We start from the raw sequence: 115,343 nt of genomic DNA on the forward strand, positions 1-115,343 counted from the left end.
GTTACCGCCAAACTTCTTACTGGCTGAAAATGCCAACAGGATAGGCAGGTAAACAAACGGCGCGTTTGCAAACGTGTTGATCATGTTCGCCAAGTCTGTCAGTCCTGGGTTGGCATCAATCAAAGATTTTCCATCAATGAACAAGCCTTGGGCAGTCAATAGGTTATAGATACCCATCAACAAACCGCCAGCGACGATTGCTGGAATGATTGGAACGAAAATATCAGACAGCCCTTTCACCGCGCGCTGAACAATGTTTTGTTTCTCTGCGCCAGCAGACGCAACGTCGTTGGTGGACATTTCACTCATCCCCGTCAACTTCGCCATTTCTGCATAAACTTGGTTTACGATGCCTGATCCAAAAATGATTTGGTACTGACCCGCAACTTTGAACTGCCCTTTTACTCCTTCAAGGCTATCAATCGCTTGTTCATCTATTTTTTGCTATCTGCAACGGCAAGGCGTAAGCGTGTCGCACAATGCGCAAGTGCGGTGATGTTGCTTTTACCACCTAATAGAGTTAACAACTCTTTTGCTACTGCCGGATAATTCATTTCATACCCCATTGGATTATTATCTGAGCTTGCGAAACTTTCGGGAACGTTTGCAAAACAGATTTTTGCTCAATAAAACCAAATGATCAAAGATAAAGCAGAGAGAATGTGAGAATGATCGTCAAATTCTCTCCCTAAGAGCAGTATAGGAGGTTAGAATCGCTACTTATCAAAGAGCTTTTCATCTTCTCTTTGCAAACAATCCCAAAAACGAAAAACAGAATGGATAGGAACAATGGCGAGTCTGCATGATGTCGCCCGTCTGGCTGGCGTATCAAAATCAACAGTGTCACGGGTTATAAACGATGAGTATGGCGTAAAAGAAGCGACAAAACAGAAGGTCCGCCAAGCAGTAGCGGAGTGTGGCTATGTGCCGAACCAAGTCGCTAAAGATCTAAAATCTCAAAAGACCAATCTGGTTGGTGTCATTGTTCCTCGGGTTTCCTCTCATGCCACATCCCAAGGTGTCGATGGATTAACCGATGTCCTTGAAAAAGCCGGGAAACATGTCTTACTTGCTAGCACTCACCAAGCCCACGAAAAAGAACTGGAGTACATTCAGATCTTTAACCAAAAACGGGTTGAAGGGATCATTCTTTACGCCACCCACCTCGATTCCAAGCTGGTAAAAGCAATTCAAAACTCAGCCGTTCCAGTTGTGCTCGTCGGTCAAGATGGTTCCATGTTTAATATTCCAAGCATCATTCATGATGACGCACGAGTAGGGTTTGAAGCGGGAAATAGACTGGTTGCAAAAGGTTGCCAAACCATGGGTTTTATTGGTGTGCAAGGTGACGATATCGCGGTAGATAAGCAACGCTCTGAAGGATTTGTTCAAGCGCTACAACACCATGGTTTTGAGCTCGCCTTCCATGCTCGTGGTGACTTTACAATCGATTCTGGCTATTCATTGGCAAAACAACACTTAACAAAGAACCCTAAGCTAGATGGCTTGTTCTGTGCGACAGACCGTATTGCTATCGGTGCGATGAGAGCGATTCAAGAGCTCGGGTTAACACCGGGTAAAGACGTTTTAGTGCTAGGAGTTGGTGATGATGAGCTCGCATCAGTGTGCACCCCAACCTTATCAACATTTAACTATGCATTTGATAAAGCAGGTGAAAATGGTGCGAAACTGCTACTAGATAGAATTGCCAACAGAAGTTTTGAAATGAGTAAGATGGTACTAACCTTCAAAACAATTGAGCGTCAGTCCTGTTAATGAAAAAGCGCCAACTGAAATCAGTTGGCGCTTTTCTTATTACTCTTTGTCGGTTAGATCCCTTTAGAACCAAGTTTCCATTTGCAGTGCAAACAGAACTTCACCACCATCACCCATCGTTGCAGCGCCCGCATCCTGGCTAATCGAGTAGCCATTCAAGTCTTCGCCCCAATCAACGTAGCTAACTGCAAAACGTAGCTCCGGGCGGTCAAAGAAACCTGCAGCGGTAGACATCTTAAGCGTTGGTGCAATTGTCGCTTTGTAGAAACTGCCACTTGCTTTATCAATCGCATTGTCTAGGTCCATGTATTGGTATGAGCCTTCATAAACCATCTCGAAGTTCTGCGTAAACTCTTGCGCTAAGCGGATGTTGAACGATGCCCACGTAAATTCATCATTTTTAGCAAAGCGATCTTGGCTGTGTTCTGCTAGCAACGCAGGTGCTACACGCCAGTTGTCGCCGATGCGTGTTACACCATAACTGAACAAGCGTACGGCTTTTGCGTCTTCTAGCAAATCACCGTTTGAACCAATGCCTTTAAGTTCTGCACCCAATCCATCACCCATCAAAATACCAGTTTTAGAGAAGCCTTCACTCATGCCAAAGAAGGTATCGCCATGGTAGGCAAACATCGCATGTAAACCTTTGTCCGCTGCGCCTTCTACGCGATCATTGTTATCAGCAGACGTCATGCCGCTCAGCATCAATTGCCAATTACCGAAGCGGTTGTTCATTGTCGCGATATAGTTTTCAACATCTGTTGACGAGCTATCAATCTCACCAAAATCACGACCATAGATCGAGAAGTTTGCTTTCCACGAATCGCTCATTTGGACGTCATACACACCAGCACCAGTACCAGATAAGAAAACAATATCCGAGTCAAAGAAGTGAATGTCAAAGTTATCACGGTCAAATCGTTTACCAGCCCAAAACGTCGCGTCAGCAAACGCACTTGATTCAGAGAACATGCTCAACTTGTTTAGCTCAGCATATACCTGACGAACGTTTAATTGACTCTCGCTCGCCGTCCATTCGTTATTGGTTTCCGTACTATCTGCCAACATGATTCGGAACAAAGCGCTAGAGCCATCATCTGCAAAACGTTTGTGAATAAGGTTTGCTTCCACATAATGATCATCCTCTACCCCTAATCGCCCAACTGGAGCGCCAATAGCACCAGCTGCCGTCATGTAAGGACCAGTACCCACTGCACCATTCAGATCGTCATTAATCAGTAGCCCGGAACGAGCGTAGCCATGAAACTCAAAGCTTGAGGCTTTCTCATTTGCTTCTGTGGATGCTTTTTCTGTCTGCTCAAGTCTCTGTTCTAATTCATTAATTCGCTTTTCAAGAGCGTCAACATCTGTTGCTGCGAATGCAGGTGCAGTAACCAGTCCAAGCGCTACTGCCATCGTCAAAGTGTGTAGTTTCATTTCCATAGTCTCACGTAAATTTATACTTAGGCATATTGCAAACGTTCCCAAGAAAAATCGCAAACTTATGGTGACTTTAAATGTCCATCTAAAGACTGAATTTGAGAGCGCTCAGACTCAGAGCGTCTCTACTACTTGTATCAATGATGGCGATAATATATAAACTTTTCGGGAACGTTACCGTTAAGAGGCCATTTTGTTACTTCTATCACGTTCAATTGTGTTACTTACAGAAAAATCATTAACCAGCGCACATTTGAATTAATTGTTAGCGCTAGAGGAAGTAGTTTGAAGGTGACAGGCTACAAGGAAGGAGTTTAGTGTTCATTTGAGAGAATAGTGCTCACTCGCTTCTCTATGCTCCTTGATGGTAACTCATCTCTATTTATTGATGAAAAGTAGCAGCTAAGGTTGAACGTAACTAAGAGCGAAGCGGATCTCGATACCTTGGTTCAAACGACATGAAAGGCAGTTAAGGTCCTTAACTTTCGTGAAGAGCGTTTTGTTATTCTAGTCCAAGCTAACGAAACTCATTTTTGGACAAAAATGAGTTAGATTTCTTGCTCAAACTCACCGATCTAGGATTAGCAACACTAAACCATATTTTCTAGCAGCAAAATGTAAGACCTGACTCCATCGTGTTTTGTAGCTACGAATGCTTATATCCCACTGCCTAGTGGTGCTTAGTTAGGCAGTGAATAATCAATATGAGCTATGAAGTTTAAGTGAGCCTTGTGATTTGGTCTCTGACGATATCTAGAGCTGATTGCAATTGTGGGCGGCTTAATGGACCTGCCAGTGATATCCTCACTGCTGCCGGCACTTCATACCGACCCACAGCAAACATTTCCGCTTCTCTCACTCTGACCCCATGTTTCAACAACGATTGGTTAAAATGATACCCTGTTAACGGCTCTGGCAAAGGTAGCCAGACATTGTAGCCAGGAACGCCGATATGGATTTCGGGAAATACAGTCTTCCAGATCCGATGACGAGCACTGAGTTCCATCGCGATCTCTTCATCTACTGCCTGCATAGCTCCACTGGTTAGCCAACGACATACCAGGTCGATGATTAGAGGGCTAACATACATACAACTGGCTCGTAGCGCACGTTGCAATAAATCCTTAAAGGGTAGTGGCAAAATGATAAATCCCAGTCGTAATCCCCCTGCGAAGTACTTAGAAAAACTGCCCACGTATAAGGTAATATCTGGAGCGATAGCAACTAAGGGACTCTTTCGATCAGGCGGTGGGCAGTAGAGAACATCGTCCTCAATAATCAACACATTGTAACGACGACATATCTCTATGATTTTTAGTCTTCGGCTATCCGTTAACTGAGCTCCGGTCGGGTTCTGTATTCCCGGCGTTAGATAAAGCAGTTTTGGGCGATGCCTCTTACAGTGCAAAGCCATATCTTCTGGATCCAATCCATGTTCATCGACTTTTACTGGCACTAGCTTTCGTTCGGATTGCTGACATGCATAGATGAACTCTGGATAACACAGCCCTTCAGCAAGAATTGTATCTTTAGGGCGGCTCAGAGATTGAATAATCAACGATATCCCGTGTTGCCCTCCATGAGTCCAAACTAGACGCCGTGCATCAATATCGATATTGAATTTGGTCATCAGCCATTGTCGAAGAGTCTCGTTATGACCCTGAATGCCATCAGCGGAGTAGTAATCCAGCACGGCTGCCTGCGCAATTTCCTCGTGTGATAGCTCTTTCAACGCATTCGCCAGAAATTTCGGCTGCGATAATAGCAAAGGTCGGCAACGTGCCAGATCAATGCCTTTTTCTTCCAATACCGGATGATAAAAGTGGTTCAGTTCAGTTTCTCTGTTACGTACATAAGTACCGCTTCCTACTTTTGGTTCCGTTAAGCCCCTCCGCTCTAGCTCCCTATATGCCCTCGTCACCGTTCCAACCGTCACACCTAAGCGATAAGATAAAATACGCTGAGGAGGTAATTTCGTATCTGGTTCGAGTTCACCACTCTCTATCACCTCTGCAATCGCTTCAGCCAGTGCCATAAACTTAGGTCCGGAACGACCCGATATATCAGGGACTAACATTGTCTCTCTCCGAAGGGGTACAATTAATTCTTGTATTCAGGATAAATAAGGCCTGACGAAAATGAAATCAAAGAATTGTCACCATGACGCATTAACTGTAGGTCTCTCTCACTTCATCCCTTTATTCTTGGCTTATCAGCACTAATTTGAGAAGAAAAGAAATGACAACATTATGGGAACTCACTCCAGCGATGAGTTTATTTGCGTTTGTCACCGCCATAACACCCGGCCCAAATAATTTATTGCTCGCCAACTCTGGGGCACAATTTGGTATAAGGAAATCATGGCGACACCTAATTGGTATCCGTATTGGCGTAATAGGGTTAATTCTGCTTTGTGCGTGTGGTGTCGGTGTAGCCCTCCAGACTCATCCAAGTTGGTATCTAGCCATAAAATACATCGGTCTGGTTTACATGTTCTGGCTGATGATTAAGCTGCTATGTACCAACCCTTTCTCGGGCGAACCCACTAAAAGCAAACCAATCAACGTAACTCAGGCTACGTTGTTTCAACTGGGTAATATGAAGGCTTGGATGGCATCACTTGCTTTGGTCACAAGTTATAGTCTCCCTTCTAACTATTGGTTCTCTGTTACATTGATTACTTTCGTGTTTACGACATTCGGACTGTTTGCAAATATTACTTGGGTCTGGATTGGTAAAAAAATTCGTATTTATCTCAATACCGTATTAAGACAGCGCGTGTTCAACATCAGCCTAGCGACGATCACATTCATATCATTGTTACCAGTTTTGGGGCACTCTGCCTGAATGGCAAAGATTAGAATTTTGTATGCCTAAAAGTGTAGATTATCTAAATTCGGATTTTGAATTGTAACGCACTTCGGGGCAAAAGTGTGTTTCAGTTCTTAAATGGGGAAGTGTTTTCCTCATATTCCTCAACCAATACAGCTAGCCTTTCAAGTTTACAAATTAGTCTTATATTTGCTTTATCGAAAGGCATTGAGGTTACTTACCTTGGCGAGATTTTTTAAAGTACTCAATACCGTGTTGTAAGCGAAATTCAACACTTTTACTGTTTCCCTAACGCCAGAACTATTCGTTGACATATCGACAATTTTTTCTTTTTCATCTGGCTTGCAGGCTTCGTAAACTTAATCGAGCTGAAAGCTCTTTAGACACTCGATACATCTGGAGCGAGGAAAGCCAGAATGCCCTTTTCCATGTTCACGAACGGGCTCTAGTTTTATTATAGAAACGACATTGAACTTGGATAGTAACCATGAGTTAAAAAACATCAGAAATCAGGTGGCTATATTAACATCTATCAACCGATTTGAGTTATGACCAATAAAAGGATAGTTAGGTTTTTATTGCGTAAATTATAGGTAAGATGAAGTCATATAACAGGCAATATGTCAGGTGTGTAGAATTATTCTATTTTAGGGATTTTGCTCTAAGTCTAAATGAATTTTTGCATTTCAATTTCAATAAAGCTTGGTTATTGATCATGTTTCTGAGTATGCGAATTATTATCAATTATGCATATGATTGCTCATTGTCTAGTTTGACTTGTGTAACGTCACTTCAGCACGTACTACGCTGATTGTCTGTGTTTTCGTGTTGACAGTTTGGCACTAGGTAAAAATCAACAAGACTATGATTTCAAGGAACATTTTATGTTAAAGAAACTACTAAGTTGTTGTATCACCTCCGCGCTCTGTTTTCATTCTTCTCTCGCTTTTTCGCAACCCAATGAGCTTGCGGACAGTGCAGAGTTACAACAAGCTCCCAACACATTGCCTGCCACTTTGATGCTTGCACCGGACGACATCGCCATTGCAGATCGCTATATTGTGGTATTTCAACAGCCGCAAATGATGGTGAGCAATTCAACGGAATTCGAGCAATTCACGCAACAATCCGTAGACCGCATGTCTGGTTTGTATTCGATACAAGTGGAGTCGGTTTTTGACCACTCGATAAGTGGATTTGTCGCTAACTTGAGTCCTGAGCAACTAAAAGATCTGCGTTCTGATCCTCGTGTGGACTACATTGAGCAAGACAGAATCCTATCGCTTGACCCAATAGTCTCGGCAGACGCAAATCAAACCAATGCCATTTGGGGACTAGACCGAATCGACCAACGAAACTTGCCACTCGATAACAACTACAGTGCCAACTTTGATGGGACTGGGGTAACGGCTTATGTTATCGATACGGGTGTGAATAACGCGCATGTTGAGTTCGGTGGTCGCTCAGTTTCAGGGTATGACTTTGTCGATAACGATGCAGATGCAAGTGACTGTAATGGACACGGCACACACGTAGCTGGCACCATTGGCGGCAGCTTGTATGGTGTTGCGAAAAACGTCAACCTTGTCGGCGTGAGAGTATTGAGCTGTACCGGATCGGGTTCTACTTCTGGTGTTATTGCCGGTGTGGACTGGGTGGCTGCGAACGCTTCCGGGCCTTCAGTCGCCAACATGAGTTTAGGCGGCGGTCAATCCGTCGCTCTGGATAGTGCGGTGCAAAGTGCGGTTCAGTCAGGTGTCAGCTTTATGCTAGCAGCAGGTAACTCCAACGCCGATGCGTGTAACTATTCTCCAGCACGCGTTGCTTCCGGAGTAACTGTCGGATCGACCACTAGCACGGATGCACGTTCGAGTTTTTCAAACTGGGGCAGTTGTGTGGATGTATTTGCGCCAGGTTCACAAATCAAATCTGCATGGTATGACGGTGGCTACAAAACCATTAGTGGCACTTCGATGGCGACTCCACATGTGGCGGGTGTAGCAGCATTGTATCTTCAAGAAAACCGTTCACTGTCTCCAAGCCAAGTAGAGGCCTTGATCGTTAGCCGTGCAACAAGCGGAAAGGTGACGGACACAAGAGGCAGCGTGAACAAGCTACTTTATAGCTTAACGGATGCAGATTGTGGCCAAGACTGCGGTGGCCCAGACCCAACACCGGACCCAGAAGGCAAATTAACCTCGGGCGTGTCAGTAAGTGGTTTAAGTGGTTCAACTGGTCAAGTAGCGTATTACTATGTTGATGTAGAAGCTGGGCAGCGCTTAACCGTACAAATGTATGGTGGCAGTGGCGATGCGGATTTGTATCTCCGTTTTGGAGCAAAACCAGCACTGAATGTATGGGACTGCCGACCTTTCAAATACGGTAACAATGAAACATGTACGGTCAGTGCGACACAAAGTGGACGTTATCACGTCATGATTCAAGGTTACTCAAACTATAGCGGTGTCAGCATTCAAGCGAGCTACTAGTTATTCTTCTCGTTACTAAAAGAGAGCAAAGCCCGCTTTTCGGTGGGCTTTTCTTTTGGGAATACTGTGCTTTAGGGAATACTGTGCTTTAGGGAATGCAGTGTTTAAGAGGAGACGCTCGACGCTATTCAAACGTATTGGCCTTTTGCTTCAAAAACTCAACTCGAAGCGGCATCGAAGCTTTCTATTAGTGAGTAGTACTCGCATAAGTCGGGTTCCTCAAACAAAAAAGCCCTTTACATAAGTAAAAGGCATTTTTATTTTAGATTTTGATTAGCGAGCTATAATACCAACCCACCGTCAATCTTGAGCACTTGGCCTGTGATGTAGGCGCTCTTGTCTGAGGTTAAGAAAGAGACGCCATTGGCGATATCTTGAACTGAGCCCATGCGCCCTAATGGGGTTTTGCCTTCCATCATTTGAATAACTTTCTCTGGCAGGTTCTTGGTCATATCGGTGGCGATAAAGCCTGGCGCGACACAGTTGACGCGTATCTGTGCACCCTTTCTTGAAAGTTCTTTCGCCCAGCCTTTGCTCATTGAGATGACGCCGCCTTTACTTGCGCCGTAGTTGCTCTGGCCGATATTACCATCCGTTCCCACTATAGAAGAAATGCTAACAATACTGCCTGTGCCCTGCTCTAGCATGACAGGAGCAATACATTGGGTGAGTAAGAACACCGCTTTTAGGTTCACGTCGATCACGCTGTCCCAGTCTTGCTCTAACATGTCTGGCAACAGTGCATCTCGAGTGATGCCCGCGTTGTTAACCAGAGCATCGATTCTTCCGTGCTGCTCTACAACACTTTCTACCACTTCACTGACGGCTTCGGCATCACACAAGTTGACTTGATAACTGCTTAGCTGCGCCGACTGGCTCCATTCCACGGGCGATATGTCTAGCCCGATTACGTGGAATCCATCCTCCAGTAATTGCTCACAAATCGCTTGGCCAATACCACGAGCCGCACCAGTGACTACTGCTACTTTTTCCGGTTTCATCTTGGTCTTCCTTAAATGTTGAGATTACAAATTCGCTTGTATCCCTAGCGTTTTTTGTTTTTATGCCTAGTCGCGTTACAGCTGCGCTTCTCATACGCAGGGTCTTTTATATCTTATAAAAACTATAGAAACAGTCTGGGAGTCGGATGTGAACTAATCAAGGCAACTTGATGACTATGGCAAGAACAACGTAAGAAAGTGTGTTGGAAGGCGCAAAGTTACACGATTGGAGGGCTTGGATAGAAAAGTATTGGTCTGATTACTCAAATACTACGTCATCAGACCAATATTACTTGTCTCTTAATCTCTTACAAAAGCTGGTTTTGTTATTTTCACCAGAAAAGGCTGAAGCAAGAGATTAAACAACATGCCAGCAATAAACAGGGTGATCACAATACTCGCACCACTCGGTAAGTCATAGCGAGCCGATGCGGCAATACCCGATAAGATCCCAACAATACCAATGCTGATACTGGCGACAAAGAATCGAGTTCCCTTCAATGCTGCCGCACATAAAGCTGGAATCACCAACAAAGCAAATTCTAAATAAATGCCGGTTAACTTGACCGTAATGGGCATCAGAATAGCAAAGATCAGATAAAAACCACTACCGCGCATAAACGCAGGTTTTAACCAAACCAATAGCAACATCGCAGCGGTAATGAGTGCCAAAGGCCAAACGTCTGCCCAAGTCGCCCATAACAGTTGCCCATTAAGAATGCCTTGAATAAAGTCTCCGCCGTGTGGGTCTTTGCTCACCAGCAGGATTGCCAGCGATGCAGACACGACAAACAAGCTGCCAATCATGGGCTCTAAATGCTGCTGGTATCGTTTCTCCATTAAGGCAATCAAACCGCAAAGCATCAAAGACATCACCCAAGGGCCAATCATTTCGCCAAAGAATGAGCCTGAGAACAGCGCGTATTGGCTCAACCAGTAGTGGCTTAGTGCTGCCCCCAATGCCGCGACTTGCGCCACCGCCAAATCTATAAAGATGATCTGACGATTAAGAACTTGTTGCCCCAGAACGATATTGCCAACTAACGCAATTAAACCACACAAAACCGCAGGTAAAAGCCATGCATAATCCGCCATGACTTAGATCTTCACAGGAACGGGTGGCACTAACACATCCAGTAAATCATCAATGACCTGATCGTACATCTCATCCAAGCTTTCACCCTCAGAAACGGTCAATGGCAGTTGAATCACAGGTTTGTCAGTATGATCTTGCAACCAGTTCGCTGGACGCTGATCCTGATGAGAGGAGTAAACAATCGCATCAAAACTGTCGGCATTTAACTTGGTAAGCGATTGCAGGTGAGATGTGGTCGGTGAAATGCCCGGTTTAGGTTCGAGATCGGCAATCTGCTTCATTCCGAGCCAATCGTACAAATAACGATACGTCGCGTGATAACCGACAACTTGCTTACCTTTTAAAGCAGCCCCTTTCTCATTCCATTCTTTAAGCTTTTTACGCCAATGAGCACGAAACTTCATACCATTCACTTGGTAACTTTGTGCGTTGTCGGGATCAATCGCTTTTAGGCGCTCCGTGACTTTACGAGATAATGGAATCATGTCATTTGCCGCAAATTGAACATGTGGGTTACCGTGAGCGTGTATATCTCCCATGCTACGGTCAACGTGAGCATGAGTATCTAACATGCGCACGAAGTCCGTCGCGTAGATCATGCTCGGCGCACCATTTTGCACCGCCGCATTGCTGCTACGAACTTGCAGCATAGGTAACCACCCCACCTCTAGCTCTGCGCCCGAACACATTGCCATGTCCGCTTGGCGCATCTTCGCAATCAAAGAAGGACGAGCTTGTACGTAATGTGGGTCTTGCTTAGCCGTTGTCGCTGAATAAATACTGGCATCTGGCGCGTGGCTTTCGAGAAAGGCTTTCCATTCTGGCTCACAAACGAAAATGTTTAGAGCCGAAGCAGGCGAAGCAATGATGGCAGCTCCTGCCGCCATCATCACCAAACTACATTTATTTAATGTCAGCTTAGAACGCATGAGCACCGTGCGCTCCAAATGTCATCACGTATTGCAGAGTGAACACGTTGTCTGTCTCGCTGTCTTGGTTATCAATGCGAGTGTATTGCGCACGGATAGTACCGAAATGAGAAGAATCCCATGCGATCATCGCATCCATTTCTTTATCATTCAGCTCAGTGAAATGCATGTGGTCGCCGTGTGCATGACCATCGTAGCTTTCTGCTTCGCCGTAACGTAGACCTGCTGACCAGCTTGGGTTGAAGCGATAAACACCCGAAACATAGTAAGCGCTTAAGTTGTCTGGTGACTCTGCATCGTTTTTATATTTGCTGTCTACCACACCGTCTAGCAGCATGTATTCAGCCGATAGCGTGAAGTTGCTGTATTTGTAATTACCGTCTGGTGCCCATTTCCAAACAAAATCAGCCCCGTAAAGGTTCGCACCTGTCACTGCTGCGCCATGATGGTGATCGTGATCATGCTCTTCTTCATGACCGTGGTCGTGATCTTCGAACTCTTTAACCTTGCCGTTTTCGTTGCGCAGGTAACTTAAACCAAACTGCCAACTTGAAGATTCGGAGAAGTCATTCCCAAGCTTCAGCGTCGTGGTGTACACGCCAACTTCAGAACCATCTTCGACAGAAGACATTTTGCTACCACTAAGCGCTTCTACACCAAATTTTACGTAAAGGTCGGTTGGCAACACGATGTTTGCACGTACACCATCATCGTAGTAGTGCGAGCCAAGGAAAGTACGATAAGCAATTGGACGCTCAACAAAGCTATCGGTGTGCATGTGTTGGTTATTCAGGTAGCCAAAGTCAGATAGGAATCGGCCAGCGCGCACGTTTACACCATATGGCAATGCCAAAGTTTCGATGAATGCTTCTTCAAGCTCTAATTCTGTCTCATCGCCATGACTTTCAAGAACAGCGGTCAACGCACCGTGAAACTTGTCGTCGATATTCGATGAGAAGTTTAATTCCGTATGGCCTAGACCAAAGCCTTCTTCGCGCTCAGAATTATGACGTTGGCCATCTTGGTAGTAGCCATCAACAACAACACCAATCTGTGGGTTCGATAGTGTGTCGGCAAAAACAGGGGATGCAAAAATGCTACCGATCACGAGAGACACCAATTTCTTATTCACTACTTTTTCCTTTTTGTTATGTTATAACATTTAATTTCGCGATGTTATAATATAACAATTCTCATTACACAAGCAGAAATTTAAATTAGGCTCCGATTTCATGTTCGTACTCAATCCATGAATTAGGCTATCAACAAATGAATCAATTGATGTTTTTTAAACGTATACTAATGAGAATTAGTAATTAAATAAGTAACGGAATTTCAATATGTTGAATATGGATTTTTCAAAAAGAATCGTGATAGATACTGCTCAACAGGAATGGATCGCCAGCCCTTCCAAAGGTGTGTGGCGCAAACCTTTGGAACGAGAAGCCAAAGAATCAGGGCATACCACCAGCGTTGTTAAATACGAGCCAAATTCGCAGTTTTCGACTCATCCTCACCCTCAAGGAGAAGAAATATTGGTGCTCGAGGGGGTATTCTCTGACGAATACGGTGACTACCCTGCCGGCACTTACCTTCGTAACCCTCCAGGAAGTCAACACGCACCATTTAGCAAAGAAGGCTGTGTGATTTTAGTTAAACTAAATCAGTTCGAATCTGAGGATCTTGAAACAGTTCGCATTAATACAAACCAAGCGAGCTGGCAGAGTGGTGTCGGTGGGTTGCAAGTCATGCCTCTGCATCATTTTGAGCACGAACATGTCGCGTTGGTTAAATGGCCAAAAGGTGAGAAGTTTCAACCACACCGTCACTTTGGTGGTGAAGAAATTTTCGTATTGTCAGGCGAGTTTAGAGACGAGCTAGGTACCTATCCCGCTCTCTCTTGGATCCGAAGCCCACATATGAGCGAGCATTTTCCTTTTGTAGAGCAAGAAACGATCATTTGGGTAAAAACTGGTCACCTGCCGCTCCAAGCTCCTGCTCAGCACTCCTAATGTTTGCACACTTGGCATCGTCCATTGGAACTAAAATCGGCCCGCTATTTACGAGCCGATGATCATTTCGTCACTAAGAACCCATTATTCGCGAGTGGAGCCAGTCTTTGAGCTCAGCCCGGTTATGTTTTAACACGTTCATTTCGTGATCATCAATCGGGCTTCCTTGAAGTTCTAGTACGCGGATTTCCTTATCTAAAGCATTGTAGTTCTTAACGGTTTCAGCAAATGATGCATCGTTTTCGGTAAGCTGAGTAATGGTATCCAAATGTTCTGGGAATTCATGAGTTAATGAGTGATTTTCACCTAACATAGAGACCTCTTGGCTAGAGTTGTTGATGTATTTATCCGCTCATTTTTTGAGCGACACATTTCTAACCATAGCACTTCAAATAGCACAATATCGTCGATTTGAGCACACTTTTACTGAACTTCTTAGTCATGGTTTATCACTCTTTTTAACCGCGCGACTCCGCTCGTTATTATTCTGTGTTTTATCAATAATCGACTACATTTAATACACTTCTCATAAAAAGGTACATCTAAATGAACAGCATGAAAATTGGCTTGATCAGTGCGTCAATAACAGTTGCGTTGATTGGCTGTAATTCAGACAGTGACTCTGTCAGCACAATGACTCCGGTTACCTTGTCTGTATCAGATGCCCCTATTGATGACGTATCAGAAGTGGTTATCGCATACAACAAAGTGGCATTTCTCCCTTTGGATGGTGGTACACCACAAGTTTTCGATGTGTATAAAACCGACGAAGACGGAAATTTCGTTGACGAAAATGGTAATCCTCTGCTCGATAACGAAGATCCAATACCATTAAGCGTTAACTTACTCGACTTCCAGGGCAGTAACGCTCAAGAGTTAGTGGACGATGAGCTGATACCCACTGGCAATTACAAACTCTGCGTGTTTGCGAATGATGGCGATCATCCGGATTATCCATCCTATGTTGTTGATGAAGCGACCGGCAATCAAATACCACTGACCGTAAAAGGTGATGGTGCTTGCCCACAAGGTGTCGGAAAGGATCCTGACTCTGGAGTACTGTTCTTTAACAACACCTTTGCAGTCAACCCTGACAATAATGAGTTCGTAGTTGAATTTGATCTGCGCCGTGGCTTAAAAGACGGAACTGGGCAAAACGAGGGTTACAGTATTCAGCGCACCTCAGTCACTTTAATTAACACGGTTACAACGGGTGAAATTCAGGGAGATATCGCAACATTGACCTACCAAAACTGCGAAACGGATACCCCAAGCGCAAATGGGTATGCACACGCGGTCTACCTATATGAAGGAAATATCGCCGAAGAGAACATGGGGCCATTTGCAGGCGCAGAAGGCCAAATAATGCCAATCGCAGCGGCGAACGTAGTGGAAGACATTGATGAAGCAAATTACGAATATGAATTTGGCTTTGTAGAGCCCGGTACGTACTCCGTCGGCTATACCTGTACCGCAAATGACGATTCTGTAGATGGTATTGTTGCAGGTGAAACCTTTAGCATTTATCAATCTACCAGCGGAATTAGCGTCTTTGTTGGTACCGATACAAACGCAGACTTTTAATCTCTCTAACACTGCAGACCCTGCATGGGTCTGCTTTTTTTGCTATTCCAACTGAGCACGGATTATGGTCTTTGTGACTTTTAAACCTCTTCCCAATAAGGTGGCGTGCCATAGTATTCAGCAAAGTAATCAATAAAGGCACGCACCTTAGGCGCAATTAAACGAGAGCTTGGGTACACAGCCCAAATCCCAGCATCCATCGCTAAAGGGTGATCTTCGAGTACTTCCACTAGCTGACCACTTTGTAATTCTTGATAAACACTCCAAACTGAGTTGATAGAAATACCTAACCCGTTTACCGTCGCGTCTCTCATCGCATCACCATTATCAGTTTTAAAACGACCAGAAGTTCTTACATTGACCATTCCATCTTTTGTATTGAATGACCAATTATTCATTCCAACTAAGTTAATACATTGATGATTCGTCAAGTCTTGGGGCTTGTTAGGTCTCCCAAATTGTTCAATATAATCTGGTGATGCAACGATAATACGACGATCTGGCGCAAGCTTTCTTGCGACCAATGAAGAATCTTTCAACTCAGCGACACGAATGGCGACATCGAAACCTCCCTCAACCAGATCAATAATGGAATCAGAAAATCGGCAGTCCACGGTTAACCCTGGGTAACGCGCCATAAAACCTTTTAATGCGGGCACAATATGCAAGCGACCAAAAGTTGCAGAGGCGGTTATACGTAATACTCCCGTTGGCGCACTCTGCCCTGAGCCAACAGCTCCCCTTGCTGCCTCCACTGTTGCAAGGACCTCCTCCGCGTGAGGTAAAAAAGCCTGCCCTTCTTCAGTTAAGGAAACTTTGCGTGTGGTGCGATGAACTAAACGAACTCCTAAGCTGTCCTCAAGTTTGTTGATGTGCGCACTAGCGACAGCAGGAGAAAGTCCAAGCTCCTGACCAGCCATGCTGATGTTGTGTGTCGAAGCCAAACGGACAAATAGCTTTACATGATCGATGTTCATTTAATTTTCAATTATTTGTAAAAAATCACCATATAGAGCTTAGCATTTTCTTCCTTACGGATAGTAAATAAATACTCCAGTTAGAAAAAACTGATGGGCAGATAGAAGTCCAGCTCAAACGCCTCATCATGGCTAAGGAAATGGTTTTTATGATAGTGAACATAAGCGGGAGTAGAACGCTGCTTAAAGCCTGAATTCGGCAACCACTTTTCTAACACCATACTCAATTGAGGAAGAAGCTCTCCATATACCCCTGTTAAGCGAAAAACAGCATGCAAACCACCCGGAATCGTCATTTGATTCACGACACCGCGTACTTTAAGCGGCTTATCAATCGCCATACAAGCCACATAGCGACACTTATCGAGCTCAACCCAAGCGGGGTTGGAGTGATGCAAACCGTATTGAACCGAAAAGTCCCGATTCTCAGAGCTTGCCCACGCCTTCAAAATCAGCCACGCATTACGAATGGAACGGCTATAACCCTCATGCCGCACATAAGCCGCAAAGCGTTGTGGAACCTCCATAATTTTAGGTTCTGGCAACTCGCGTTTAGCAACCCGATGATAACCCGCAGCCACTTCCGGATCTTTTAGATACGGCTTTTCTGCGACTTGTAAATCATGCTTTCGCCACGCGCCAGGAGACATAGCGAACGTTGCTTTAAATGCTCGGCTAAAAGAAGATACCGAGCTAAAGCCGCACTTGTTAGCAATGTCTAACACCGACGAGCTGGTATCAAACATCAGTTGATTGGCGGCGTATTCCATTCTTGTGCGACGGATATATTGATGGACAGACTCCCCTACCACATCTTTAAAAATACGATGGAAGTGCTGTTCAGAATAGGCTGCTACATCTGCTAGCTCTTTAGCCGATAAATCTCTGCTAATGTCCTGGTGAATGTAAAACAGCACGTCATTGATTCTGGAAACTTGTTGATGGCTCACGGAGTAAACTTTCGCTTAAATAGCATAAACAGACATGTTTAACAGCATAAATGGACACACCAAGCTTGGCAATTTACCTATACTATTTCTGACATAAAAAAGACAATTACGAGAAGCACAGCACATGGAAATCGCACAGTCATTACAACAAACTAAGTCATCCTACATCCGAGAGATCCTCGCAGCAGCGAGCGATAAGAACGTTATTTCTCTTGCAGGTGGCTTGCCGGACGAAAAAACCTTCCCGATCGACTTAATGAAACCGACTCTCGAAAACCTCGCTAATATGCCAGAGGTGTTTCAATATGGCGCAACAGCAGGCTACGCCCCGCTACTTAACTTTTTGACCGATTATTACCAGCTGCCAGAATCTCATTTGGCGATGATCACAACGGGCTCTCAGCAAGGGCTAGATTTGATTGCGCGTGCGTACGTGAACCCGGGCGATAAAGTGGTGATGGAAGCACCGAGCTACCTTGGTGCTATGCAAGTATTCGGTCTAGTGCAAGCCAACATCGTGACCGTTTCACAAACCGAGTGTGGCCCAAACCTTGAAGAACTCGAACAATGCTTTGCCACGCAGCAACCAAAAATGTTCTACGCCGTACCCGATTTTCACAACCCAACGGGCGTATGCTGGGCGCTAGAGACTCGCCAAAAAGTTGCCGAGCTTTGTATACAATACGACGTGGCGTTCATTGAAGACGCACCATACCGCGAGCTGCGTTTTTCTGGTGAAGCGCTTCCACTGGTTTCGGACTTCTGCCCACAGCACTCCATCGTATTGCGCTCTTTCTCCAAAATAGCTTCACCAGGCTTGCGTATTGGTGTAGTTACGGGCAAAAGCAGCTACCTTGAGCCACTTATCAAAATTAAACAAGGTGCCGATCTGCACTCTAGTATTCCTATGCAAGCTTTGCTGCATGGCCTGCTGCAACATGACAACTTCGAAACGCACATTTCAACCATCTGTGCGCTTTACAAATCACGTTACGATGTCATGTTTGCTGAACTGCAAAAACAGCTGCCAGAAAGTTGCGTACTCAAACCCGTCGATGGTGGTATGTTCGTTTGGGTCGAAATTCCAGAATGCGACACCTTCGAACTGGCGAAAAACCTTCTCGCAAACTGGGTTGCTGTAGTGCCGAGCCCGGTCTTTTATCCAGAAGGTTCAAAGGTAAAAGCCGCTCTACGTCTTAACTTTACCAATGCTACACCAGAAGAACTGACGACAGCTGTCTCTCGACTCGCGGATGTCCTCAACACGTTGTAATTGAGCGCGAGTGTAAGAACCTGCCTTTGAGATTCAAAATAAGTCTCAAAGGCAGCATCAAAAAAGTTCCCCAAAAAATTTATATTTTTCCTTCAAATCAACTCTCTACAGTAAGTGCCTGTTTTCTCTTGATCCTATCACTCATATAAAAATGAGAACCTAATCACGTATTTGATGGTTAGAAAAGTTACGTCTATCTTTCAGACAAAAGACATCAACTTCGCAGCATTAATGCTCTCAATTTCAGACACTTTACTCAGTCGTGGCTTAGCGATTGAGAAAACGACTAGAAAGCATCTGCGGGCATACCCACTACGAAGGATTGACCAAAACCATTCTGAATGTCGCGAGCCAGTCGCTTGATTGGCAATTACGTCAGTGAATCGCACCAAATGACAGAGGGGTTATCAGGATGAACACTCGAACCACGACAGGACTCGTCACCATCGGCTGGTCCGTTACACTTTCACTTTTTACCGCATTCGCCGTGTATGCCAATACGTCGCCAAACTGTAGTGACGTATTAGCGGGCAACACAACCGCCGCATCGCAAAAAATGATGGTTTTATTGGGCGAAGACATCACCAAATCCAACCGTATCACTACGGTGATTCCAGCCGAAAACAATCCATTTGTGACCGAAGAACTGGTTTCGGTTTCTAACGACGTATCGCCAAACGGTCGTCTTTCACAAAAGAGTTTGGAAGAGATTCGGAAAGTCCGCTCAAATCTAGAGAAAGCAGCACAGGAAGTAAGCCGATTACAGGGCACTTTTGAAGTGGCTTTCATCAGTTTGATTGATGGTTACTGCCAATTTTCTAATCATAAACGTACTCAACATGCCAAAATCGACTTTGACCATTTGGAAGGCCTCACTTTGTATTCAATCCCCGCTTTAATAGCAATGGTCGATCAGTCGTACTCCATGGCAAAGAATCGAATCGCTAATGAGCAGAAACAGTTAAGCGACATTGAAAAAGAGAAACAGCGGCAGAAACAACAAGCAACCGCGGCAGCAGCCGCTCGTTACCAAGACGGTAACGTACTCGTAAGAGTCGAGAACTTTGATGGCGCTAATGTGACATTTTCCGTTACTAACATTGGATCACAAGGATCATTACAACCAAATTTCAACACGTTTAATGCCTATCGCACAGAAAGTGGAGAATTAATCTACAAGTCAGAATCTTTACTACACCTGGCGGATACTGCAGGTAACACACTTGAAACAATGGGTATCGCTGAGCTCTCATCACAAGGTGGAAGTGACATATCGATCTCTCCTGGAGAAACCCGAAAATTCGTTACTAGCATTGCTTCAGAAGTCGCGCCACATACACAGTTGAGCTTAGAGTTTCCAGCCAAAGTACTTAATACCGAGCGAGACTTTACGTTGTCGTTTTCTGATACATCAGCGGTGGCGACAGCAAACGTCAATTAACGCAAAGTCTCCAGTATTTGTAGAGCGCATCAAAGACAGGCGAGCAGCGCCTGTCTTTCAATTATGATCAAGCCAATAGCTACTGTTTGCACTTGTAAGCATTTGCAAACATCGTCACTGACGTAGAAAAGCTCAACGGTTGATATAAGTACAAGGTATCTGCGCCTAAATCTGCCGCCTTGAGGCGCATTTGGTTTAACGTACCCCAAACCATGTCTTTATCGGCGTGAAGCCAATAGTCGTAAAAGTGTCCTTCTGAGCCGATCACGGTACCCATTAGTTCACAGTTTTCAATCGCATTCACATTGTCCCAAAGCACCTGTACTTGCTCAGATTCTTGAGTTGGGAACGTCACACATCCCGTTAATGATGCCGCTAACGCGAGAGTCATCACTCGCTTTTTCATACTTATATCGCCAAAAATTTTCATAGATGGCAGATTTTATGAATGGCTGATGTGATGACTAGCAAAAACTTTTTATCGCGTGTTCAAGCAAACTTAATGGACAACGGGAAAGACTCAAAAGGTGATCATGCAACTAGCGAGCAAAAACCTAATCACTCAAACCTAGCAATAAAGCTGTATCTGAGATACAACAGTAATGATTAAATAGCCGCGAGGGATAGAGTTTGGTTGCTAAAAATAAGCTAATTCGCTACACAGCTACGGAAGTCGCTGATGCATTTGACAAAGAAGATGAGCTCATTAAACAAGTTCAGTCCAACCAACTCTCGCAAGTGCTATTGCTTTGGCAAGTAAAAAGTCCAACGCTCGTGCTTCCCGTGGGTAAGAAATGGCCAGTGTCTAATGAGTTAGAACATGCGTTAAATACGTCTGGCTGGAAGCTCTTTTCTCGTAAAACCGGTGGTGCCCCAGTCCCTCAGGTGCCAGGTATTATCAATCTATCCCACATTTACCACTGGCCAGAAGGCGAGCCTTACAACATCAAAAAAGCGTATCTCGATTTATGTGCGATATTAACGGTTTTCTTTAAACAGCTCGGCGTGAAAGTGGATGTTCATGCTACGCCTTATTCCTACTGCGATGGCGAGTACAACCTCAACATTGGCGGGCAAAAAGTCGTGGGAACCGCGCAGCGTGTTTTACTTAAAAAAGGCGGCGGACAAGTGGTATTGTCACAAGCATGCATTCTGATTGATGCCGACGTCGAGAAGATTGTCGAACCAGTACGAATGTGTAATCAGCTTTGCGGTCACAGCGATGATATTCGTGGTGATGTCCACACACCGCTCTTCCATCATATATCCGACCGTCCGTCGGTAGATTCACTCTTTCAGCAATTAACTAGCGCGTTTTTAATGCATGCAAAAGCGGAGTAATGAAAGGATCAAGCGCCCCCTTGCTCCGAAAAGCATTCGATAAACTCAAACTGCATGCCGTGATAACGATGTAAGAATGGGCATCGCCAACGTAAAACCATTCAATCGATCGATCAAACCAGTTATCAGTTTTGCCTGCCAAAAATAAATGAGATCCAGTTCAAATATTTATCCATGACGGAATTAGTTGAAGCCTGCGCGTAAAAGCCTCAGAATGTCGCACTTTTCGCACCGATTTATTTTCGGCGCGTTGTTATCTAACTCTACAATTGAGAATCATACATATGGGTTTTACCTCGTTAGGTCTATCTGCTCCAATCCTTAAAGCTATTCAAGAGAAAGGCTACGACACCCCTTCGCCAATTCAGGCAAAAGCAATTCCTGCTATTTTGGAAGGGAAAGACGTAATGGCAGCAGCGCAGACTGGTACAGGTAAAACAGCAGGCTTTACGCTACCGATTCTTGAGCGTTTATCGAACGGCCCTCGCGTTCGTGCTAACCAAGTTCGTGCACTTATCCTGACGCCAACGCGTGAACTTGCGGCTCAGGTGCAAGAAAACGTGTTTATGTACGGCCGTCATCTTCCACTAAGCAGTGCGGTTGTTTTTGGTGGCGTGAAGATCAACCCGCAAATGCTGCGTCTTCGCAAAGGTGCGGATGTGTTGGTTGCGACACCAGGCCGCCTGATGGATTTGTACAACCAAAATGCAGTGAAGTTCGACCAACTAGAAGTTCTGGTGCTGGATGAAGCAGACCGTATGTTGGATATGGGCTTTATCCGTGACATTCGTAAGATCCTAGCTCTGCTACCAAAACAGCGTCAGAACCTACTTTTCTCGGCAACTTTCTCGGATGAAATCCGCGACCTTGCGAAAGGCTTGGTGAACAACCCGGTTGAGATTTCAGTGAACCCGGCGAACTCGACGGCGAGAACGGTTGAGCAAAGCATCTACCCAGCAGACGTGAAGAAGAAAGCTCCGATGTTGGTTAAATTGATCAAAGACGGCGATTGGAAGCAAGTGCTGGTGTTTACGAAAACAAAACACGGAGCAAACCGTCTAGCGAAGTTCCTGATCGAACAAAACCTACCTGCTGCTGCCATCCACGGTAACAAGAGCCAAGGCGCGCGTACCAAAGCACTGGCGGATTTTAAATCGGGTGAAACTCGTGTGTTAGTCGCGACGGACATTGCTGCACGCGGTATCGATATTCCTCAATTGCCGCAAGTGGTGAACTTTGAGCTACCTAAAGTGGCGGAAGACTACGTTCACCGTATTGGTCGTACTGGCCGTGCGGGCGAAGTAGGTAAAGCGATTTCACTAGTGTGCGCGCTAGAAGCATCTGAGTTGTTTGCGATTGAACGTTTGATTCAAGAAGTACTACCACGTAAAGAGTTGGAAGGTTTTGCGCCAACCAATGTGGTGCCAGAATCTAAACTGGATACTCGCCCAATCAAACCGAAAAAACCTAAGAAGCCGAAAAAACCAAAAGCGCCAAATGCTTCGGGTGAAAACGCTCCAGCAACCGAAAAGAAAGCAGGCAATGGTGCAAACAAACCTAAACGTCGCTTCAACGGTGGTAGCAACGGCAACAAAAACAGCACCAACCAAGGCGGTGCAGGCAAGCCTAAAGGCAACCGTGAAGGCCAAAGTCGTGCAAACAGTAAACCAGATGACCGCAAACCTAACGGCAACAAGCCAAATGACAATAAACCGAGTGGAAATAAACCAAACGGTAATAAGAGTGGCAACGCTGGTAAACCGTCTGGTAACCGCAAGCCAAACAATGCTAAGCCTGCAGGAAACAAACCGTCAGGTCAGCGCCGTAAACCTCGTCCGCAGGCTGCAAACTAATCTGTAAACGGCCACCGATAGCAAATACAACAAAGCCGCTGATAATCTCAGCGGCTTTGTTTTTCTTAGAACACAGTTTTCTAGAACACTGCTTTGTTAAAACAGCCTACATTAAAGGTGTGATTCGAATATCAGCGATTTGCGCTTCGTTCTTTTCACCCTCAATACCACCAGCGTAGATGTAGGTTTCATTCGATGTGAGGTAACTCATATTGAAGTGGTCCTTCAGCGCGATCTGATAGGTTTTCCCCTGCTCCAAAGTCACTTCAATTGGCGTTGAGTAACGCATACCTTGGTTTTCACCAATATGGCCCATCTGCAAGTAACCTTGACCAACCACTCTACCTGCATCATCCAATACCTCTAACAATTTCACGGTGTTCGTGATGCCAGTATTGAGTTGCCCTAGGTTATTGTTGTACCAAGCATCGAACTGGTAAGTGCCCGTTACAGGAGCTGTAAACGACTCTGCACCTTTTACGATGCCACTGTCTTTGCTCACCGTAACCACTGAGACATTGTCTTTGAGTGGCTGATATTCGCCATCAAGTTTGATGCGGATCTCTTCACCGACACAAACAGGTTGGCTTGGGTTAGAACGGAAGCCTTTATCGTTAATGCTTTCAGCCAAATAACAAGCAAAACCTGTTGGCGTATCGGAATAAGATTGGGCAACCACGTTCTTTTGAATCAGCTCGCCATTGCGATACAAGTTCACGTTGTACTTGCTCGTCACGTCAATCGAAACCGAATTATCAACGCTTTTTACTACCAGTTTTGGCTCTTGCGGAGAATAAACGCGGCTATCTTCACTCACATACGGTTTCACACCAGAAACTAAAGTAATGCTGCTATCTACGTTCACTAGCGCGCCCAGTGTCACGTGGAAATGCCCCTCTTCGTCCATTGTGACATTTTCAACTGGGTAGTAGCCCGTTTCATCTTTGCTTACTTCAGGCAAATCAATGGTTACCGAGTAGTTCTTTCCTTTGAAGGCAAAGTTTTCCAACTTGATTTGTTCAGACTGAGCCAACAACTTATTGCGCACCCAACTTGTGATAAATGGCTTCACTTCCAACTTACCTGTTTCGGTATGGATGCCGAATAGCGTCTCTACCACCATGTTCAAGTAGCCACCCACAGACCAAAGCTGACGCTGAGAGTTAATCACTGGGCCATCCAAGCTCGGATCTTCGCCATGATCACTATGGATGATGAATGACTTACCAGAAAGCCACTCTAAGTTTTCCATGTTGGATAAATTGGTTGCCGTACCACGAACCAACGATTGAATGGCATTGTTCGCCGCTGCCACGTTTTGTGTTTGATGCGCGGCGCGCAAACTGTACGCGGTAACAAATGGCCAAATTGCGCGGTTATGGTACACAGGCACGTCCGGTTGTTGAGGGAAGTAAACCGGCACACCAAACTCACTGTGTGGGTAGTTGGCCATGATTTGTTTCGACTGCGCATCACTTGCCACACCACTGATGATCGCCAGTGCTTCGCCCAACATGTCGTATTTGTCGACCGCGATGTCTTTGCCATTATCAAACAAATAACTTACGTACATACCGCGTTCGGCATTCCAAAACTGCTCGTTGATAGCGGTTTTTAACTGCTCAGCCCAATCGGTGTATTTGACCGCGTTGGTTGAATCGTACTTCTCTGCCAACTTAGCCGCGAGCTGAATCGCGCGGTAGTGAACCACGTTTGTCGATAACGCTTTGCTGCTACCAATCGCATTGACATCGTTTGGCGTCCACGTTGAGTAAGTTTGCTCACGCCAATCGAGGAATGATTGCTCACCAGTGTATAAACCGGATTTCGCATCAAAAGCCGCCAGGCGATCGGCTTCAAGTGTATTACTGATAGCGTTATATGCGCGCTCAGCAAACTGGTTGTACTCTTCTCCATCCAATGCCGAAAGTAAGCGTTCTGCACCAAGCGCCCAAGTCGTGCGGTCGGTACTGATTGGCCAGCTGCCGCCAGTGCCCGTATCTTGCACAATCTGCTCGCCATCATATTGCTGATCGGTCGTGTCGCGGAAAGCAGACAATTTGAAATTCAAACCATTTTGCACGCGAGTTGGATTCATCAATGCAAGCGAAAGGTCTGCTGCGTACGCCAAATCACGCGTCCACACGTAATGCCACTTCGCGCCCGTCTCAAAAACTTCCGCTTTGATTGGGTTGTTGTAGTTGTAATTGCCGTCTTTGATTTCAGAAACAGCAAGCTGGTCTAGCTCTTTCATCGTCAACGCAAACAACGCGTCAAACGCGACATCGCCCGACACCACTCGCGGCCCTGTTTGTTCATTAATCACTAAGCCTTGGTCGAGCGCATCACGCAATTCTGTCGTCGTTGAAATACCAAATTCACGCAGCTCAGCTTTAGGATCTTTCACCGAGAAAATCACGCTATCACTCGAGTCATCGTAATTGGCGAACAGTTTCACTTCTTTATTCTGATGCCCTTCATGCACCATTGCAGGGTCGAGAATCGCATCAGAGTAGTATTTTTCCGCTTCTTCTTGCGTTGCTTTCGTCACAGTCATTGTCGCGCGACTTTCATCGGCAAAGCTCACAGAAAACTTGTAATACCCTTTGTCTTCAAACGTGATCTCAGAGTTGCAATCATCGTTCATACACGCTTCATTCGTGTCTGGTTTTGGCAGGTACTCTTGAGCTTTATCGAACGCCGCGGGCTCCTCAAAATAGGTGTATTGGATCTGCCAACCCGGATCAGCAATCTTGAACTGATTGCTACCTCGAGCGACGCGCAGTACGGTTTCGTACTCGTTATTACCCAAATAGTTTAGCTTGGCATGCTCTGCCGTGCCCCAATCCCCATTTAAACCACGTAAATATAAGTCGGCTGAAATAATTGGTTTGTCGACTGACACTGGCGCATCAGAGGAATCTGACCCACATCCAGCAAGACCAATACAAGACGCGACAGCAAGCGCAATAAAACTCGGTTTCATGTTCATCCCTTAGATTGTTGTTTTGGCGACAGTCTAAAGAACACCTTTTTGAGGAGAAAATAGGAAGTCAGGAGCGAGCTATAGATAACATCTATACGTCAGACCCCAACAGTGATGTAGATCTATGAAATGCGCATAATTTCAATCAAATGAGATTACAGATTTGTGATTTATAAATGAAATTGTGCAAAATACACCTCGTTCTTAGAGGGGAAAGAAAATGGACAAATCTCTGCAGCAATTTTTACTGGTTGCACGCTGCCAAAGCATCAGCGCTGCAGCAAGAATGGCAGGGTTAAGCCAGCCAACGGTAACAAGCAATTTAAAGAAGCTGGAAGAGAATCTCGGCGTGACGCTGTTTGAACGTCACCCTAATGGCATGGTGTTGACCGAATACGGGCGCATCCTCTATCGCCATAGCAACGCGATGCAGCATGAATACAACCAAATGATGCAAAGCATTGATGAACGGAAACAGTACCAAGTCGGAAAAATTAAAATGGGTACTGGCGATGCGTGGTGGCCGCTGTTCGTCAAACAAGCACTCAATGAACATCTGACCAAGCAGCCATCGGCATCTACACACGTCGAATTTGGCAACCACTTAGGCTTGATGGATTCATTAATCAACGAACAGATTGAATTCTTCATCGGCCACGAGATTGTCGGCTTATCGTCTAAATGCGATGTTACGTTTATTCCGTTATTTCAAACGGTTGATGCCTATTTTGTTTCCCCAAACCATCCACTGCTAGGTAAAACCGTCACCGAAGAGATGCTGCACGAATACCCTGCTCTTTCGGTCACTTATGACGCTAAGAAATTCGCTCACGTCATCGATAACCCAATCCCGAAACAAAATGAACGCGAAAGGCAGCAACTGGATGACAGACCGACTTACGAAGTGGATTCTCTGCTCGCCAGTATTGATGTACTGAAAGAAAGCGTCGCGGTGATGTCTTATACCCGCCATCTGCAACCATATTTGGAATCTTTTGGCTTACGATGCTTAACCATGGAAAACGAACCAAACCCTGGCACCGTCGGGATTTATCGCCACCGCCGAGAAACCTCGGAATCGCATCTAGATCTGATTGCTGGTATCACTCAGCGCGCTAAATTGCTCAACTAGAAAGTCCAAAAACAGGCGAACTCTTTTCGGTTGATATTGACGGCTTTGATAAATGACATGCAGATCCGCTTCAGCGCCTTGCGAGAAGGCGCTGAAGTTTTTCATATACCCATCCAAAACCGTTACTAAACGTTGTTGTTTGAGGTCTTGCTGAATATCTAAAATCGATTTCAGCGCAATCCCCGCACCGTCCAACGCCCATTGTCGAATCACTTCACCATCATCAGAAAATCGCTTTGGCGTGACCGTGATCGATTGGTGAGACTCTTCATCTTTAAAGTGCCACGTTTTTAATTCTTCATTGCTGCGGACCATGGCTAAGCAGCGATGGTCCGCGAGATCTTGAGGACAGTTTGGGACACCTTGCTTCGACAAATAATCAGGTGACGCGCACAGCACACGTTGACTCGATGCTAGCTTGCGCGAAATGAGATTACTGTCCGCTAACTCACCGTAACGAATCACTAAATCGAGCCCCGATTCAGCCAAGTTCGATAAATTGTCATTAAGATAAAGATAAGGCGTCACATCCGGATATTGCTCAGAAAAAGCCGACACCATCGGCGAAATAATTTGTTTGCCAATATCTCGTGGAGCTGAAATTTTCAACGTTCCGCGCACTTCCGAAATACCCGTTTGCAGCAAGTTTTCCGTCTCTTTCACGCTATCAATGATGTTCAGACAAGCTTGATGGTACATTGCCCCTGCGTCCGTGAGTGATACGTGGCGTGTGCTTCGGTTGAGCAGCTTTACGCCATAGCGTTCTTCTATCGCTTGCAGCCTTGCCGTTACCGTCGCCGGAGACAAACCTAACTCCCTTCCCGCCGCTGCCAGACCTTGATGTTTAACGATGCTGACAAACAACGTCATATCCGAAAACTTATCCACCTTCGCGCCCTTATTATTTGGAAAAACTGAATAATCAATTCAGATATAACCCAATTATCAAATTAAGTCGAATCCATATACTGACCCTATCGACATTGTTTAGACCCAGAACGTTATGTGACAGGGCAAAGTTAAACGCCGTAACGCTGTTCAACGCACAACAACACGCCCTACCCAGCCAAGAGAATAGGAAACAAAAAATGAGACTGTACATTTATGAACATTGCCCCTTTAGCGCCCGCGTCCGTTTTGTCGCTGGCATGCTGAATATTCAGCTCGACGTCATCAACATTGCTTATGACGACGAGAGCACCACCACAAACATCATCGGCGCAAAACAAGTTCCTCTTTTGATCAAAGACGATGGTGAAGCGATGGCGGAAAGCTTAGACATCATCAACTACTTCCTTGAATTGGCATCTTCCAATGAAAGCAGCCAACCCTCAGCGCCGGTTTTAGACTGGCAAAAACAAGCGTTTTTACCGCTACAAAAAGTCGGGTATCCGCGTTGGTCAAACATGACGTTACCGGAATTTGCAACAGAAACCGCTAAACAAGCATGGCGTGCAAAAAAAGAAACCGAAGCGTTAAATTTTGAAGCCTTGATTAACGATACACCTGCGATTGCGAAAGAAGTCGCCGCTTTGATAGAACAAACCAAACCCTTGCTCAACCTAAGTTCAGAAAAGCAAACGTCACTGGTTGACCAAGCCATTATGTTCTCTATTCTACGCGGTTTTTTCAGTGCTCCCGAAGTGCAATGGGATCCAGCCGTACTTCATTGGATGGCAACCGCTCGTAAAGCGACCAACGTGCCAGTACTTATCTAAGGAGCGCAACATGCAACAAAGATCAAATAAGCTGTTTGAACCAGCTCAACTGAAAGCCTTGTCACTACAAAACCGTATTGTCATGGCACCAATGACTCGCGCACGCACCACTCAGCCGGGCAACATCCCGAATGAGATGATGGCAACGTATTATCAACAGCGCGCTTCTGCCGGGCTGATCATTTCCGAAGCCACACAAATTTCGGACGATTCTCAAGGCTATTCGTTCACCCCTGGCGTTTACACCGATGCGCAAGTGGCGGGCTGGCAGGGTGTGACCCAAGCGGTCAAATCACAAGGCGCAGCGATGTTTTGTCAGCTATGGCATGTGGGCAGAGTGTCTCACCCAACATTCCAAAATGGTGAACAGCCTATCGCGCCATCTGCGCTCGCTCCGGTAGAGACGCAAGTTTGGATTGCAGATGAACAAGGCAACGGCAATATGGTCGATTGTGTTGAGCCTCGCGCCATGACACAAGCGGATATCAACCGAGTTGTCGGTGATTTCGCGAACGCAGCCAAACGCGCTATTGAATCGGGTTTTGATGGTGTAGAAATCCACGGCGGGAATGGGTATCTGATCGATCAGTTCTTAAGAACCAACTCAAACCATCGAACAGACAACTACGGCGGTTCACGAGAAAATCGTATCCGTTTTCTTATCGAAGTGGTGGATGCAGTTATCGCCGCTGTTGGTGCGCATCGAGTTGGAGTGAGATTGGCACCATTCATTACGTTTAAAGATATGGACTGCCCAGATATCGTGCCAACAATCTTGGAAGCATCAAAACAGCTACAGGAGCGCGACATTGCCTACTTGCACTTGTCTGAGGCCGATTGGGCCGATGCACCAACGATTCCCGAGACGTTTCGAATCGAACTTAGAAAGCGCTTTCGCAACGCTATCATTGTCGCAGGTCGCTACAATCCTCAACGAGCAAACGAAGTGTTAGAGAAAGGCTACGCGGATCTTGTCGCATTCGGACGACCATTCGTAGCAAACCCAGACTTAGTCTCTCGCTTGCAACATCACCATCCGTTGGCAGAACTCGATGGCTCAACGTTGTTTGGCGGAAACGAACGAGGCTACACCGATTACCCTGCTCTGCAACAGGAATGCGCAGAACAGGCCTAACAAAAAAAAGCCCCAACCTAGCTGCTACGGTTGGGGCTGTCACCAAACTAAAATTGGTTTTGGCTGGCTTAAGCTGGCTAAGAGTTAAATCACTTCTAACGCGCCGCTGCGCCAAGGTTCGATCACCACTTTGATGTGATCATTTGGCGTCATTAACTGTGTAAATGCGTCTTCGACACCGTCGATTCCCACTTTGGCGGTGAGCATTTTCTGCCAAGGCAACGTATGTTCGGCAATCGCTTGTAGGCATTGCTCAAACTCGTGCGGTTGGTAGTAGTAAGAGAATCTCAAATCGAGCTCTTTTACCGTCGCGTACGCGTAGTTGATGATTGCGGGTGTAGTATGGATACCCGAGATGACGATTCGCGCTCGGGCAGGAGCGCGGCGCATAAAATCGTCAATCAAGGTATGCTTACCCACACACTCATAAATGACCAGACGTGAGTTCATCGCGTACTGCTCACCAACGGCGATCTCGTCTTCCTTGGTCGGGTTGATCAATCGATTTGCGCCAAACTCGCTGGCAAGTTGCAGCTTTTCTTCCTGAAGATCGACCGCAAGAATATTGCTGACGCCACGTTGTTTCAGTGCAGCGATCACAGCCAGCCCTATAGGACCGCAACCGACAACCAGCGCTGTTTCTTCCGTCTCGATCTCACTGCGATTGACCGCGTGCAAACCGACCGCCAGTGGTTCAGTCAGTGCCGCCGCCTCAGATGGCATTCCGTCTGGGACAGGTAGCAATAACGCTTCATCAAGCAGGAAGTACTCAGAGTAAGCGCCATAAGTACCCGGAGTAACACCAACGCCCGCGCCATTTTGGCTGAGCAACATCGGCACTGAGGTGACTCGGCTACCAACGGACAACGTTTGCTGCGTATCGGCACCGTATTCGATAATTTCCGCGCAGAACTCATGCCCCAACATCACTTGAGCGTGCTCACCGGATTCATCAGGTATCAACCCGAGCTGGTGGAATACATCAAATACCTCATCCGCGTGTCGAGTAATGTGAAGGTCGGAGCCACAAATGCCACAGGCAAGGCTGCGAACCAACACTTGTCCCGAAGCGGGTTTGGGGATTTCGACTTGCTGCAGGCGGACTCGGCCATCCTGCATTACAATACTGTTCATCTGTTGCATGGGGTTACTCCGCAAGATCATCACTCAGGCCAGCAATCGCACCCGGTTTGATGTAGCGCGCGGTGAAGCCTTGTGCTTTCGCTGTTGCAATAACAACCTGCTCAATCCAACCCGCATCCATGATATTGATGAAGTTACCTTCTTCGTCAAAGTTAATGTTTGCACCAGTGATCACCATAAAACCGTCGGCACCGCCTGAGCTTTCAGGGCAGTGGAAGGTATGAATCGAACCACCTGGTTCATATAAGTAGCTGCCAGCGGTTTGGACTTGGTCTGGATACTCGATGTAGTGCCAAGCGCCACTCAGGGTATAGAAATGCACCACACCAGTGTGGTAGTGCTTAGGCAGAGTGATACCCGGTTTGAATTTGGCGCGAACCACCCAAGTCCCGTTTTCTGGATCAAGAAACAACGGGTAAACATCCACACCCGGTAACGCGTCTTCGATGATCGACTCTTCATTAGTATTAAGAGTTAATAGGAAATCTTGATGCTGAATAACTTCTGGTAATGACATAACTTACATCCTCGCTATTGCTGTAATGGGGCGTGCTCGCCTATCCCATGAGTGGGTACTTAAAATTCTCGAAACCGTCAGATGCGCTGATGGTACAACCGTTGATACAGTTGGCTTTCTCGCTGACCAGAAACGCCACCACATCAGCAATCTCTTCTGGTTGTGTGAAGTTTTGACGCATCTGTTCTTTGCGGATGTGGTTCCATAGGCCAATCTCTTCGTATTGCCTTAACATCGGAGTATCAACTCGTCCCGGAGCGACGGCGCAAACACGAATACCCAATGGTGCCAGTTCTAATGCAGCGCATTTGGTCATCATGTCGACCGCTGCTTTGCTGACGTTGTAGGTAAAAGTCATCTCAGACGCCATTTGTGCGTAAACCGACGATGTATTAAGAATTACGCCCGGTGTGCCTTGTGCTTGGAATTGTCGCCCAGCGGCGAGAATGCCGTAGTAGACACCATTTTGGTTGACCTTTGAGATCGGCTCAAAATCGGCAATTGGGTCGTGGTCAAGCAGAGGTTTCGGCGCGCCAATGCCTGCGTTGTTGACCATGATGTCAAGCGAGCCAAACTGTTCGACCGCGCACTTCACCATAGCTTCAACTTGTTGGTAATCGGAGACGTCCGCGACAAAGGTTCCCAACTGCTTTGAGTCAAAACTTGTGTACATTTGCAGTGATTGTTCTGAAATATCGACAGCAAGCACTTTGGCTCCTTGCTCTCTCAGCTTTGCAATGATGGCTTGGCCAATTCCACCAGCCGCCCCAGTCACAATGGCCGTTTTATTGATAAGTTCCATACTGCTTCTCATCCATGCGTTGTTGTTATCAAAATGTAACTTAGATCAACTCACTGGCACTCACTTGACTTTTTGCGAAGTAAATTTGATATATTGCGATTTACAACTTATTAACATTTAAAAATCGAGACATGTATATCGTACGAAGTGGCGCCGCCGATAAATTTGATAGCTTGGTTTCCGAACTAGGGCAGAATCCGGTTGAGATCATGGCTGCCGCCGGGCTGTCTGCGGCGCAATTTCGCGATCCCGATACCTATCTCGCTTATCCAAGGTTGGCTGAATTGCTGGAGGAAGCGGCTGCTCGTTGTCAGCAACCGCTGTTTGGCGTGTTGCTCGCCGAGCGTCAAAACCTACAGAGCTTGGGAGACTTGCCAATGCTGGTTTCCCGGGCGCAAACGGTCGGTGAAGCTTTGGCGCGGGTGAATGATTTTCTCTATCTGCATTCGTCAGGGGTCACTCTCAACATGACGCCACAAGATGATTGGGTACGGTTGTCGCTCAATATTGATGTGCACAGCGAACGAGGTATCGCGCAGTTGATGCAGCTCAGTGTGTCGCATCTGGCGATGTTTATTGCCAGTCTGCTTGATATTGAAGCAAGTCACTTCGCGCTACATTTGACTCAACACGCAACATTGGAAGTAGAAAAAAGCAAGTTTGCCCAGCAGAACAAACTGCGTTTCGGTGATAAGTTTGACGGTATCCTACTTAAAGCGACTCTGCTTAACGCTAAGAACCACCAAGATGAAGACGCACTAGAGCGCCATTTTCAACAGCACCTCAAAGAGCTGCAAACCCGTTACCCAAACAATCTCAGTGACCAAGCGGCAAACATGATTGGTCGTTTGCTATCGACTGGAGAATGCAGCGTGGAGCGTGTCGCCAGAGCATTGGATTTACACCCGAGAATGCTGCAAAGCAAGCTAAAGCAGCAGGGCACGAGTTATCGACAGCTATTGCAGCAAGTGCGTCAGGATTTCGCCGAGCAGCGTTTAAGTGAGAATATTCAGAGTATTACCGATATCGCGTTGCAACTGGGCTATGCAGAAACTGCGGTCTTCAGCCGCCACTTTCGTCGCTGGACGGGAAAATCGCCAAGGCAATGGCGACAAGAAAAAACTCAGTTACAAACGTTTAAGCCCATCAGTTAAAAGCATAAATAACCTATCGTTCAAACCAAAAAGTGTGAGGTGGGAGGGTTGGTATCGAGAATTTCAGCAATCACAGATAACCCGTGTTTGATGTAGCCTCGGTTTGTTTCTGCTCCCAAGCTGATTCGCACGTAAGGCATTGGTTGATTAGTATCGAGAACAAACGGTTTATATCCCGTGATCTGCACCCCTGAACGCTTTGCCGAAGCAACCAGGTCATCGCTATTCCACTGCTCGGGTAGTCTCAACCAAATGTGCTGTCCATTCGGGTGCGAGCTATAAACATGCCCTTCTAAAGCGGCTTTTGCTATTCGCTGTCGCTTAGCAAACTCATTGACTTGAAAGCGAATAAGTCGATTTAACGTACCGTTCTCGATCCACAAATGAGCGACTTCAAATGGTAATGGAGTCGCGGACCAACTCGTTGCCGCTAAACGACCAATCGCGTGCTGCAAAAAATGACGTGGGACCGTCAGATAGCCAGTGCGCATGCCTGGCGCTACAACTTTGGTTAAACTGGTGACATAGAAAGCTTGTTCGGGTAACAATGTGGCAAGGGGTGGGACACGGTTAGGTTCTAGTGCTCCATACACGTCATCTTCAATGACATAGATGTCGTATTTCTGCGCAATATTCGCTATCGCCTCTCGGCGTTCAACATCCATATGCGCACTAGTCGGGTTAGCCATGCTCGGTGTGCAACACAATACCTTGATTGGTTTGTGTTTACATGCCCATTCAAATGCATCCGGCGTTATACCAAACTCATCCATTTCAAGTGGTTGCAACTTAAATCCAAGCATTCTCGAGCGAGAGATCAAGCCATGATCAACCAAGTGACCACAAGCAACTAAATCACCGTGTTCAACAACTGTGCTTAAAGCCAACGTTAAACCATGGCATGCACCATTTGTGAGTAATATTTGATCGGCACCCACATCCAGCCCTTGGCTACTTAGAAATCGTGCTCCTGACTCAATATGATGAGGCTGACCTGTTACCGGCTTTGCTTTACTGATCAAACCACGATTGTTTGTTTGCCCAGCAATCTCCATTAACGCCTGATTAAAAAGCGTAATGTGGCGATCGGTCACCACTGGATGTGCAATCGACATATCAATTTCATCCGGCGTTTCTTTCATCTCTTGTGTCAGCATGAACTCCGTGTCCGTACTTTCATCCACAAAACCTGATTTGACAAAAGTACCATTCCCAACCCAAGACTCGATCGCCCCTTTTTTCTCTGCATAACCATATGCATGGCTCACCGTTTGTACGCTGACGCCAATTTGCTCTGCAAACTCACGATGTGTGGGTAATCGAGTCCCCGGTTTTAGATAACCACTGCGGACACATTCGACAAGATAGTTGCCAATGGAGATGTACTTAGCGGTGCCTGGCCGAATGATCGGGTTCAAAGAAATTGTCATGACACAATATTTTAGTTGATTCATTTTTAACGCTCATTGTAACTTCCATTTAACAAATGGCGAACTTTAACTCACAAAACGAGGTGAAATGCACAAAAATAAACCACAATTGTAATGATTGACATGAAATGTATGGGTTAAACAAACATGTTAAACAGCATCGTTTAATCCAAATACAACCCCAGAGGTAAATTGCAATCATTTTTAACGCAGATCTGGCTAGCTGGTAGAAGGTAGAAATACCTCAGCGTCTCCGAAGGCCCATAAGGCGTCGGATTTCTAACAAGGAGAAAATATGAGAGGCGTTGCTTTGCATTTTACACTGGATGAGTTCCAGGATCGGTTAACGAAAGTTCGGCAATCGATGGAAGAAAGAGAATTGGATGTCCTTATCATTCATGACCCTTCTAACATGGCGTGGCTGACAGGCTATGATGGGTGGTCTTTTTACGTGCCACAATGTGTCGTTGTTGGTCCATCTGATGAACCTGTTTGGTTTGGACGCTGCCAAGATGCCAACGGAGCATACAGGACTGCGTATATGTCGGCAGAAAACATTACCTACTATCCAGACCATTATGTAATGAACCCGCCGTTACACCCGATGGATTTCCTGGTCGAAGCCGTACTGGCTCCGCGCCTTTGGGATCGTGGTCGCATCGGCGTAGAAAAAGATAACTATTACTTTAGCGCCACCGCTTACGAATCACTCACTACGCACCTACCGAATGCTCAACTTCTCGATGCAACCGGACTAGTCAACTGGTGCCGCGCCGTTAAATCCGATCAAGAACTGGCATACATGTACCGTGCCGCTCGCATTGTTGAAAATATGCACCGCGTCGCGTTCGACATGATTGAACCAGGATTACCGAAACACCACCTTGTTGCCGAGATTAACCGCCAAGCCGTGCTCGGGCATGAAGACCACTTTGGCGATTACACCGCGATTGTGCCGCTTTTGCCATCAGGTTCTGATGCTTCCGCACCTCACCTGACTTGGGATGACAGACCCTTCAAGAAAGGCGAAGGGACGTTTTTTGAAATTGCAGGGGCGCACCGCCGTTACCATTGTCCACTCTCACGCACTATTTTTCTTGGCGAGCCTGACGACAAGTTCAAACGAGCCGACGAAGCCCTAACTTTAGGACTTGAAGCAGGCCTAAAAGTGGCAAAGCCCGGAAATACCTGCGCCGACATCGCCAATGCACTAAACCAGGTTCTCGATAAAGCGGGATTCTCACGCGAAGGTGCCCGTTGTGGCTATCCAATAGGTTTGAGCTACCCGCCAGATTGGGGGGAACGAACCATGAGTTTGCGAGACACCGATAAAACCATCTTGAGAGAAGGCATGACATTCCATTTTATGCCGGGGCTGTGGTTCAAAGATTGGGGGTTAGAAACAACGGAAAGTATCGTCATTACCCATGATGGAGCAAAAACATTGTGTGACTTTCCACGCCACTTATTTGTTAAACACTAATTTTTCAAACCTTAAGCTCTGTTGAGCCAGGTCTGAGAACTAAAAGGACTTGATATGCAAAAAAGCTCGATCACAGCCACCATAGACTTTGACCGAGAAGGTGTACAGCACGGCTTTTTAACGCTGCCCTATTCACATGACGACTCCGCTTGGGGCAGTATTATGATACCTATCACCGTGATCAAAAATGGTCACGGACCAACCGCACTGCTTACTGGCGGTAATCACGGAGACGAATACGAAGGCATCACCAGCCTGCTAAAATTGACGAACTCGCTTCAGGCAGATCAAATCCAAGGTCGTGTCATTATTGTACCCATGATGAACTTACCTGCGGTACAAAATGCCTCACGTACGTCGTTTATCGATAAAGGGAATTTAAATCGCAGCTTTCCCGGCAACCCCATAGGCACAGTGACCGAGAAAATTGCGGATTATTTTACTCGTTACCTAGTTCCTAAGTGCGATTTTGCGTTAGACATTCACTCAGGTGGTAAAACGTTAGATATCGTGCCGTTCGCCGCTGCCCATCGTCTCGACAATCTCGATCAAGAAGAAGCCTGCATATTAGGTGCAAAACTGTTTGGCGCACCTTACACCATGATCTTGCTCGAAATGGACGCCACCAGCCTGTATGACACTGCCGTGGAGTCTCAGGGAAAAATCTTTGTTACCACCGAACTAAGAGGAGGCGGAACCAGCACTCCAGAAACCATCGCTTATTCCGACCGTGGCATTCGCAACTTCTTACGCTTCTCAGGCAACTTGCCCGGTGACTACGAACAACCAACCCAACCAACTAAGTTATTAGATATGCCTGATGCAAGTTGTTATGTGCAAAGCCAGCACCACGGCATCACAGAATACTTATTTGATCTTGGCGATACCGTCAAAAAGGGCGATGTATTAGTGAGAATCTTCTCGACCGAGCGCACAGGTACCGCCCCCGTTGAGTACAAGTCACAGCGCAATGGTATTTTCGCGGCACGTCGTTTTCCTGCTATGGTGAATATCGGTGACACTATCGCAGTTATAGCCGAAGACTGCGGCGAGATAGGCTGATTGAAAAGCCAACTAAAGAAATCAAAACAAATGGCATACCAGAAGCAAACTGGAAAGCACCTTATAACAGCGACCAGTCATCAGCCTTTATGAAATGATTAGTATTCAACAGGGAGACTCATAATGCGCCTCGATCGCTACGACGTAAAAATTCTACAAATACTTCATGATAATGGTCGTATCACCAAATCTCACCTTGCCGAGGCCATCAACCTATCCGTGAGCCCTTGCTGGGAGCGCGTCAAAAAACTGGAAGAAGCAGGCATCATTGAAGGTTACGGAGCAAAAGTAAATACCGATATTTTGTTCAAACGAACGTCAGTTATGGTTGAAGTTACGCTCAAAGAACACAACGCCCAAGCGTTCAAACGCTTCGAGCAACTGGTTCAACATTCACCAGAAGTCACTGATTGCTATGCCACGGGCGGTGGTGTCGATTACATCCTTAAAATTCAGTCAGAAGATATCGACCAATATCAGCGGCTTATCGACAACTGGTTAGACTCAGATGTGGGCATTGAGCGCTACTTTACTTACATTGTGACAAAAACAATCAAACGTGATGCGGGCACATTCGAAGTAAACCAAAACGCTTTGTTATAAAAGGAAAAATGCGTATCAGGCGTGAACAGAAAAAACACCATATTTTACGGCACTAAAAAGAAAGTTCTGACGTTTTAAACCTCGGTATCAGAAATTATTTCGGTCACTTCTCCATTACAGTTTCATTATGGACAACGATGCTGGGAGAAGGACTCATGGCAGCACTGCACAGCTTACACGCTGAAGAATTAAAAGCCTCACACGACATGATGGCGATAATGAAAGACGTACGTTTGGTGAGAGGTTTAGCGTACGTGAATGGCAAATGGGTAAGTGGTGATCAATTTCATCCGGTGGATAATCCAGCAGATGGCACGGTCATCGGTTACATCACTAAGCTATCTCAGCAACAACTCTATCAAGCGATTGATGAAGCCGACCAAGCCTTTCGTCAATGGCGAAAAATGCAAGCAGAAGAGCGCGCTGAAATTCTCATGCGTTGGCACGACCTGATTCTAGAATCAAAGCAAGACCTTGCTCATTTGATGGTGATGGAGCAAGGAAAAACACTAGGTGATGCTGTAGGTGAGATTGACTACGGCGCATCCTTTGTTCGTTGGTTTGCCGAAGAAGCACGCCGCTGTTATGGCGAAACCATCCCAAGTCATATTCCGAATGCGCAGCTATCAACGGTGCGCGAGCCAATTGGTGTCGCAGCACTGATTACGCCATGGAACTTTCCTAATGCCATGATCACACGCAAAGCCGCTGCCGCACTAGCAATAGGCTGTCCGGTGCTCATTAAGCCTGCCAGTGAAACGCCTTTTTCTGCGTTAGCGTTGGCAGAATTAGCAGACCGAGCTGGCTTTCCATCTGGTGTATTTAACGTGATCACTGGCGATGCGGTGATGGTGTCACAAACCTTGTGTCACTCCGATAAAGTCAAAGCACTCTCGTTCACAGGCTCAACTCGAGTGGGCAAACTATTGCTACGCGACGCGGCACAAACCGTGAAGAAGTGCAGTATGGAGCTCGGTGGTAACGCCCCTTTCATCGTGCTGCCAGATATGGATGTCGAGCAAGCAGCCAAAGCCGCCGTGGATGCGAAGTTTCAAACCGCAGGACAAGACTGCTTGGCCGCAAACCGTATTTTCGTCCCTGACGATAAGTACGAAGCGTTTTTGGAAGCGTTTGCCAAAGAAATGAGCCACATCGTTTTGGGCAATGGCTTAGACGAAAAAACCACCATGGGACCACTTATTAATCGCACTGCGGTGGATAAAGCGCATGATTTGGTGCGTGACTCGCTCGACAAAGGCGCGCGATTGGTAGCGGGATACCACCAGCCCGTACCAGGCGAAAACTTCTTCGCGCCGACATTGCTAGCCGATGTAACCCCTGAAATGGCGGTGTATCGCGAAGAGAATTTTTGTCCTGTGGCAGGCGTATTGCCTTACCAAGACTTAGATACCGTGATTGAAATGAGCAACGACACTGAGTACGGCTTAGCTGCCTATGTTTATGGTCACGATATTCACCAAATTTGGCACTGCATGCGCGGTTTGGAGTTTGGCATGGTGAGCGTGAACTCCGTCAAAATGACAGGGCACCCTATCCCATTCGGCGGCGTGAAACAGTCTGGTCTTGGACGAGAAGGAAGCCGTCACGGATTTGAAGAATACAGCGAAATCAAATACTGCTGCTTAGGCGCTATACCAACCGTCAGTGGCAGTTGAGGCACGAAATATGGATATCCAATTATTCGAGGAGAAGGATCATGAGTAACAAAACCCAACAACTTTTAGAGATCGATCGTCAGAGAGTATTTCATGCCTCAACCCACCTGAAGCAGTATGCGGCCGGGGAGCTTTCGGGAAGAATTATCTCGAGCGGAAGCGGAATACGCATCACCGATTCAGAAGGCATCGAGCTGATAGACGGCTTTGCCGGGTTGTATTGTGTAAACATTGGCTATGGCAGGACCGAAATGGCCGATGCGATTTATGAGCAAGCCAAAGAACTGGCGTACTACCACACTTACGTCGGTCATACGAACGAAGCGCTCGTGACACTGTCAGATCGCATCATCAAAATGGCGCCTGAAGGCATGAGCAAAGTTTACTACGGCATGTCAGGCAGCGACGCGAACGAAACTCAACTTAAGTTGGTGTGGTATTACAACAATGCTCGTGGTCTACCAGAGAAGAAAAAAATCATTTCGCGTAACCGCGGCTACCATGGTTCAAGTATCGCGTCCGGTTCAATGACAGGTTTGCCGCTGTTCCACGCCCATTTTGATTTACCACTTGAGCGCATCAAACACACCATCGCGCCATATTATTATCGCCGTGAAGACGAGAGTATGTCTGAGCTCGAATTCTCTCAATATTGCGCAGATCAACTCGAAGCGATGATCTTGGAAGAAGGCCCAGAAACGGTAGCAGCAATGATTGCAGAACCAGTGCTCGGTACTGGCGGTATTGTGCCACCACCAGCAGGGTACTGGCAGGCGATTCGCAAAGTACTCGACAAATACGATGTACTCTTGATTGCGGATGAAGTGGTGTGTGGCTTTGGTCGCCTCGGCTCCGATTTTGGCTCACTCCACTACGACATGAAACCAGATCTCATCACGGTAGCGAAAGGGTTAACCTCAGCGTATCAACCGCTGTCTGGCGTGATCGTCGGTGAACGAGTTTGGAGTGTGCTAGAAAACGGCACCGACCAATGGGGCGCTATCGGACACGGTTATACCTACTCTGGTCACCCAATGGGAGCGGCAGCTGCGAACTGCAACCTCGATATCATTGAACGTGAAGGCTTAGTGCAAAACGCGGCCGAAGTCGGCGCTTACTTGCAGCAACGTATGGCAGAGATGTTTAACGATCATCCATTAGTCGGTGATACTCGTGGCGTTGGCTTGTTGCATGCGTTGGAGTTTTCTTCAGACAAGCTTTGCCGAGCACACTTTGATCCAAACTTGAAAGTAGGCCCGCAAATCGCGGCGGCCTGTTTAGAGCAAGGCTTAATCGCTCGCGCCATGCCACATGGTGACATCCTCGGTTTTGCTCCACCGCTTATCGCGAATCGTAACGATATAGACACTATTGTCGACAAAGCGCATCAAGCGGTAAACAAAGTGATGGATAACCTAGTCACATCTAAACAGTGGCAGCCATAACCCACCTAGATTTCAGTAACGCTCGCGGGCTTTGGAGAAGGCCCGCTTTGCACTTTCCTTAAAGAGATAACAAGCCAACCAAACATTTTAGACCCATAGGAAGCACTATTATTTACTACAAGTGGCAATAGTGGGTAAAATGCCCAAAATTGCGCACTAACTGGATAAAACATGGCAAAACTTACCCTTCAAGAACAAATGCTGAAAGCTGGCTTAGTTAATGAAAAAAAACTAAAGAAAGCGAAGAAAGGCTCTAAAAAATCACGCGTTCAAGCACGCGAAGTAAAAGCGGCGGTTGAAGAGAATAAACGCCAACAGTTAGAGCGTGATAAACAATTGAGCGAGCAGCAAAATGCTGAGCGATTAAACAAAGAGATCAAAGCGCAGATCAATCAATTGATTGAGATGAACAAGATCGACTTAAAAGATGGCGACATCAAATACAACTTCACTCACGGTACGCTAGTGAAATCACTTTATGTAGATTCACTTATCCGTGAGCAGTTGATCAAAGGTATTTTGGCAATCGCAATTGTTGGTGAAAGCTATGTTGTCATTCCACGTGGAGTAGCGAATAAAATTGCTCTACGTGATGAGTCCGTCATCATCGAACAAAAAGAACCTGAATCGGACATTCCAGCAGAAGACGACCCATACGCAGATTTCGTCGTGCCTGACGATTTGATGTGGTAACAATAAATAATCGATGCATCAACGAAAAGAGCCGCTGATGTAACATCAGCGGCTTTTTATAGAAAAATAATCTACAGAGATGATGTGTTGTTATTGCTTACTTAGTAGCAAATTCGCACCTGATGCGGCTAAAAACAACGAACATCCGCGATTGAAACGTTTCGCCATTTTGGGATTTGAAAACCAGTGTCTCAAGTACAAACCAAAGATGGCATAGATTGAAATGGCGACCATTTCTAATATCAAAAACGTCGAGCCAAGGGCAAAAAACTGCTCTTGAACGTTGGCACTGGCATCAACAAATTGCGGCAAGAATGCAGTAAAAATAAGAATCGCTTTCGGGTTGCCAGCAGCAAGCGTAAATTCTTGCTTCGCAAGTCCTGCGTAATTGCGCGAATTGTCCCAGTCAGAGATCGGGCTGGACTCTGAACGCCAAAGGTTGAACGCAATCCACAGTAGATACAACGCCCCTACCAACTTTATTGCCAAAAATAGCATTTCTGACGTATACAAAATCACAGCCAGACCTGATGCAGACAACGCAATCATCGCTGAAAAAGCAGCAATTCTGCCTAAACTGGCCGTAAACGCGGCCCTAAAGCCGTAACAACGCGCATTATTCATTGCCAATAAATTGTTTGGGCCAGGAGCCATATTGAGAGCAAAGCAAGCAGGAATAAAAAGGAGAAGCTGCCAAATATCCATAATAAAATGGTCTTAGTGAGTGATTTTGATCGGTACCCTAACATCTGTTAATAAAGTGAGTAAACCACAAACCGATCTTAAAGCAACTCAGCATCAAATCGTGCCGTGCGAGCTTGAACTAATGTGCAGTTCGTTTCAGCCATCAGCTCCGCTAAGGTGATGTTTGGGTTTTGTCTCACCAAACGTACCAACTTCACGTCCAAAGGTTCCAATTTGTCTTGGTGAGCAAGTAGAGCTTGTTCGATTTTGTTGATCGCAAATCGCATCGTCTCTGCTTCTTCGTTTTTGAGATGCTCTAAAAACGCTTTTACATCCAAAGCCTCGCCTGAGATTTGCCAGTGACGAGATCGTCTAATTCTCTTAAGATCGCACTGTTTTTCTGCTGCGAGTGTTTTCGCTCGCTTGGCATGGTCGCCCCCAATACGGTGAATCAAGGATGGGAGCGAAATCGTAATCTTCGTCTCTTTCATGGCCTTTTCTTTCATCGCCTTAGCCCTCAACCACCGACACATTCTCGCCAACCCAAGCCAACAACTGTTTTGCCGCTTTGGATAACACCTGATTTTGACGCACGATGTAGCCGAAATCAGTGTTTGGAAAACTTGGCAAAGGCGTAACTTCTCGAGAAAGCTTTAATCTCGGATCGAGCGAAAAATCCGGCACAATAGCAGTCCCAAACCCCGCTTCCGCCCAGTCGATTTGTGCTTCCACACTGCCCACTTCCATCACGCGATGCTTAGGCAGATTTAGCTCAGGTAAAGACGCATCAATCAGCTCTCGGGTTCGAGTATCGTGCCCTAGCAGGATCAGCGTCTGGCTCTCTTTTCGATTGTCTTGCCACTCAAAAATGTTATCACCAAACGCACACCAGTGAATTTGCGTGAGAGGCGTAAAATGCAGCGGTTGACTCTCTTTTTGTGCGATAACAAAGCCGATATCGGCACGCGCACTCTTCACCAAATCCACCGCTTGAGAAGATGTGGTGTTGAATAATGCCAAGTCGATCCCCGGATATTCACTTTTGAATTGCTGAAATGGTTTGATAAGCAGTAAACGTGAAACAATATCGCTCGCCGCAATAGAAAGCGTCCCCTGCGTAAGATCGTTGATGGCATTGAGATCCGACTGACAAATTTGCAGCTCATTGAGCATCCGCTGCGCCGTAGCTAACAAACGCTTCCCCGCTTGCGTCAACTGCACAGGATTTCGCTCAATCAATTTCGTGCGCGTGGCTTGCTCCAACTGCTTGATATGCAAACTTACGTTCGGCTGCGTCATGTGCAGTTCCGTCGCTGTTTTACCAAAGTGTTTTACCTCTGCAAGAGTTACGAAGGTTCGCAGCCAGTTCAAATCTAACATTGCCAATTCCGATATGAGATTCTTATCAAGTTAATGAGTATAATTAATTTCTCTTATTATGGCGAACACCTTAAGATTTTTGCATCTGTTTTTGGAGATTAAATTATGTCGTCTATCGTTGTTGTGGGTGCAAACTGGGGTGATGAAGGCAAAGGCCGCATCGTTGACTTTTTGGCAGAGCAAGCTTCTGCGAGCATTCGTTTCCAAGGTGGTAACAACGCGGGTCACACCGTGGTTAACGATCTAGGTACGTTTAAGCTGCACCAGCTACCAAGTGGCGTATTCAACCCAGACTGTTTGGCAGTGTTAGGTCCGGGTATGGTTATCAGCCCTGCGTTGCTGTCTCAGGAGATTGCGGAAGTTGAAGAAGCGGGCGTAAAAGTGAATATGTGCATCTCTGATCGCGCAACACTGTGTCTACCTCTACACGCACTAGAAGATACGCTAGAAGAACAACGTTTAGGCGACAAAGCATACGGTTCAACTCGTCAAGGTATTGCACCTGCTTACGGTGACCGCGTAATGAAGAAAGGCATCCTTGTTGGTTGGTTGAAGCAACCAGAAGTATTGGTTGAACGCCTTCAATTCATGATGGATTGGAAACTGCCGCAACTGCGTGCGCTTTACCCGACGTTCGAGTTTGAACAAACCGCTGAAGAACTGGCGAACTGGCTGCTAGAAGTCTCTGCACCTTGGCGCGATTCAATTTGCAACGTAACGCTTCCTCTAAAAGAACTACAAGCGAAAGACAAAACTCTATTGTTCGAAGCGCAGCTTGGCGCGGGTCGTGACCTTGTTTACGGTGAGTACCCTTGGACAACATCTTCTAACGTTGTATCAATGTACGCGGGTATCGGTAGTGGCCTTCCGGCACTTCGTCCTGAACGCGTTATTGCGGTTGCAAAAGCATTCAGCTCATCAGTAGGTACTGGTACGTTGATCACTGCAATGGAAGAGCAAGACGCTTTCCGCGAACTTGCTGGCGAGTTCGGTGCAACTACGGGTCGTCCACGCGACATGGGCTACTTCGACGCAGTCGCTACGAAGAATGGCGTTGAACTGCAAGCCGCAACTGAAATTGCACTAACGAAAGTAGACTGTTTGACTGGCCTTAACGATCTGAAAATCTGTGTTGGCTACGAAGGCGACCACAGCGAAAACCCAATCTGGCCTCAAACTGCCTCTCTTGCGCCAATCTACGAGAAGATGGAAAGCTGGAGCGAGGACATCACAGGTTGTCGTAAGTTTGAAGAGCTTCCAGTAGCAGCACAGAAATACGTTCTACGCATTGAGGAACTCATGGGCGTACCAGTAAAAATGGTGTCTGTGGGTCCTGGTCGTGAACAAATGATTATGCGATAAGATGTGAATTAACACATCATTGGCAAGCGGCTTTTATCTGTTCCGGGGTAAAGCCGCTTTTTTTTACACTGTAAACTTTGGAAAATTACACGGCTAAATTCATATTTAGTAACCTCATCACGAGACTCCTACCGCCTTTATTTATAAATCAATAAATTATAGGGCTTAACACGTTGTGCACGTTACTAGCACATCTCACTTGTTAAAGAAGCACGTCAATTAGGTTAACTGGTTGATTTGATATTCTTTAAGTGATTAGTTGATCACGATCTTCATCTGCAATTTGTTGAACTAGTACTCAAAAAATCTAACCCGCTGTTTTTAGGATAGATGAGTTCCCCAACATCCAACCTAACAGCAGGTGATTCCCATGACGAAAAATCTTTTCCGCCTCAGTACGATAACTCTCGGTTTATGCATCAGTTCGTTCTCTTTTGCGCAATCCGATCTTCCGAACATTAAAATTCTTGCCACTGGCGGCACCATAGCAGGCGCAGGTCAATCTGCAACAGAGTCAAACTACACAGCAGGTAAAGTCGGCGTTGAATCATTGATTTCTGCGGTGCCGAGTATGACCAAGATTGCCGATATTTCTGGAGAGCAAGTGGTCAGTATCGGTTCACAAGATATGAATGATGAAGTGTGGCTAAAATTATCGAAAAGAGTTAATGAGCTACTCGCTCAAGATGATGTTGACGGCATCGTCATTACTCATGGTACGGATACGTTAGAGGAAACCGCTTACTTCCTTGATCTGACCGTCAAGAGCAAAAAGCCTGTCGTGATCGTCGGTGCAATGCGTCCTTCCACCGCAATGAGTGCTGATGGACCAGTCAACTTATACAATGCAGTCGTAACAGCCACCGATGAAGATTCAGAAGGACGTGGCGTGCTAGTCGCAATGAATGACACGATTTTCGATGCGCGAGATGTGACAAAAACCAATACAACCTCCGTCAGCACTTTCCAGTCACCCAACTTTGGTGCTATCGGCTACATTCATAATAGCGATGCCAAATATCAACGAAGCCCAGAGCGTAAACATACGACAGAAACCCCATTCGATGTATCAAAGCTTACTAAGTTGCCTAAGGTCGGTATTGTTTATAACTATGCAAATGCCTCCAATTTGCCAGTGAAAGCCTTTGTGGATGCGAAGTTTGACGGCATCGTAAGTGCTGGTGTCGGTAATGGTAACTTGTACCACACTGTGTTTGATGAGCTAGAGAAAGCGAGTAAAGATGGCGTTGTTGTTGTAAGAAGCTCCCGAACGCCTAGCGGCTCAACCACTTTGGATGCTGAAATTGATGACGAAAAATACGGCTTTGTTGCCGCTGGTACATTGAACCCACAAAAAGCACGTATCTTACTGATGCTGTCACTGACTCAGACCAAAAACTATCAAGACATCCAAAAGATGTTCCAATACTATTAATTCTGTCTAAGGTTCATTCGATAGAGGAGGTACACACCTTACCTCCTCTTACACATAGCGACATGAGCGTCTCTTGTTAGCCAAACAAGCGACGCTTCATTCCTGCTTTTTCCAGAATACGCGTAGTAATTTCCTCAACAGACAGAGAGGACGTATTGATATATGGGATCGCCTCTCTTCTAAACAACGCCTCAACAGTGTCTAGCTCCAGCTTGCACTGCTCTGTGCTAGCGTAATCACTTCCAGACAAACGATTTTCACGGATTTCAGTCAAGCGCTCGGGATCGATAGTCAGCCCAAACAACTTATGACGATGGATCTCAAACTCAGGCAACAAACGCATCATCTTCACATCTTCCGCAATGAACGGATAGTTCACAACACGTAAACCAAATTGCATCGCCATGTACAAGCTAGTCGGCGTTTTTCCGCTGCGCGATACTCCCAGCAGGATAATATCGGCTTGTTCCAACCCTTTTAGCGTGATGCCATCATCATGCGCCAATGTGTATTCAATAGCCGCAATACGGTCAAAATAGGTGTCGGAATCTTTCCCCACACTGCGAGAACGCTGCAACTTAGGCTTTGGTGCCATCTGAATGTCGTCTTGCACTTTCTGCACAATACTCTCCAAAACATCGTAACTGTATGCCGGCGCTTCAAGCAGCATTTCACGTACTTCTGGAACGACAATTGAGAAAAAGACCAGAGGTTTGACGCCATTGCGCTGGTAGGAAGTTTCAATTTCTTTGACTACGTCAGTAGCTTTGTCCTGGCTTTCTACAAACGGAAAGGTTTTTTCGTTAGGAATGAACGGAAATTGACCGAGAACAACATGCCCTAATGTCTCACATGTTATCGCCGTACCGTCAGAAACATAGAATACATCACGACTTTGGTTATTTATTTGCATTTCTGTTTAATTTTTCAAAATCTTTTGAGTAGGATGGTACACATAATATTAATAAATCAGTTTGGCTTTCAGTTAGGTTCACCACAGCTTTAAAAATTCTTTTGAATTTTTTTCAGCCAGAACGTAATCGTTTGCCTTTGATATCAATCTAAATGAAGCAATGTATGGTCAACGTGTAATAACAGCCAACATGCGATTGTTTAGATCGATTTAAGTCCCCCTACTAAGCTGCAATGTTTCTGGAGAAAGACATGCAAAAGAACACCCTCTGGTTCAATGGCCTATCCATGGATGATGTCGACAAAGTCGGCGGTAAGAATGCTTCACTTGGCGAAATGGTTTCTAACCTAGCAAACGCAGGCGTTTCTGTACCAAATGGTTTTGCGACAACCTCATACGCGTTTAACCAATTCCTTGACCACGAAGGTTTGGATGAGCGTATTCACCAATTACTCGATGAACTAGACGTTGAAGATGTAGAAGCTCTGCGTAAGACAGGTGCAAACATTCGTCAATGGGTATTAGAGGCCCCTTTCCCTGCGGACCTTGAACAAGAAATTCGTGAAAACTACCAAGAACTGATCGAAGGCAATCCTGAGCTTTCAGTCGCAGTTCGTTCATCTGCTACGGCAGAAGACCTACCTGATGCTTCTTTTGCTGGTCAGCAAGAAACGTTTTTGAACGTGAAAGGCATCGACGCAGTACTAGAAGCAACTAAGCACGTTTACGCTTCTCTATTTAACGACCGTGCGATTTCTTACCGCGTTCACCAAGGGTTCGACCACCGTGGCATCTCGCTATCTGCGGGTATCCAACGTATGGTGCGTTCAGATAAAGCCTCGTCGGGTGTTATGTTTACACTAGACACTGAATCGGGTTTCGACCAAGTTGTCTTCATCACCTCTTCATGGGGTCTAGGCGAGATGGTCGTTCAAGGTGCAGTAAACCCTGACGAGTTCTACGTTCACAAGCCAATGCTTGAAGCAGGCGAACACCCAATCGTTAAGAAAACATTTGGTTCTAAGTTGATCAAAATGATCTACTCAGATAACCAAGAAATCGGCAAACAAGTTGATATCGTTGATACTTCTGATGAAGAGCGCAACACGTTCTCATTGAACGACGACGAGATCAAAGAGCTCGCAAAACAAGCAATGATCATCGAAAAGCACTATCAGCGTCCAATGGACATTGAATGGGCAAAAGATGGCATTGATGGCAAGCTGTACATTGTTCAAGCGCGTCCTGAAACCGTATGTTCACAAACGGAACAAAACGTGATTGAGCGCTACGAGCTACAAAACAAAGCGGATGTTTTGGTTGAAGGTCGTGCAATCGGTCAGCGCATCGGTAAAGGCGTGGTTCGCTTGGTTGACTCTCTGGACCAAATGTCTTTAGTCCAAGAAGGTGACGTGCTAGTTACAGACATGACTGACCCAGATTGGGAACCAGTGATGAAAAAAGCATCTGCAATCGTAACCAACCGTGGTGGCCGTACTTGCCACGCTGCCATCATCGCTCGTGAGCTTGGTATTCCTGCAATCGTTGGCTGTGGCGATGCGACAAGCAAGTTAACCGATGGCGCAACCGTGACCGTATCTTGTTCAGAAGGTGAAACGGGCTACGTTTACCAAGGTGAACTTGAGTTTGACGTAAAACGCTCTTCTGTTGATGAACTGCCACTGCTACCAACAAAAGTGATGATGAACGTGGGTAACCCTGATCGCGCGTTTGACTTCGCACAAATTCCAAATGAAGGTGTTGGTCTTGCTCGTCTTGAATTCATCATCAATAAGATGATTGGTATCCACCCGAAAGCATTACTTAACTTTGATGCACAAAGCGATGAGCTAAAAGCAGAAATCACTCAGCGTATTCGTGGTTACAAAGATCCTATCGATTTCTACGTAAGCAAGCTGACAGAAGGTATCGCAACCATTGCTGCGGCATTTTGGCCGAAACGCGTTATTGTTCGTATGTCTGACTTTAAGTCTAACGAATACAGCAACTTGGTTGGCGGTAAAGCATACGAACCGCATGAAGAAAACCCAATGCTTGGCTTCCGTGGCGCGTCTCGTTACATTTCTCCAGTGTTTGAAGACTGCTTCGAGCTAGAAACTCAAGCAATCAAACGCGTTCGTAACGAAATGGGTCTGAAAAACGTTGAAATCATGATCCCATTTGTTCGTACACCAAGCGAAGCAGCATCAGTGATTGATTTGCTAGCGAAGTTTGATCTGCGCCGTGGCGATCAGGGTCTTAAAGTCATCATGATGTGCGAACTGCCATCCAACGCGGTCCTTGCCGATGAGTTCTTAAAGTACTTTGATGGCTTCTCGATTGGCTCAAACGACATGACTCAGCTAACGCTTGGACTTGATCGTGACTCTGGCGATGTTGCACATCTATTTGATGAGCGTAACCCAGCGGTTAAGGTGATGCTTCAGATGGCGATTGATGCAGCAACAAAAGCAGGCAAATACGTTGGTATTTGTGGTCAAGGCCCATCAGACCACGACGACTTAGCGGAATGGCTAATGGATCAAGGTATTAGCTCTGTATCACTAAACCCAGATACGGTTATCGATACTTGGTTAAAACTCGGTAAAGTTAGCAGCAAGTAACACACGATAAACTCTAGCCCTCACACACCCCTTGTGAGGGCTTTGTTATTCACACGTCATTTCACAATCAGTTCGTGATTCCTCTCTCAAGTTCGTCATTTAGTCAATTTCATTATCAAAGTCTGATGACCTAAAATGAATGGTATATCGATAACTCCAGAGAGAATTTGATGAAAAAGCCTATCGCACTCCTTACTACATTTATGCTCCTGGCATCCCCTGCTTATGCCGATTGGGATGAAATTTCCAATAAAATGTCTGAGCTTGGCGACGCAGTTTCTGATACTGCACAAGATGCTTGGGACGATACCAAAGCGTTTTCAAAACAAGCGTGGCAAGATTTCACGAACTGGTCCGAGGAAGCGATCAATACCGCAGGCGAATGGACAGAAGCCAGCATCGAGAAGAGCAAAGAATGGATAGATGCTGCCGACAAAAAAATTGATGAGCTGATGGAAGGCGATACGCCAGAAGAAGCTCGCCAAGCCGTGGACTTAATGGCAGATAGCGCTTTGCTCAAGTTATTTAATGAAAAGCCGGAGGCAAAAGCTATTTACGACAACGCGTACGGCTACGCGGTCTTTGATTCTCGTAAATTATCTTTGCTGTTTCACACCAACTCAGGGTCAGGAGTCGCAGTGAATAAGGAAACAGAAGAACGCACTTATATGAATATGTTTGGTTTGGGCGTTGCACTTGGGGCTGGCGGCAAATTTTACCAACAAGTGGTTCTGTTTGAGAGCAAAGAAGACTTTGATACGTTCGTCAACGAAGGATGGGAGGCCACAAGTGAAGCCTCTGCTGTTGCGGGCGAAGATTCAGAGCAACTTTCAAAACAATTTAACAGCGGCGTCGCCGTCTATCAGTTGAACGCTAAAGGTTTGCTCATCGATGCTAACGTGTCTGGTTCTAAATATTGGGTTAACGAAGAGCTCACTAACTCGCAGTAATGCATAGCAACTAATCGCTTAAATAAAACCGTTGTTATGCACCCTTATCAATAAGTTAACGGGGATATGATTCCTCAAAACTGAGCACTTACGCAACTTTCTCTATGGAAGTCACCAGAAGATGGCGACTTCCCTTTCTCGTTGGATTGCTTTTGGTTATGCTTGCGCAAAACCACCTGCAATTCGGTATCCCATGCCTGACAATAACTTTAATAATCTGCTAGCAGAAGCAATTTCTGCTCTTAACACGCCTAACTTTACTCCTAAACTTATGCGTGTCATTCGCACTCTTTTTCATTTTGATTGCGCAGTTATTTTAGGTTACCGAGAAGGTAAACATCCTATTTATCTCTACGACTCAATTGAGAACGAGCGAGAGTTACTTTTTCAACGCTACCTTACTGACTCATTTCAAAATGACCCTTTTTTTCTCAAACTAAACGAGACAAAGCAACAAGGCGTATTTACGCTCAAAGACGTGGCGCGTAAAGGCGTTGACTTCACCTCATACTGCGAGCAGTTCTATCATCAAACAGGGTGGAAAGACGAGCTTAGCATGCTAGTCGAAGTTGAATCTGGCCGTTGGGTCATGCTGTACTTCGGATATATGACTGATGGAAAATACTTTTCTCAGCAACAAATCAATAAGCTAAAGCCCTATTTCCCGATAATTCAGTCGCTTTGTCAGCAGCATTGGAAACAAACGGAATTTACCTTTTCTGAGCCTGTTTTTGCACAGAGTGCTTATTCTGGCAGTATGCGATTAGCCATTGAGCAAGCTTTAGCAACGTTTGGCGTAGAATCACTCACCCGTCGCGAACAAGAGGTGGCTTCGCTTCTCGCTCAAGGGTTTGACACCAAAGAAATTGCCGCGCGGTTACACTTAGTTCAAGGCACGGTCAAAAATCATCGAAAGCGAATTTACTCGCAATTAAATGTGTCTTCATTGAGTGAGTTATTCCAGCTTTTCCTCAATCACCTCATTCTCCATTCAAGATAAAAAACTGTCCCTTAAGGGATATATCGAGAATAGGTGTCGCGTTTTAGTCTGAATGTAACAACCACTAAGACAGACAAAAAGAATGACGACACCATTACTGCAAGATTTACAAGATCGTGGCTTGATTGCACAAGCCAGCGATTTGGAAGAAATTCAGACACTTCTCTCACAGCCACAAACCGTTTACTGCGGCTTCGATCCTACAGCTGGCAGTTTGCATATCGGCCACCTCGTGCCTTTGATTATGCTTAAGCGCTTTCAAGATGCCGGACACCAAGCTGTTGCCTTGATTGGCGGTGCAACGGGCATGATTGGCGACCCAAGCTTTAAAGCAACTGAGCGCAGTCTGAACTCAGAGGAAATCGTCTCAGGCTGGGTTAACGATCTTTCTAATCAAATTCAGCAGTTGATGAACCACCAACTGACCAAGCCGATGATCATGGTGAACAACGCTGACTGGATGAAAGCGATCAATGTGATAGACTTCTTCCGCGATGTGGGTAAGCACTTCTCGATCAATACTATGGTCAACCGAGAATCGGTAAAACAACGCCTGCAACGACCTGACCAAGGTATCTCCTTCACCGAATTTAGCTACGCCTTACTGCAATCGTACGATTTTGCCGAGCTAAACCGTCGATACGGTTGCCGTTTGCAAATCGGTGGCAATGACCAATGGGGAAACATCGTCAGCGGGATCGATTTAACTCGCCGTCAAAATGGTGAGCAAGTATTTGGCTTAACTCTGCCGCTGATCACCAAATCCGATGGTACCAAATTTGGCAAAACCGAAGGCGGTGCAGTATGGCTAGATCCTAGCAAAACCTCTCCTTACGCGTTCTACCAGTTCTGGCTTGGCGCAGAAGACGCCGACGTTTACCACTTCTTGCGTTACTACACATTCTTGAGCTGCGAAGAAATTGCCAGCATTGAAGCGCAAGACCAAGCAAGCCAAGGTAAGCCACAAGCACAACGTATTCTCGCTGAAGAAATGACGCGATTTGTTCATGGCGAAGAAGGCCTAGCCAGTGCCGAGCGTATCACTCAAGCTTTATTCAGCGGTAATGTGCAACAACTGAGTTTGGGTGAATTAAAACAGTTGGAGTTGGATGGTTTACCAAGCATTGAGAGCACACAACAAGATTTGGTTGAGCTGTTGATTGAGTCGGGCTTAGCAAGTTCGAAGCGTGTTGCACGCGAACACATCAGCAACAACGCCATCAGTGTAAACGGTGAAAAAGTGGCGGCTGATAACCCGAGTTTAAGCTTCCCACTGTTTGATCAATATTGGTTACTGCAACGCGGTAAAAAGCACTTCTGCCTCGTAAAGCGTGCCGCGTAGCAACACTCGCAGTACAAAACCTATAAAAAAATTCCCCTCACCACTTTCGTGATGAGGGGAATCCAAATTTGAACGATTTTAAGCCTAACAATAGGCAAAGACGTTGCTTATTGCGTTCTTAAACGTTGCCAGTACTTTTCGTAAATCGCTAACGTTTCTGCGCCAACATCATTAATAAACTCGCCTTTTTTCAAGTCTTCTGATGAAGGGAAAATAGTACGGTTGTTTTTCAACTCTTCTGGCAATTTGTCACGCCCAGCGTTCGTTGCCGACGCATAACCCAAACTGGTCACGATTTCCGCTTGGTTCTCTGATTGGTACATGAAGTTAATAAATTTATGCGCCAATGCTTTGTTTTTACTGCCAGACGGAATAGTGAAGTTGTCCATCCACAATACCGCGCCCTCTTCCGGCATCACGAACTTCAGCTCAGGCATTTCAACCTGTCCTTGGAATGCGTTGCCGTTCCATTGCATGCCGACCGATGTTTCACCGGACACGTAAGGGACTTGCGGCGCATCTGAGTTGTACAGTAATACGTTGTTTTTCAGCGCGACTAGAGAATCAAAAGCCTGCTCGATTTCAGCTTCGTCTTTTGTATTCACGCTATGGCCATTTTTCTTCAGCGCCATACCGAACACGTCGCGGACGTCATCAATCAACATGACTTGTTGTTCGTATTGAGACTTCCATAAGTCTGCCCATTTGGTCACTGGTTGCTCAACCATGGATTCGTTGTAGCTGATCCCGGTAATGCCCCAAATATAAGGCAGCGAGTAATCATTTTTAGGATCGTGCGCTTGGCCAAGTAAACCGTCCATTGTGTCTTGCATGTTTGGCACTTGAGCGTGATCTATTTTCGAAAGCAGCCCTTCTCGCCCCATTTTTTCAATGAAGTACGCAGAAGCAAAAACCACATCGTAACCAGAACCTTTTAGCAATTTTAGCTTGGTATACATTGATTCATTATTCTCAAAGGTCGAATAATTAATCGTAACGCCTTCTTGTTTTTCAAACGCTTTTAACGATGATTCCGGCAAATAGCCACCCCATGCATAAACGTTCAACGTTTTGCTATCTGCATGAGCAAACATGCTGAGCACAAGAGCACTCAGCCCCAATCCTTTGATGATTAATTTCATGGTATGCAATCCAACCAGTCCAGCGACGCGCTGGGATTCGGGTGCATAATTAGGTAATTGTTACCCAATTGAAAGAAAATTTAATTAATCTTTAACAGCAAAAATATTTATCGAATTTATAAAATTAACGCATGTTTTTAATAGCGACTGTGCATACCAAAATGATGAGACATTCCATCTTCCATTCGACCGCCTTTCCAGCCACCAGAGCCGAGTAAATTAAGCACATCTTGAGCGGTATAATCGGCACCAGAAAAGAAATCATGCGCCACGTCTGAGCGTATTGCTTGCAATTCTGGTTGGTTTTCCAAATCAAGATCTTGCGGATTCGCATACAACGCCAACGCAATTTTTTGTTGGCACGCGCTTAAGCTTAACTCGCTGGTGCTCGTCTTTACCTGACCAACCGAAAAGTACTCACGACTGCCGTATCCCACTATCAATCTGGTACTCATTAGCTTAATCACTTTCTTAATGCGGCGACGTTGTATAAATCTCAACATGTTTTGTTATTCCTGTATTAAGTTGGCTATGTCGTATTCTTTTGTTCGAATTAAAACACTCTGTTTTATCCGCGAAATTTCTCTAGCGCTTTTCGCGATGATCGGTTGTATAATACGATCCTGAAATATTTTGTTACGTTACCTCGGTAACCCCTGAGACTGCAACATGAACAACAGCAGATGGGTCGGCTTTATAGGCGGCACGATTGTCTTACTTAGTACCTTTATCCTCTTCGGATCTTCCGTCCACTCTGCTTGGTACCGAATCCCTGCGGAAGCCATTCATGGTATCGCCTTCACTTTGGCTTTTGGTTTAGGGTTAAACAGCCTGCTGGCGTACGCGACGGCAGTGATTACTCTTGCTGCAATATTCTACATTGGCTTTGTCGTTAGCTATCGGGTCCATCAGAAACTTAAATAAACTTCTGTCTCAACCTGAGCTTAATAACGGATACTTGGTAACTAAAAAGGGAGCAAACGCTCCCTTTTTAGTTACCAGCATGTAGATGTTCTATGCCCGCTTTAATCATTAAGGTGGCATACCCTCAACGACTGCTGCATACCTGAAACATCATCACCTAAATACTCAACCGTCATTGGAACCTTGACCAACAGAGTAAAGCTAGAGTCACTGAACCTTCCATCAGCATCACTCTCCAAATGAACAAAAAACGCAGGCTTATCCGCAATCAATGTAATTCGCCTCCCTTCAATAGAGACATCTATATTGGCTTTCGCTATCGGCAAGGTTTTTAGCTCGTGAGTACTAAACCATGTGTTGCTTATTCTGTCTTCACCGATTTGCGCTTCAACATAGAAGAAGCCTGACGTAAGTTCATCCTTCTCGATCAATTCATCCAACTGCCACAAAATCGTATTGCTGTCTGCTATGACTGTTTGTTCTAAGCTCCAACATTGCTTTTCTTCCCCTTGCCAATCTACCCACTTAAGCAGTGCGTTGACGCTTGCGGACTCTTTGGCATCATTGAGCAAATGTAGGCTCAACTTGCCTGTATGCTCGGAAAATACCAAATACTGCGGCGCAAAAAATCGCTTCGCATGGTAGTGCAACTGCTTCCATCGACCACTGTATTCCAAACTAGACCAAGAACTGACAGGCCAATTGTCGTTGAGTTGCCAGTACAGCATGCCGCGACAAACTGGAGAAATGGCACGCCAATGATCGCAAGCAGTTTTGATCGCGATTGCCTGCTGAACTTGACTTAAATACAGCATGCTCTCAAATCCAGAGGGAAAACGAAAATAGCGCGTGAACATCTCTGTGATAATACTATTACCACGAGGGTTCTTCTGATGTTGTTCGAAAGTTGGGGATGTAATATTCCAGTCTTGCTCAGGGACAAACCGCTTAACTTCAGCAAAAGATGGCCAAGATTGAAAACCAAACTCAGAGCAAAAACGAGGATTCACGTCAAGGTAGGCACTGAATGATTTTCCTGAATGCCAAACGTCCCAAAAGTGCATATCGCCTTTACTATCATCATGCCACGCATCACCGAAATCCAGTTCACCATTACATGGGGAACTTGGCCAGAAACGGCGAGTGCTATCTTGCTCGGTAATCTCCTTCTCAATCATGCGGTTGAGGCGATCGTAGTTAACCGTGTATTTGACTTTGCTGCGCTTAGATTCGTCATACCAACCAATAGCTCCAATCACTTCATTGTCACCACACCAAAGTGCGATTGATGGGTGCTTCTTAAGCCTCGGGATTTGGAATCTAAGTTCTTCCTCTACGTCTTTTAAAAACTCGTCGTTTGATGGGTACAACGAGCAGGCGAACATCATGTCTTGCCACACCAACAAGCCAAGTTCATCACAAAGGTTATAAAAGGTTTCACTCTCGTACTGACCACCGCCCCATACGCGAATCATGTTCATGTTGGCGTCAACCGCACTTTGCAAAAGGTTGCGATAACGTGTTTCGTACTCTCGCCCCGGCATTGCGTCAATAGGGATCCAGTTGGCACCTTTAGCATTAATCGGTACGCCATTGACGATAAATTCCATTGCAGAGCCGTGCTCATCAGCTTGGTTATTTAGGGTTAACTGACGCAAACCAATGTTGTGCGTTAACTTTTGCTCTCTGCAAGAAATGGTAATGGGATAGAGATACGCTTCGCCATAACCCGATGGCCACCAGCGTTTAGGCTCCAAAATGTGGAACTGGCAATGATAGTGACCACTTCCTTTTGTTTGAATACATTGACGCTCACCATTAAATTCAACCATCATTTCATGGCGTTGACTGTCCGTTTCCACTTCAACTACTACATCAAGAAACACACTCCCATCGGCTTGCCATTGCTGCTCTGTCGAGAAGCCTTTGAGCCAAAGCTCATTCACAATGTCGATTTGAATGGGGTCGTAAATACCCGATACCATCAAGCAAATGCCCCAGTCCCATCCGGAATGGCATTGTGTTTTGCGGATCAAGTTCATGTGTGGAATTTGGTTGTTGCCCATTGCCGATGGAATAGGAAATGGCAGTTTTTTTGCTCTTGCGATACCTTCTAAATCCGCCCGAGCAAACTCAACCCGAATCGTGTTAGTACCTTGCTTTAAATGCGGTTTAATATCCACACGTTGTTGAGTAAACATGTTGCTGCAAGTTAGTGCTAACTCACCATTAATATAAAAAGCTGCCAACGTATCGACACGAGTTAGCGTCATCCAAATTTGCTTGGCAGACAACGTAAACGCGTCGACGTCAAACTCACGTGAGATATGCCACTCACACTCTTCAATCCATCGAACTTTGTTTTCATTATCGGCAAAATAAGGATCTGGAATCTGCTCTGCTTGTAAAAGAGCCGACACATCATCGCCCGGAATAAACATTGGAATTTCAAGATCGGGACGCTGTGGCGAGGTAAGCATCCACTGCCCGTTAAGTTCGAAGTGAGCCATTGAGTTAAACCTTAGCTTGGGAAAAACATGTTTTCTCAATGTAATCCTGATAATTCCATGCAAAAACAAGGGAAATGTTAATTACATACGAAATGCGGTGCATTTCACGTAAAAACTCTTTCTTTTGATCTCTACCCAAAAATCAGCAACTTGGCTAACCTGTTAAAAATTAATCGAAATCTAAGGTTATATTTGCAACTTCGACATGTTAACATCATCGGCTTTTTGAACATCCTCACACTTTTCGTTGAAACGATGTGAGGGGAAATGCACGGCTTCATAGCCCTAAAAAGCGAAGTAATTATGTCAAATATGACGAATGCCGCCTCCCACACAGCGCCTATTCAGGATGCTGACTATTCTGCTATTCATCCCCCATCTTTACTCAAGCGCCTCGAACTCACCAATCCTGTCTTTTGGTTAAGTGGTAGCTTCCTCACTCTATTCGTTTTACTTGCTCTAACGAATACCGACTCTCTAACCGCAATGGTTAACACCGGCTTCGGCTTTGCTACTAAATATTTCGGAGCTTACTGGCAAGTACTGCTTCTTCTGAATTTCCTAATTGGTTTGGCTCTTGCGTTTGGTCGCACTGGTTATGTGCGCCTAGGTGGTCTAGCGAAACCTGATATTGATAACTTTAAGTGGTTGTCAATCGTACTCTGTACTCTACTTGCAGGTGGTGGTGTATTCTGGGCTGCTGCTGAGCCTATCGCCCACTTTGTGACTGCTCCGCCTCTATACGGGGAAGCTTCACCGAAAACTGCCGCAATCAATGCCCTATCTCAGTCTTTTATGCACTGGGGCTTCTTAGCTTGGGCGATCCTTGGTGGTCTATCTTCCATTGTCTTAATGCACTTGCATTACGATAAAGGCCTGCCTCTTAAGCCGCGTACTCTGCTTTACCCTGTTTTTGGTGATAAAGCCATTAAAGGCTGGATTGGTGATGTTGCTGACGCATGTAGCATCATTGCAGTAGCAGCAGGAACCATCGGTCCTATCGGCTTCTTAGGTTTACAAATTAGCTACGCGCTAAACTCATTGTTTGGCCTGCCAGATACGTTCGTAACGCAAAGTATGGTTATTATGGCGGCGATCCTGATGTATACCCTTTCCGCACTGAGCGGTTTGAGCAAGGGTATTCAAATCGTCAGTCGTTACAACATCATTTTGTCTGTACTATTAATTGGTTACATCCTGTTCTTCGGGCCGACAAGCTTTATCGTTGATGGTTACGTGCAAGGCGTTGGTCGTATGGTGGATAACTTCTTCCCTATGGCACTTTACCGTGGTGATACAGGCTGGCTAAGCTGGTGGACAGTATTCTTCTGGGGTTGGTTTATCGGTTATGGCCCAATGATGGCGATCTTTATTGCTCGTATCTCTCGTGGTCGTACAATTCGCCAATTAATCATGTCTATTAGCATCGCGGCACCGCTGATTACTTGCTTCTGGTTTAGTATCGTTGGTGGCAGTGGCCTTGCGTTTGAACTTGATAACCCTGGTTTGATTTCATCTGCGTTTGAAGGCTTTAACTTGCCTGCAGCACTGCTAGCGATTACTGGTGAATTACCTTACCCAATGATCATTTCGGTTCTGTTCCTGATCTTAACGACAACATTTATCGTGACGACGGGTGACTCGATGACTTACACAATCAGTGTAGTGATGACGGGCTCAACAGAACCAAACGCAGTGATTCGCTCGTTCTGGGGGCTGATTATGGGTATTGTCGCTATTGCGCTTATCTCAATGGGCTCTGGTGGTATTTCTGCATTGCAGTCTTTCATTGTAATTACTGCCGTGCCTGTGTCTTTCATTTTGCTGCCAAGCATTTGGAAAGCACCCGGCATTGCAAGCAGAATGGCGAAAGAGCAAGGCCTCGTTTAAACCGCCTCTCTAACCAATATGCGAAAAAGAGCCCTTCATTGGGCTCTTTTTAATTCTGCGCTTTATCCTACGCTATCAATGCGAATCATCACGGCGTCTGGACGCCAATACTCGAATTCGCAGTCCATTAAATGCCCATCTTGTTTGTAGTTTACCCGCCGAATTTTCAGAACGGGTTGTCCTTCAGCTAGGTTCAACGCCTTAGCGACATGAGCAGGAGCTGACGTTGGAATCACATCAAAACGAGAGCGCTTTGTCTCGTAACCATACTTCTCACGATAAATGCCCGTCAGGGACATGGTGAGGTTCTCAGACAATATACCCTCAAACAGTGCCGCTTTGAGCACGTTCTCAACAAACAATACCGCTCGCCCATCAATAAAACGTAACCGTTCAATTACATAAATTGGGGTAATTCGCTCCACCTCTAACGATTTGGCATACTCACCTGCGGCCATTTCACTTCGCACATTGAGTAACTTAGTTTCTGCAATACGATGCTGCTCTCGAATCATCTGATGGAAGTGAGAACGAGACAACGGGTTGTAACAGATACGCTCAGGAGATACATACCAACCCCGGCGCTCTTCTCGATAAATAAGACCTTCCGTTTCCAAAGACACCAACGCATCTTTGATAGTGATTCGAGTCGTAGAAAACAGCTCACTGAGCTCTCTCTCTGACGGCAGTTTTTGTCCTTCCGACATGATGCCGGAAAGAATCTGCTGTTTTAAACTGCTTCTAATTTTTCCTAATTGGGTACCAAATTGTCCGGTGCCTGTCGCTCTCATTCTGATCTAGTCCAACGATAATTTGACGAATAACATAAGGCGTTTACGTAACAAAAATATGACATTAATCAACAGAACACATACTGAACGTATGAAATATAAGTGCCATATAAAATCAGCAAAACTGTCAAATTACTTGCGCTAAATCGTCACATTCCATCCATAGCATACAAAGCGAACTTACTGACCTAGTCCAGAAGGATGGAGACAATGAAAACTTTGCTAAGTCGTTCAATTACCGCACCAGCGGCAATCATTGCGGTAACGCTCGCTACGCCAACAGTAGCGAAAGAAGCCGATATTGAATCTTTGGTAGCAGCAGCACAAAAAGAAGGGGCGGTTTACAGTGTGGGTATGCCTGACAGTTGGGCAAACTGGAAAGACACTTGGGCTGATTTAAAGTCAAATTACAACCTTAAGCACCAAGACACGGATATGAGCTCGGCTCAAGAAATCGCAAAATTCGAAGCTGAGAAGAAAAACGCGACCGCAGACATTGGTGACGTAGGCTTTGCCTTCGCACGTGTAGCGGTTAAAAAAGGCGTCACTCAGCCATATAAACCAACAACTTGGAATGACATCCCAGATTGGGCAAAAGACGAAGATGGTCATTGGGCACTTGCTTACACTGGCACTATTTCTTTTATCTCCAACAATAACCTCGTAAAAGACGCGCCAAAAACGTGGGATGACCTATTAAAAGGCGACTACAAAGTGACCGTAGGTGACGTAGGCGTAGCAGCACAGGCAAACAACGCGGTTCTCGCCGCAGCGTTCGCCAACGGTGGGGACGAATCCAACCTCAAGCCTGCGCTCAAATTCTTTTCTGAACTCGCGAAGCAAGGTCGTCTTTCATTTACCGATCCGAACATCGCCAACCTAGAAAAAGGCGAAGTGGAAGTGGCGATCATGTGGGACTTCAATGCATTGAACTACCGCGACAAAATTGACCGCGACCGCTTTACAGTGAGCATTCCTCAAGATGGCTCTGTGATTTCTGGTTATACAACCATAATCAATAAATACGCGAAGAACCCTAATGCAGCAAAGCTTGCTCGTGAATACATCTTCAGCGATCAAGGGCAAATCAACTTAGCAGAAGGTTATGCGCGTCCAATCCGCACCAACATCACACTGCCTCAAGCAGTGCAAGACAAACTAATTGCTAATGACCAATACAGCAATGTTCACCCAGTGACTGACTTCTCAGCTTGGGAAAAGTCCGCACGTAAGCTGCCACGTCAATGGCAAGAAAGTGTCTTAATCCACCAGCAATAAGAGTAAGTCGTTATGAGCAATAAGGTCATCCTTGTTGTTCTAGATGGACTGAACTATCAGGTAGCCCGTGATTGCATGGGCTACCTCAATGGTCTTCTAGAACAAAGTCGTTCCCAACAAGAAACTCGCGCAACGCTTTATCCTGTGCAGTGTGAGCTGCCCTCTATGTCTCGCCCACTTTATGAGTGCATTTTAACGGGCGTTCGCCCTGTAGAAAGCGGCATCGTAAACAACAGTATCGTTCGTCTATCCAAACACGATTCCATTTTCAGTTTGGCAAAAGCCCAAGGAAAAGTGACCGCTGCGGCTGCCTACCACTGGGTAAGTGAGCTTTATAATCGCGCGCCATTTGAACCTGTTCGCGATCGTTTCACGCATGATGAAACCCTGAATATCCAGCACGGCTGCTTTTACCATTGGGATCATTATCCTGATGAAGCCTTGTTCCTGGACGCAGAGTATTTACGCCGCAACTATCAACCTGATTTCTTACTGATCCATCCGATGAATATCGACGATACAGGACATAAGTTTGGCCTAGACTCTCGCCAATACCGCAATTGTGCGCGAGGTGCAGACATTATTCTTTCCAACTACATCGATCAATGGCTTGCTGATGGGTATCAAATCATTGTGACTAGCGATCATGGCATGAACAACGATCTTTCTCACGGTGGGATTTTACCTGAAGAGCGAGAAGTTCCCCTGTTTGTCATTGGTGATAAGTTTACCCATCAAGATTGTCATATTAAGCAAACTGATATTTGTGGCACCGTTTGTCAATTGCTAAACCTTGACCACACGAAGCCATACACTCAGGAATTGTTAGCACTATGAGCAGTTCAGTCCTCTCCCCAAGCTCTAGCGAATCACGCTCAAATTTGGCAAGAACTTGGTTAAAGCGCCTTAAGCCAGCCGTTTGGTTGGCGCCTTTCGCACTGTTTTTCTACCTATTTCAACTCGCACCGATGATTTGGGTACTGTTAAACAGCTTTATCTACGATGGCGAGTTTGCCTTCGATAACTACATTGAAGTGCTCGACTCCGCCTTTATGATGCAGGCGTTTGGCAACAGTTTGTGGTTAGCTGTATGGTCGAGCATTTTTGGCTTAGCCATTGCGACTCTGTTGGTCTCTTCTCTACGCAGAGTCGATTCTAAAGTCCGCGACGGTGTGATTGCGTTTACGAACATGAGCAGCAACTTTGCAGGCGTACCTCTGTCATTCGCTTTTATCATTATTTTGGGCACCAATGGGGCGATTACCCTTTTGCTCAAGCAGTATGGCTTACTCGGTGATTTCGACCTTTATGGTAAATGGGGTCTGCTGGCCATTTACATCTACTTCCAAATCCCGCTGGCGGTGTTGTTGCTCTACCCTGCGTTCGACGCGTTGAGCGATGATTGGCAAGCAGCTGCTGCGCTACTGGGAGCCAAAACATCACAGTATTGGGCGAAAATCGCTCTGCCAGTGCTCTCACCGGCCTTATTCGGTACCTTTATTATCTTAATAGCCAACGCAATTGGCGCATATGCGAGTGTTTATGCGTTGACCTCCGGTAACTATAACGTCATCACAATTCGAATTGCGAGTCTGGTATCGGGAGACCTGTTCCTTGAACCTAATCTCGCCGCTGCAATTTCGGTGATTCTAATGGCGTTACTTGCCTTTATCACAGTGATTAACCAATGGCTCATTTCGAAAAGCTATGCAGGTAGGAAGTAGTCATGAACAACGTTAATACTCGATTCCATAAAACGGTGGTTTATTCCATTGTTGGGATCATGCTCATCCCGATTTTAGCGACCTTTGTCTATTCGCTTTCATCACGCTGGGGCGCCACGGTGCTTCCAGATGGTTTCACTTTTGATTGGTACGTTAAATTGCTGACCGACCCACGCTTTTTGCAAGCGTTTGGGCGTTCGCTGTTTATTTGTATTGCTTCGCTAACCCTCAGTGTGATTCTAGTTCTGCCAGCGATATTCGTGGTGTTTTACTACTTTCCAAGGCTCGATAAGCTCATGAACGTATTGATTTTGCTACCATTCGCTGTACCACCAGTGGTGTCCTCCGTCGGCTTGCTTCAACTTTATGCTGACAGTGAAATCTCCCTTATCGGTACTCCTTGGATTCTAGTAGGTACTTACTTCACCATAGCGTTACCGTTCATGTATCGTGCGATTTCTAATAGCTTCGAAGCAATTAACCTTAACGATTTAATGGACGCTGCACACTTGCTAGGAGCAAGCACAACCAAAGCGTTTTTGATGGTCATTTTACCTAACCTCAACAAAGGACTGATGGCATCGCTTTTCCTTTCATTTTCATTTCTATTGGGAGAGTTTGTGTTCGCCAATATTTTAGTCGGCACACGTTATGAAACCCTGCAAATCTACTTGTATAACATGCGTCAGACGAGCGGCCACTTTACGTCTGCCTTAGTGATGACCTACTTCCTATTTATTTTTTTACTGACTTGGTTGGCAAGTCGTTTCAGCCGAGGAGTCAAACAATGAGCTACGTAACAGCGAAAAATCTAACTAAACGTTTTGGTGATAACACCGTATTTGAGGATATTCACTTTAACATCGAGCAAGGTGAATTCATTACGCTTTTGGGCCCTAGCGGTTGTGGTAAATCGACACTACTTCGCAGCCTTGCTGGGCTTAACCCTGTCGATGGAGGCGAGATTTGGGTAAACGGAGAAGATATCACGCATCAAGTCCCGCAAGAGCGTGGTATTGGGATGGTCTTTCAATCGTATGCGCTGTTTCCCAATATGACCGTCGAAGGCAACATTGCATTTGGCTTAAAAATGAAAAAGCTTGCGAATGATGATATTCGACGTGAAGTGGCTAAAGTCATCAAACTGGTGGATCTGGCAGGTAAAGAAAAACACTATCCGCATCAACTTTCTGGCGGTCAGCGCCAGCGTGTCGCACTCGCTCGAGCGTTGGTGGTGAAACCTCGCATATTATTGCTTGATGAACCACTTTCTGCGCTTGATGCCAAAATCCGCAAACACCTTCGTCAGCAAATCCGAGATATTCAGAAAGAGATGAATCTCACCACTATCTTCGTAACTCATGACCAAGAAGAGGCGATGATTATGTCTGATCGTATCTTCCTAATGAGTAAAGGAGAAATTGTTCAAGCAGGAACACCTGAAGAAATTTATACTCATCCTGCTAACGAGTTTGTGGCCGGTTTCATGGGGCACTACAACCTTGTAGAGGCCAATAAAGCCAAGCAACTCTTCAACATTGATACCGAATGGAAAGTGGCGATTCGCCCAGAGTCTATATATGTAAAAGAGCAAGGTCGTCAATATGATAGCCACATCTCAGCGCCACAAGTAGGTACGATCACCAACCACCAGCTTCTAGGTAATGTTATTCGCTATCAAGTGAACGTTGAAGAGTGTGAGCTCACTGTTGACTTGCTTAACCGCTCTTCAGAACGCTTACTAGCGAATGGCAGCCAACTAGAGCTACTCTTTAACCTAAACGAAATTCAACCAGTGAGAGCCTAAACATGTCCAAACCTTTGTATGTTTTTGATATGGATGAAACCCTAATAAACGCTGACTGCGCAATGATTTGGAACGAGTTTATGGTTGAGAAAGGCATCGCGACTGATCCTTTATTTATTATGGAAGATCAGCGTCTAATGGCCTCGTACTCTGAAGGCAAAATGGACATGGAAGATTACCTAGCGTTCTCCATGAAGCCACTAGAAAACATGCCGATTGAAGAAGTAAACGCCTTGGTTGAAGAATGTGTTGAAAGCCATATTTTGCCTAAACAGTTCCCTCAAGCCAAAACCCTGATTGAGCAACTGTCTCGTGATGGTATAGATATGGTTATCATCTCTGCCAGCGTCACTTTTTTGGTGGAAGCCGTTGGTCGCCGTCTTAATATTCCAACCGCACTCGGAATTGATTTAATCGAGAAAAACAACCGTTATACTGCTGAAATCGACGGTATCCCGAGTTATCGTGAAGGCAAAGTCACGCGATTAAAACAGTGGCTAGAAAATCAGCCTGAGCCTTATTCCGAAATCCATTTCTATACCGATTCAATCAACGATTTACCGCTTTGTGAATACGCGAACTACGCTTATCTGGTAAATCCATGCCCACAACTAAAAGAACACGCCAACAGACCGAATTGGAGTGTGTTAAGTTGGGGGTGATATAGCCTCACAAGACCGTTCTTCCTAAGTAAATACTTTTCTATTTGTTCAAAGAGCAGTTCTTTCTGCTCTTTTTTACTTCTCTTCATCACAAATTAATCACTTGATTAAATACTGATTAATTTTTCACATGTCGCATGAGAAATCAGCGTCTTATAATTAATCAAATGTTTAATATTTTGAGAGAAGATTGTGACGGAAGCGCATCGAAGGGCGGGAAGACCCACAGATAATATCGACGCAAGGGAAAAACTGATTTTCCACGCGCGCGAACTCTTCACCATTATGGCTTATGACAAGGTCTCTACTCGCCTAGTCGCGCAGAAAGCAGGCGTGAACGTGGCGATGATTCGTTACTACTTTGGCAACAAAGAAGGCTTGTTCGAGACCATGTTGCGCGAAACACTGTCACCGATGCAAAAGCAGATGCAGACGTTGGTATCCAACAGTAACGAGCAAAACTTTCTCGATCTAATGCGCACCTACTACCGCGAAATGATCAAAGTACCACAGTTCCCACGCTTAGTTGCCCAAGTTATGAATATGCCCCCATCGGAAACCCAACGCAAACTGCTCGAAAAAGTCTTCGCAGATATCAGCAAGCCAATGCAAGGCGTGATCTTTGATAAGTTGATCGACAGTGGCGTTTTACGAAAAGACGCCGACCCTCAACTTTGTCGCGTCTCTTACATCAGCTTGATGGTGTTTCCTTTTATGGCACCACCAGCACTGCTCGCCATTCATGGCATTGAACTTTCTGAAGCCTTCTTGAACCGATTATTCGAACACAACATACAACTGATGAAACATGGATTTTTAGACTCGGGCGACCAATATGAAAATAAATAAAAAGCTGCTGTTCTTTCCTGCTCTTGCGGTGGGGGTCGTCATTCTGTTTTTGGCGATTAGCCTCAAACCAGATTTGCCCGTAAAACCCTCTGGAGATCGTGCACGGTTGGTCGAGACGATTCCACTTGAGCTAAAAGCCATTGCTCCAGTAGCCATAGGGTTTGGCAAGATCACCCCAAAAGTGGAATGGAAAGCGATAGCCGAAGTGACGGGTAAAGTGGTCTACCGCCATCCGCAACTGGAAAAAGGACAAGTGTTGCAAGCAGGGACAGAAATCTTGCGCATCGACCCGCTCGATTACGAGTTGAAACTGGTTCAAGCTCAAGCCGATCTCAAATCTGCCCAAACCTCTCTGGCTAAGCTGAACCAAGAAGAAGCGAATCTCAAAAGCACCCTCAAGATAGAAGCCAACCGTCTGGTTATCGCCAACAAAGAGTTAGACCGTAAGCAAAACCTACGTAAAAAAGGCCTAACGTCTCAATCGGATGTAGATCAGCAAGAGCAAAGCGCACTCTCTCAACGTAAGTTAGTACTGGATATTGAAAATCAAATTGGTTTGATGCCGGATGAGAAACGAGTCGCGGAAGCCCTAGTTAAAGTTAATGCATCAAAAGTGGACGAAGCGAAACGCTCGCTTGATAAAACCATCATCACGCTTCCTTACGATTTGCGTATTGCTGACGTAGAAATTGAGAAAAAGCAAGTGGTTAACCTCCAACAAACCATGGTGACAGGACATGGTATTGATGTCATGGAAGTGGAAGCTCAACTATCCATTCATGACATGCAAACTTTGGCGGCGAGCATCGGTGAGTTTGTCCGCGATGAATCTGGTATTCCACAACCTGATATGAATGCGATTCATGCCAACATTGAACTCAGCAGCGGTAACCTCTCTGCAAGCTGGCCTGCGAAAGTTGCACGCATCAGCGAAACGGTTGATCCAAGCCAAGCGACGGCCGGTGTGATTCTGGAAATTGAACAAGACTACCGTGCATTAAACCCAACGTCTTCGCCTCCATTGGTGAACGGCATGTTTGTGCGAGCCCTAATTGAGGGGCAAGAGAACCCGAGTTGGGTCATCCCAGAGCGTGCGCTTCATGGCGATAAGATTTACCTGATGGGCAATGACAATCGTCTGCAAGTCGTGACGGTTGAAGTGTTATATCGTCGCAATAACCAAGTGGTGATCGATGGCGAATTGGAGCAAGGCCAAAAGCTAATCATCAACGATTTGCTCCCTGCGATTAACGGCATGCTTCTAAAAGAGTCACCTGACCAGTCAGAAGCGACTATTGAGGAGTCTGATTCATGATTCGATTCTTCGCCAAGCACCCAACAGCAGCCAATTTGCTGATGCTAACGCTGCTGATATTGGGGATTTCTTCACTTTCCACGATTAAGCGTGAAACTTTTCCTGAGTTTGATCCGCCCTACATCCTAGCTGGTGTGGTTTACCCCGGCGCTTCCCCTCAAGAGGTAGAAGAGAGCATCTGTATCCGAATGGAAGATGCTGTCGATGGTCTTGCCAACATTAAAGAAACTCAGTGTGAAGCGATTGAGGGTTCTGCGCGTCTTATCTTGAAACTGAATGAAGAAGCCGACATTGGTCGCATGTTGGTTGATGTTCAAACCCAGATCAACTCGATAAACGACTTCCCACAAGAGATTGAATCTCCTGTGGTCCAAGAGCTCGATTGGAACGAGCCAGTTGTGGATGTCGCCATCACCGCAAATACCACATGGCCAGAGCTAAAAGCGTATGCCGAACAGCTTAAACGCACGTTAAAAATCGATTACGATGTGTCTTTGGTTGAAGTTGCAGGCTTCTCTGACCACCAATACCGAGTAGAATTAGATACTCAAGCTATTCGACAACTTGGCTTGAGTGTTGGTGATATTGCTGAGCAGATTGGTCGTCAGAACGTCAAGTTGCCAAGTGGTAATGTCGAAACGCCAGATAAGAACTTTCTGATCCGCTTTGACGAACGACGCGTGACGCCAGAAGAGCTAGAGACTATCGTCGTGGGCTCTGGTACAAATGGTTCAATCATCCGTCTAAGAGATATTGCGACGATTACCGACCGGTTTGAATTGGACGAACAGAAAGTCCTCTTCGATGGTCACCCTTCTGCCCTACTAAAAGTCAGCAAAAACAAAGAAGATGACGCACTGCGTATCAAGGAACGGGTTGCTCAATTTGTCGAAGAACAACAAGCCATCGCGCCAGACGGTGTGATGCTACAAATGACCAATGACCTTTCATCTGTGCTTTGGGATCGCCTGACCATGATGGTCAAAAACGGTTGGCAAGGTATCATTCTGGTCTTCGCCACCATGTGGTTGTTCTTTAGTTTTCGCTACTCTTTTTGGGTCGCAGCTGGTTTGCCCGTAGCCTTCTTAGGTGGCTTATTTTTGATGGCGCAACTTGACCTGTCCATCAACATCATGTCTTTGGTCGGGTTACTCATGGCCATCGGTATCATGATGGATGATGCCATCGTTATTGCCGAATCGATTGCCGCTCACCTCGACCGAGGAGAAGAGATCGATGATGCCGTTATCAAAGGAGTGAAAAAGGTACTGCCAGGGGTAATTTCTTCCTTCCTAACTACGGTGTGTATCTTTGGTAGCTTGTTATTCCTGCAAGGTGAAATGGGTGCGGTACTTAAAGCAGTTCCTCAAGTTCTAATCCTCGTTTTGAGTTTGAGTTTGGTGGAAGCCTTCTTGATCCTACCTAACCACCTTTCTCATTCGCTACATAAACAAAAGCAAGAGCGAAAAACACCGAAGTTCAAACAAAAGCTGCTCACTTCTTTTGAAAACTTCCGCAACACCACCTTGGTCAACGCAGTGGATAAAGTGGTCGAGTATCGCTATGCCTTTATGGGTGGCGTAGTTGCCTTGCTTCTTATCTCCGCTGCCACGTTAGTAGGTGGTTTACTCAAGTTCCAACCCTTCCCTGAATTGGATGGCGACATTGCAGAAGCGCGCATTATTCTTCCTCCGGGTTCTTCTCTGTCTCAAACTGAAGCCGTCGTCGATAAGATCGTTGCTTCCGCTCAAAAGCTAGATAAAGAATGGACAGAAAAAGTGGAAGACGGCAATCCATTGGTTCTGCACATCACCAGTCAATTCAATGCTAACGCCGACGCGAATGAATCTGGCCCTCACATTGCCACGGTACGTCTGGATTTGCTGGGCGCCGAGAGTCGTAACACACTCATCGATGAATTTATCGACGCATGGCGTGAAGACATTGGTGAACTTGCGGATCCTATCTCACTGGTATTTAAACAACCGACCATGGGGCCAGGTGGCCGGGCGATTGAGATTCGAGCGAAGCATGATGATCTGGATGCACTCAAAGCAGCCTCTATCGACATTCAGCAATACTTGAATGAATTTGACGGTGTCCATGGCGTATTAGATGACATGCGCATGGGTAAAGAAGAAGTCTTGGTTAAACTTCGTCCTGGGGCGGAAGCTTATGGTATTAACGGTCAGCTCATTGCCAATCAATTGCGCGCGGCTTTCTTTGGCCAAACCGCAGACGAGATCCAAGTTGGGGTAGAAAACATTTCCATCGAAGTTCGCCTCAATAAAGCGCAAGCTGGTGACTTACAGCAATTGGCAAACTTCCCAATAATCTTGTCCGATGGTAATCAAATCCCACTCGCGACCATTGCAACTTTGGATTTCCAGCGTAATTACGTAAGAATCCAGCGCATTGATGGCTTGCGCACTGTAAGCGTATTCGGCGATATCGACAATACGAAAGCCAACTCAACCGCCATTATTCGTCAGTTCCAACAGGATGAAGCACCAACGCTTATGCAAAAGTATCCTGGTCTTCGCTTTGATTTTGAAGGTGAAGCCAAAGATACCGCTGAAACTGGCGCATCAATGGGTAAAGGCTTCTTGCTTGGTTTGTTTGGCGTGTTTGCGATTCTGAGTTACCAATTCCGCAGTTATTTGGAACCATTCGTCGTCATGCTTGCGATTCCCCTCGCTTTTATTGGCGTGGTATGGGGACACATCCTACTCGGTCACTCATTAAGTATGCCAAGTATGATGGGCTTCGTCTCATTAGCAGGGATTGTGGTGAATGACTCGATTCTGTTAGTTCAGTACATACGCCATCATGTGGATGAAGGGGATAATGTGCATGACTCAGTAGTCAAAGCCAGTCGGGAACGCTTTAGAGCAGTATTCCTAACATCAATGACCACTGCAGCAGGTTTGCTTCCGTTACTGACTGAAACCAGTTTGCAAGCACAGGTTATCCAACCACTGGTTATCTCCATCGTGTTTGGTATTTTCGCATCCACTCTGCTGGTGTTGTTTATGATCCCTGCTGCGTATGCCATTTTAGCTGACTTCGGTCTAGTCCATAAGCACGAAGAAATCTAAAACGACTGATAAGTAAACTTATCAAAATGAACAAGAGCGGCTTAGGTCGCTTTTTGTTCAATACCAACACGTTAAAAAACACACAATCACTTAACAAACAGAGGGTTATTGTGTCTCATTAAGTGTGAATATGAACAGTTAAGGATTAAGTATGTTGAGTTTTATATAACCAAATCAAATAACCAACACAAGATTTATAATATGTCTTATTGTCAAAAACGGAATTTCACAGAGTAAAAATACACGTAGGCAACACATTCACAATTTAAACTCACGATAATGAAAACATTGATTGAAGAATTAACATTTTAACAATCATTACAACAATGTTAACTTTAGCCTCGTTGGTCGCGCTGGTGGTAAGCCTCTCACCAAGCCTATTGTCAGTTTTATATGGACGTTCGACCACCTCCAAAATGAATAGACACCCAATTTGGTGCCCTTTTTTCGCCCGTGAAAGCATTCTTCGCGGGCTTTTTTCTTCCCACTGAAATGGGCTTAATCTGCGTTAGTTTCTTTGCTCAATCTCTCTGTTTTTCCAGTCGTATACGATTCGATTACCGGAGACAAGTCCAGTAATTCCAATACTTTTTTTTCAAAAGTTTCATCAGCACTTCTCACCCAATCTAAAAACTTCTGCTTAGCAAACATCGATTCGTACTTATACCAAAACTCGATGCTCAGGTAGAATTCATTTTTTATGGGTAAATTGTATACTCTTCGTAATTCACTCTTATACTTAAGATTACCTTCTGAGTATTTTGAGTATTTGTTTTTTCCAACTTCAACTATCTCACACTTTATTGGTGGATAACCACTTAAGAAACCTCTAATTAAATATTCTTCTTTTTCTCTTTTTCGGTCTTCACTTTCTGGAATTTCTCCCCATTGTTTATTCGCACGCTTAGTCAATTCTTTCATCAAGTCTGTATGATACCCCCTCATAGAGCCTTCACTTTGCTCCGGGGCATGATAAAAATCATAATATTCTCTCTCTAAAAATGAGGACAATTGACTAATATTATCAATATCTTCTCCAGTAGATTTAACCCGTAGCCTAATATATAATCCACCTTGTTTGTTAATAGGAAGCAAAGGGTTTAATATTTTCTTCTGAAACAAAAAATATACCGTAGCTAACTTTACAAACCTTTCATGCCTCTCTATTTTTGATTCAACATCGAACTGTTCTAAATTAACAAGATCCTGGTATACATGTCCTTCATATATGTTGTTCGGACACTCAAATGACAGCACTAAGTCATCTATCTGGAACGCATTATGTAATAAGTCAGAGAAATCCGGCTTTCCTCTAAAACCATCTTTACACATTTTAATAAAACTCATATGTCTATCTCTTACTCTTCAAATATGCATCAATACCTTTAAACGAGAGCCTGCAATATGAGTTCTAATTCAAGTAAAGGTAAGCCACATACTAAGGTATTATGAAGGTCAAAAAGGAGATCGGATCTTTTCTAAATTTTAAATATCTAACATCACCTCCACTTTACTGAAATCTACACTTTTAAAAGTTACATCCGCTCCATCCAGCAATAGCTCATCAAACACGCCAACTATTGATAATGAGCTTGAGGATCTGATCTCCACCCATGAAATGAGAAACAAAAAAGCCAGCCTTAAAAGGCTGGCAAGTAGAGCAACAAGGTCAGTGCTTACTGCTAACTAACACCGAACTCGTATTGGATTCATTTTCGTCTGTTAGTCTCTTTTAGCGGCGTTTATGACTTGCTTGCTTTCTCTTTGTGGCACGTTACCTTTACTAACTGTTCTTGCTCATCTTTAATGTTTTTCACGATACGCTCATCACGTGCGTGAATGGCATCCATGTTCATTTGCTGAATATCTGCTATAGCTTCATGTTTCATTTCAGAAAAGTCCTGACGTAAATCTGAGCTCCACTCCTCTTTGTCTAAAGTGTTAGCAGCAGCGATTGGTGATGACATTACAGCAATAAGACTTAGAGTAGATAGAAATACGCTTTTCATAATAAGCTCCTTGAGGATTAGCAGTTAATTTTAATTACAATTTATATATTGCACATACGATGCCAACTTTTATTTTGTTATTTTTCAATAACTTAAATAAAACCTCATATTCAACGTTATCTTCGTCTGGTAAATTTCGCTAACCAAGTGTCAAATTAACCATGCAAATTTAAAACATTAGAAACATACATATTAGAAATACTTTGTCAGGCAGTTTTCTCATCAGATAATTACGTAACTGCCCACTAAAAAATCACTTTGAATCAAAATGCGGAAACAAAAAAGCAGCCCGAAGGCTGCTCCTAATCGTTAACATCAAGCTTGTTAACTCGATACGCTTGCTTCAACGCTCGACGTCACTGGCGACTTTCTGAAACGATTAATCAAACGATGGATAAACCTCTTAATCGATCTGAAAATATTTTTAATATCTTCAAGCATTAAATACAAACAAGGCACCAACACTAAAGTCAGAACCGTTGCGTACAACACCGCAAAGCCCAAAGCGACAGCCATCGGTATGACAAAACGCGCCTGCAAACTCGTTTCAAACATTATCGGCAATACACCCGCAAACGTCGTTATTGAGGTGAGCGTGATAGCTCGAAAACGAGCACAACCCGCTTCAACAACCGCTTGTTTGATGTTCATACCCTTTTCTCTTACTTGGTTTACGTAATCTGTCATAACCAGAGAGTCGTTGATAACCACGCCAGCAGCGGCGATCAAACCAAATGTCGACATCATACTTATGTCTAAACCTAGCCAGAAATGGCCCCAAATCGCCCCCGTCAGACTAAACGGAATGACGGACATTACAATCAAAGGTTGGGTATAACTTTTTAACGGTACAGCTAACAAGATGTAGACGATGATCATGCCTGCAATAAAGAACAAAATCTGTTCATTACGCTGCGCAGCTTGCTCTTCAATATCACCGCCCAATTCTGTTTTCACAGTTGGGAAGGCTTGCTTCATGTCCGGTAAGATATTGTCGTCAATGACCTTCACGATTTCTTGAGGTTCAACCAATTCTTCGTCTATGGAACCATAAACATAAACGGTTTGATACCCGCCTTCACGTCGAATGCTACTCACGCCCGGCTGCTCGTTGATCTTCACCACATCACCTAGCATGACCTTCTTACCTGCTGGTGTGGTAATCACAGCGTAACGCAATGATGAGAATGCTTCACGCGTCAGTTGCGGGTAACGCACCATAACTTTAATTTCTTCACCATCACGAATAATGCGCTGTGCTTCGCCACCATAAAAGCTGCCACCAACTTGCTCTGCGATCATGGTGAGATCCAGACCGAGATCGTACGCTACAGGCGCAAGAGACAGGAGTACTTCTTTGCTTCCAGAATCAATAGAAGATGAAATATCATATAACCCTTCTTCCTGCTGTAAACGCTCTATCAAGTAACGCCCAGCCTCGTTGAGCTCATTGATGTTAGAACCAAACAACAAGTAGCCAAACTCATCCCTGTCACCACCACCCGCACTCTGCTCGCGGATTTTGATGCTCTTCATACCTGGAATAACAGGCATAGCTTCACGCCAACGTCGAGCCAGTTCAAATGTATTGAACGGGCGTAACTCTTCATCAACCAGAGGTACTAATACACGACCTTCGGTGCGGCTTCTGTTGTACGACAGCACATCACGAATCATTCCTTGACCATGTTCTGCAATGGTCTCAGATTCGATCTTTTGCATGACACGTTCAATAGTCTTGAGTGCACTGATTGTCTGCTCACTTGAAACGGTATCATTCATTTCAATAGTGATCGCAGGATAGTCAGTCGGCACTTTAGGGTTAGGGATCACCCGAACATAATTCGCGTTGATCAAAGCCGCGCTGATCAGCAGTAAACCACAGAACACCGCAAACACTGTCCAGCGCCAATGGGTGCATGTTGTTACAAAGTTCCGATATGGACCATTTACAAAACCAAAAAAACGTTGGTTAAATCGGTCACGCCAACCACCTGGTTTAACTGGCTTAAAATGAGTATGCGCAAGGTGTGCAGGAAGGATCAGCTTCGATTCAATCAAACTGAAGATCAAACAAAGAATCACGACCCCCGCGATACCATAAAAGAATGCACTATCAATACCGCTAGACAACAAGAAAGGAGCAAACACAGCAATTGTGGTTAACACACCGAAAGTGGCTGGTGTGGCAACACGTTTTACACCACGAACCACGTTTTCGACGCCACCGCCTTTTTCTTCAATTTCGCTGTAAGCGCTCTCTCCCATCACGATGGCGTCATCAACTACAATACCGAGCACCATAATGAAGGCAAAAAGAGACACGATGTTTACCGTGATTCCTAATGCAGGCATCATCATTACGGCACCGAGAAAACAGACAGGTAGCCCAATCATTACCCACATAGCCAAGCGGAAACGTAGGAAAATGGTCAGCATAATCGCGACTAATGCAGCGCCTTGCAGCAAGTTTTTCAACATCATGTCGAGACGCCCATTTAAATAATAAGTCGTATCAACTAAGACTTTGAGCTTAACATCCTGCGGTAATGTCTTGTTTTTTGTTTCAATATAATTACGAACGGACTGTGCAACAGGGATAATGTTCTGGTCACGAGTTGCTTCAACAGACATGTAGATCGCATTCTGACCTGAGTATTCAAAGTAGCGCTCTTCTTCCGTAAAGCCATCTTTTATTGTGGCAATATCTTGCAACAGAACCTTTGCACCATTTGCGCCAAGCTTTACAGGAATATTTCTAAACTCATCACCACGGTAGTATTGGTTTTCAATCCTTACTGCAATCATCCCTGAGTTTGTTTTTACTTCGCCCGCAGAAAAGTTGGCTGAGTAACGGCTGATCGCGCTGCTGATATCGCTCAACGTCAGGTCGTATTTACGAAGAACAAGTGGGTCAACTTCAATCGCTATTTCTTCTTCTGGCGCACTCAGGTACACCAGCATGACGTTTTCTAACTGAAGTAATTCATCTTCGATTTGCTTAGCAATCGGTTTAAGCTCCTCGAGCGGTCGGTCCCCAACTAACCCCATTTCAATTACATCTTGGCGCCATTCAACTTGGTAAACATTGATTGGTTCCATACCCGCTGGTAAATTAGACAAGGTATCAATACGTTGGTTTACATCATCTAAGACACGCTTGATATCGGCATTAACGTCTACCTCGATAGAAACATAAGCGCTACCTCTAGAGGCCGTTGAGACTGCTTTTTTAATCCCGGTGACGTCTTTAATCGATTCCTCGACCTTAACGAGAATACTCTCTTCTATCTCTTGAGGAGAAGCGCCAGGATAAGTCGCACGAACATCAATGTAGTTCACCTCAATATTCGGAAACATCTGCCTTTGAATAAAGAGAAAACTCACCACACCCATGATAATGATGAACACCATCAAAAGGTTGGCAGCGACGGGGTTATTCGCAAAATAGGCAATCAAGCCCTTTTGTTTAGTATCTTCCATGACAAACTCCTACTTACTGTACGACGGTTTCGGAGTCGTCACTCTTTTTTGCGATTTGTACCGCCATGCCTTTTTGAGGGTACTCTGGTAAGGTCAGTACCAACTTATCACTTTGCTCTAAACCTTCGCCCACCAGCAAAAACTCACCTTCTGCTCTCAAAACCGTGACAGTTCTGGGTTGAAGTTGATTATCGCCATTCACTACCCACACGGTACGATTTTTTACTAATTCCTGTGGCAAGCGGTAGATATGCTTAAGTTCCTTACCAGTGAAGCTCACTTCAACGTAGGAGCCGAATTTAATTGGAGGCTGCTGGTTATCGACACCGTATGGGTCCGCGATTTGAATGACCATGTTAATCATTCGGGTAGCGCTATCAATCATGCCTAAATCACGAACTACTCGACCTTCTCTAGTGGTAGAAAACACACCTTGCTGCGTCACTGTCGCAGTGAGTTCACCAATGGATTCGGGTAAAAATGCACTATCAAAACCGGCAATGGGTACGTGCACCTCTGCCACTTCGATGTTGTTTAACGTGGCAACTCGAGAACCAGATGTAACAAATTGACCAACACCAATATCACGCTCAACAACCAGCGCATCGTAAGGTGCAACGACTTTGCAATTTTCTAACTCTCTTTTTGCTCGTTTGAGTGCCGCTTGGGCCGACTTCACTTGCGCTTGTGCGCTCAAAACGTGAGGCTTGCGTAAATACAGATCCGTCACTTGCTTATCGCTCAGTCTCTTTGCCTGACGTTTTGCCACTTCGGCTTTCGCTTGTTCCTCAATCAAGTTTGCGCGTGCACTAGCTAAATCGGCTTCAGCTTGTAAAACCGACGCTTCATAGTTGTCACTTTCAATTGTGAAAAGAACCTCTCCTCGTTTTACGATGCCACCCGTCACAAAATTCGGGTGCCAACTCGTAACTTCACCACTAACTTGCGCGGAAAGGTGTGTTTTTTCAAAAGGGACTAATTCACCGTGACTGGTAATCACCACTTTGTGATCGGTAGGAAAAAGAGAAGAAGCCTGAACAGTAGGTTCTGTAATTGCATCTTTGGTTGACTCTTTTTCCGGCGCAGTTGCGGCAATTGCAGCATATCCTGCATAAGAGCCTCCAACGACGACGAAGGGTAAAAGCCAACGTAATATGGGTTTTGCTAACATCGAAAATCCTTTTTTATTGTTGTTTTCAACACCACACTTTTATTCAGTCCATTGCTCCCGGTAAGCATGGTGGTGAGAGAATTGAATTTGAATAAACATCAAAGCGGCACTTGCCTAGTCTTTTAAGCAGCTAACTAGATAGTTATTGCCAATTCAAAGTTAATAAAATTAACAAAAAATTAACCAACTGCGCAAGTTGCTCTGACTTAACTTTTATTCTAAACAGCAAATGACATGCCAAGCATTTATTTATTAGAAATCATATGGTTATATAAAAACCATTATTTTATCCAGTGTGCTATTGGTCATAATCACCAGATATTAGTGATTATGACCAATACGGCCATAATGATAATTAAAATAAATGATTATCTGCGCTCTAAAAGTTGAACTTAGTGCAGGCTCTATGGCAATTCATTGATTAATCGCTCGTTATCAAACGGTTCTGGGTGCATGTGGCGTCAGCTTAAGTCTATAATTTGGAGTAGGTAACACTCTGTAAGACAAGGAAATGTGCTTTGTTACAAACGCTCGCCAAGTTGCTCTTCCCCTCGCTGCTCACTATTTTATCGGCATGCTCATCCGTATCGTTGAATGACGCCAGTGAAAAGTCCACCAGCTTTCAGCTCGGTTATCAAAAGGATTCTGTTCTTGCGCAGTACTTTGAAGCTTACGGGAGAGACCCTAAGTCCATAACTGGCTTTGCACCGTTAAATCAAGGACACGATGCCCTTCTTGCTCGAACCTCTTTGATCGAGTCCGCCCAGAAAAGCCTTGATCTTCAATACTATATTTACCGTGGTGACGAAACGAGTCAGCTAATAACGTGGCGCTTGTATGAAGCGGCAAAGCGTGGTGTTCGAGTAAGGCTGTTGCTTGACGATATGCAAAAGCGAAACGACGATGTGATGGCTGCCCTCAATGCACATCCTAATATAGAAATCCGCTTATTTAATCCGCATCAGTATCGCGACTCCCGTTGGTTCGCTCTTGCTAGCGATTTTGAACGCCTTAATCGTCGTATGCACAATAAGTCTCTGATTGCAGACAGTGTTTCCGCCATTGTCGGAGGTAGAAATATCGGCAATGAATACTTCTCTTTTGAATCGCAAGTTGAGTTTGGTGATTTTGATCTTCTGCTCTATGGTGAGGCGGTACAACAAACTGCCGATCAGTTCGACCTCTACTGGAATAGCGCCTATTCGATACCAATGGAATGGATTACACCGAATTCACAGCAAATTACCGACCAAGCGATTCAAAAGCAGGTCAATAAACTCCGGTTAGAGGAAAAGTTTTCAACCGGCCGCTATGACTTCACTCAACTGGATATGTACCAAGATCTAAAACAAGGCAAACTCAAGCTCTACTGGGGAGAAGCGAAAGTATGGTTTGACCTGCCCGATAAAGTCGCGACCCGAGAGAGCCAACTTATTGATAATTTAACGGAGCTGGTTAAAAGTGTTGAGGATTCATTTGTGCTCATCTCTCCCTATTTCGTTCCAACTGAAGTAGGTACTCAAGCATTAAGTAACGCGGCCAAGCGAGGCGTTGATATCACGATTGTGACCAATAGCCTCGCGTCTAACGATGTGTTTGCCGTGCATGGTTGGTACGCAAAATATCGAAAAGATCTACTCGAAGCTGGAATAAAGCTTTGGGAAGTAAAAGCGAGCGCGAAACTCAAAAGTAAGTGGAGCCTCACGGGGAGTAGCAGAGCAAGTTTACACGCTAAAGCAATGACGATTGATAACAAAACACTTTTCGTTGGTTCGATGAACTGGGACCCACGTTCGGCCGCTTTGAATACCGAAATGGCCGTTGTTATCGAACAGCCAGAATATGTGCAAATGTTTCTAGAACAACTGCCGAGTCAACTGTCGAGTAACGCCTATGCCTTAACTCTGCGCGACGGGGACATTGTCTGGACCGACGTAAAAACAGGCGAAGAATACGAGTCCGAACCAGAAGCAGGAGTATGGCGAAAAATGGGCGCTTGGTTCTCCGGAATATTACCGATTGAAGATCAGCTATAACAGCTGCCAATACTGCAAACCTCCCCAGTCAAGCAAAACAAAATGGACGCTAGTTTTGGGCAGGGGACACAACCAACATAAGGAAGTTCAATGCCAGCGCAATGGAATGAATACTATCAGAAAATTTTAAGCCAACCTCACCGCCCAAACGTGGAAAATGCCGTAAACCAACTTAAGATAGAAGGCAAAGTCGCTCTTGATATTGGCTGCGGAATAGGTCGAGACAGCCACTTTCTCCTCGAAAAGGGATTTAAGGTTCACGCATGTGATAGCAATGAAGATGCAGTAAAAACTTGTTTAACACGCTTTGAAGGTAACAAACGATTTTCGGTTTCGCAGTGCTGTTTTACTGAGTTTAATTATCCTCAGTGCAGTTTGGTTATCGCAAATGCCAGTTTGTTCTTTTGCCCTGACACAGGCTTCAAACAAGTCTGGACAAAAATAGACAGCGCATTACAACCGGGCGGTATCTTCTGCGGCGATTTCTTGGGAGTGAAAGACTCCTGGGTTACCTCCGAAATGCATCCAAACATTACCGCATTAACAAAAAAGGAAGTGGAAAGCTTATTCGAGGGTTACGACCTCATTTCATTGCATGAAAGAGATGAAGACGGGACCACTGTAGTCGGAAGCCAAAAACATTGGCACATGTTTAGTGTGACCGCTCGAAAGCGCTAAAAATGGTCTCTCAGTAAAGAAAGCAGCACTTCAAATCAGTGCTGCTATCAGAGATTAATTGACGGGATACACCACTTCAAAACGCTCTAAAACCAGCGTACGTTTCTCATGCCAATCGATGTTCAACTCATCGCATTCAGCTTTAAAAAATGCAGTATGAGCATCACGCCACCAGTTTAAGGTTCTATCACCTTCGCCTTCTGCGAAGGCAAACTCTGCGGTTACATCCTCATATTTGCATGTACTTACGTCAGTAATTCGTATCACGCAAACCGGGTCCCCATCCCAATTCGTCACTACTTGTAAATGACCGACTTGGGGCATGGTTTCACCATGCTCTCGATACCAAAGCTCCAAACTGCACGATGCAGTTTTCTGTCCAATACGAACCAAATCTGCGCATACATTCGCGTTGTATTCGTCGGCACAATAATAGTCAGCACTGACTGATGGTACAGCTTCCCTTTGTTCTGGTGATAATAATTCTAGGAATTGTTCTAAGTAATCCTTAGCTCGCGCGTCCATGCTCACTCCATTAATCATAAATTCGCAAGGAGGATAAAAAATATCACAACAAATAACCACCAGGAACAAACTGAAAAACAACAAGAATATGACTTCTACGTAGACGACTGTTATTTCTTTTGTAATAACTTTGCTAAACGTTTGTGCTATTTGCTATTGTTGCATGGTCTATCTGTACTCTTCTCGTGAAAGGACGTTATATGCGCTTATTTATTGGTATTTTTTTCTCGCTGATACTTGCCTTGCCAACAATGGCATCGGAGGAAAAGTATTCAGAATCGGATCTGTTAGATAGACCATTAATGGAACGCTATATTTTAGATGAACTAAAAGCGCTGCGTCAGGACTATCAAAGCCTAGAAAAGCGAATGATCACAGAGATCACTGATCGCGAGCTAACGGTCGCAGATAAATCGTTGAACTATGCCAACGTCACCGTTACATACTTCTTCTACATCATTGCTGGTGTCGCATCGCTGATTGCCTTTGTCGGATGGCAATCTCTGCGTGAGTTTAAACACAACACCAAAGAGATGGCTGATAAACGATTGGAGAAGATCGCCCAAGAATACGAGAAAAAGTTTGTCGCCCTTGAGCGAGATTTAAAACGCAAAACTCGCATTATCAGTGAGAACAACAAAGAGATTGAGAAAATCAACGAGATCCATAACTTATGGCTACGTGCACAAAGCTCTCAAACTCCAGAACAACGTATCGAAATCTATGATGAAATCTTGTTAATTCGTCCAGGTGATTTAGAAGCGTTGACGTACAAAGCCGACGCAGCGATGGAAATCAACGAATACCATTGGGCACTTAGCATTTGTAACCGCGTACTTGAAGTCGATTACACCAACGGCCCTGCACTGTATCAACGCGCGTGTGCATACTCTCGCCTTGGTATCGAAGAGCAAGCTATTGAAGACTTGGAACGCGCAATTGAATACAGCCCATCCATTCGTGATTTACTTGCCGAAGAACGAGACCTCGAATTGCTGCACGGTAATGAGCGTTTTGAAAAGCTCTTACATCTAGCAAGCGAATAATGGAATAAACAGCATGAGCAGCCACTTTAATCTAGAAGACGCTAGCCAAGTATTGGTTGGCGCTTTTGCCCTAGCAGTCCCGATCTCATTTTCGGAGGAAGCGTGGCGATTGGGTGAGAGCCTACCAATGGCAAACTTACTCATGCTGTTAAGTCTTTCTGTCATTTTCCTCAGTTTTTTCGCGTATCAAAGCGTGTTTCAAAGCCACATCAAGAATCGCGTATCCATCTTTATTTTTCGTGTGGTTATCGCGTACCTCATTGCGGCCGTTGTGGTAGCGTTAGTTCTTTTCTGTCTTGATAAACTGCCACTCATGAATGAGCCTTTGGTTGCGATAAAACGCGTTATCGTCATCACAATGCCTGCTTCGATGGGCGCGATCGTAGTCGACAGTTTCGACAAAGAATAGAGATAATCGCTACTCTTCTTCTAACGTTAAGTTCGACCCCGAGTGGTCTTTCCCTAATACATCTTCTGGGTTTCGCAGTGCGCAGGTTTCTAACGACAAGCACCCGCAGCCAATGCATCCGCCTAAATCGTTTTGCAACGCTTTAAGTTTTTGAATCTTTTGTTCTAACTGTTCATGCCAATGGCTTGCCATTTCTTCCCATTGCGCTTTGTTAGGGGCTTGGTGTTTCGGCAGTTCATCTAACGCATGTTTAATTTCTTCTAACGACAACCCAACTTGCTGCGCTGCTTTGATCACCGCAACACGGCGCAACACACTGCGATGGTAGCGACGCTGATTACCTTGATTTCTCCAACTCGAAATCAGCCCTTTTTGCTCGTAAAAATGTAGGGCAGATACTTTCACTCCAGAACGTTTTGCCACTTCTCCTACGCTGATTTCCATCCTTGACTCCCTGTGTATCAATTTTGTTAAAAAAATGCTTTACCTCAAGTTTACTTGAGGTTTTAAAGTTGCACCATCTTAATTAACGCTAAACCCCGGCGATCTCAAGATAATGTGTTCAGCGCGAACGACTTGGTTGTTAAACACAAGACAGTTGGACATCAACCTTTTGAAATCCATCGGGAGTTAGAGGCAAACATAATGAAAAATAAAACTCAGCCGTACTTAGCTGGCCGCTTCTTCGACAGTATCTCCTCTGGCTTGTTCATGATGGCACTGCCATGGGTCATGCTTTCCGAACCTAACATGGGTACATTCGTCGCTTTAGTTTCTCTGAGCTGCACCGCGATTTCTTTTCTAGCAACGCCTTTCTTTTCCACTTTAATTGACCGACATTCACGCAAAGTACTACTCGTGCTCAATCAATGGATTCAATCGGGTATGGCTTTGGTGGTGTTCATTGCTTATTGGTTAGGGTTTGAGTCACACTGGTTGCTGGCTTTTGCGCAATTGGTGTATTGGGTTTCGAGTAATTTTGCATGGACGACCAACAATGCCTTCACCCAAGAAAATTATCAGCACCATGAGTATGCGAAAATTTCGGGTCAGCAAGAAATTGTAATGCAATCCACGACCCTCGGAGCTGGCGCGTTGGGTATTGTTTTGCTTGAAATGTGGGGTATGAAAGAGTTTGCTTTGTTTGCGGCCAGCGCCTCTGCGTTAGCAGCGATGTTCTATATTCTGACGCCTTATACCCAACAATTAAGGGCATCAAAATCCGTTGCTTTCATCGCGCAACTCAAAGAGAGCAAACAAATATTCCGTCTCGAACCTCGATTTTATGGCTTTATTCTGCTCTCTTGCCTCTCTTATCCTGCATTGACGTATTTGAGCAAACTGGTGCCGATTTGGTTTTCTGAACAAGGCATCTCTGGCGATTGGTTTGCAGGGTTCAACATCAGTTTTGGCCTCGGCTCGTTGCTAACCGGCTTTATTGTCACCAAAGTGCTAAGCCGTGCCTCCCATAGCCACATTATGTTCGCTTCGATGGTTATGGTCTCTTTTGCGCTTATCGGGATGAGTTTTGCGATGAGCCCGCTGATCATCTTGTTGTTTACGGCGCTGTTTGGCGTATTTAACGCGCTAAATCGCATTGCGAGAGTCAACTGGATGCATCACACCGTAGCGGTTCATCAACGAGGTCGCGTCGATGGCGGCATCAGCATGTTTGCCACCACCATTCAATCTCTCAGTTACGTCCTGATTGCAATATTGAGTCATTACGAACTAACACAATACGGTTTTGCAATCGCGGCTGCTGTCATGGTGTTAGCAGTGATTTTGATGGGATTACTCAGTCGAGACGTCGAGCCGTTTAACGACCTGCCCCTTCATGCAGCAGCAAAGTGAAGCATAGAAATTGAGAAGTTGAGAAATTGAAAAAGCGAGATAGGAAGGCAACCAACATCGTCTTCCTATTTTTTACGCCAGCACTTTTGCCTCTATCGCTTATCAGCAAGGTTGGGTATTCTGAGGTGACCAACATGAGCAGGGGGAAATCGCAGTGAACTTAAGGCAATTAGAAGTCTTTTACGCCATTATGCAAGCAGGAACGGTGTCAGGCGCGGCTCGCTTACTGCACGTTTCCCAACCTAATGTCACTCGAGTTCTCGCCCATACAGAACAACAACTGAGCTTCGCTTTATTTGAGCGTGTAAAGGGCCGTCTCGTTCCAACTCAAGAAGCCAAAGCCTTATTGCCAGAGGCTGAAAAAGTCTATCAACAACTCGGACAATTTCGCTCTCTGACCAACAAAGTCAAACAGGGAACTCAACATTTACGAGTTGGTGCTCCGCCTGTTTTGGCCGCACACTTGTTAGCGCCGACTGTCGCGTTGTTGTCGAAAGAGCACAGCATCTCCTTTGAGCTCTTAACGGCCAATCGCGATGAGCTGTGCTCAGGTTTACTGAAACATGAATTGGATGTCGCCATTGCGTTCGGTGAAGAAACGCCACCAGCGATCATGGGACACATGTTATTAAAAGAAAACTTGGCGCTAATTGTCCCTAAAAGCGCAGCGATACCCACAGAAAAAACCGTCACTTTAGAAGAACTCATCAGTCACGATTTACCCATTATCGGTTTAGATAGCCGAGACCCTCTGGGCTTATTGCTGCATCAAACCTTATCGGCGCGTGACGAACATTATCAACATGCCATCACCGTCCGCAGCTACTCCGCGGCGGCTGAACTGGTGAAAAACGAAGCAGGATTCGCGATTGTAGACCCTTGGACTGCAAAACAATATCGCCAAGATAATGCCGTTTCCGTGCATGCTTTGGAGCCAAATATGTCCTTCTCCGTCTCTGTTTTATTCGCAGAGCACACACCTCAATCCATTGCGACAAAGCAATTTATCACCGCCCTAAAACAACAAATGGTTTAAAGGTATAACCTGAAGTTATGCCTGCCTAACAAATAAGCATTCGGTTTCCTAAATCAGTCTGGCTACATTAATGAGCAATAACGATGACGAAGGGAACCATCATGCAAATTGCTCAACCTTACCTACTCTTTCTTGGCGATGTAACCGATCCACTCGCAGCAAAAACCGCGCGTGGCATATACCAATGGCGACCTGAGATTTGTCTTGGCCAAATCCGCCTGACGCCAGAAACCGTATCGCTTGGTTTAACCGACATGACACTACAACAAGCGCAGCAGCAAGGAGCAAAAACGCTGGTGCTCGGCACGGCAAATCCAGGAGGCGTCATTCCCGAAGCTTGGCAAGCAACCTTACTTGAAGCGGCAGAGATGGGATTTGAAATTGCATCGGGCATGCACCAACGTTTGGCGGAATTTGATCCTCTTGCCGATCTAGAACAACGCGGATTAACCAAACTGTATGATGTTCGCCATTATGATGCCCCGCTCAAGGTCGGCAATGGCAAAGCTCGCGCAGGCAAGCGAGTACTTACTGTAGGGACAGATTGCTCCGTTGGCAAAATGTACTCTGCCCTTGCCATTGAGCATACATTGAAGCGTAAAAACTGTCGTGCAGAGTTCAAAGCAACGGGTCAAACCGGAATTCTCATCGCAGGCAGTGGCATTTCGATTGATGCTGTAGTTGCCGATTTTATCTCCGGCGCAGTTGAAGCGATCAGCCCTGAGTTCACCGATCACGATTGGGACATCATCGAAGGGCAAGGTTCATTGTTTAACCCTTCATTTGCTGGCGTAAGTTTGGGCTTACTTCACGGCGCACAAGCTGACGCTCTGATACTGTGCCATGAGATTGGTCGCCCGCACATCCGCAACTTACCACATGTGAGCTTGCCAACCATTGAACAAACGATAGAAGCGAATCTGGCCGCTGCTCGCCTAACAAATCCAAACGCTCAATTAGTGGGTATTTGCTTGAACACTTCGGCGATCAGCGAAGAAGATGCAGCCCAGTTATGCCAGGATTGGAGCGACAAATACCAGGTGCCCGTCACCGACCCTGTGCGTTTTGGCGTTGATGCGGTTGCAGATAGGCTCCTTACGATTTAAGAAACATTTACGGTTTAGAAAATAACTGCGGTTTAGGGAAACTAGTGAGATGAAAATTCATGTAGAACCCGTCACGATTGCCATGGCGACACCATTTCGCATCTCTCGCGGCAGTCGGACAGAGTGCCACGTAGTCCGCGTGACAATTGAACATCGAGGCATGACCGCCCAAGGTGAATGCACGCCATACCCTCGTTATGGTGAATCGGTTGAATCGGTGATTAAGGCGATTTCTCACGCCGCGCATGAACTGCAAAGTTTGTATGCCAAAGGCGAAGCTGATGTCATGGTTCTCAAAAGCCAGCTTCAATCGTTATTACCCGCAGGGGCGGCAAGAAATGCATTGGATTGCGCCCTTTGGCATCTTCACGCGCTTTTGAGCCAAAAGCAGCAGGTTCACGACCTCTTTACGTTACCCGAGGCGATTGTGACGGCGATGACGGTTTCTATCGACAAGCCGCAAGCGATGGCAAAACAGGCACAAGCTTACCTTAGCCAAGGCGCAAAACTGCTTAAGGTAAAACTGGATGGTGAAAACGTGATTGAGCGCGTTGCAGCAGTACGCGATGCCGCGCCGCACGCACAAATTGTCTTAGATGCGAATGAAGCGTGGCAAAACCTCGACCTCGCGACGGTATTTGCTCAACTCGAACCGTTTAATATCACCATGATCGAGCAACCGTTGCCACAAGACTGCGACGACGTACTCGCCAGCATTCCGCACCCCATTCCACTTTGCGCCGATGAAAGTTGTCACACCAGAGAGCAATTGCATCAGTTGGTTGGCAAATATGAAATGGTGAACATTAAGCTAGATAAAACTGGCGGGCTCACTGAAGCACTATTATTATCCGACGACGCCCAAAAACTCGGTTTTCGCCTCATGTCCGGTTGTATGTTGGGGACGTCGCTTGCGATGCGTGCTGCCTTACCCATTGCTGCTCAGGCAAGCGTTGTCGATCTTGATGGCCCGGTGCTGCTCGGACAAGATGTAACGCCAAGCTTGGTTTATTGCGACGGCGAAATCGTTCTTTCCAAATAGCCTAAACAATCCAGAGGTTTTGCTCCAAAAGTCAGAACCTCTGAGTTTATGATCTCGATTAAAAAACAATCAGCCCCATCATGAAATAAGTCACATAAATTATATGGTTATTGAGGCATGCTAAGATTCCAGTAGTCCAAGAAGGTGGTCTTATGCATCGAGTCATCCGGAAAATGACGTGGAAAACGAATAGGCGGTAATCCCGCCCTACTCCAATGCAGTGCGTGGGTTTCTATAACAACCCACTTCCTAGCAATTCGTAGGTTTTTCACGCCATCTTGCAAGGAGGCTCTATGCCTATCAACAAAATACGCAATATCGCTTTTGTCGGCCAAACCGGGACCGGTAAAACCACGCTGATAGAAAAACTGCTCTTCACCTGCGATGCCACGCACCATTTAGGCAGCGTAGAAAAAGGCGATACCGTTACCGACTTCGACCCTCAATCCATCCAATATCAACACAGTATTGAAGCAACGCCAGTCGCACTGCGCTGGAATAAACACCGGCTCAATATCATCGACACTCCGGGACAAAACGAGTTACTTGGCCGTACTATCAGCGTTTTTCCTGCCGTTGAAACATCTGCCCTTGTCATCGACCCTCAAACCCCACTTAACCAAACTTCCGATCGCTTATTCACCTTTGCTAAAGAGCAGCAAAAATGTCAGATGATCATTATCAATAAGCTCGATAACCACGGTAATCAGTTAGAAAGATTGATGGAGAACATCGTTGAGCATTTTGGTGACCACTGCTTGCCGATCAACTTACCTTCGGCTGACGGGGAATCTGTAGTTGACTGCTATTTCGAACCAGAATTGGGACGAGAAACCTTACTTGCAACGGTAGATGAAGCTCATGAGACCTTAATTGACCAAGTCATCGAAGTCGATGAAGAACTGATGGAACTGTATCTGGAACAAGGCTCCGAACTCACCGCAGAGCAACTGCATGATCCGTTTGAAGAAGCACTGAGAACTGGACATGTGATTCCGGTCTGTTTTGTCTCAGCACAAACCGGCGCGGGCGTCGAGTTGCTGCTGCGCACCTTGGCGGAGATCATGCCCATGCCAAACGAGGGTAACCCTCCTCTACTGGAAAAGAACGGCAAAAAAATCAAAGTAAATTGCGAAACCTTAGAGCACACCGTCGCACACGTGTACAAAGTCAGCGTCGACCCATATATGGGAAAACTTGCCTACTTACGTGTGTATCAGGGTGAAATCAATGCGGGCAGCCAGCTTTATATTGGCGAAAGCAACAAGGCATTTAAAGTTGGGCACTTATATCAACTGCAGGGCAAAGATAGAACCGAGATCCCTCGCGCGCTTGCAGGCGACTTCTGCGTTTTAGCCAAAGTGGATGATCTCGAATTCGATTCAATCGTTCATGACTCTCACGAAGAAGATGGAGTTCAACTCAAAACGTTGGACCTTCCTGACTCCATGTATTCTTTGTGCTTGAAGCCTCTTAAGCGTGGAGATGAGCAAAAATTAGGAGATGTGCTGAATAAAATTGCCAGTGAAGATCCTTCGCTGCGCATCGAACATCGCGCTCGCACCAACGAAACCATCATCAGCGGCCAAGGGGAGTTTCACCTCAAAGTCGCATTAGAAAAGATGGCGAACGTGTACAAACTGGACGTCGAAACCTGCCAACCAAGCGTCGAATACTTTGAAACCATCACCAAACCTGCCGAAGGGCATTATCGACACAAAAAACAAAGTGGCGGTGCAGGCCAGTTTGGTGAAGTGCAATTGAAGGTTCGTCCACTCGAACGTGGTGCCGGATTTAAGTTCATCAACAAAGTAGTGGGTGGCGCCATTCCAACCGCGCTCATTCCTGCTGTTGAAAAAGGTATTTTGCAAGCGTTAGAGGAAGGCGCGATTTCTGGCAACCCAATTAAGGATGTGGAAGTCACCGTTTATGACGGTAAATATCACTCCGTCGATTCGAAAGAAATTGCGTTTGTCATCGCAGGTAAGAAAGCCTTTTTAGATGCGATTAACAACGCAGATCCTATTGTGCTAGAACCCATTGTCCAGATGGAACTGCACATCCCAACCGCGAACGTTGGCGATGTTTCTGGAGATTTATCTGGAAACCGAGGCTTAATCGAAGGCACCGAGCCAATCGACAGCAGCTTCACCTTACTCAGAGCCAAGTCACCTGTAAACGAGCTGCAAGATTACGCTCGTCGATTACGCTCTATCACTGGTGGTGAAGGCAGCTTTAGTATGACCTTAAGCCATTACGAGCCTGCGCCACCAGCAGTGCAAAAACAGGTCTGCCAAGGCAGTACACAACAAGGTTAATTCCCTAAGATTCAAATCAATCACATAAACAAAAAAGCGCCCTCATTTTGAGGGCGCTTTTAGGTAAAAGAAAAATTATTTATCGAGAGACAAACCTATCTGACTGATTTTGCTTTCAAACTCTTCGATGCTGTTCGCTTTGTAAGTCGGAGCACCGTTAAAGTAGCGCGGTTTCTCTGGCAGCATCGCATTTTTCAGCTCTTGTTCTTGATCGATATTGTCATGGTAAACCGTTACACGATTTGGAATATCCTGCTTCATTACAGCCATTTTGGTTCTCCTTTATTAAGACGAATAGTAAGCGTAGAACGAATTTATCGGAGTACAGGCGTAACTGTGTAAAATTTAGACACCAACGACAAAATCATATTTAAACAGTTGCATTTAATATTTTTGAGGCACTTTGTCGTGGCTATTGGCAAACGTGAGTGCAGCGATTAAGGTGAGCTCTCTCTACATGAAGACAGGAAGTCCGGTGTCGCAGCAAGAACTCAACCAAATGGGCAGTGCCAAAGTTTTTCTCATCGAAAAAGATGGCGTCCAAGTAATAGAAAAACGTAACCCTACTCAAATAGAAGTCGCGTTTTATCAACGCTATGCCGAACAGTTTAACGCGCTTGGAATACACGTACCGCGCTTGATTCAATTCGACGACCAGAAAAACGTTCTGCACATTGAATACGTTCCCCACGCAGTCGAGCAAGCATTCTTACTTGAAGATGATCGAGTCATTGAACAACTCGTCAAACTGCACCAACTTCCACCAACATCAGATGGTGTTTATCACCGCCACCAGTGGACACCACAAGCGACTCAACAAGCACTCGCTACACTTGAACTGGGCTCAGAGACAGAGCAGTTCTTCCACAACCTCCAACAACGATCGGCGCATCTTTTCGATGGACAGAACTTGATCTCCGGAGACTCGAATGCTGGAAACTGGGGACAGCGCGAAAATGGCGAGCTGGTGCTGTTCGACTGGGAACGCTTTTCTACAGGGCATGTCGCGATAGATTTAGCGCCGCTCATCGAGGGCATGGGCACATTTGATGATTACTTGAACGTAGCAGGCAAGTATATAGAGTGCGCAGAGAAAGGTGAAACAACAGAATTGGCGCGCGATATCGGACTAGCAAAAGCGTGGATCGTTGTCGAGGTAGTCAACATACTGGTCTCCAGAGAGAATCCGCAGACCAGCAAATATTTGGACTGGTTTCGGCAAACCTTGCCGCAATGGGCCAAAAGCCTTAGCGCTCAGGTGATGAGTTAGGCTCTGAGATTTGATATAAACGCCTTTCAGGTTCTGCGCATGAGGTTTCACAATTGCACACCTTGTCAACGCCGACATTATTCAAACCACCACAACTCCCTTGAATGCGCTTGTTGTGAAAAATGACGCCAAGTGACATCAACAAAATGATTGCGAGAAAACCAAGAAAGGTAAATAACCAAACCATATTAACCTGCCTTATTAGCCATCGACTCTAGCTTAAGTATAGCAGGGCTAGATGTTGCTTTGAGTAGCGCTTTAGGTCTTGCCAACAAGGAGGGTTTTGATTTTCGGCCACCACAACCACAGGAGCCGCAGCCGCCTTTTTGTTGGTGAACACTTTTCTTATGATTGTTTGATGGGCGTCCTTGAGAGGGCTCAATCAAAGGCTCTCTTGGAACCGCAAGCACATCTTCCAAGGAACTACGAGTAGACAGCCTAAATACTGGCGTGCCACTGCTAAGTAGCTTTGCCAATACACGTTCACCAATATTTCGCACAAGAACAGCATCCACATTGTACCCTTGTAGAGACTGAATCAACTGAGACTTCGCATTGCAACCCGCTTGTGGCATAGAAGCAATGTTCGCTAAGTTTTTTAGCATACCGTCAGTATCAGAATAAATAGCGATGTATGGTGCTTTTACAAAGTGGTTTGCCACCCGCTCACCATCATTAGGAATAGCATAAATCATAAGTTTGACTCCTCATTCGGAAAAACTAATGCATGACCTTCAACTAAACTTTTTGCGACTTTCAATCTTGCACTTTTTACTGTGTTACCAAAAGTTTGTCTAGAAACGCCCATCTGCTCCGCAGCTTGCTGCTGGCTAAGCCCCTCTAAGTCGGCTAAACGTAGCGCTTCTAACTCTTCTGGTAATATGGCGACTTGCTCCAACTGATTAAATGGAATGCCATTGGGCTTAAAGCAATGGTGAGCCGCACGTCCGCATATTCGTCTTTCTATCTTTGGTCTTGCCATCATTGTCCCTCAAAAACACAGAGTCAAATTACGCCTTAAACTGGCATATGCCAATAACATTTTTAGCATATGCCAATAAACTAAGTTTGCAAAAATCAACACGACAAATACGTAATACATCAGCATTAATTAGACATCTAATAATTTAGAAATTTCGATGACAAACGAGCAAAAAGATCAATTCTAATTAACCGGATAATAAAAACGTTAGTTTGCGCAGATTTTTCATACAAATACACGCTAATGTGTTCATTTTATTGAAGAAGAAAAACTATAATCCAAGCAAATCATTAGTTTGAACACTAATGATTGTTTTATTTAAAAGGATGTATACCTAAGGAACGAAAAAGAGAAGCTTGACGATATTCGCCTGAGCTTAAAGAGTAATACGTTCGATAAAGAACCTGTCGAACGACCATTACTTGGCCTAGGTGCCCTACTCTTATTGCCAAATTAAGTTTCTTGAAAGCGCTTAGGTATATCAGAAAAAGGAAGTACATATGTCTGACTCAAATTGGCTCAGCGAATTCCCGGAAATGGATGCCTCTGATCTCAGGGCGATTCGCAAAACACTCGACGGCGCCTATAGAGATTTCTCTCGCGAGTATGGTGAACTCATTGAGTCTCTGTTTGATCCGCTCCTTGCTTTTCTTGTCTGGTTTGAAAAACTTCTGATTTCTACACCTTGGTTCATTATTTTAGGTGTCTGCACCACTCTCGTTTATGCCGCCAGCCGCTCTTGGAAACTGGCCGCTGCATGTTTTGGTTCGCTGATTCTGATTGGCTATTTTGGAATGTGGGAAGACACTATGCGCACGCTCAGTATCATCACTGTATGTACTATGCTTGCCATAGCACTTGGTATCCCTATCGGCATCGCTATGGCGCGCTCTAATCGCATTCAGTCGGTGGTAACACCATTACTCGACGTCATGCAGACCATGCCGGCATTTGTGTATCTCATTCCAGTTGTGATGTTATTGGGCATCGGGAAAATTCCTGGCCTTATCGCAGTAGTGATCTACGCGATTCCACCGGTTATTCGTTTAACCAATTTGGGCATTCGTCTAGTTGATAAAGAAGTATTGGAAGCCGCAACCGCATTTGGTGCCAGCACTCGGCAACGGCTTTTTGGGGTTCAGCTTCCGCTTGCAATGCCAACCATCATGGCGGGAATTAACCAAACGATCATGATGGCACTGTCAATGGTGGTCATCGCATCAATGATTGGGGTAAAAGGTTTAGGTCAGCCTGTTCTAAAGTCTATTACCAATCAATATTTCACTCTTGGTCTTCTCAATGGTTTAGCAATTGTCGCCCTAGCAATCCTTTTTGATCGTGCTTCGCAAGCGTATGCGAAACGCACTCAAGCTCATTTAGGAGACTCAAAACATGACTAGTCCACTTATCGAAATCAGCGGTCTGTATAAAATCTTCGGCCCCAAGCCCAATAGCGTGATTGAGCGCGTTAAGTTGGGACATAGTAAAGAGCAGGTTTTAGCGGAAACGGGCCACACGGTCGGACTAAAAGACATCAACCTGCAAATTCAAAAGGGTGAAATTTTTGTCATTATGGGATTATCCGGTTCTGGAAAATCCACCATGATTCGCCACTTCAACCGATTAATCGATCCAACCATGGGGCAGATTTTGGTAGAAGGGGTGGATGTCATGCAACTTTCGAACAAAGAGCTTGAACAGTTTCGCCGTCACAAGATGTCTATGGTGTTCCAGCGCTTTGGCTTGCTGCCTCATCGCACTGTTATCGACAACATCGCATATGGTTTGGAAGTTCAGGGAATGAATAAAGAGGCGCGCTTAGAAAAAGCAAATGAATGGTTAGAAACCGTTGGACTGACGGGTTATGAGCACCAGTATCCTACTCAACTATCGGGTGGACAGCAACAGCGTGTGGGCCTTGCACGGGCACTGGCTACCGACGCCGAAATACTGTTGATGGACGAGGCTTTTTCAGCATTGGACCCTCTGATTCGGAGCGAAATGCAAGATCAGCTGGTAGAGCTGCAACAGAAGCTGCACAAAACCATTATTTTCATTACTCATGATTTAGATGAAGCGCTTCGACTTGGCGATCGCATCGCGATTCTTAAAGACGGTGAACTTGTCCAACAAGGTTCACCAGACGAAATTTTACTGCATCCTGCCGATGAGTACGTTGAAGCCTTTGTAAAAGACGTCAATAGAGCGCGAGCACTGACAGTCGAAACGCTGATGCAGCCACCTTCGTACTGTGTTCGCGCTGAAACCATTGAAGATGCACTAAGTGAAATGAAACGTGTTAAACGTGATTATGCCTACCATGAGACCAATGCAGGCTATCAAGGCGTGATAACACAGCAAGGATTGCTAAACGCAGCGAAGTTAACTCATATATCAGATTGGCGTGATGATATCTATGAAGAGGTGCCTATCATCTCTCCACATTTAGCCATTGAGCAAGTGCTGACTGAAGTCACGTCGTGTGAATATTCACTGCCCGTCATCGATGAGCACGGCCATTTGAAAGGCGAATTAAATCGTCAGGTTATTGCGGAGCTATTTTCTGATCAACGAAGCACAAAACGGGGCACTTCACGCTCAAGCTTCAATAACGTTTCTTAGATGATGTTGATAATACAGCTCACAACAATGTGGGCTGTTATCAATTAACTCGCTCACAATCCCCTTTTAGATATTTGTCTGTGGGCTCAAGCTTGATACCCAAAGCAACATTTACATTGTTCTGATTTTCCTGACAATTTCATGCTCATATCCGGTTTTATTGACATAGTTAGATCATTCTATTGCTTTTTGATGACGCAAATCCTCGATAAATGTCTACTATTACTCTCATACAAAATCTTGATTTAAAGAGGGATAAAATGAAAAAGACAATGTTGGCACTAACAGGCGCGGTAATCATTCTTGCAGGCTGTCAAGATGAGAAACCTGCCGAAACAAGCGCAGTTGAAGTACCTCAGGCAACGGAAACTGAAGTCACCACCAGTGCAGACGTTACGACTGAGACAATTGACACGTTACCAGTAGAAGAAGAACAGGTAATTACTGAAGAGACATTTGTAGACTCTGAACACAACGCACAAAGTGCTCTGGACTGGAACGGCACCTACAAAGGAACACTACCTTGCGCGGATTGTGCTGGTATCGATATGACCATCACACTAAATCAAGATGGCACTTACGTACTTGAAGAAAGCTACCAAGACAAAGAAGACGGTCAATCAAAATCTGAAGGTCAATTCACTTGGGACGCAAATGGCAGCATCGTAACGTTGACAAATGAAGATGCACCAAACCAATACTTTGTTGGTGAAAACGTACTTATGAAGCTAGACATGAATGGCGAAAAAGTAACGGGTGACCTAGCACCACTATACAACTTAACGAAACAGTAAGAAGTTAGTATCAATACTTGATAAATACCCCAAATCCGAGCCACCCCAGCTCGGATTTTTCGTTATTTTAACGAACGCTATTCCAGCAACCTTTCTATTCTGAAGCAACATTCCGCTTCTTACCCTGATTGTTCATTACATTTCCATACGCTTTGCCGATAGATGCTTACAACATCATTTTGTACAGTGTTCAAAACAAAACAGAACAACTCGGAAAAATGATGAAAAAAACATTAATTGCACTACTTACTTTGACAGCTGCTGGCTCAGCGTTCGCTGGCGATACTTACATTCGTAACGGTAATATCTACAACAACGAAGGCGGTTGGAACGTAGAAGCTGGTGTGGCTCAAGGCAGCGATCTTTTCAAAGATCAAAAGCATAATACAGCACCAATTTTCAACGGTGGTTACCATGGTGACGACTTTAATGCCGACCTAAGTGGCATTAACTACCGCTTCTTCGGTAACACCAATGAGTTAATCAACATGAGTGCCTACCTTGTAGGTAGCGGTGTAATGCGCGACGGTGATACAGCGAAAAGCCTGAAAGGCACAGATAAACGCCGCTTCGCCGTCGATCTAGGTTTAAACGCAGACTTTACACTGGATCAAAACAACGTCATTTCTACGTACCTTCAGCACGATATCAGTGGTGCTTACAAAGGTTACTTAGCGGGCGCGACTTACTTCCACATCATGAAATTCGGTAGTGTTGATTTTGTTCCTTTTGCTAACCTAACTTATCAAAGTGAAGACTACGTAGATTACTACTTTGGTGTAAAACAACGCGAAGCAAACGCAAACCGCAAAGCATACAAAGGTGATTCAACGGTAAGCTATGGTGTGGGCTACAAACTTGTTATGCCCATCAACGGCAACTGGCAAGTAAGCCAAATGACACAATACACGCGCCTAGGCAGCGGTATCAGCGACTCATCTATCGTTGATAGTGCAAACCAATGGGTTGTTGGCGCAAGTGTGTCGTACAACTTCTAATCCGATACGCCCTTATAAAGCCATCATTTCGATGGCTTTATGCGTTGGACATTTGCATAATCTTGAACACAGACTCTAGTGTGAATGAGCAATCCATAACCTATGTAAATCGCTATAGCCTGTATTCTTCACCTGCACACCTCGCACTTGCTGTGTTTTTGTCACTTCTTCATAGCCAACAAACAAAGGCAAATATAGGTACTGATCGCGCAGCGCTTTCTCTAGGTTTAATAAAGACTGTAGCGAGTGATCATCTGCCATCGCCCTGCGAACCTTTTCTCTATGGCTTAACATCTGGCTTTGATCAAAACTAAAACGCAGTCCAGTTGCTATCGACAGCCATTCGAAGATGCCATATTCAAATGGTGCTTCCATGACTTCCTCAATGAAGAGCAAATCTGCTTGGTGAGACACTACCTCAGGAAAACTAATGTCATCAATAACGACGATCTCCAACTCCAATCCCGTTGCACGAATCACACTGTGCAACCATTCGGAATGACGAATTAAACTCGGTATCGTCCAGACAGGTTCAGCTAATACCACTTTACCTTTCAGTTTAGGTATCACACCACCATCTGTTATTGATAAACCTTGCTCATGAGTCTCTAACTGAATGCTGTCAACGGCACTTGGCGCATCATAAATTCGCTTTTGCACATGGATGTAATCAGCGAGTTGATACCAAGTTTCTTTTGTGAGTTGGGATTCCACGCGTTCGCGGTAGGTCAAATATGAAAATGCGCTAATTTTTTCCACTTCAACGTGATCGGAGCTTTGGTTAAAGCTCAACATATTTAAGGTTTTAACATCACCATGAGACAGCGTTATTTGATCTAACAATGCGCGTGCTGAAAAATACTCTTTGTGCGCTTCAAGAGTCATACTCTCCTGGTTCCAGCCGCTGATTTTAAATGGTCCAGTCCCGATGTGGTAGGAATAACTAGAACCGAAAGAGACGACATCTCGACACAGAATAGACGCATGAGGAGTTGCTAGCATGTATGGAAACAACTTGTTCGGATGCTTCAATATGATTTTTAAGCAGTTAGATGTTTCTGCAACCACGCTATCAATGCATTGCCAGAGCTCGTGAACTGGTCCTTTTATCTCCCTGAGTCTTTCTATACTCCAAACCACATCCTGTATGTTAAGGGGTTCACCATCATGGCGATATATGCCCGGCCGCAACCATAACGTCATAACCTTGCCTTCCATTTTCCATTCGTGTGCTAACGATGGCTCGATACCACCATTGGAATTTTGGGTCAGCAATACGTCATAAACGCTTTTCGCGACGTGTAATTCAGTGTGACGGTAAGTATTCGCAGGGTCGATTTTGGATACCCAAGGGTAAGAAGAAATCAAAATAGCGTTATTTGATTCGTTCAATCGATTCACTTTTTCAGAAGCGATGGTTAGTGCTCTAACCGCGGTTTGACCGAACCAATCAATAAGTTTCGTTATTGAGTTCATTCTTCCTCTGCCAAGCTCCTCAACCAAAAACTCGGTCATCGCTTGTTGGAGGGAAATATTAATACTGAGACGGCTAGCGTTACTTCGGCCAATCGCAGGTTGCCAATCGACCCAATCGTAAGTGGCAAGCTTTTTCATCACAATAGAAACATTGCGCCTCGACGTGCAAATCACCGCTTCTAGCTCAGAAAGCGTAACAAGGTGATACTGGTGAGGTTCAAAGTGCTTTAACAGTAGATCCAGATACCTAAGATTGACATCGTTCACAAAGATTCCTAAGAGTTATTCCAAAGCAAAAAAATAGCACAGGACGCTTAGCAACTAAACTTCCTGTGCTATATCTAAACAAATTCAAAGCTTGGACTCAGCTCGACCAACAGAAGTCAAAAACGTTTACTAAGCCAAGAGGTAACTTGAATAAGTATTCTTAGAAACGGTAGCTCATACCTACAGAGAACACATTGATGTCTGCATCAACCGTTACTTTTTCATTGCCAAATTTCGCAATGTCTAGCTCAGGCATCATGTATTCCCATTCAACTTGTAGAGCAAAGTTTTCAGTAATAGCGAACTCTGCGCCTAAACCGTACATGCCTGTTACAGTGCTGTCAGAAATGGTGGTATGGCCTGCGCTACCGTCAATCACAGAGTTGCTAATTTTGAATTCAGCATTGAAGTAAGAAAGACCAGCTTTAGCAAAAAGGTTGAAACGATCGCCAATCGGTAGAGTCGCTTTTGGCTGAATCGATAGATACTTCATATCACCAACAGTAACAACTTTGCCGTCTAAAGCATCGTAGCCACCAATGGCTGCTTCTAGAGAAATGTATTCGTTGAATTTGTAACCACCGAATACTTTGCCTGAAAGGCTTGAGTCATCTTCAAGTTTAAGTTTAGTGCTAGCGTTAGTACCACCACCATTGATAGAGCCATTAACATCACCAAACGATGCTTGACCTACAGATGCACCAACGTAAGGAGCTGCGTTTGCAACAGAACATGTTGCTAGAAGGGCTGTCATTAGCCATGTTTTTTTAAACATTGTATTTCACTGCCTGTTAATTATTGAGGTTGTGTTTTGCCCATCCTTAAGCATGCCATGCTATCCATTTCACTTGGTTTCAAAACCAAGTGGATGTTAATGAATAAAAACTCAATAAAACATGAAATATTTAGACACAACTTTGCCACTTTCTTTCTTAATTTTGACAATTTAGTCATTTCACAAGCATTGCTGCTTCAACCAGTTAGTGAGTTTGATGATTTCCGTTTGCTTGGCTCGACTCTTTTTATGAATAAAATAAAAGCTGTCGCCGGTTTCCAATCCATGAGAAGGGATGTACACCAAATCGTGCGCTTTATCTCTTTCATTGAGCATAAAATCATTCGCAAATGCGATGCCTTGGTCATAACGCGCCGCCTCTATTGCCAACAACATATGACTAAAATGTTGAACATCGACATCTTTCGGCAAGGTGTAACCGCCCGCTCTGCACCACTCAGCCCAATCTTTTCCTCTCTCTCGATAAATTGAGTCTGTCGACAAAATAGGGTATCGCCAAAGCGCTTCTGGAATCGGTTGATCTTGCAACTCTTTCCAAATTTTATGGCTGCAGACCGGATACAACGTCTCCGCGTATAACTTTACCGACATGTAGTTTCGCTTTGGCTTCTCTACCGTGATAAAACAATCGCCAACGCTGTCTGTCTGTTCAGGATCACCAACGACCATATTGAGTGTAAGATCGATTTCTGGATGTAGGCGCTTAAAATCAGACAAACGCGGAATAAGCCACTTTACGGCGAGCGAGCTATAAATCGCCAACCGTATGCTGCCTTTGTCCCCTTCTCGCACCTTTTGGCTGGCCATCGCAATTGAGCTAATTGCTGGGCTAATATCCTCTAAATAGCGGGTGCCCGTATCGGACAAAGAGAGCTTTCTGCCTTGGCGGATAAATAATGATTCACCCAAGTAATCTTCTAATAATCGTATCTGGTGGCTAACGGCACTTTGCGTCACATTGAGTTCTTCAGCAGCAAGCGAAAAGCTAGAGTTTCTGGCAACAGATTCAAAACAGTGAACCGCTCTGAGTGGTGGCAATTTCATTATCTAAAAATCTCATACTTAAACTAATAAATATCACTTCACTTCATCCTATGACATCACCTACTCTTTGGCAAAGAAAGAGGAGAGGAAAAGTGAAAGTTACATCGGTCGGAGCAGCGATGCTGCTATTAATTGTTGGAAATCTCATTGCGGTGCTTTCGGACTCTTTAATTAAAAGTGTCGGAAATGAAGTGCCTATTTTTCAATTTGTCTTTTTCCGACAAATTTCAGCGGTGCTTTTCCTGCTGCCAGTCTACTTGCTAACAAAAAATGCGCCTTTTCTTGAAGGGTTTAAGTGGCATGCTGTTCGCGCTCACGTATGGTTACTTGGTGCAATATTCATGGTTTTGGCGATCTCATCTTTACCGCTCGCAACTGCGAACGCGATCTTTTACGCCGCGCCATTAATCATGTTGCCGCTTGCAGCAATCTTTTTTGGAGAACAGTTGTCTAAGCAATCGGTCGCCGCAGCGATAATGGGCTTTGCCGGTGTATTGGTCATCATTCGTCCAGACCAAATCGATTGGGCAGCAATTTCAGCTTTAGTTGTTGCAATTACTTTAGCAATCAATAACTTGCTCATTCGAAAACTGCCAAAAAATCAGTCTGTGATGCAAACATTATTGATGACAAACTTGGCAGGTATTCCAGTAGCCTTCTTGCTTGTTCTGATCGAAGCAGAACCTTGGGACTGGAGTGCTTTCCCTGTTGCTGCTGGCTCAAGTCTGTTCATCATGATTTATGCAGCAACATGTGTCATCGCTTACCGCTCGATCGATAGCAACAAAATTGCCAGCGCTGAATACAGTGGCTTAATTGGTGCCGTGTTTGTGGGATTGATTTGGTTTGGAGAAGTGCCAGATATATTTATGGCAATAGGAACCATTATGATTGTTGTGCCTCTGATTTGGCTTTCTAAACGAGAACGTCGTAAGAAAAAGTTGCAAGAGCAACAAGAAGCGCACGTTACTTAAAGTTGTGCTCTAGCCCAAAGACTAAAAAACCGAGCCGTAAGTGCTCGGTTTTTTTATGTGGCTCTAATCGTTTTTTACGTAAGCGACTACGTGAGATAAAAACTGCCTTGTAAAGCGATCATTAAACCGGATGCGATATTCATGCTCGGCTTCCGACACTAGACGCCAGCCTTCAGCAAAGTATTCTTTGATATCATCAACCGCCTCTTCTTTATTTTTGATGTGTTTCGCGTTCCACTGATAAGTGCAAGAGACAACGATCAGCCCACCCACCTTGGTGGTTTTTTTTAGAGCATTGATCACGCTAAGTGGCGACTCACATTGATCAATCACATTTAAACATACGACTAAATCAAAGCGAGATTGGAGAGTATCGAGCTCAAAAGGCTGGTTAATTAGCGTCAAATCAACATGAGCACATTTCTGTACGATATCTCTATTCTCTACCTCTAAAGTGTTTAAGGTGTTCACATCGTGAAGGTAAGTAAGCTCGACGCGTTGTTCTTCTATTAATAGTTGCTTCAAGCCATCCATTAACCTATTTGAAGGCTCCACAAGCGTCGCTTCTTTAAGGTTAGGTAAGCGTTGCACTAACTCATAATAATTTCTTCCCAGCGCCGCCCCAACCTCAAGTAGGGAATACGGCTGAACGCTGCTTTCGATTACCGCCTGCGCAATAAAATCAGCAACTTGGGAGCAGTGAGGTGATGACAAAAAAGAAAGTGGGACTTGTTTTGAGCGACTGGTTATCATCTCAATCTTTTGATCCTCAATGAACTTGTCGAACCATTGCGCTTCGAAATAACCAGCCAGACCGTGCTCGGTCAGGTAAAAGTCTTCCATGTTTTTTCCGTTCGTACTTTAAGAAAAGTGATTGTATCGAACGCGGAAATTAACGGGTATTTCTGGCCGCACATTCCAATGGGAAAACAGATGAAAACGCCGCTTATGTGAAAAAACCCTTTCATCTCAAAGATAAAAGGGCTTGTTAATCGCTTCGGTTAAGTCGCTAACTATTGTGGTAGAACAACGTTACCATCTTGAATTGGGAACGTTTTTGTCGCTGGCTTGCTCGCCAAACGAACCGTCGTTGGTGCACCTGAAACTTCGTAAGTGACGTCGTAACCCACTACTTTATCAGATGTCGTATATTCTGTATGACACTGTTTTTTCGTCGTTGTTACTACATCACCTTTTTGCACATTCTCCTGGATCTTACGACCTGTCAGTGCACCAGCAATCGTACCAGCTGCAGTTGCAATCACTTTACCTGAGCCACCACCGATTTGGTTGCCCAGCGCTGCTCCAGCTGCTGCGCCACCAACCGTACCAATAATTTTATTGTCATCCGCAGGGGCAACTTGCTCGGTTACTACCACGTCTTTACATACTTGGTGCGGCTTTTTCACCGTTTCAGTCACCGCTTCAACCAAAGTAATGTTTGCTTGAGTTGGAGCTGGTGGCGTTTTGTCTTTACAGCCTGCTAGTACAGCAACAACTGCCGTTGCAATTGCGATAGATTTCATATTCATGATTTACATCCCAGTATGGTTTGCTTTGATGAGCGTTATGGTAAATCGCAAAAGGGAAATCACATCAGACGAAAACAAACCCTCTGTTATTAACAAGTAAAGAAACACTGTTTTATAAGAGGTACGTCAAGAAACACTCAGCAGAATGTCAACAGAGATAAAACTGTATCACTACTGATTATGATTGGGCTGGACTAGTCTATGAGATTTATTTTTAAGCCAAGCTCAAAAATAGTTCGTCATCCGTTAAATACTTATGACGGTGGCTTAGATTACGCACGTGCATAAACATAAAATCAGGGAAACCAGGCGCTATAATGTTATTTGGTTCCCAGCATACACCGCCAACAAACACATATCGCCCCTGCTTGTCATCTTCGTGAAGGGGGTTATTAAGAGGAGAAGAAAACTCTGCTCGGCAACCTTCAACCACACAAACAATTTGTCCTTTAAAAAGGCCGATCACGCGCTTAACAAGATTTGCCTTGATGCCACATTTCCATGCTTGACGAGTGGCCATCTCATAGCCATATTTTCGGATCGCTTTCTTTTGCAAATGTACTACTAGGTTCATTTTGACTCCTGATTCAAGCAACTACGTGAAGCCCAAAGTCATAAAAGCAGATAGACGTCTATACCCGAGTGAGCTCATGGTACGTGGGAATAAACTACGTGATTAGACTGAGTTTAGTGTCGGATGAGATACACCGTCCACGATGCTGTAACGTATCGATTTACACCAATCAAAGGCAGATAACACATCAACTTTTGAGTGCTTTCCTGCGCTGTATCTGGTTACTTCTGTATATTACTATAACGAAATCACCCTCCACGTTTACCTATATAAATTTGTCGTAACGATAGAGGGTGCTTATCATGGAGAGAGGATAACGCCTACGCGTCAATGAGATAATTTTGACCTTCAGTTTCTAAACGATCAATCATTTTACGACACTCATTTAAATCAAGAGGTTGTTCAAAGCGGCGCTTGAGATTCATCAAAAAGAAGATATCTTCACACATGGCTTTCTCAGGTTCGTCACTGATTTTGGCGACCGGTGAACCATTGCACGTGACCATTTTTATCACGATAGAAAGTGGCTGGTAGGCTTCACCATCTTTATTGACATAATCACCCATATCATTGGCAAGAAAAGTACCTATACCAAAACTCACCTGAATACGTCCTTGGAAATACTCGCAAATATCTAACGCTTGTTCGAAGTTAAGTCCGTCGGTAAACACCAGTGTTTTTGTTAATGGGTCTATATTCAGCGACTGGTAGTGTGCAATCATTTTTTCACCCCAGCTATAAGGGCAACCACTATCGTGACGTACACCGAAGTACGCGTTACTTAGTTCTTCATCAAAGTCTTTAAGGAAAGCATCGATACCAATCGTATCGGTTAACGCAATACCTAGTGCACCATTAAACATTTTTTGCCAACGTTGCAACGCCACTTTTTGCGAATCTCGCACATTCACCAGAGCTTGGTGTCCCATAAACCATTCATGAGCAACGGTGCCGATAGGCGTCAAGTTTAGCTCTTTTGCTAAGTGATAGTTGCTTGTTCCTGTCAAACATTCCGGCACTTCCTGGCACAAATATTCCAGCATAGTGCGCTGAGCTTGGAAGGAAAAACGTCGACGCGTCGACATGTCAGAAAATTTAAAGTTAGTGATGTTACGACGTTTTAGTTCCGACTTTAGGTGCCGAACTTTCTCTTCTAAAACAGTGGTAAATTGCGCAACAGGGATATCTGACCAACGCTGACGGCTACGAACTTCAGACACGATGCTCATGATGATCGTTTCGTACAAGATGGTATCTCGCCACAAACCGTTAATGGTAATTCTTAACTGGCTTGAGCCATCAGCCATGGCTTTATTATGGAAAGAGACATCACTTTGTGGGTTGAAACGGAAATGGCGCAGTGCATCAACAAAGTCAGGATTCAGGTAAGGCGCGACACGCTTAATATATTCAATTTCTTCTTGCGTAAATTGAATATCTTGCAGTTTAAGGACTTCGGCTTTTACCTCGGGCAAAAGCTCAGAGAGGTCTTCCTCACTGCGCACGATAAACTTATATGACACCATCGCATCAGGGTAAAGCGCTGTTACAGCGCTCATCATATTGACTTTGTAGACATCGAAATCCAAAGCGCTTTGAATGATGCGGGAAGAAAATAGTTTGGTGGTCATTAGGTGCCCTTCTACATGCCCTTCCTGGGTATATAACTTTTTGTTACTAACTAATTTGCGTAAACAATAAACACCCATCTATAGTTTGTCAACTTTTGTTACTAACCACTCATTTTTATAAGGTTTTTTTGTCTAGAATTCGAGCAAGCATTGTGAATAAGTCAGAGTCATCCGTAAATTTATGCTCAAACCGTATTAAGAACACTACCGAAAACGTTTCTAACAACTCGTTACTTACCCATTGATTGACCACTTGTTATGCGCTAGATTACTTACAAATCAATATTAGGACCCAACCATGATCGTATCTGTCGACATTATTCCATTCAGGCTATCTGGCTGTGCCGATAAGGGATTGGAAGTGTTGTTGATTAAACGTTCAAATCCAAATCGGCCATACCATGGAGTCTGGGCACTACCGGGCGGATTTGTCTTTGATAAAGACTTAACCAGTGAAGGCGGACGCCCGGCCGATGAAAACTTTGAAGCGGCGCGTCGCCGAATTTGCCGTGAGAAAATCCATACCTACCCTCGCCATTTTAGCGAAGCATTTATCGACGGTGATCCAAAGCGCGATCCAGAAGACTGGAGCTTAAACATTACGCACTACGCCTTAGTTGATCGTAACAATGTAGAGCAAATAAATAATGCAGGTGTACCGGAATGCCAACTTAAATGGTTTTCGCTACAGGCTATTCTCAATGGAGAAGAAACCCTCGCATTTGATCATCAAAAAACCATTGAAAAAGCGTGGCAAAAGCTTCGTGCATCCATTGAATACACATCGGTTCTTTTGTTTGCATTAGACAAAGAGTTTTTGGTTGCGGACATCATTTCTGCTTATCAAGAGTTTGGTATTGATATCAGCCGAATGACGATTAAGCGCCGCTTGATAGATTCAGGCGTACTAAAACCCACTAATAAAGTCGCTTCAACCAACAAAGGCAAAGGTGGAAAACCCGCAATGGTATATACGCTGACTAGCGACGAAGTAACCTTTTTTCAAAACTGTTTGCGTGGATAAACGCAGACAATCAGACAGACAAGGAGTCTGCCATGACTGTTCGAGTAAACTATCAAACTACAGCAGTGATCGACGTTGATCCAGAGAAAGGCTTTAGTGAGTTATGTCCAAATGAACTGCCCGTTGCAGGTGCGTTGGAAATCGTACCGGAGCTTTTGAACAATCATGCCAAAGGCCGATTAAAACTGGTCAGTCGTGACTTGCACCCACCGAAAGCAAAATGGGATGCAGAATCGCCAGCCAATATGCTTGAGCCCGTTGGTTTACCGAATGTGGATATAAAGTGGAACCGTCACTGTGTGCTTGGCACAACAGGCGCTGAACTGCTAGATGGTTTACCACCCGTGTTGGACTACGATTTTCAAGTTAATAAAGGCATGGATCCTGATGCGCACCCTTACGGTATTTTTTTCCATGATATTGCCGACACCAAAACGACAGGCGCGCATGAATTTCTAAAGTTCAACGGGATTGATACCTTAGTTATCGGTGGCCTTGCCTTAGACTTTTGTGTGAAAAAATCCGTCATGCAAGCGCTGGAACTTGGCTACAATGTGGTAGTTAATCTTGCTTCAACTCGTGCGGTGCTGCCTGATAATGTAGAGAATGTGCTGACAGAGCTCAGAGATAATGGCGCATTATTTGTCGAAAAAGCGGACGACATCATCGTAGAAAAGTTCGCCTAGAAACGATAGTAACCGAGAAGGATTTCACCATGCATCAACATGAAAAATTGAATTACGTTGAATTTGGTTCCACTAATGTCAGTGCGACTAAACAATTTTTTGAGCGTGCTTTTGACTGGAGCTTTACCGATTATGGTCCAGAATATTCTGCATTTTCAGGACAAGGATTGGATGGCGGATTCTTCAAATCTGAGTTTATAAACCAAATCGCAAATGGTGGCGCACTTTTAGTATTTTATAGCTCAGACATTCAGGCCACTCAGACAAAAGTAGAGCAGCATGGTGGAAAAATTATCCGCCCTATTTTCGAATTCCCCGGCGGCTGTCGATTCCACTTCACTGAACCGAGTGGAAATGAATTCGCAGTATGGTCAGAGAGCCATTAAGTGATCACAAATCAACAACACACCATCAACGTGAGCCCAAGCTAGCCAGATCCGGAACTGGCATTACATTTCTGGTTGACCTCATCCTTGGTTTAATTCACTGTTAGCGCAACAATTAATCGATGAGGCGCTAGACCTCGACCAAGGATGTCAAATGACTGCCGTCAGTTTTTTTCGCTTACTCTGCCTCGCTGCTATTTGGGGTGGCTCGTTTCTGTTTATGCGAGTCGCCGCCAACACATTCGGGCCGGCTTACTTAATCGAATTTCGAGTTACATTTGCCGCCGTCGCTTTGTTATTGATCGCCGTATATTTGAAGAAGAAACTCACGTTAACTGCGCATACTAAACACTTCTTTATTATTGGCTTATTCAATAGCGCAGTTCCATTTTTACTCTTTGCGTACGCAGCCCAGACACTGAATGCATCAACTTTAGCAATATTGAACTCAACCGCCCCAATATGGGGAGCACTAGTTGGCTTTGTTTGGTACCGCAGCCCACTCACAGCGAAATCTGTTCTCGGTATGCTAATAGGCATTGGAGGCGTTGCAGTCTTGGTCGGCTTAGATACTTCAACCATAGGTGAAGAAGCCATGCTCCCTATTGCCGCCAGTTTGATGGCTTCTTTCAGCTATGGCATTGCTACCAACTACACTAAAAATGCGCCACAAGTACCTGCTTTTGATAATGCTCACGGCAGCATGTGGGCGGCGGTTATTTGGGTACTGCCGCTGCTACCATTCTTACCAATGCGTGCAGAACCAAGTCATTTCGAATGGAGCTCTGTTGTCACGCTCGGCGTTGTATGCACAGGGTTCGCTTATTTGCTCTATTTCCGCTTAGTTTCTGATATCGGCCCAGCGTCAGCACTGACTGTCACTTTTCTTGTTCCTGTTTTTGGTATCTTATGGGGCTACTTGGTGCTAGATGAGCCCGTCGGCTCTAACACCATCATAGGAACAATTCTAGTGCTTAGCGGCACTATGCTAGTCACCGGTTTCTCCCCAACAGCAATGCTCGCGAAGAGAAAACGAAGCGTGGCTTAATCAGCCTAATATAACTTCCACACCTCGCTTTTTGATTTGTTCAAGGTCGCTTTTCGGAGCGGCTTTGTCAGTCAGCAGCACTGATATTTCGTCAGTCTTACCAATTGATGAGGGATAAATTTGCCCAAATTTACTAGAATCCGTTAGAACAATATTGCGCCTTTTTTTCGCAATGATGGTTTCTGCAATCTCAGCGCGCATCATGTCGCGGCTAGTAAAGCCAGTGTCTTGATGGAAGCCGTCAATACCCAAGAAGGCCGTGCTGAAATGAATGTTCTCAATACACAACTTAGTCAGCGGTCCGACCAAGCTCTCGCCTTGGTGCTGATACACGCCACCAAGCAAGATAATGTTGGCAGAAGTGTTACGGATGAGATGGGCGATATACGCCGATGGCGTAATAATGGTCACATCGCCGCGCTCAGCCAATGTCCGAGCCAACAACGCATTGGCACTGCCTCCTTCAATCAGCACTGTCTCATTCGGTGCGACCAAATCCGCAGCTTGGTTTGCGAGCGATTGTTTAATATCGAAACGTACTTCTAGGCGGGCATCAATGTCATCACTTTGCAACGCGGTAGCTGCGCCGTGAACGCGCTTTAGGTAGCCCTGTTGCTCCAGAAAGTTCAAATCCTGTCTGATGGTCACGCCCGACACGCCAATGATGTCAGAAAGCTCCGTGACTTGAACGCGTTTACGGTCGTTCACTAATTGCAGGATTTCATTTTGTCTTGGGTTCACAGATTCGCTCCTTATTGATGAGCTTACAGTATACTCACCTGATGTTTCATATGAAAAGAACTTGAAAGTAAAAAGGAAAAAACGCGTGGTCTGATTAGCCAAGCTGCACCTTGCGAATATCGCTCCCATCAACAGATAATAGGGCAACGAAAATGGGATGGAAGAAGAGGGGTTAGCTCCCTACATCCCAACAACGGTAAAGACTAGGATAAAAGTAATGGAAGAAATTTACTTCGCAGGCGGTTGCCTTTGGGGCGTGCAAGAATTTATGCGCCACCTTCCGGGCGTAATCAACACAGAAGCCGGGCGAGCAAATGGCACAACGGATAACACTCAATCCGAATACGATGGCTACGCAGAGTGCGTGAAAACCCAGTTCGACCCTGAGCAAGTTTCGGTTGAAACTTTAATGGGGTATTTGTTTGAGATAATCGACCCTTACAGCGTTAACAAGCAAGGTGAAGACGTAGGTGAGAAGTACCGTACTGGTGTTTATAGCCAAAACGAACAGCATCTCACCATCGCGAAAGCGTTTATCGCAGCACGACCGGACGCCGACAAGATCGCCGTAGAAGTACTGCCACTCACGAATTATGTACCAAGTGATGATGAGCACCAAGACAGACTCACAAACTTTCCGAATGATTACTGTCACATCCCATTAGATTTACTACATAAATACAGGGATAACTCGTAACCATTCAGTCAGCATCGCTTTAAAAGGCAAGATGCATATCAGTTTAAATCGATGCCTTCCACTAATGACAATGTCATTTCTGCCGCCGATATTTCCTTACAACCCGACGAGTTTTGTCCGCACCACAACGGTGTGAATTCATCTCGGTTTTGCTTTTCCATAAGCGCTCTTAGTTGAGCCATTTCAATGGAGGCGTATGGGAATTTCGGCGCAAACTCACTGATGTAGCCTAGCTCCGACATCGCGCGATTCACAATGCCTCTCGCTGGTCGGCCCGAGAAAACATTGGTCACTGCGGTATGTTGCGCGCGTTCACTGGCAATGGCATATCGATGTAAAGACGATGTTTTCGCCTCATCACACAACAAATAGACGCTGCCAACTTGAACGGCACTCGCTCCTAATCTCAACGCGGCTTCCACCCCACTTCTATCAGCGATTCCGCCTGCAGCAATAACGGGCAAATTCACCCGTTTGGCGATTTGTGGTAATAACGCCATCAAACTTAATTGAGTAGTTAAATCATCCGATAAAAACATACCTCGGTGTCCACCAGCCTCCAAGCCTTGGGCGATAATACCGTCAACGCCTTTTGCTTCTAGCCAAAGTGCTTCGTCCACCGTGGTCGCTGACGAAAGGATCTTCCCTCCCCACCCTCTAATTCGAGCTAACAGATCATCGTCTGGCAAACCAAAGTGGAAACTGATCACTGGCGGTGCAAATGGTTCAATCGCGTCAGCAATATCATGATTGAAAGGCATCCTTGTCGGAGCGTTTGGCTGAGCCTGAACGGTTGCATCAACCTCGGAAAAATACGGTTGCAGCGTTTTTTGCCACTTTTCGTGCTTGTTGGCGTCATACTCCGGCATTTCATGGCAAAAGAAATTGAGGTTAAACGGTCGGTTAGTTGCCTGCTTGATAAGTTGAAGTTCTTTTACGATGGCGTCTTTGTTCAGCATTCCACAAGGTAACGAGCCAAGCCCGCCAACATTACTGACGGCGATGGTCATTTGGCTGTCTTGCACACCGGCCATTGGCGCTTGAATAATCGGTAACTCTGTTCCCAAAAGTGTATTAAATACCTTGTTTATCATGATCTTTCCTTGAAAACTTAACCTTTACCTGTGATGGATCTGCGCCATCGTTATCCAGACTAGACTTTCACATGATTAAACACTTATAAAGTTAAAGTGATGCATTTGTGCGCTATGCACTTTTGATAGAAATGACAAAGGGAGCCTATGGCTCCCTTAATATGCTGAATAAAAAGAATCAAAGTGACTATCGTACGACATCTGATTCAAGCTCTAGCTCTGCCACAGACAGCATGGCAAACTCTTCCTCGGCGGTTGCTGCCACCAATTTGTTGCGGCTGTATAACCCATAATAAACACCACCGATAAGAAACAATCCCATTGTCATGAAAAAGGCTGAGGGATCAAAAGCATAAACACCTGTCATTGCGATCAAAGAAAGCACCAGAGAAATACTCGAAGTAATTATCCCACCAGGCGTTTTATATGGACGAGTTAATTCCGGCTGTTTAATTCGCAATAAAATATGGCTCAAGGACATTAATGCGTACGATACAGTCGCACCGACAACAGCCATCGCCAAGATTAAGTCCCCCTCACCCGTAAGTGAAACCAAGAACCCAAAAACGCCCGGAACCAAAAGCGCACGAGAAGGCACTTTTTTGTCACTGGTTAATGACAAAGTTTGCGGTAAATAACCCGCGCGGGAAAGCGCAAACACCAAGCGACTGTAACCATAAATGATTGAAAAGAAAGAAGCGATAAGGCCAGCCAATCCAAGTAAGTTCACGGCCATTGCTACCGTTGAATTGCCCGTAAGCTTTAGGGCGTCAACTAATGGCACCGCGCTATCGCCTATGACCTTTGAGCCAACCGCACCAGCCAAAAGGACGACTACGAGAGTTGCGGTTAGCAATAAAAACAGCATCGCACCAATGATGCCTTTGGGAACATCTTTTGCCGGATTTTTTGCCTCCTCTGCCGCTAAAGGCACACCTTCAACCGCAAGAAACAATCACATTGCAAATGGCAACGCAGCCCATACGCCATACCACCCAAACGGCAAGATTTCTGTTGCCTGAGCCGTCGCCGGAGCAATATCGAATAAGTTATTAACGTCAAAGTGACCAATAAGCACAGCAGCAGTAATGAGAATAGCTAGCACAGCCAAACCGCTGATGACCATCATTACTTTGAGAGCTTCGCCAACCCCTGCCATATGAATAGCGATAAAGACGGCGTAGAAAAGTGCGTAAACAACAGGGCCATCGATACCAACCAATTCATTCACTGCTGAGCCAATAAAAATCACTATCGCAGCAGGCGCGAGCGCATATTCAATCAAAACTGATAAGCCAGTGAAAAAGCCACCTGTCGGCCCCATCGCCTGTCTTGCGAAGCTGTAACCACCACCCGCAGCAGGAATAGCCGCAGACATTTCAGCTAAAGACAATACTAGCGTGAAATACATTACTGCCATCGCGATAGCAGCAATAAGAAAGCCTCCCCATCCTGCTTGAGCGATGCCAAAGTTCCAACCGGCGAAGTCACCAGATATAACATACGAGACACCTAAGCCAGCAAGTAAAATCCAACCTGCGGTGCCTCTTTTTAGCTGCCTTTTGGCCAAGTACTCCTGATGTTTAGACATAGTAAATCCTTCTACTTTGATGAAATTAAAAAGTTGTCGCTGTGTTTATCTTCAACGCTTGCGCCACTTGGCTCATTGATATCGGAGCGGTCTTTCAGGTTCACTCCTGACAGTTGTAATTTTCGAGCCTCCTTGAGCAAGTAAAATGCGCGTTCACAGGCATCGTCATAGTTGAGCCCCTGGGGACGCACATTGGAAATGCAGTTTCTTTGGGAATCTTTAGAGCCTCGTTTAGCCCCCCAAGTGAGATACATACCCATGCTATCCGGAGAAGTTAGACCGGGTCTCTCTCCAATTAAAACCAGCACGGCCTTGGCGTTAAAACATTCACCAACATCATCCCCTACCGCTACTCTTCCTTGCTTTACGACTGTGATAGGTGCGAATTTCCATTGATGTTCATCATCAGCGCTTAAAAGAGAAATCAATCGAGTAACAACAGGCACGGCATGGTTTTGAATTGCGACGGAAGAAAGTCCATCAGCAATAACAATCGCAAGATCAATGTCAGTGTTATGCTCATTTGCTATCAAGTTGAGCGTTTGCCAAGAAGATTCATCGAGTTGCCTTCCTAAATCGGGCCTTTGCAGGTACATAAGCCGATCACTCACTTGGCTGCTCACTACCACTGGAGGCTCTAAGGTATTTTCAAGAATCGAGTAAGAGTCCGACAAACCAGCAACGAGAGACTCAATATTCAAACTACAATGCACTGCATCCATAGCTTGGGCATGATCCAGCTGAAATGAGAGTAACTCGTTGGTTGGTACACTGTTTCCGCTGCGACCCAGAGCGATCCGAGCAGAGGTGAAGTCGCGTAACTTGCCCCAAGGGTTGTGTGTGACAACTCCAGACTCATCTTGTGGGGACTGAGCAATGGTGATTACTTTACCCATGAGAATACCCCTTATTCAGTTGGTTAATTGCTCCCGAAAACGAGCGAGAGATTTGCTCACTTAACCGAACGTCTTGCACGCTCTCGAAAATCTGCATCTCCATTAACCATTTTTCAAACTCTGGTGCTGGCTTCAAACCGAGTACTTTTCTTGCGTAAAGGGCATCGTGAAATGAGGTAGTTTGATAGTTGAGCATGATGTCATCAGACCCTGGAATACCCATGATGAACGAGCACTCGGCCACACCTAATAGTGTCAGCAAGTTATCCATGTCATTCTGATCGGCATAGGCATGATTGGTGTAACAGATATCGCAACCCATAGGTAAACCAAGCAACTTCCCACAGAAATGATCTTCAAGCCCAGCACGAATGATCTGTTTGCCATCAAACAGATACTCAGGGCCAATAAACCCAACGACAGTATTAACCAACAAAGGATCGAACTGTTTCGCGACAGCATAAGCGCGGGCTTCACAAGTCTGCTGATCGACCCCATGAAACGCATTCGCAGACAGCGCTGTACCTTGTCCGGTCTCAAAATACATCACATTGTTTCCTACACTGCCTCGATTCAAAGACAACGCGGCTTCATGGGCCTCTTTCAAAATCGACAAGTCGATTCCGAAGGTATCATTCGTCCCTTGCGTGCCGCCTATCGACTGAAAAACGAGATCGACTGGTGCACCCATTTCAATGGCTTCGATCGTGTTCGTGACATGAGTTAACACACAAGACTGAGTCGGTATTTGATAGTGTTGAATCACCTCATCCATTAAGTTCATTAACTTAATAGCTTGAGGTACATTATCTGTTGCCGGATTGATACCGATAACCGCATCGCCATTTCCGTACATCAGACCATCAAAAATGGTCGCTGCGATACCGTTGAGAGAATCAGTGGGATGATTCGGCTGTAAGCGAGTAGACAGGCGACTCGGCAAACCTATCGTATTCCGAAAAGCCGTGACAACTTGGCATTTTTTAGCAACGAGAATCAAATCCTGGTTGCGCATAATCTTACTGACTGCGGCCACCATTTCTGGTGTTAAACCTTGACGAATTTTAGCCAACGTTTCACCATCGGCTTCTTCACTCAGCAGCCAATTTCGAAAATCTCCGACCGTCAAGTGCTCAATCGGCTTAAAGGCTTCAAGGTCATGCGTATCGATAATTAGGCGAGTGATATCGTCGCTTTCGTATGGAATAACCGCCTCGTTAAGAAACGTTTTAAGTGGTAACTCAGACAGCGCCATTTGTGCGACTACACGTTCTGCCGCTGACTGAGCACAAACCCCGGCTAACGCATCGCCTGAGCGCTCCGGTGTCGCTTTCGCCATCAAGTCAGCTAATGACTTAAAGGTATAGACTTTACTTCCTTGTTGCCGACGATAAGTTGCCGTCATTGCTCTTCCTCTTCACTATTTGGTTCGCTTTTTGCTGAACTATCAATAAGCTTTAAGAAAGTATTGCCAAATGTGTTCCTTAGCGTTATCAAAAACTGGCAACATTTATAAACCAATAATAAACAATGAGTTATATAAATACTGCTCCAACATGACTCACAAAAAAGGAATGAGCATCACAAGGATGAGTAACCAAATGCCCCAAACTGCACCAATGCTGTGCATCCATCACACTAAGGATGCAAACCAACAAGCTGCGAGTCTGATAAACTGGCAACAGGAATATGACCAACTCAGCGATGGTCGATTTTTAGGTCAAATTCGAGAACGACGATTTCCCAATTTCCATGTGTTTCGTGAAGACAGTAACCGCTCGCTAAGACAGCAATGCAGGGTTGAAGAGGGAGGTATTTGGTTGGGTTTGAGTGCGGAAAATAAGCCGCTACACC

102 protein-coding genes and 3 pseudogenes (2 of these 105 only partly in view) are annotated in these 115,343 nt (G+C 45.3%); 57 read left to right on the forward strand and 48 right to left on the reverse strand.

The window, feature by feature from the left end:
* A pseudogene (locus tag R7M92_RS02700) lies at positions 1-554 on the reverse strand (sucrose-specific PTS transporter subunit IIBC); it reaches 885 nt to the left of the window's first position.
* Positions 555-789: 235 nt separating this feature from the next.
* Here R7M92_RS02700 and R7M92_RS02705 point away from each other — a divergent pair.
* The gene (locus R7M92_RS02705; RefSeq protein WP_009698245.1) at positions 790-1,776 is read left to right on the forward strand and encodes a LacI family DNA-binding transcriptional regulator; all 987 of its coding nucleotides are present in this window, start codon (positions 790-792) and stop codon (positions 1,774-1,776) included.
* Positions 1,777-1,839: 63 nt separating this feature from the next.
* On the opposite strand, the gene R7M92_RS02710 is transcribed toward R7M92_RS02705, so the two are convergent.
* Positions 1,840-3,213, reverse strand: a complete 1,374-nt coding sequence (locus tag R7M92_RS02710; protein ID WP_318132748.1) for a carbohydrate porin — start codon at positions 3,211-3,213, stop codon at positions 1,840-1,842.
* Positions 3,214-3,934: 721 nt separating this feature from the next.
* Positions 3,935-5,293, reverse strand: a complete 1,359-nt coding sequence (locus R7M92_RS02715) for a PLP-dependent aminotransferase family protein (RefSeq protein WP_318132642.1) — start codon at positions 5,291-5,293, stop codon at positions 3,935-3,937.
* 161 nt (positions 5,294-5,454) lie between these two features.
* Here R7M92_RS02715 and R7M92_RS02720 point away from each other — a divergent pair, with 161 nt between their 5' ends.
* A complete protein-coding gene (locus R7M92_RS02720; RefSeq protein WP_318132644.1) occupies positions 5,455-6,063 on the forward strand; it encodes a LysE family translocator in 609 nt (202 codons plus the stop codon).
* A gap of 148 nt (positions 6,064-6,211) precedes the next feature.
* Here R7M92_RS02720 and R7M92_RS02725 read toward each other — a convergent pair.
* Positions 6,212-6,537: pseudogene (locus tag R7M92_RS02725) on the reverse strand (transposase); the annotation flags it as partial.
* Positions 6,538-6,932: 395 nt separating this feature from the next.
* Here R7M92_RS02725 and R7M92_RS02730 point away from each other — a divergent pair.
* Positions 6,933-8,537, forward strand: a complete 1,605-nt coding sequence (locus R7M92_RS02730) for a S8 family peptidase (protein WP_318132645.1) — start codon at positions 6,933-6,935, stop codon at positions 8,535-8,537.
* Between the two features lie 281 nt (positions 8,538-8,818).
* On the opposite strand, the gene fabG is transcribed toward R7M92_RS02730, so the two are convergent.
* From fabG to R7M92_RS02750, 4 genes are all read right to left on the reverse strand, one after another.
* Positions 8,819-9,538, reverse strand: coding sequence for a 3-oxoacyl-ACP reductase FabG (gene fabG / locus R7M92_RS02735; RefSeq protein ID WP_318132646.1), 720 nt, complete (start codon positions 9,536-9,538; stop codon positions 8,819-8,821).
* A 300-nt stretch (positions 9,539-9,838) separates the two neighbouring features.
* The gene (locus tag R7M92_RS02740; protein ID WP_005373725.1) at positions 9,839-10,633 is read right to left on the reverse strand and encodes a metal ABC transporter permease; all 795 of its coding nucleotides are present in this window, start codon (positions 10,631-10,633) and stop codon (positions 9,839-9,841) included.
* Positions 10,634-10,636: 3 nt separating this feature from the next.
* Positions 10,637-11,563, reverse strand: coding sequence for a metal ABC transporter solute-binding protein, Zn/Mn family (locus R7M92_RS02745; protein WP_258670472.1), 927 nt, complete (start codon positions 11,561-11,563; stop codon positions 10,637-10,639).
* On the reverse strand, positions 11,553-12,695 hold the full coding sequence (locus R7M92_RS02750; protein ID WP_318132648.1) for a hypothetical protein: 1,143 nt from the start codon (positions 12,693-12,695) through the stop codon (positions 11,553-11,555). Before R7M92_RS02750 ends, R7M92_RS02745 begins: the two co-directional genes overlap by 11 nt.
* Before the next feature lie 208 nt (positions 12,696-12,903).
* Here R7M92_RS02750 and R7M92_RS02755 point away from each other — a divergent pair, with 208 nt between their 5' ends.
* Positions 12,904-13,575, forward strand: coding sequence for a cupin domain-containing protein (locus R7M92_RS02755; RefSeq protein ID WP_130546406.1), 672 nt, complete (start codon positions 12,904-12,906; stop codon positions 13,573-13,575).
* Between the two features lie 73 nt (positions 13,576-13,648).
* On the opposite strand, the gene R7M92_RS02760 is transcribed toward R7M92_RS02755, so the two are convergent.
* Complete coding sequence (locus R7M92_RS02760) at positions 13,649-13,888, reverse strand: YdcH family protein (protein WP_005373737.1); 240 nt, start codon at positions 13,886-13,888, stop codon at positions 13,649-13,651.
* 233 nt (positions 13,889-14,121) lie between these two features.
* Between R7M92_RS02760 and R7M92_RS02765 the strand changes: the two genes are divergently transcribed.
* Positions 14,122-15,159 carry a DUF4382 domain-containing protein gene (locus tag R7M92_RS02765; RefSeq protein WP_318132649.1) on the forward strand — a complete coding sequence of 346 codons (1,038 nt, stop codon included), beginning with the start codon at positions 14,122-14,124 and terminating at the stop codon, positions 15,157-15,159.
* Between the two features lie 80 nt (positions 15,160-15,239).
* Here the strand turns inward: R7M92_RS02765 and R7M92_RS02770 are convergent, their stop codons facing one another.
* Together R7M92_RS02770 and R7M92_RS02775 are read right to left on the reverse strand one after the other, a co-directional pair.
* Positions 15,240-16,136, reverse strand: coding sequence for a LysR family transcriptional regulator (locus R7M92_RS02770; protein WP_213961042.1), 897 nt, complete (start codon positions 16,134-16,136; stop codon positions 15,240-15,242).
* Positions 16,137-16,216: 80 nt separating this feature from the next.
* Positions 16,217-17,086 carry an AraC family transcriptional regulator gene (locus R7M92_RS02775; RefSeq protein WP_005387011.1) on the reverse strand — a complete coding sequence of 290 codons (870 nt, stop codon included), beginning with the start codon at positions 17,084-17,086 and terminating at the stop codon, positions 16,217-16,219.
* Between the two features lie 124 nt (positions 17,087-17,210).
* On the opposite strand from R7M92_RS02775, the gene R7M92_RS02780 reads away from it, so the two are divergent.
* Positions 17,211-18,359: a PLP-dependent aminotransferase family protein gene (locus R7M92_RS02780; protein WP_017819834.1), complete on the forward strand. Its 1,149-nt coding sequence runs from the start codon at positions 17,211-17,213 to the stop codon at positions 18,357-18,359.
* Positions 18,360-18,771: 412 nt separating this feature from the next.
* Positions 18,772-19,800 carry a hypothetical protein gene (locus tag R7M92_RS02785; RefSeq protein ID WP_053304579.1) on the forward strand — a complete coding sequence of 343 codons (1,029 nt, stop codon included), beginning with the start codon at positions 18,772-18,774 and terminating at the stop codon, positions 19,798-19,800.
* 79 nt (positions 19,801-19,879) lie between these two features.
* On the opposite strand, the gene R7M92_RS02790 is transcribed toward R7M92_RS02785, so the two are convergent.
* The gene (locus R7M92_RS02790; protein WP_031778841.1) at positions 19,880-20,206 is read right to left on the reverse strand and encodes a DUF4156 domain-containing protein; all 327 of its coding nucleotides are present in this window, start codon (positions 20,204-20,206) and stop codon (positions 19,880-19,882) included.
* Positions 20,207-20,430: 224 nt separating this feature from the next.
* Here R7M92_RS02790 and R7M92_RS02795 point away from each other — a divergent pair, with 224 nt between their 5' ends.
* Positions 20,431-21,141, forward strand: a complete 711-nt coding sequence (locus R7M92_RS02795) for a biotin/lipoate A/B protein ligase family protein (protein ID WP_213867583.1) — start codon at positions 20,431-20,433, stop codon at positions 21,139-21,141.
* 284 nt (positions 21,142-21,425) lie between these two features.
* Positions 21,426-22,994, forward strand: a complete 1,569-nt coding sequence (locus R7M92_RS02800; protein ID WP_213867582.1) for a DEAD/DEAH box helicase — start codon at positions 21,426-21,428, stop codon at positions 22,992-22,994.
* A gap of 106 nt (positions 22,995-23,100) precedes the next feature.
* On the opposite strand, the gene R7M92_RS02805 is transcribed toward R7M92_RS02800, so the two are convergent.
* The gene (locus tag R7M92_RS02805; RefSeq protein ID WP_213867581.1) at positions 23,101-25,980 is read right to left on the reverse strand and encodes an MGH1-like glycoside hydrolase domain-containing protein; all 2,880 of its coding nucleotides are present in this window, start codon (positions 25,978-25,980) and stop codon (positions 23,101-23,103) included.
* A gap of 220 nt (positions 25,981-26,200) precedes the next feature.
* On the opposite strand from R7M92_RS02805, the gene R7M92_RS02810 reads away from it, so the two are divergent.
* The gene (locus tag R7M92_RS02810) at positions 26,201-27,112 is read left to right on the forward strand and encodes a LysR family transcriptional regulator (RefSeq protein WP_020841841.1); all 912 of its coding nucleotides are present in this window, start codon (positions 26,201-26,203) and stop codon (positions 27,110-27,112) included.
* Here R7M92_RS02810 and R7M92_RS02815 read toward each other — a convergent pair.
* A complete protein-coding gene (locus R7M92_RS02815) occupies positions 27,065-28,000 on the reverse strand; it encodes a LysR family transcriptional regulator (protein WP_193447406.1) in 936 nt (311 codons plus the stop codon). The genes R7M92_RS02810 and R7M92_RS02815 overlap by 48 nt on opposite strands.
* 200 nt (positions 28,001-28,200) lie before the next feature.
* On the opposite strand from R7M92_RS02815, the gene grxB reads away from it, so the two are divergent.
* Together grxB and R7M92_RS02825 are read left to right on the forward strand one after the other, a co-directional pair.
* Positions 28,201-28,830 carry a glutaredoxin 2 gene (gene grxB / locus R7M92_RS02820; RefSeq protein WP_213867580.1) on the forward strand — a complete coding sequence of 210 codons (630 nt, stop codon included), beginning with the start codon at positions 28,201-28,203 and terminating at the stop codon, positions 28,828-28,830.
* Between the two features lie 10 nt (positions 28,831-28,840).
* The gene (locus R7M92_RS02825; RefSeq protein ID WP_130546416.1) at positions 28,841-29,965 is read left to right on the forward strand and encodes an alkene reductase; all 1,125 of its coding nucleotides are present in this window, start codon (positions 28,841-28,843) and stop codon (positions 29,963-29,965) included.
* A gap of 84 nt (positions 29,966-30,049) precedes the next feature.
* On the opposite strand, the gene R7M92_RS02830 is transcribed toward R7M92_RS02825, so the two are convergent.
* Genes R7M92_RS02830 through R7M92_RS02840 form a run of 3 tightly spaced genes read right to left on the reverse strand, consistent with a single transcriptional unit; the run spans position 30,050 to position 32,427 of the window.
* Positions 30,050-31,108: a zinc-binding dehydrogenase gene (locus tag R7M92_RS02830; protein WP_318132656.1), complete on the reverse strand. Its 1,059-nt coding sequence runs from the start codon at positions 31,106-31,108 to the stop codon at positions 30,050-30,052.
* Positions 31,109-31,112: 4 nt separating this feature from the next.
* Positions 31,113-31,625, reverse strand: coding sequence for a 2,4'-dihydroxyacetophenone dioxygenase family protein (locus R7M92_RS02835; protein WP_318132658.1), 513 nt, complete (start codon positions 31,623-31,625; stop codon positions 31,113-31,115).
* Between the two features lie 40 nt (positions 31,626-31,665).
* Positions 31,666-32,427 (reverse strand): SDR family NAD(P)-dependent oxidoreductase, encoded by a 762-nt coding sequence (locus tag R7M92_RS02840; RefSeq protein WP_053313809.1) that lies wholly within the window; start codon positions 32,425-32,427, stop codon positions 31,666-31,668.
* Between the two features lie 131 nt (positions 32,428-32,558).
* Here R7M92_RS02840 and R7M92_RS02845 point away from each other — a divergent pair, with 131 nt between their 5' ends.
* A complete protein-coding gene (locus R7M92_RS02845; protein ID WP_154204212.1) occupies positions 32,559-33,581 on the forward strand; it encodes a helix-turn-helix transcriptional regulator in 1,023 nt (340 codons plus the stop codon).
* A 20-nt stretch (positions 33,582-33,601) separates the two neighbouring features.
* On the opposite strand, the gene R7M92_RS02850 is transcribed toward R7M92_RS02845, so the two are convergent.
* A complete protein-coding gene (locus R7M92_RS02850; RefSeq protein WP_137282804.1) occupies positions 33,602-35,035 on the reverse strand; it encodes a PLP-dependent aminotransferase family protein in 1,434 nt (477 codons plus the stop codon).
* A gap of 271 nt (positions 35,036-35,306) precedes the next feature.
* Here R7M92_RS02850 and doeA point away from each other — a divergent pair, with 271 nt between their 5' ends.
* The 6 genes from doeA (at position 35,307) to R7M92_RS02880 (ending at position 41,973) form a co-directional block, all read left to right on the forward strand.
* Entirely contained in the window at positions 35,307-36,494 is a 1,188-nt protein-coding gene (gene doeA / locus R7M92_RS02855; protein WP_005373780.1) for an ectoine hydrolase DoeA, read from the forward strand.
* A gap of 54 nt (positions 36,495-36,548) precedes the next feature.
* A complete protein-coding gene (gene doeB, locus R7M92_RS02860) occupies positions 36,549-37,556 on the forward strand; it encodes a N(2)-acetyl-L-2,4-diaminobutanoate deacetylase DoeB (RefSeq protein ID WP_005373782.1) in 1,008 nt (335 codons plus the stop codon).
* Between the two features lie 123 nt (positions 37,557-37,679).
* Positions 37,680-38,159, forward strand: coding sequence for an Lrp/AsnC family transcriptional regulator (locus tag R7M92_RS02865; RefSeq protein WP_005373784.1), 480 nt, complete (start codon positions 37,680-37,682; stop codon positions 38,157-38,159).
* A gap of 155 nt (positions 38,160-38,314) precedes the next feature.
* Complete coding sequence (locus R7M92_RS02870) at positions 38,315-39,835, forward strand: NAD-dependent succinate-semialdehyde dehydrogenase (RefSeq protein ID WP_213962701.1); 1,521 nt, start codon at positions 38,315-38,317, stop codon at positions 39,833-39,835.
* A gap of 41 nt (positions 39,836-39,876) precedes the next feature.
* Positions 39,877-41,280, forward strand: a complete 1,404-nt coding sequence (locus R7M92_RS02875) for an aspartate aminotransferase family protein (RefSeq protein ID WP_213962702.1) — start codon at positions 39,877-39,879, stop codon at positions 41,278-41,280.
* A gap of 171 nt (positions 41,281-41,451) precedes the next feature.
* A complete protein-coding gene (locus R7M92_RS02880) occupies positions 41,452-41,973 on the forward strand; it encodes a DUF2058 domain-containing protein (protein WP_213962703.1) in 522 nt (173 codons plus the stop codon).
* Between the two features lie 90 nt (positions 41,974-42,063).
* Here the strand turns inward: R7M92_RS02880 and R7M92_RS02885 are convergent, their stop codons facing one another.
* The 3 genes from R7M92_RS02885 to R7M92_RS02895 form a co-directional block, all read right to left on the reverse strand.
* Complete coding sequence (locus R7M92_RS02885) at positions 42,064-42,678, reverse strand: LysE family translocator (RefSeq protein ID WP_213962704.1); 615 nt, start codon at positions 42,676-42,678, stop codon at positions 42,064-42,066.
* Between the two features lie 77 nt (positions 42,679-42,755).
* Complete coding sequence (locus tag R7M92_RS02890; RefSeq protein ID WP_033906324.1) at positions 42,756-43,148, reverse strand: ribosome recycling factor family protein; 393 nt, start codon at positions 43,146-43,148, stop codon at positions 42,756-42,758.
* Between the two features lie 19 nt (positions 43,149-43,167).
* The gene (locus R7M92_RS02895) at positions 43,168-44,037 is read right to left on the reverse strand and encodes a LysR family transcriptional regulator (RefSeq protein WP_005373812.1); all 870 of its coding nucleotides are present in this window, start codon (positions 44,035-44,037) and stop codon (positions 43,168-43,170) included.
* Between the two features lie 105 nt (positions 44,038-44,142).
* On the opposite strand from R7M92_RS02895, the gene R7M92_RS02900 reads away from it, so the two are divergent.
* Both R7M92_RS02900 and ansB read left to right on the forward strand, forming a co-directional pair.
* On the forward strand, positions 44,143-45,399 hold the full coding sequence (locus tag R7M92_RS02900) for an adenylosuccinate synthase (protein WP_005373814.1): 1,257 nt from the start codon (positions 44,143-44,145) through the stop codon (positions 45,397-45,399).
* A 370-nt stretch (positions 45,400-45,769) separates the two neighbouring features.
* On the forward strand, positions 45,770-46,834 hold the full coding sequence (ansB, locus tag R7M92_RS02905; RefSeq protein ID WP_104976260.1) for an L-asparaginase 2: 1,065 nt from the start codon (positions 45,770-45,772) through the stop codon (positions 46,832-46,834).
* A gap of 76 nt (positions 46,835-46,910) precedes the next feature.
* On the opposite strand, the gene R7M92_RS02910 is transcribed toward ansB, so the two are convergent.
* Positions 46,911-47,747, reverse strand: a complete 837-nt coding sequence (locus R7M92_RS02910) for a pyruvate, water dikinase regulatory protein (RefSeq protein WP_005373820.1) — start codon at positions 47,745-47,747, stop codon at positions 46,911-46,913.
* 251 nt (positions 47,748-47,998) lie between these two features.
* On the opposite strand from R7M92_RS02910, the gene ppsA reads away from it, so the two are divergent.
* The 4 genes from ppsA (at position 47,999) to tyrS (ending at position 53,663) form a co-directional block, all read left to right on the forward strand.
* On the forward strand, positions 47,999-50,371 hold the full coding sequence (ppsA, locus tag R7M92_RS02915; RefSeq protein WP_005373822.1) for a phosphoenolpyruvate synthase: 2,373 nt from the start codon (positions 47,999-48,001) through the stop codon (positions 50,369-50,371).
* 170 nt (positions 50,372-50,541) lie between these two features.
* Positions 50,542-51,321, forward strand: a complete 780-nt coding sequence (locus R7M92_RS02920; protein ID WP_104976261.1) for a hypothetical protein — start codon at positions 50,542-50,544, stop codon at positions 51,319-51,321.
* 193 nt (positions 51,322-51,514) lie between these two features.
* Positions 51,515-52,321 (forward strand): response regulator transcription factor, encoded by an 807-nt coding sequence (locus R7M92_RS02925; RefSeq protein ID WP_021707696.1) that lies wholly within the window; start codon positions 51,515-51,517, stop codon positions 52,319-52,321.
* An 82-nt stretch (positions 52,322-52,403) separates the two neighbouring features.
* Positions 52,404-53,663, forward strand: a complete 1,260-nt coding sequence (gene tyrS, locus R7M92_RS02930) for a tyrosine--tRNA ligase (protein WP_053304596.1) — start codon at positions 52,404-52,406, stop codon at positions 53,661-53,663.
* Between the two features lie 107 nt (positions 53,664-53,770).
* Here the strand turns inward: tyrS and R7M92_RS02935 are convergent, their stop codons facing one another.
* Both R7M92_RS02935 and R7M92_RS02940 read right to left on the reverse strand, forming a co-directional pair.
* Complete coding sequence (locus R7M92_RS02935; RefSeq protein ID WP_104976262.1) at positions 53,771-54,805, reverse strand: ABC transporter substrate-binding protein; 1,035 nt, start codon at positions 54,803-54,805, stop codon at positions 53,771-53,773.
* Positions 54,806-54,942: 137 nt separating this feature from the next.
* Positions 54,943-55,308 carry a DUF6559 family protein gene (locus tag R7M92_RS02940; RefSeq protein ID WP_054576155.1) on the reverse strand — a complete coding sequence of 122 codons (366 nt, stop codon included), beginning with the start codon at positions 55,306-55,308 and terminating at the stop codon, positions 54,943-54,945.
* A 166-nt stretch (positions 55,309-55,474) separates the two neighbouring features.
* On the opposite strand from R7M92_RS02940, the gene R7M92_RS02945 reads away from it, so the two are divergent.
* Complete coding sequence (locus R7M92_RS02945) at positions 55,475-55,729, forward strand: hypothetical protein (protein WP_262688954.1); 255 nt, start codon at positions 55,475-55,477, stop codon at positions 55,727-55,729.
* 101 nt (positions 55,730-55,830) lie between these two features.
* Here R7M92_RS02945 and R7M92_RS02950 read toward each other — a convergent pair whose 3' ends face one another.
* On the reverse strand, positions 55,831-58,239 hold the full coding sequence (locus tag R7M92_RS02950) for a beta-mannosidase (RefSeq protein WP_318132661.1): 2,409 nt from the start codon (positions 58,237-58,239) through the stop codon (positions 55,831-55,833).
* A 303-nt stretch (positions 58,240-58,542) separates the two neighbouring features.
* On the opposite strand from R7M92_RS02950, the gene R7M92_RS02955 reads away from it, so the two are divergent.
* On the forward strand, positions 58,543-60,129 hold the full coding sequence (locus R7M92_RS02955) for a BCCT family transporter (RefSeq protein WP_005373846.1): 1,587 nt from the start codon (positions 58,543-58,545) through the stop codon (positions 60,127-60,129).
* 62 nt (positions 60,130-60,191) lie between these two features.
* On the opposite strand, the gene R7M92_RS02960 is transcribed toward R7M92_RS02955, so the two are convergent.
* Entirely contained in the window at positions 60,192-60,920 is a 729-nt protein-coding gene (locus R7M92_RS02960; RefSeq protein ID WP_005387087.1) for a UTRA domain-containing protein, read from the reverse strand.
* Positions 60,921-61,130: 210 nt separating this feature from the next.
* On the opposite strand from R7M92_RS02960, the gene R7M92_RS02965 reads away from it, so the two are divergent.
* The 9 genes from R7M92_RS02965 (at position 61,131) to R7M92_RS03005 (ending at position 71,653) form a co-directional block, all read left to right on the forward strand.
* Positions 61,131-62,198 carry an ABC transporter substrate-binding protein gene (locus R7M92_RS02965; protein ID WP_005373851.1) on the forward strand — a complete coding sequence of 356 codons (1,068 nt, stop codon included), beginning with the start codon at positions 61,131-61,133 and terminating at the stop codon, positions 62,196-62,198.
* Between the two features lie 12 nt (positions 62,199-62,210).
* On the forward strand, positions 62,211-63,035 hold the full coding sequence (locus R7M92_RS02970; protein WP_104976268.1) for an alkaline phosphatase family protein: 825 nt from the start codon (positions 62,211-62,213) through the stop codon (positions 63,033-63,035).
* On the forward strand, positions 63,032-63,922 hold the full coding sequence (locus R7M92_RS02975; protein ID WP_318132662.1) for an ABC transporter permease: 891 nt from the start codon (positions 63,032-63,034) through the stop codon (positions 63,920-63,922). The genes R7M92_RS02970 and R7M92_RS02975 overlap by 4 nt, the downstream gene beginning before the upstream one ends.
* 2 nt (positions 63,923-63,924) lie before the next feature.
* On the forward strand, positions 63,925-64,713 hold the full coding sequence (locus tag R7M92_RS02980) for an ABC transporter permease (RefSeq protein WP_318132663.1): 789 nt from the start codon (positions 63,925-63,927) through the stop codon (positions 64,711-64,713).
* Complete coding sequence (locus tag R7M92_RS02985; protein ID WP_005373862.1) at positions 64,710-65,729, forward strand: ABC transporter ATP-binding protein; 1,020 nt, start codon at positions 64,710-64,712, stop codon at positions 65,727-65,729. Before R7M92_RS02980 ends, R7M92_RS02985 begins: the two co-directional genes overlap by 4 nt.
* A 2-nt stretch (positions 65,730-65,731) precedes the next feature.
* Positions 65,732-66,391, forward strand: coding sequence for an HAD family hydrolase (locus R7M92_RS02990; RefSeq protein WP_318132664.1), 660 nt, complete (start codon positions 65,732-65,734; stop codon positions 66,389-66,391).
* A gap of 192 nt (positions 66,392-66,583) precedes the next feature.
* On the forward strand, positions 66,584-67,240 hold the full coding sequence (locus tag R7M92_RS02995; RefSeq protein ID WP_005387092.1) for a TetR/AcrR family transcriptional regulator: 657 nt from the start codon (positions 66,584-66,586) through the stop codon (positions 67,238-67,240).
* A complete protein-coding gene (locus R7M92_RS03000; RefSeq protein ID WP_318132665.1) occupies positions 67,227-68,555 on the forward strand; it encodes an HlyD family secretion protein in 1,329 nt (442 codons plus the stop codon). Before R7M92_RS02995 ends, R7M92_RS03000 begins: the two co-directional genes overlap by 14 nt.
* Complete coding sequence (locus R7M92_RS03005) at positions 68,552-71,653, forward strand: efflux RND transporter permease subunit (protein ID WP_318132666.1); 3,102 nt, start codon at positions 68,552-68,554, stop codon at positions 71,651-71,653. The genes R7M92_RS03000 and R7M92_RS03005 overlap by 4 nt, the downstream gene beginning before the upstream one ends.
* A gap of 498 nt (positions 71,654-72,151) precedes the next feature.
* Here the strand turns inward: R7M92_RS03005 and R7M92_RS03010 are convergent, their stop codons facing one another.
* The 4 genes from R7M92_RS03010 to R7M92_RS03025 form a co-directional block, all read right to left on the reverse strand.
* Complete coding sequence (locus R7M92_RS03010; protein WP_238844270.1) at positions 72,152-73,000, reverse strand: DNAase; 849 nt, start codon at positions 72,998-73,000, stop codon at positions 72,152-72,154.
* A gap of 395 nt (positions 73,001-73,395) precedes the next feature.
* Positions 73,396-73,662: a hypothetical protein gene (locus R7M92_RS03015; RefSeq protein WP_005373876.1), complete on the reverse strand. Its 267-nt coding sequence runs from the start codon at positions 73,660-73,662 to the stop codon at positions 73,396-73,398.
* A 324-nt stretch (positions 73,663-73,986) separates the two neighbouring features.
* Entirely contained in the window at positions 73,987-77,145 is a 3,159-nt protein-coding gene (locus R7M92_RS03020; protein ID WP_318132668.1) for an efflux RND transporter permease subunit, read from the reverse strand.
* Positions 77,146-77,158: 13 nt separating this feature from the next.
* A complete protein-coding gene (locus tag R7M92_RS03025; protein WP_005387110.1) occupies positions 77,159-78,316 on the reverse strand; it encodes an efflux RND transporter periplasmic adaptor subunit in 1,158 nt (385 codons plus the stop codon).
* Positions 78,317-78,834: 518 nt separating this feature from the next.
* On the opposite strand from R7M92_RS03025, the gene R7M92_RS03030 reads away from it, so the two are divergent.
* Both R7M92_RS03030 and R7M92_RS03035 read left to right on the forward strand, forming a co-directional pair.
* Positions 78,835-80,352 carry a phospholipase D family protein gene (locus R7M92_RS03030; protein ID WP_005387112.1) on the forward strand — a complete coding sequence of 506 codons (1,518 nt, stop codon included), beginning with the start codon at positions 78,835-78,837 and terminating at the stop codon, positions 80,350-80,352.
* 90 nt (positions 80,353-80,442) lie between these two features.
* Positions 80,443-81,030, forward strand: coding sequence for a class I SAM-dependent methyltransferase (locus tag R7M92_RS03035; protein ID WP_031781098.1), 588 nt, complete (start codon positions 80,443-80,445; stop codon positions 81,028-81,030).
* A 54-nt stretch (positions 81,031-81,084) separates the two neighbouring features.
* Here the strand turns inward: R7M92_RS03035 and R7M92_RS03040 are convergent, their stop codons facing one another.
* Complete coding sequence (locus R7M92_RS03040) at positions 81,085-81,555, reverse strand: ASCH domain-containing protein (RefSeq protein ID WP_005373887.1); 471 nt, start codon at positions 81,553-81,555, stop codon at positions 81,085-81,087.
* Between the two features lie 200 nt (positions 81,556-81,755).
* On the opposite strand from R7M92_RS03040, the gene R7M92_RS03045 reads away from it, so the two are divergent.
* Together R7M92_RS03045 and R7M92_RS03050 are read left to right on the forward strand one after the other, a co-directional pair.
* A complete protein-coding gene (locus R7M92_RS03045) occupies positions 81,756-82,601 on the forward strand; it encodes a tetratricopeptide repeat protein (protein ID WP_005373890.1) in 846 nt (281 codons plus the stop codon).
* A gap of 13 nt (positions 82,602-82,614) precedes the next feature.
* Complete coding sequence (locus R7M92_RS03050; RefSeq protein ID WP_005373896.1) at positions 82,615-83,010, forward strand: DUF2391 family protein; 396 nt, start codon at positions 82,615-82,617, stop codon at positions 83,008-83,010.
* Positions 83,011-83,019: 9 nt separating this feature from the next.
* Here R7M92_RS03050 and soxR read toward each other — a convergent pair whose 3' ends face one another.
* The gene (soxR, locus tag R7M92_RS03055) at positions 83,020-83,454 is read right to left on the reverse strand and encodes a redox-sensitive transcriptional activator SoxR (RefSeq protein ID WP_005373898.1); all 435 of its coding nucleotides are present in this window, start codon (positions 83,452-83,454) and stop codon (positions 83,020-83,022) included.
* 201 nt (positions 83,455-83,655) lie between these two features.
* On the opposite strand from soxR, the gene R7M92_RS03060 reads away from it, so the two are divergent.
* The 5 genes from R7M92_RS03060 (at position 83,656) to fusA (ending at position 90,366) form a co-directional block, all read left to right on the forward strand.
* Entirely contained in the window at positions 83,656-84,864 is a 1,209-nt protein-coding gene (locus R7M92_RS03060; protein WP_213903207.1) for an MFS transporter, read from the forward strand.
* Positions 84,865-85,018: 154 nt separating this feature from the next.
* Positions 85,019-85,900 (forward strand): LysR family transcriptional regulator, encoded by an 882-nt coding sequence (locus R7M92_RS03065; protein WP_318132670.1) that lies wholly within the window; start codon positions 85,019-85,021, stop codon positions 85,898-85,900.
* 101 nt (positions 85,901-86,001) lie between these two features.
* Positions 86,002-87,006 (forward strand): N-acetyltransferase DgcN, encoded by a 1,005-nt coding sequence (dgcN, locus tag R7M92_RS03070; protein ID WP_262636007.1) that lies wholly within the window; start codon positions 86,002-86,004, stop codon positions 87,004-87,006.
* 49 nt (positions 87,007-87,055) lie between these two features.
* Positions 87,056-88,048, forward strand: a complete 993-nt coding sequence (dgcA, locus tag R7M92_RS03075) for an N-acetyl-D-Glu racemase DgcA (protein ID WP_262635978.1) — start codon at positions 87,056-87,058, stop codon at positions 88,046-88,048.
* Between the two features lie 293 nt (positions 88,049-88,341).
* Positions 88,342-90,366: an elongation factor G gene (gene fusA / locus R7M92_RS03080; protein ID WP_029853012.1), complete on the forward strand. Its 2,025-nt coding sequence runs from the start codon at positions 88,342-88,344 to the stop codon at positions 90,364-90,366.
* A gap of 75 nt (positions 90,367-90,441) precedes the next feature.
* On the opposite strand, the gene R7M92_RS03085 is transcribed toward fusA, so the two are convergent.
* A complete protein-coding gene (locus tag R7M92_RS03085; RefSeq protein WP_005373920.1) occupies positions 90,442-90,636 on the reverse strand; it encodes a hypothetical protein in 195 nt (64 codons plus the stop codon).
* A gap of 187 nt (positions 90,637-90,823) precedes the next feature.
* On the opposite strand from R7M92_RS03085, the gene R7M92_RS03090 reads away from it, so the two are divergent.
* Positions 90,824-91,636: an aminoglycoside phosphotransferase family protein gene (locus R7M92_RS03090; RefSeq protein WP_213867563.1), complete on the forward strand. Its 813-nt coding sequence runs from the start codon at positions 90,824-90,826 to the stop codon at positions 91,634-91,636.
* On the opposite strand, the gene nqrM is transcribed toward R7M92_RS03090, so the two are convergent.
* The 3 genes from nqrM to R7M92_RS03105 are packed head-to-tail and all read right to left on the reverse strand — an operon-like array spanning position 91,614 to position 92,618.
* A complete protein-coding gene (gene nqrM / locus R7M92_RS03095; protein ID WP_017635136.1) occupies positions 91,614-91,823 on the reverse strand; it encodes a (Na+)-NQR maturation NqrM in 210 nt (69 codons plus the stop codon). The genes R7M92_RS03090 and nqrM overlap by 23 nt on opposite strands.
* A gap of 1 nt (position 91,824) precedes the next feature.
* The gene (locus R7M92_RS03100; protein ID WP_151515793.1) at positions 91,825-92,331 is read right to left on the reverse strand and encodes a NifB/NifX family molybdenum-iron cluster-binding protein; all 507 of its coding nucleotides are present in this window, start codon (positions 92,329-92,331) and stop codon (positions 91,825-91,827) included.
* On the reverse strand, positions 92,328-92,618 hold the full coding sequence (locus tag R7M92_RS03105; RefSeq protein WP_005373924.1) for a DUF134 domain-containing protein: 291 nt from the start codon (positions 92,616-92,618) through the stop codon (positions 92,328-92,330). The genes R7M92_RS03100 and R7M92_RS03105 overlap by 4 nt, the downstream gene beginning before the upstream one ends.
* A 500-nt stretch (positions 92,619-93,118) precedes the next feature.
* Between R7M92_RS03105 and R7M92_RS03110 the strand changes: the two genes are divergently transcribed.
* The 4 genes from R7M92_RS03110 to ompV all read left to right on the forward strand — a co-directional run bounded on the left by R7M92_RS03110 (position 93,119) and on the right by ompV (position 97,032).
* Complete coding sequence (locus R7M92_RS03110; RefSeq protein WP_005373926.1) at positions 93,119-94,018, forward strand: ABC transporter permease; 900 nt, start codon at positions 93,119-93,121, stop codon at positions 94,016-94,018.
* Positions 94,011-95,240 carry a glycine betaine/L-proline ABC transporter ATP-binding protein gene (locus tag R7M92_RS03115; protein WP_318132672.1) on the forward strand — a complete coding sequence of 410 codons (1,230 nt, stop codon included), beginning with the start codon at positions 94,011-94,013 and terminating at the stop codon, positions 95,238-95,240. Before R7M92_RS03110 ends, R7M92_RS03115 begins: the two co-directional genes overlap by 8 nt.
* A 260-nt stretch (positions 95,241-95,500) precedes the next feature.
* The gene (locus R7M92_RS03120; RefSeq protein WP_005373930.1) at positions 95,501-96,034 is read left to right on the forward strand and encodes a copper resistance protein NlpE; all 534 of its coding nucleotides are present in this window, start codon (positions 95,501-95,503) and stop codon (positions 96,032-96,034) included.
* Between the two features lie 221 nt (positions 96,035-96,255).
* The gene (gene ompV, locus R7M92_RS03125; RefSeq protein ID WP_318132673.1) at positions 96,256-97,032 is read left to right on the forward strand and encodes an outer membrane protein OmpV; all 777 of its coding nucleotides are present in this window, start codon (positions 96,256-96,258) and stop codon (positions 97,030-97,032) included.
* A 75-nt stretch (positions 97,033-97,107) separates the two neighbouring features.
* Here ompV and R7M92_RS03130 read toward each other — a convergent pair whose 3' ends face one another.
* From R7M92_RS03130 to R7M92_RS03140, 3 genes are all read right to left on the reverse strand, one after another.
* Positions 97,108-98,775 (reverse strand): ABC transporter substrate-binding protein, encoded by a 1,668-nt coding sequence (locus tag R7M92_RS03130; RefSeq protein ID WP_225496487.1) that lies wholly within the window; start codon positions 98,773-98,775, stop codon positions 97,108-97,110.
* A gap of 160 nt (positions 98,776-98,935) precedes the next feature.
* Positions 98,936-99,550: an outer membrane beta-barrel protein gene (locus R7M92_RS03135; protein ID WP_005373936.1), complete on the reverse strand. Its 615-nt coding sequence runs from the start codon at positions 99,548-99,550 to the stop codon at positions 98,936-98,938.
* A 180-nt stretch (positions 99,551-99,730) separates the two neighbouring features.
* Entirely contained in the window at positions 99,731-100,615 is an 885-nt protein-coding gene (locus R7M92_RS03140; RefSeq protein WP_206970403.1) for a LysR family transcriptional regulator, read from the reverse strand.
* Between the two features lie 92 nt (positions 100,616-100,707).
* On the opposite strand from R7M92_RS03140, the gene R7M92_RS03145 reads away from it, so the two are divergent.
* Positions 100,708-101,589, forward strand: a complete 882-nt coding sequence (locus R7M92_RS03145; protein WP_318132675.1) for a DMT family transporter — start codon at positions 100,708-100,710, stop codon at positions 101,587-101,589.
* A 63-nt stretch (positions 101,590-101,652) separates the two neighbouring features.
* On the opposite strand, the gene R7M92_RS03150 is transcribed toward R7M92_RS03145, so the two are convergent.
* The 4 genes from R7M92_RS03150 to pncB all read right to left on the reverse strand — a co-directional run bounded on the left by R7M92_RS03150 (position 101,653) and on the right by pncB (position 105,326).
* Complete coding sequence (locus R7M92_RS03150) at positions 101,653-102,432, reverse strand: methyltransferase domain-containing protein (protein WP_318132678.1); 780 nt, start codon at positions 102,430-102,432, stop codon at positions 101,653-101,655.
* 170 nt (positions 102,433-102,602) lie between these two features.
* Complete coding sequence (locus R7M92_RS03155) at positions 102,603-103,121, reverse strand: glycine zipper 2TM domain-containing protein (protein WP_005373945.1); 519 nt, start codon at positions 103,119-103,121, stop codon at positions 102,603-102,605.
* 214 nt (positions 103,122-103,335) lie between these two features.
* Positions 103,336-103,695 carry a hypothetical protein gene (locus tag R7M92_RS03160; RefSeq protein ID WP_005373947.1) on the reverse strand — a complete coding sequence of 120 codons (360 nt, stop codon included), beginning with the start codon at positions 103,693-103,695 and terminating at the stop codon, positions 103,336-103,338.
* 320 nt (positions 103,696-104,015) lie between these two features.
* Positions 104,016-105,326, reverse strand: a complete 1,311-nt coding sequence (gene pncB, locus R7M92_RS03165) for a nicotinate phosphoribosyltransferase (RefSeq protein ID WP_042523435.1) — start codon at positions 105,324-105,326, stop codon at positions 104,016-104,018.
* Positions 105,327-105,624: 298 nt separating this feature from the next.
* Here pncB and R7M92_RS03170 point away from each other — a divergent pair, with 298 nt between their 5' ends.
* The 4 genes from R7M92_RS03170 (at position 105,625) to R7M92_RS03185 (ending at position 108,470) form a co-directional block, all read left to right on the forward strand.
* Entirely contained in the window at positions 105,625-106,350 is a 726-nt protein-coding gene (locus R7M92_RS03170; protein ID WP_005373953.1) for an NUDIX domain-containing protein, read from the forward strand.
* A 32-nt stretch (positions 106,351-106,382) separates the two neighbouring features.
* Positions 106,383-107,036 carry an isochorismatase family protein gene (locus R7M92_RS03175; RefSeq protein ID WP_258515714.1) on the forward strand — a complete coding sequence of 218 codons (654 nt, stop codon included), beginning with the start codon at positions 106,383-106,385 and terminating at the stop codon, positions 107,034-107,036.
* 29 nt (positions 107,037-107,065) lie between these two features.
* Positions 107,066-107,422, forward strand: a complete 357-nt coding sequence (locus tag R7M92_RS03180) for a VOC family protein (RefSeq protein ID WP_033906300.1) — start codon at positions 107,066-107,068, stop codon at positions 107,420-107,422.
* A gap of 154 nt (positions 107,423-107,576) precedes the next feature.
* Positions 107,577-108,470 (forward strand): DMT family transporter, encoded by an 894-nt coding sequence (locus R7M92_RS03185; protein WP_005373960.1) that lies wholly within the window; start codon positions 107,577-107,579, stop codon positions 108,468-108,470.
* On the opposite strand, the gene R7M92_RS03190 is transcribed toward R7M92_RS03185, so the two are convergent.
* Complete coding sequence (locus R7M92_RS03190) at positions 108,471-109,211, reverse strand: DNA-binding transcriptional regulator YciT (protein ID WP_017635127.1); 741 nt, start codon at positions 109,209-109,211, stop codon at positions 108,471-108,473.
* A gap of 217 nt (positions 109,212-109,428) precedes the next feature.
* On the opposite strand from R7M92_RS03190, the gene R7M92_RS03195 reads away from it, so the two are divergent.
* Positions 109,429-109,908: a peptide-methionine (S)-S-oxide reductase gene (locus tag R7M92_RS03195; RefSeq protein ID WP_054701515.1), complete on the forward strand. Its 480-nt coding sequence runs from the start codon at positions 109,429-109,431 to the stop codon at positions 109,906-109,908.
* A 38-nt stretch (positions 109,909-109,946) separates the two neighbouring features.
* On the opposite strand, the gene R7M92_RS03200 is transcribed toward R7M92_RS03195, so the two are convergent.
* From R7M92_RS03200 to R7M92_RS03215, 4 genes and pseudogenes are all read right to left on the reverse strand, one after another.
* Positions 109,947-111,002 carry an NAD(P)H-dependent flavin oxidoreductase gene (locus tag R7M92_RS03200; RefSeq protein WP_033906298.1) on the reverse strand — a complete coding sequence of 352 codons (1,056 nt, stop codon included), beginning with the start codon at positions 111,000-111,002 and terminating at the stop codon, positions 109,947-109,949.
* A gap of 187 nt (positions 111,003-111,189) precedes the next feature.
* Positions 111,190-112,593: pseudogene (gene eat / locus R7M92_RS03205) on the reverse strand (ethanolamine permease).
* 11 nt (positions 112,594-112,604) lie between these two features.
* Positions 112,605-113,489, reverse strand: a complete 885-nt coding sequence (gene eutC, locus R7M92_RS03210; protein WP_205461100.1) for an ethanolamine ammonia-lyase subunit EutC — start codon at positions 113,487-113,489, stop codon at positions 112,605-112,607.
* Positions 113,482-114,894, reverse strand: a complete 1,413-nt coding sequence (locus R7M92_RS03215; RefSeq protein ID WP_025768012.1) for an ethanolamine ammonia-lyase subunit EutB — start codon at positions 114,892-114,894, stop codon at positions 113,482-113,484. Before R7M92_RS03215 ends, eutC begins: the two co-directional genes overlap by 8 nt.
* Positions 114,895-115,078: 184 nt before the next feature.
* Between R7M92_RS03215 and R7M92_RS03220 the strand changes: the two genes are divergently transcribed.
* Positions 115,079-115,343 carry the beginning of a helix-turn-helix domain-containing protein gene (locus R7M92_RS03220; RefSeq protein ID WP_005373973.1) on the forward strand. 686 nt of this gene lie beyond the right edge of the window, so only the first 265 of its 951 coding nucleotides appear in the window; it begins with the start codon at positions 115,079-115,081; its stop codon lies beyond the right edge, outside the window.

This window comes from Vibrio sp. Vb2880, from assembly GCF_033337975.1.
GTDB classification, from domain to species: Bacteria; Pseudomonadota; Gammaproteobacteria; order Enterobacterales; family Vibrionaceae; genus Vibrio; species Vibrio alginolyticus.

What these genes read in the sequence shown, in the direction of transcription:
- R7M92_RS02705 (WP_009698245.1), top strand. Translation starts at nt 790, where the DNA reads ATGGCGAGTCTGCATGATGTCGCCCGTCTGGCTGGCGTATCAAAATCA.
- R7M92_RS02710 (WP_318132748.1), bottom strand. Translation starts at nt 3,213, where the DNA reads ATGAAACTACACACTTTGACGATGGCAGTAGCGCTTGGACTGGTTACT.
- R7M92_RS02715 (WP_318132642.1), bottom strand. Translation starts at nt 5,293, where the DNA reads ATGTTAGTCCCTGATATATCGGGTCGTTCCGGACCTAAGTTTATGGCA.
- R7M92_RS02720 (WP_318132644.1), top strand. Translation starts at nt 5,455, where the DNA reads ATGACAACATTATGGGAACTCACTCCAGCGATGAGTTTATTTGCGTTT.
- R7M92_RS02730 (WP_318132645.1), top strand. Translation starts at nt 6,933, where the DNA reads ATGTTAAAGAAACTACTAAGTTGTTGTATCACCTCCGCGCTCTGTTTT.
- fabG (WP_318132646.1), bottom strand. Translation starts at nt 9,538, where the DNA reads ATGAAACCGGAAAAAGTAGCAGTAGTCACTGGTGCGGCTCGTGGTATT.
- R7M92_RS02740 (WP_005373725.1), bottom strand. Translation starts at nt 10,633, where the DNA reads ATGGCGGATTATGCATGGCTTTTACCTGCGGTTTTGTGTGGTTTAATT.
- R7M92_RS02745 (WP_258670472.1), bottom strand. Translation starts at nt 11,563, where the DNA reads ATGCGTTCTAAGCTGACATTAAATAAATGTAGTTTGGTGATGATGGCG.
- R7M92_RS02755 (WP_130546406.1), top strand. Translation starts at nt 12,904, where the DNA reads ATGTTGAATATGGATTTTTCAAAAAGAATCGTGATAGATACTGCTCAA.
- R7M92_RS02760 (WP_005373737.1), bottom strand. Translation starts at nt 13,888, where the DNA reads ATGTTAGGTGAAAATCACTCATTAACTCATGAATTCCCAGAACATTTG.
- R7M92_RS02765 (WP_318132649.1), top strand. Translation starts at nt 14,122, where the DNA reads ATGAACAGCATGAAAATTGGCTTGATCAGTGCGTCAATAACAGTTGCG.
- R7M92_RS02770 (WP_213961042.1), bottom strand. Translation starts at nt 16,136, where the DNA reads ATGAACATCGATCATGTAAAGCTATTTGTCCGTTTGGCTTCGACACAC.
- R7M92_RS02780 (WP_017819834.1), top strand. Translation starts at nt 17,211, where the DNA reads ATGGAAATCGCACAGTCATTACAACAAACTAAGTCATCCTACATCCGA.
- R7M92_RS02785 (WP_053304579.1), top strand. Translation starts at nt 18,772, where the DNA reads ATGAACACTCGAACCACGACAGGACTCGTCACCATCGGCTGGTCCGTT.
- R7M92_RS02790 (WP_031778841.1), bottom strand. Translation starts at nt 20,206, where the DNA reads ATGAAAAAGCGAGTGATGACTCTCGCGTTAGCGGCATCATTAACGGGA.
- R7M92_RS02800 (WP_213867582.1), top strand. Translation starts at nt 21,426, where the DNA reads ATGGGTTTTACCTCGTTAGGTCTATCTGCTCCAATCCTTAAAGCTATT.
- R7M92_RS02805 (WP_213867581.1), bottom strand. Translation starts at nt 25,980, where the DNA reads ATGAAACCGAGTTTTATTGCGCTTGCTGTCGCGTCTTGTATTGGTCTT.
- R7M92_RS02810 (WP_020841841.1), top strand. Translation starts at nt 26,201, where the DNA reads ATGGACAAATCTCTGCAGCAATTTTTACTGGTTGCACGCTGCCAAAGC.
- grxB (WP_213867580.1), top strand. Translation starts at nt 28,201, where the DNA reads ATGAGACTGTACATTTATGAACATTGCCCCTTTAGCGCCCGCGTCCGT.
- R7M92_RS02825 (WP_130546416.1), top strand. Translation starts at nt 28,841, where the DNA reads ATGCAACAAAGATCAAATAAGCTGTTTGAACCAGCTCAACTGAAAGCC.
- R7M92_RS02830 (WP_318132656.1), bottom strand. Translation starts at nt 31,108, where the DNA reads ATGCAACAGATGAACAGTATTGTAATGCAGGATGGCCGAGTCCGCCTG.
- R7M92_RS02835 (WP_318132658.1), bottom strand. Translation starts at nt 31,625, where the DNA reads ATGTCATTACCAGAAGTTATTCAGCATCAAGATTTCCTATTAACTCTT.
- R7M92_RS02840 (WP_053313809.1), bottom strand. Translation starts at nt 32,427, where the DNA reads ATGGAACTTATCAATAAAACGGCCATTGTGACTGGGGCGGCTGGTGGA.
- R7M92_RS02845 (WP_154204212.1), top strand. Translation starts at nt 32,559, where the DNA reads ATGTATATCGTACGAAGTGGCGCCGCCGATAAATTTGATAGCTTGGTT.
- R7M92_RS02850 (WP_137282804.1), bottom strand. Translation starts at nt 35,035, where the DNA reads ATGAATCAACTAAAATATTGTGTCATGACAATTTCTTTGAACCCGATC.
- doeA (WP_005373780.1), top strand. Translation starts at nt 35,307, where the DNA reads ATGAGAGGCGTTGCTTTGCATTTTACACTGGATGAGTTCCAGGATCGG.
- doeB (WP_005373782.1), top strand. Translation starts at nt 36,549, where the DNA reads ATGCAAAAAAGCTCGATCACAGCCACCATAGACTTTGACCGAGAAGGT.
- R7M92_RS02865 (WP_005373784.1), top strand. Translation starts at nt 37,680, where the DNA reads ATGCGCCTCGATCGCTACGACGTAAAAATTCTACAAATACTTCATGAT.
- R7M92_RS02870 (WP_213962701.1), top strand. Translation starts at nt 38,315, where the DNA reads ATGGCAGCACTGCACAGCTTACACGCTGAAGAATTAAAAGCCTCACAC.
- R7M92_RS02875 (WP_213962702.1), top strand. Translation starts at nt 39,877, where the DNA reads ATGAGTAACAAAACCCAACAACTTTTAGAGATCGATCGTCAGAGAGTA.
- R7M92_RS02880 (WP_213962703.1), top strand. Translation starts at nt 41,452, where the DNA reads ATGGCAAAACTTACCCTTCAAGAACAAATGCTGAAAGCTGGCTTAGTT.
- R7M92_RS02885 (WP_213962704.1), bottom strand. Translation starts at nt 42,678, where the DNA reads ATGGATATTTGGCAGCTTCTCCTTTTTATTCCTGCTTGCTTTGCTCTC.
- R7M92_RS02890 (WP_033906324.1), bottom strand. Translation starts at nt 43,148, where the DNA reads ATGAAAGAGACGAAGATTACGATTTCGCTCCCATCCTTGATTCACCGT.
- R7M92_RS02895 (WP_005373812.1), bottom strand. Translation starts at nt 44,037, where the DNA reads ATGTTAGATTTGAACTGGCTGCGAACCTTCGTAACTCTTGCAGAGGTA.
- R7M92_RS02900 (WP_005373814.1), top strand. Translation starts at nt 44,143, where the DNA reads ATGTCGTCTATCGTTGTTGTGGGTGCAAACTGGGGTGATGAAGGCAAA.
- ansB (WP_104976260.1), top strand. Translation starts at nt 45,770, where the DNA reads ATGACGAAAAATCTTTTCCGCCTCAGTACGATAACTCTCGGTTTATGC.
- R7M92_RS02910 (WP_005373820.1), bottom strand. Translation starts at nt 47,747, where the DNA reads ATGCAAATAAATAACCAAAGTCGTGATGTATTCTATGTTTCTGACGGT.
- ppsA (WP_005373822.1), top strand. Translation starts at nt 47,999, where the DNA reads ATGCAAAAGAACACCCTCTGGTTCAATGGCCTATCCATGGATGATGTC.
- R7M92_RS02920 (WP_104976261.1), top strand. Translation starts at nt 50,542, where the DNA reads ATGAAAAAGCCTATCGCACTCCTTACTACATTTATGCTCCTGGCATCC.
- R7M92_RS02925 (WP_021707696.1), top strand. Translation starts at nt 51,515, where the DNA reads ATGCCTGACAATAACTTTAATAATCTGCTAGCAGAAGCAATTTCTGCT.
- tyrS (WP_053304596.1), top strand. Translation starts at nt 52,404, where the DNA reads ATGACGACACCATTACTGCAAGATTTACAAGATCGTGGCTTGATTGCA.
- R7M92_RS02935 (WP_104976262.1), bottom strand. Translation starts at nt 54,805, where the DNA reads ATGAAATTAATCATCAAAGGATTGGGGCTGAGTGCTCTTGTGCTCAGC.
- R7M92_RS02940 (WP_054576155.1), bottom strand. Translation starts at nt 55,308, where the DNA reads ATGTTGAGATTTATACAACGTCGCCGCATTAAGAAAGTGATTAAGCTA.
- R7M92_RS02945 (WP_262688954.1), top strand. Translation starts at nt 55,475, where the DNA reads ATGAACAACAGCAGATGGGTCGGCTTTATAGGCGGCACGATTGTCTTA.
- R7M92_RS02950 (WP_318132661.1), bottom strand. Translation starts at nt 58,239, where the DNA reads ATGGCTCACTTCGAACTTAACGGGCAGTGGATGCTTACCTCGCCACAG.
- R7M92_RS02955 (WP_005373846.1), top strand. Translation starts at nt 58,543, where the DNA reads ATGTCAAATATGACGAATGCCGCCTCCCACACAGCGCCTATTCAGGAT.
- R7M92_RS02960 (WP_005387087.1), bottom strand. Translation starts at nt 60,920, where the DNA reads ATGAGAGCGACAGGCACCGGACAATTTGGTACCCAATTAGGAAAAATT.
- R7M92_RS02965 (WP_005373851.1), top strand. Translation starts at nt 61,131, where the DNA reads ATGAAAACTTTGCTAAGTCGTTCAATTACCGCACCAGCGGCAATCATT.
- R7M92_RS02970 (WP_104976268.1), top strand. Translation starts at nt 62,211, where the DNA reads ATGAGCAATAAGGTCATCCTTGTTGTTCTAGATGGACTGAACTATCAG.
- R7M92_RS02975 (WP_318132662.1), top strand. Translation starts at nt 63,032, where the DNA reads ATGAGCAGTTCAGTCCTCTCCCCAAGCTCTAGCGAATCACGCTCAAAT.
- R7M92_RS02980 (WP_318132663.1), top strand. Translation starts at nt 63,925, where the DNA reads ATGAACAACGTTAATACTCGATTCCATAAAACGGTGGTTTATTCCATT.
- R7M92_RS02985 (WP_005373862.1), top strand. Translation starts at nt 64,710, where the DNA reads ATGAGCTACGTAACAGCGAAAAATCTAACTAAACGTTTTGGTGATAAC.
- R7M92_RS02990 (WP_318132664.1), top strand. Translation starts at nt 65,732, where the DNA reads ATGTCCAAACCTTTGTATGTTTTTGATATGGATGAAACCCTAATAAAC.
- R7M92_RS03000 (WP_318132665.1), top strand. Translation starts at nt 67,227, where the DNA reads ATGAAAATAAATAAAAAGCTGCTGTTCTTTCCTGCTCTTGCGGTGGGG.
- R7M92_RS03005 (WP_318132666.1), top strand. Translation starts at nt 68,552, where the DNA reads ATGATTCGATTCTTCGCCAAGCACCCAACAGCAGCCAATTTGCTGATG.
- R7M92_RS03010 (WP_238844270.1), bottom strand. Translation starts at nt 73,000, where the DNA reads ATGAGTTTTATTAAAATGTGTAAAGATGGTTTTAGAGGAAAGCCGGAT.
- R7M92_RS03015 (WP_005373876.1), bottom strand. Translation starts at nt 73,662, where the DNA reads ATGAAAAGCGTATTTCTATCTACTCTAAGTCTTATTGCTGTAATGTCA.
- R7M92_RS03020 (WP_318132668.1), bottom strand. Translation starts at nt 77,145, where the DNA reads ATGGAAGATACTAAACAAAAGGGCTTGATTGCCTATTTTGCGAATAAC.
- R7M92_RS03025 (WP_005387110.1), bottom strand. Translation starts at nt 78,316, where the DNA reads ATGTTAGCAAAACCCATATTACGTTGGCTTTTACCCTTCGTCGTCGTT.
- R7M92_RS03035 (WP_031781098.1), top strand. Translation starts at nt 80,443, where the DNA reads ATGCCAGCGCAATGGAATGAATACTATCAGAAAATTTTAAGCCAACCT.
- R7M92_RS03040 (WP_005373887.1), bottom strand. Translation starts at nt 81,555, where the DNA reads ATGGACGCGCGAGCTAAGGATTACTTAGAACAATTCCTAGAATTATTA.
- R7M92_RS03045 (WP_005373890.1), top strand. Translation starts at nt 81,756, where the DNA reads ATGCGCTTATTTATTGGTATTTTTTTCTCGCTGATACTTGCCTTGCCA.
- R7M92_RS03050 (WP_005373896.1), top strand. Translation starts at nt 82,615, where the DNA reads ATGAGCAGCCACTTTAATCTAGAAGACGCTAGCCAAGTATTGGTTGGC.
- soxR (WP_005373898.1), bottom strand. Translation starts at nt 83,454, where the DNA reads ATGGAAATCAGCGTAGGAGAAGTGGCAAAACGTTCTGGAGTGAAAGTA.
- R7M92_RS03060 (WP_213903207.1), top strand. Translation starts at nt 83,656, where the DNA reads ATGAAAAATAAAACTCAGCCGTACTTAGCTGGCCGCTTCTTCGACAGT.
- dgcN (WP_262636007.1), top strand. Translation starts at nt 86,002, where the DNA reads ATGCAAATTGCTCAACCTTACCTACTCTTTCTTGGCGATGTAACCGAT.
- dgcA (WP_262635978.1), top strand. Translation starts at nt 87,056, where the DNA reads ATGAAAATTCATGTAGAACCCGTCACGATTGCCATGGCGACACCATTT.
- fusA (WP_029853012.1), top strand. Translation starts at nt 88,342, where the DNA reads ATGCCTATCAACAAAATACGCAATATCGCTTTTGTCGGCCAAACCGGG.
- R7M92_RS03085 (WP_005373920.1), bottom strand. Translation starts at nt 90,636, where the DNA reads ATGGCTGTAATGAAGCAGGATATTCCAAATCGTGTAACGGTTTACCAT.
- R7M92_RS03090 (WP_213867563.1), top strand. Translation starts at nt 90,824, where the DNA reads ATGAAGACAGGAAGTCCGGTGTCGCAGCAAGAACTCAACCAAATGGGC.
- nqrM (WP_017635136.1), bottom strand. Translation starts at nt 91,823, where the DNA reads ATGGTTTGGTTATTTACCTTTCTTGGTTTTCTCGCAATCATTTTGTTG.
- R7M92_RS03100 (WP_151515793.1), bottom strand. Translation starts at nt 92,331, where the DNA reads ATGATTTATGCTATTCCTAATGATGGTGAGCGGGTGGCAAACCACTTT.
- R7M92_RS03105 (WP_005373924.1), bottom strand. Translation starts at nt 92,618, where the DNA reads ATGGCAAGACCAAAGATAGAAAGACGAATATGCGGACGTGCGGCTCAC.
- R7M92_RS03110 (WP_005373926.1), top strand. Translation starts at nt 93,119, where the DNA reads ATGTCTGACTCAAATTGGCTCAGCGAATTCCCGGAAATGGATGCCTCT.
- R7M92_RS03115 (WP_318132672.1), top strand. Translation starts at nt 94,011, where the DNA reads ATGACTAGTCCACTTATCGAAATCAGCGGTCTGTATAAAATCTTCGGC.
- R7M92_RS03120 (WP_005373930.1), top strand. Translation starts at nt 95,501, where the DNA reads ATGAAAAAGACAATGTTGGCACTAACAGGCGCGGTAATCATTCTTGCA.
- ompV (WP_318132673.1), top strand. Translation starts at nt 96,256, where the DNA reads ATGAAAAAAACATTAATTGCACTACTTACTTTGACAGCTGCTGGCTCA.
- R7M92_RS03135 (WP_005373936.1), bottom strand. Translation starts at nt 99,550, where the DNA reads ATGTTTAAAAAAACATGGCTAATGACAGCCCTTCTAGCAACATGTTCT.
- R7M92_RS03140 (WP_206970403.1), bottom strand. Translation starts at nt 100,615, where the DNA reads ATGAAATTGCCACCACTCAGAGCGGTTCACTGTTTTGAATCTGTTGCC.
- R7M92_RS03150 (WP_318132678.1), bottom strand. Translation starts at nt 102,432, where the DNA reads ATGGAAGACTTTTACCTGACCGAGCACGGTCTGGCTGGTTATTTCGAA.
- R7M92_RS03155 (WP_005373945.1), bottom strand. Translation starts at nt 103,121, where the DNA reads ATGAATATGAAATCTATCGCAATTGCAACGGCAGTTGTTGCTGTACTA.
- R7M92_RS03160 (WP_005373947.1), bottom strand. Translation starts at nt 103,695, where the DNA reads ATGAACCTAGTAGTACATTTGCAAAAGAAAGCGATCCGAAAATATGGC.
- pncB (WP_042523435.1), bottom strand. Translation starts at nt 105,326, where the DNA reads ATGACCACCAAACTATTTTCTTCCCGCATCATTCAAAGCGCTTTGGAT.
- R7M92_RS03170 (WP_005373953.1), top strand. Translation starts at nt 105,625, where the DNA reads ATGATCGTATCTGTCGACATTATTCCATTCAGGCTATCTGGCTGTGCC.
- R7M92_RS03175 (WP_258515714.1), top strand. Translation starts at nt 106,383, where the DNA reads ATGACTGTTCGAGTAAACTATCAAACTACAGCAGTGATCGACGTTGAT.
- R7M92_RS03180 (WP_033906300.1), top strand. Translation starts at nt 107,066, where the DNA reads ATGCATCAACATGAAAAATTGAATTACGTTGAATTTGGTTCCACTAAT.
- R7M92_RS03185 (WP_005373960.1), top strand. Translation starts at nt 107,577, where the DNA reads ATGACTGCCGTCAGTTTTTTTCGCTTACTCTGCCTCGCTGCTATTTGG.
- R7M92_RS03195 (WP_054701515.1), top strand. Translation starts at nt 109,429, where the DNA reads ATGGAAGAAATTTACTTCGCAGGCGGTTGCCTTTGGGGCGTGCAAGAA.
- R7M92_RS03200 (WP_033906298.1), bottom strand. Translation starts at nt 111,002, where the DNA reads ATGATAAACAAGGTATTTAATACACTTTTGGGAACAGAGTTACCGATT.
- eutC (WP_205461100.1), bottom strand. Translation starts at nt 113,489, where the DNA reads ATGGGTAAAGTAATCACCATTGCTCAGTCCCCACAAGATGAGTCTGGA.
- R7M92_RS03215 (WP_025768012.1), bottom strand. Translation starts at nt 114,894, where the DNA reads ATGACGGCAACTTATCGTCGGCAACAAGGAAGTAAAGTCTATACCTTT.